The sequence below is a fragment of the uncultured Brevundimonas sp. genome (genome assembly GCF_937863155.1).
Classification (GTDB): Bacteria; Pseudomonadota; Alphaproteobacteria; order Caulobacterales; family Caulobacteraceae; genus Brevundimonas.
Map to the genome: position 1 here is coordinate 1 of NZ_CALMFB010000061.1, position 100,825 is coordinate 100,825.

The following is a 100,825-nucleotide window of genomic DNA, read 5'->3' on the forward strand; positions in this document are numbered from 1 at the left end:
TTTCGCCCCAGGTGGTGACGCGGAACAGATGGCCGAAGGTGTTGTGCGACATGTCGACCCCAGCGTTAGGCCGCGACACGCCCCGGCGTCCAGACCCGGCTGAAGCGGGCCAGCAGATCCTCGGCCGCCGAGGGGACGTCTTCGGCGGGGGTCAGGGTGACGAACAGCCGTCCCTGCGGCCGCGATCCGCGCGCGGGCAGGCCCAGGCCGCGCAGGGCCAGGCGATAGGGATTGGCCACGCCGCCGACCACCCAGGCGCTGCGCGGCCCGGCCCAGGTCTCGATCTCGATCCTGCCGCCGTCGTCGAACAGCCGGGCCGGGCAGGGCCAGTCCATGAACAGGTCGTCGCCCAGGGCCGACAGCCCGTCCTGGGGCCGGATGCGGACGGGCAGATACAGATCCCCGCCATCAAGTCCCGCCGCCTTTAGCCGCAGATGCTCGCCAGTGCGCAGGCCGAGCGGAACCCGCACCTTCAGCCGCCGCGCGCCCAGCATGACCTCAATCGCGCCGCCGGCCACCGCCTGCATCGGCGTCAGGCCCAGAATCGGCGGCGGCGCGGTGCGCCGGTCGGGCGCCGCCAGGGCGGGGCGGGGCGGATTCTGTTGCTGGATCAGGCGCCAGGCGGCGATCACGCGGCGGAACCGGTCGGCGTCGCCACCGTCGCAATCGGGCCGGGCCGATTTGACCGCCGCGCGGAAGGCGGCCGTCAGCGCCGCCCCCTGGACCGGGCCGTTCAGGCCGATCAGGGCATAGGCTTCCTTCAGGGAGGCGATCTCGGATCGTCCGGCGGCGCGCATGGGGGCACTAAGGCGCGGCTTATGGTCAAGGCGGGGTTAACCGCATCGCCGACGCGGCGTATGTAGGCCGCCATGACCGCCCCCGTGATCCCGCCCAGCCCGTCGCGCGAGGAATACGCCCGCGACTATGCCGCCGCCCTGGCCGCCAACGCCGATGACGCCGCCTTCGAGCGCGACGATCCGTTCGGCCTGTTCGTCGACTGGCTGGAGGACGCCAAGCGGCACGAGCCGAACGACGCCAACGCCATGGCCCTGGCCACCGTGGACGCCGACGGTCTGCCGGACTGCCGCATGGTGCTGCTGAAGGATGTCGATGGGCGCGGCTTCACCTTCTATTCCAACCAGGAAAGCGCCAAGGGCCAGCAGTTGGCGGCCATGCCGGGGGCGGCCCTGCTGTTCCACTGGAAGACGCTGCGCCGTCAGGTGCGGGTGCGGGGCCGGGTCGAGCCGGTGACGGCGGCCGAGGCCGACGCCTATTTCGCCAGTCGCGCCCGCGAAAGCCGCATCGGCGCCTGGGTGTCGCATCAGTCGCGGCCTCTAGGCGACCGGGCCGAGCTGGAGGCCGCCGTGGCGCGCGAGACGGCGCGGTATGAGGGGCAGGACGTGCCGCGTCCCGACCGCTGGAGCGGCTGGCGCGTGATCCCCGAAGCGATCGAATTCTGGCGCGACCGGCCGTTCCGCCTGCACGACCGCATCCGGTTCCAGCGGGACGGGCAGGGGTGGCGCCGCACCCGCCTGTGGCCCTGAGGGCCGATCAGGCCGCCGGTTCGGCCGTGGCCTGTTCGATCAGGGCGCGCGCCTGGGCGATGGCGTCGGCGGTGGTCATTTCGCCGTCGGCGACCTTCTGGCCCCAGTCCATCAGCGGGCCGCCGGTGACGGCGCCCTGGTTGGCCGCTTCCTGCAGATGCACGCCGTTTGCGCGGGCGATGGCCTGGTCCCAGGCCTGACGCACGGCGGCCCAGTATTCCTGACTCTTGGCCCAGTAGTCGTCGCCCGGCGCGGGGTTGTAGCCGTCCCAGCGGTTGTAGGTGTTGACCACGTCCTCCTGGACGATGGCGGTCGGTTCGGCGCCCGCCGAGGCCGGACCCATCTTCATATTGTCCTGGATGTGCACCCAGCCGCCGGGGGTCAGGGCATGGCGGTTGACGCCCAGATAGCGGTCGTAGATCGGGCTGCGCACCGCGTCGCGGCGGGCCAGGGGCCGCCAGGTCGGGCCGCTGGTCCACTGGGCCAGGCCGTGGTCGTAGGTCCAGCGGCCGACGCCGCCATAGCGGGGCGAATCGTCGGTCTGCCACACCGTCTGGGACCAGGCGCCGCGCCGCTGGTCATCCGGCACCGCCGTCAGCGTCCAGCGGTTCGGCCCGGCATAGGTCAGCACCGTTTCCGGCTGATAGACCCAGTCCTGACGCCAGTGCTTGATGACCATGGTCTGGCCGTTGTGCTCCATCACCAGGATGTGCTGCAGGCTGATGCGGTCGCCCTGGTCATAGACCACGCGCACGATCTCGTTGCCGCCCGACAGGTCTTCGTCCAGCGGGGTGTAACCCTCGCGGAAGCTGACCCGCTCGTGCATGGCGAACCGCACCCGATACTGGCCCGCCTGGGCCAGGATGGCCTGGCGGTCGCGTTCGAACGCTGACGCCGGCGCCTGGGCGGCGGCGGCCGCAGGCGGCGGCGTCTGCGCCAGGGCCGGTGTGGCAAGGGCCAGCAGCGCAGCGGCGATGATCAGGGCGCGGGTCATGGCGTCAGTCCTGTTGCAAGTCAGTCGCGTTATCGGCTTGTGCGGTTACAGGCGCAAGCTCAACGACACGCCGATGTTGCGCCCCGGTTGGGTGTAGGCGTCGCGCACGGTCGAGGACGTCGCCACGCCGCGGATGTCGCTCCACCAGCTGTAGGTTTCGTCTAAGACGTTGAACACGCCGACGCGGGCCCTGACCTGATCGGTGATGTTCCAATAGGCGGTGACGTCCACCAGGGCGAAGTCGTCGCCGACCGCGCATCCCGCCGACGGATTGGGATTGAAGCAACTCAGGCCCGTGGTGTCGAAGGCGTCCTTGGCCGCCGACCAGGTCAGAATGGCCTGACCGCCGAACCGGCCCGCGGGCTGATCATAGCCCAGGCCGAACACCAGTTTGACCGGATCGATGGTCGGCAGGGCGGTCTGCACCCCGGCGCTGATGCTGTCGCCCTGGGCCCAGGCGCCGGCGAAGCGGGCGCTGAAGCCATTGTCCCACCATAGCTCGGCCTTGGCCTCCAGACCGGCGACCTTCACTTCGGTGAAGTTGACGTACTGATAGACAGCCGGGTCCATCGGGGTGAAGGAGCCGGACACCACCTGCTGGCTGATGAAGTCCTCATAGTCCGCCTGGAAGGCCACGATCTGGGCCGACAGGGCGCCGTCGAACAGGGGCAGTTCGCGCGTGCGCACGCCGATCTCATAGCTGCGGCTGGTTTCCGGGCGCAGGTCGGGATTCGAGGCCGAGATATAGCCGAAGGCCAGGTTGGCGAAGCCGTTGTTCACCTGGCTGGGCGTCGGCGCCTTGAAGCCGACGGCGTAGTTGGCGAACAGGGCCACCGACGGATTGGCCCACAGCACCACGCCCAGCTTGGGCGAGAGATGATCGTCCGACTGGTCCGCACGCGGGCCGGTGTACAGCGGGTCGCTGGCGGTCGACAGTTCATAGCGATCCCAGCGCAGGGCGGGGATGATCTGCAGCGCGCCGTCCTTCAGGCTGATCTGATCCTGCACGAACGCGCCGGCCAGGGTGTAGTCGGTCTTGGGGAAGGGGCTGGACGGGAAGACTTCGCCCGCCGGCGGCACCGTGCCGTCGCGGATGCCCTGCTGGGTCGTTTCCGACCAGTCGCCGCCGAAGGTCAGGCGATGCTGGGCCCCGCCCAGGGTCAGGGTCTTCACCGCATCGGCCGAAACGCCGAACACCTCGTTGTTGAAGTGGTTGGCGCGGGTGCGGTCGGCCAGGGTGGTGCGGTCCTCGGCGCTGAATTGCAGGGTCGTGGCTTCCTGGCGATAGACGGCGACCTGACCGCGCTCCAGTCCCAGGGCGTCTTCGAACCGCCAGTCCAGGCCGATCCGCTCGCGTCGGGTGGTGTCTTCGGCCAGCAGTTGCGCCACCGAGGCGCTGCGGCCGCTCAGGATATCGGCCGTCATTTCGGATTCGTACAGGTCATAGACCGCGCGCAGGCGGTGGCCCGGCGCGATTTCCCACACCAGCTTGCCCAGCCAGGCGTCGGAGGTGATGTCCTGGGGGTTGGCCTCGGTGCGGGCGCTGCCGACGCCGCCGACCTTGCCTTGAGTTTCCGTCTCGCTGGCGTCGCGGTGGGTCCAGGCGACCAGGGCCGACAGGGGGCCGCTGCGTCCGGCCCAGGCCCCGGCGTAGGTCAGGCCTTCGTCCGCCGAATTATAGCCGACGCGGGCGCGCAGGCCCTGGGTGTTCCCGGCGCGGATCAGGTCGTCCGGGTCGCGGGTGGTGAAGCTGACGGCGCCCGCAACGCCATCCGAGCCGTACAGCGCCGAGGCCGGGCCGCGCAGGATCTCGACCGACCGCATCAAATCCAGATCGGCATAGCCGCCGCGCCCGACGTTCTGGGCGCCGAAGGTGAAGCTGTCGGGCGTGCGCACGCCATCGACGACGATCAGAACACGGTCGCCGCCCAGGCCCCGGATGGTGAAGCCCGAATTGCCGTCGCGGCCCGCCGTGCCCAGCGCCGCGCCGAAACGGGCCGGGCTGGTCGGAACGCTGACGCCCGGCTCGAACCGGATCAGATCCTTGATGTCGGTGGCCAGCATGGCCTCGATCTGCTGGGCGGTGAAGACGGTGACGGTGGCCGGAGCTTCGTCCACGCGGGTTTCGGTGCGGGTGGCCAGCACCGTGACCGGGGGCAGTTGAGCGGCCTGCGGCTCGTCGCCGGTCGGTTCGTTGGCCAGGGCGGCGACCGGCAGGGCCAGAAGGGCGCCGGCGGCGACGGACAGAAGCAGGGAGGTGCGCATGGGAAGGGCCTTCGCTGAAGAACAGGCGCGGCCTTTACTGCGAACGACTCGCAGACGCAATATCAAGTCAGGTTACAAATCACGTCCGATCGGCGGTGGCGATGGGGCTGTGATCACCGTCCAGCACCCAGAGTCCGGGCGCCATCGCCTCGGGCGGAATCCAAGGAAAGCGGGGATCGTTCAGCCTGGCGGTCTTGAGCCGCCGCCGCCTCAGACCCCGTAACGGGCTAGGAAGGTCTGGACCGCGTCATCGGCGATGTCGTCCAGGCTGCGGCGCAGGGCGACATCGCCCACGAACAGCGGCACGCAGAAGGCCGGATGTTCGATCATGCCCATCAACTGCCCGGCCGCCCACGACGGTTGGTCGATCTTCAGTTCGCCGCGGTCGCACAGGGTTTTCAGGGCCGCGATCAGAACCCCGCCGAAGTCGGCGCGCCCGCGTTCGAAAAAGCCCTGGGCCACGCTCTGAAACCGCTGGCTCTCGGCCATCACCAGTCGGAACACGGCGCGCACGAACGGGTCGCCCATGAACTGGGCATAGGCGCGGGCGAAGGCCGTCAACTGTTGGTGCGCATCGGCGCCGGTGATCCGCACCTGGTCCATCTGGCGCGCGAAGTCCCGTGACGCATCGTCGATCACGGCGCTGAACAACTCGGCCTTGCCGGGGAAATAGCCATAGAGGGTGGCGGTCGAGACCCCGGCTTCCCTGGCGATCGGCTCCATCCGGGCGCCGGCATAGCCTTCGGTCATGAAGCGTCGCTTGGCCAGGCGCAGTATGGTGTCGCGACGGGAGTCTTCGGCGGGGGTGGGGTCTTCGCCCTTGAGCATTAGTCGCCAATCAGCAGCGGGTTGCCCATGAGCGTCGCGCGAACGTGCGCGGCCTGCAAGAAAAAAACCATCATTACTTGAATGGCGCTGAAAACAGCTTCAGCTTGACAGTAGGGCGGCCAGTAATGGGTGCGCCAGAACCGGCGCGGCCAGGCGCACGACCGCCTGCGGGTCTTCCAGTCGGACGGCGGCCGTGGCGTCGGCGATGATGAAGTCGGCGTGGACGCGCGACGGTTCGGTCAGCCGCTCATGGCCCGGCCGCACGGTGGCCAGATACTGCTGGATGACCGAGTCCGCCGAGCGTCCGCGCTCGCTCTGATCGCGCAGCAGCCGGCGGATGAAACGGATGTCGGCCGGAGTGTCCACGAAGACGCGGATGTCGAACAGCGCCGCCACCGTCGGCGTGCACAGGATGTGGGTGCCCTCCACGATCACCACCTGGGTCGCGGCCACCGGTTCGCCGCCCGGTTCGCGCCCGTGGTGGATGAAGGAATAGATCGGCGCGGTGACGCCGCGTCCGGCCTTCAGTTCGGCCAGATGCGCCGCCAGCAGGTCGTGGTCGCGCGCCTGCACATCGTCGAAATCGAACCGCGCCGCGTCGAAGCCGGGCAGGGCGGCCGCGTCGATATAATAGGAATCCTCGCGCAGCAGCGCGGCCGATCCGGCCGGCAGCACCGCATACAGGGTTTCCGCCAGGGTGCTCTTGCCCGAACCCGAGCCGCCGGTGATGCCGATCAATATGGCCATGGAGCGCTCATAGGGCCTGAAACGCCTTAAGGCCAATCCGCCGCAGCCGGTTCGATTGCTTATCGGCGTTCACACAGTATAGCGTGGCCACAAGCGCCCGATTGATGAGGCGCAATAACGAGGGACCAGGAAAAGCCGATGCTGGGATTGATGCAGGACTGGCCGCTGACGGTCGACAAGATCATCGACCACGCCAACAACTGGCACGGCCACCGCGAGGTCGTGACCCGGTCGGTCGAAGGCCCCATCGTCCGCACCACCTATGGCGACATCCACCGCCGCGCCAAGCGGGTGTCGAACGTGCTGAAGGCCTGGGACGTCAAGGTCGGCGATCGCATCGCCACCCTGGCCTGGAACACCGGCCGCCACATCGAGGCCTGGTACGGCATCATGGGCATCGGGGCGGTGTGCCACACCCTGAACCCGCGCCTGTTCCCGGAACAGCTGATCTACATCATCAATCACGCCGAAGACCGCATCATCTTCGTCGACCTGACCTTCATCCCGCTGCTGGAAGCCATCCTGCCGCACTGCCCGACGGTCGAGCGGGTGGTGGTCATGACCGACCAGTGGACCATGCCGGCGACCAAGCTGCCGCGCGCCGAATGCTATGAAGCCCTGCTGGAGGATGCGTCCGAGGACGTCGTCTGGGGCGGCTTCGACGAACAGACCGCCTGCGGCCTGTGCTACACCTCGGGCACGACCGGCAACCCCAAGGGGGTGCTGTATTCGCACCGGTCGAACTTCATCCATACGCTGCTGGGCATGCAGTCCACCGTCCTGGGCCCGTCGCCGAAGGAGGTGATCCTGCCGGTGGTGCCGATGTTCCACGCCAACGCCTGGGGCATCGCCTTCGCCGCGCCGGCGGCCGGGTCCAAGCTGGTCATGCCGGGCGCCAAGATGGACGGCGCCGCCATCTATGAACTGCTGGAGACCGAAGGCGTCACCTTCTCGGCCGCCGTGCCGACGGTGTGGCAGGGCCTGCTGGCGCACCTGCGCGAGAACAAGCTGGGCCTGTCCACGGTCAAGCGGGTGCTGATCGGCGGCTCGGCCGTGCCCGAAAGCCTGATCCGCGCCTTCCACGACGAGTTCGGCGTCGAAGTGCTGCAAGGCTGGGGCATGACCGAGACCTCGCCCATCGGCACCCTGTCCAACCTGACGCCGGAACTGGCCGCCCTGCCGTATGACGAGCAGATGAAGTGGCGCATCAAACAGGGCCAGCCGCCGCTGGGCGTCGAGCTGAAGCTGAAGAACTACGCCGGCCAGGACATGCCTCATGACGGGCACACCTATGGGCGGCTGATGGTCAAGGGGCCGACCATCGCCGGCGCCTATTTCAAGGGCGAAGGCGGCGAGATCCTGGACAACGAAGGCTTCTTCGACACCGGCGACGTCTCGACGGTCGATGAGCACGGCTTCATGCAGATCACCGACCGCGCCAAGGATGTGATCAAGTCGGGCGGCGAATGGATCAGCTCGATCGAGATCGAGAACATCGCCGTGGGCCACCCCAAGGTCGAACTGGCCGCCGTCATCGGCGCCGCCCACCCCAAATGGGACGAACGGCCGGTGCTGGTGCTGAAGCTGAAGCCGGGCGAAACCCTGGACAAGCAGGAGCATCTGGACTTCCTGCAAGGGAAGATCGCCAAATGGTGGATGCCCGACGACGTGGTGGCCGTGGATGACATCCCCCTGGGCGCCACCGGCAAGATCGACAAGAAGACCCTGCGGGAGCAGATGAAGGACTATCGCCTGCCCACGGCGGGATAGACGGACGTAAGGAGCGGCCATGGCGCGCAGCGGATCGAACCGGACGGCCTGGCGGCTGACGGCCCTGGCCCTGTTGGCGCCGCTGGTGGTCATGGTCGCGGCCATGGGCACGCATCTGGGCCTGTGGGACTGGCGCATCGGCTGGGGCCTGCTGACCTGGAAGGTCGGGCTGGGCCTGGCGGTCGTCGGGGCGGTCGCCGCCCTGGCCGCCGTCGCCCAGGCGGTGCGTCGCGGCGGATCGGCACGGCTGGCGGCCGCGACGGCTGTGCTGGCGGCCGGGCTGACGGCGGGCCTGTTCGGCTGGGCCTGGATGCAGGCGCAGACGCCTTTTCATATTCAGGGCGGCTTTGGCGATGTGACCAGCAATCCCGAGGATCCGCCCGTCTATGGCGGGGTGCTGAGCCGACACCGCGCGGCCGCCGATGCGCCGGCCCTGACGCCCGCGGGCCAGTTCTCGGGCTGTGAGCTGGCGTTTTCGCCCCGCCAGGCGGCGCCGGAATCGGCGGCCTGGGCGCTGGATCAGGCGGGCTTCGACGTGCTGGGGTCCGGTGTCGGCCGGGCGGACGGCACGCGCACGGGCTTCTGGTTCGGCTTTTCCCACGACGCCGTGGTGCGCATCCGGCCGGGCCGCACCGATGTGCGCGTCACCGCCCGCCAGGACCGGCCCGACGGCGGCGAGGCCTGTCGCCTGGCCCAGGCCATACTGACCGAGCTTCAGGCCATACGGTAGGCGGCGCCCAGCGTCGGCGCCGGTTCCGCCACGACCCGTCCCTCGCGCACCAGCTTGATCAGATGCGCCTGCACCGACAGCGAGGCCGCCGGCCACAGTCGGGAATCGACCGCCGCATACAGAACCGGGACCATCTGGGCGATGGTGCGGTCTCCCGCCGCCAGACGCTCGATCACCTGGGTCTCGCGCCCCAGGCGGTGCGCGCGATAGGCGGCCAGAAAGGGCGCCGGATCGGTGATCGGCGGCCCGTGCGTGGGCCAGATGGTCTGGATGTCCAGGGCCATCACCTTGTCCAGGCTGGCGAAATAGTCGGCCATGTCGCCGTCGGGCGGGGCCACGACCGTGGTCGACCAGCCCATGACGTGATCGCCGCTGAACAGCGCCTTTTCCTCTTCCAGCACGAAGGCCAGATGGTTCGAGGCATGACCCGGCGTCGCCACGGTGCGCAGGGTCCATCCGTCGCCAGACACGCGCTCGCCGTCCGACAGGATGCGGTCCGGGCGGAAGTCGACGTCGTCGTCTTCGTCCAGGGCGCCCGAGGCATGGGTGTCCTGCGCGGGCGGTCGGGCCCCCAGGATCAGGGCGCCCGTGGCCTGGGCCAGGTCGCGTGACAGGGGCGCATGGTCGCGGTGGGTGTGGGTGACCAGGATATGGCTGACCCGGCGCCCGCGAACGGCGTCCAGCAGGGCCTGCAGGTGCGCCGGATCGGCCGGTCCGGGATCGATCACCGCCACGGCCGCCCCAGGCTGGTCGCGTCCCACGATATAGGTTCCCGTGCCGGTGAAGGTGAACGGGCCGGGATTGTCCGCCACCACGCGCTGAATCAGGGCCGACGCCTGATCGCGGCGGCCATAGGCGAAGTCGAACTGGCGAACGAAGGGGATCACGCGGCGACCTTGTATCCGGCGGCGGGCCAATGTGGCGCCGACCTTGCCTTTAACGGACCGTAAACCGTTCAGGAGCCGGCGTCGTGGTCCGCGTCATCGCATTCAGTGTCTCAAATCGGCTCCAGCCCGTCGTGGCGGCGCTGTTGTGTCTCATGGCGGTGCAACTGGCCGTCGCCTCGTGCACGCCCGAGCCGGCGCCCTACGCCTCGCGCGTGATGATCACGCGCTGAAATCAGCCGTTCGCGGCCGTTTTTGCGCTGCGACACACAAAGCCATGCTGCGCTGCACAGGCGAGGCGGCGTTTATGAGCCGGCGCCAAGCTCGCAAACTTACCAATTCGCAATTACGCCAGGGTAATAAATTTTACCTTGAACTTTGTTTCTGCAATATGCTGCCAATTGTTTTGTAACTGTCGTGAAACCTACGCGGTTATTGTCAATTTTGAGCAAATTGTGGCAACTGTGGCGCGTTTGCGACAATTTGCCACCAAATACATTACAGCTCCGTAATTTCCCTGTGCCTGGATACGGGTCGGGACGTAGGCTTCCTGAGTCCGTACCAAGTCGTACGGAAAAATTGGTCGCCGCCTCGGAAAACTCCTGAACGCAGGGGCGTCGAGCGGTTTCAGGAGGATCAAGGTTGAAAGCTCAAACCATTCGGCAACGCCTGCTTCAGTCGACGATGATCGGCGGAGCAGCGCTCATGGCGCTGGTCGCCGCGCCGGCCGTCACCATGCTGACGCCGAGCGTCGCGTTCGCGCAGGACTTCACCACCGGCACCCTGTCGGGCACGGTGACCAATACGGCGGGACAGCCGATCTCTGGCGCGACCGTGACGGTCACCCAGAACGGCCGCGCTCAAAGCCGCACCCTGACCACCGACGCCATGGGTCGTTTCCGCGCCTCGCAAATTCCGGTCGGCGGCTACACCGTCTCGATCGCGAGCGCCGGCTATGAAACCTACACCGACTCCAACGTTCGCGTGACCCTGGGCGGCGCCGCCGACTTCCAGTTCACCATCGGCGCGGTCGGCGGTTCGGCCAGCAGCGTCGACGACGTTGTCGTGGTCGGCACCCGTTCGGCCTCGATCGACTTCGACCGCACCACCACCGGCATCACCGTGGACGTGCAGGAAACCTTCGACCGCATTCCGACCCAGCGTAACCTGGCGGCGATCCAGCTGCTGGCTCCATCGACCAGCCAGGGCGACGGCGCGTTCGGCAACCAGATCTCGATCGCCGGTTCGTCGGTCGCCGAGAACGTCTATTACGTCAACGGCTTCAACATCACGAACTTCCGCACCTTCGTGGGCGGCAACACCGTGCCGTTCGAGTTCTACCAGCAGATCGACGTCAAGACCGGCGGCTATCAGGCCGAATTCGGCCGCTCGACCGGTGGCGCCGTTATCGCCGTCACCCGTTCGGGTTCGGACGAATTCCACGGCGGCCTGAACTACTACATCGAACCGTCCAGCCTGGAAGACAGCGCTCCGGACACCTGGGTCGGCCCGGGTTCCCAACTGAACCTGGACTCGCAGAACTCGACCGATCGCTCGGAAGCCAACGTCTGGCTGTCGGGTCCGATCCTGCGTGACCACATCTACTTCTTCGGCTTCTACAACTGGCGCGACTTCGAGACGGGTTCGGTCGACACCTCGGGGACGATTCAGACCGCCACCCAGGATGACCCGTTCTACGGCGGCAAGCTGGACTTCTATCTGAACCCGGATCATCGCCTGGAACTGACTTACTTCTCGGATGATCAGACCCAGGTCATCAACCAGCGGTTCGCTTCGGGCGATGCGGCCAACACCTTCAACTTCGCGGGTGGTGAGACCAAGATCGCCAAATATACGGGTCGTTTCACCGACTGGTTCACCCTGTCGGCCCTGTATGGCGAAGGCAGCTTCAACCAGACTGTTTCGGGCGACCTGGACTCTGAAGTCTCGGTTGTGGACCTGGGCCTGAACACGATCCGCGGCAACCCCGCGCTGCTGATCGCCACCGGTGATGACAGCCGCAAGATGTACCGTGTCGATGCCGACATTTACATCAACGACTTCTTCGGCGACCACCATTTCCGTATCGGTTATGACCGCGAAGACCTGCATTCGGCTTCGTTCCAGTCGTATTCGGGCGGCAACTACATCCGCTACTATCAAGCGGGCGCCGGCGGCGCGCTAAGCGGTCTGATCCCGGCCAACGAACTGTATGTCCGTGATCGCGTCTATCTGTCGGGCGGCGAATACAAGACCGAACAGACGGCCTTCTACATCCAGGACGCTTGGGATGTGACGGATCGCCTGTCGCTGCAACTCGGTCTGCGGGCTGAGAAGTTCGCCAACTCGAACGCCGCCGGTGAAATCTTCGTGGAGACGGATTACGATCTGTCGCCGCGTCTGGGCTTCACCTACGATCTGTTCGGCGATCGTTCGACCAGCGTGAAGGGTTTCTACGGCCGGTACTACATCCCGATCGCGGCCAACACCAACATCCGGATGGCCGGCAACGAGCTGTTCACCGAAGACTACTACCGCATCACCAATATCGCGGGCTCCAATCCTGCGACTGCGGCGGGCCTGACGGCCTGCTTGAACGCTTCGCCGCGGAACAACTGTCTGCCGACCTTCAACGGCGGACCGGTGCTGTCGAACGTCTTCTCCCCCGGCGTCGTGCCGGACGCGGCTTCGCTGGTGTCTCAGAACCTGGAAGCTCAGTATCAGGATGAATTCATCCTGGGCATCGAGCACGAAGTCTCGGGTATGGGCATGTTCGATGGCTGGACCATCGGCGCCAACTATGTGTTCCGTGATCTGAAGAAGGTCATGGAGGACTTCGACACCAGCTGGATCATCGACAACTACTGCGCCTATGCTGGCATTTCGCCGGCCAACTGCGGCGCGATCAACGGCTCGGGCTATGTTCTGGTCAACCCGGGTTCGGATCTGATCATCACGCCGGACGCCTCGACCTTCCCCTTCCTGGCGGGTCAGACGATCACCATTCCCGCCGCTATCCTGGACATCCCGGAAGCCACCCGTACCTACAAGGCGCTGGAGCTGACGGCGGAGCGTCCGTGGGATGGTCGCTGGAGCCTGCGCATGTCGGCGGTCTTCGCCGAATCCAAGGGCAACATCGAGGGCGGCGTGAAGTCCGACAACGGCCAGGCCGACACCGGCCTGACTCAGGACTTCGACGAGCCGGGCTGGACTGATGGTTCGTACGGCTATCTGCCGAACCACCGCGGCCAGACCTACAAGGTCTTCGGTTCGTATGCGCTGACGGAAGACATCACCCTGGGCGCGAACGCCATCCTGCAGTCGCCGCGCAAGTACGGCTGCATCGGCTCCTATCCGCTGGGTGATGGCCGTGCGTCGCCGACCACGATGACGGCCTGGTACTGCAACGGCGTCATGACGCCGCGCGGCAGCCAGTTCGAAGGCGAATGGTACAAGAACGTCGACTTGTCGGCGTCCTGGAACCTGCCGCTGACCGGCATCCCCGGTCGTGTCCAACTGCGGGCCGATATCTTCAACATCTTCGACTTCGAAGGCGCTCGCGACTTCGTGGAAGTGGGTGATCAGGCTCCGGGCACCCCGAACGCGGACTACGGCCGCATCTCTTCCTATCAGACGCCGCGCTTCGTGCGTCTGGGCCTGTCCTACCAGTTCTAAGGACGGGGTCTTCGGACCTGAGACGGTTGGGGCGGCGGATCGAAGGGTCCGCCGCCCTTTCCTTGTTTAGGCGGGCTTTAGTTCAGGCGGGGCCATTCGTCGCCTTGGAAAAACCATCGCATCGGGGCAAGCGGGACGGCATGATCCGGGGCCGATGATCGCCCGCCACGAGACGCCACGCCCATGCTGACCGCCCTGTTCACCGCCCTGACCCTGACCGCCGTCCAGACCCCGGCTCAGGACGCCGACGCGCCCATCGCCACCGCTGCCAATGTGCGCGAGGCCGAAGCCTCGGTGCGGCTGCGCGAGGCGATCGCCTATTCCAACCCGCTGCCGCGCGGCGCGCCGGAACAGGACTATCCGTTCGTCGCCTGGTGCGACGCCCTGGTCAGCGGCCATGTGCGGCTGGGCGAAAGCCTGGTCGATGTCTCGGCCGAGGATCGCGAGCTGGTGCGTCTGGGCAAGCTGGAGGCCCAGGATTTCCGCGAGGCCCTGCGCGTGGCCGAGCCGCGCCAGTCCGCCGCCGCCAAGACCGCCGCCCGCAGCGCCGCTGAGGCCGCCACGGCCATGTGGACGCCCCTGTTGGCCCAGGAGGACGCCGAGGTCCGCAGCCAGGCGTTCGGCCTGTTCTTCGGCCTGCCGGGACGGTGCGAACACGCCGCGCGCCGCATCCGCGAGAACATCACCGCGCCGCCGGCCACGCCCGCGGACGTTGGTCTGCGCGAAAGCACGGCCGAGGCGGCGGCGGGCGCATCCGTCACGGTCGGCGGATAGGGCTCAGACCGGGTCGTAGTTCAGGATGGGCGCCAGCCAGCGTTCGGCCGTGGCGAGATCCCAGCCCTTGCGCACGGCGTAGTCCACCACCTGATCGCGATCGATCTTGCCCACGCCGAAATAGTGGCTGCCCGGATGGCCGAAATACAGGCCCGAGACAGACGCCGGCGGCGTCATGGCGAAACTGTCGGTCAGGGCCATGCCCGCGTTTGAACCGGCGTCCAACAGGCGGAACAGGGTGGCCTTCTCGGTATGGTCCGGCTGGGCCGGATAGCCGGGCGCGGGCCGGATGCCCTGGTATTTCTCCTCGATCAGATCCTGCACGCTGGTCGCCTCGTCCGGGACATAGCCCCACAACTGGGTGCGGACTTCCTTGTGCAGCCGCTCGGCGAAGGCTTCGGCCAGGCGGTCGGCCAGGGCGGTGGACAGGATGGCGGAATAGTCGTCGCCCGCCGCCTTGAACGCCGTCGCCCGTTCCAGCTCGCCATGGCCGGTGGTGACGGCGAAGGCGCCCAGATAGTCGTTTCCGTCCTCGGCCACAAAGTCCGAAAGGCACAGGTTGGGCTTGCCGTTCGACTTGGCGATCTGCTGGCGCAGGCCGTGGAAACGGGCCAGTTCGGTGCTGCGCGTTTCGTCGGACCAGACCACGATGTCGTCGCCGCGCGCATTGGCGGTCCAGAACCCGACGACGCCGCGCGCGGTGAACCATTTCTCCGCGACGATCCGCTTCAGCATGGCTTGGGCGTCGCGGAACAGGTCGCGGGCGGCCTGGCCGACGATCTCGTCCTCCAGGATCAGCGGATAGCGGCCGATCAGCTCCCAGCTGGCGAAGAAGGGCGTCCAGTCGATGTGGTCGGCCAGATCCTGCAGGTCCCAGCCGTCATAGGCGCGCACGCCCAGGAAGGCGGGGGCAGGGGCGGGCGCCTGGTCCGCCGGGGGGCGCCAGCGGTTGTCGCGCGCCTGCTGGATCGTGGCGCGGGCCTTCACCTCCTGGCCGCGGGCGTATTGTTCGCGGATGCGGACATACTCCTCGCGCGTGGCCGTCTCGTTCTTCGCCTTGTCCGTCGGCGACAGCAGGCCCGAGACCACCCCGACCGCCCGGCTGGCGTCGATGACATAGGTGGTCGATCCGGCCTTGTAGGCGGGCTCGATCTTGACCGCCGTATGGGTGCGGCTGGTCGTGGCGCCCCCGATCAACAGGGGAATGTCGAAGCCGCGCCGCTCCATCTCGCGCGCCACGAACACCATTTCGTCCAGCGACGGGGTGATCAGCCCCGACAGGCCGATGATGTCGCAGTCGTTCGCCTTGGCCTCGTCCAGAATGCGGTCGGCGGGGACCATGACGCCCAGGTCCACCACTTCGTAGTTGTTACACTGAAGCACGACGCCGACGATGTTCTTGCCGATGTCGTGCACGTCGCCCTTGACCGTGGCCATCAGGATCTTGCCGTTGGACCGGCGCGGCTGGCCGGCCTTTTCGGCCTCCATGAACGGCTCCAGGTGGGCCACGGCCTGTTTCATCACCCGCGCCGACTTGACCACCTGGGGCAGGAACATCTTGCCCGATCCGAACAGGTCGCCGACCACATTCATCCCGTCCATCAGCGGGCCTTCGATGACGTGCAGCGGGCGTTCGGAACCCTGGCGCGCCTCTTCGGTGTCGGCGGTGATGTAGTCGGTAATGCCATGCACCAGGGCGTGTTCGATCCGCTTGCCCACCGGGGCGTCGCGCCACCTCAGATCGACGACCTTGGCCGCGCCCTTTTCGCCCTTGTAGTCGGGCGCCATGTCCACCAGCCGCTCGGTGTTGGACACATTGGTCCGCTGGGGCCGGTTCAGGATCACGTCCTCGACCGCCTCGCGCAGCACCGGGTCGATGTCGTCATAGACCGGCAGGTCGCCAGCATTGACGATGCCCATGTCCATGCCCGCCGCGATGGCGTGATACAGGAAGACGCTGTGGATCGCCCGGCGCACCGGCTCGTTGCCGCGGAACGAGAACGACACGTTCGACACCCCGCCCGACACATGGGCGTGGGGCAGGGTGCGGCGGATTTCGCGCGTCGCCTCGATGAAGTCGACGGCGTAGTTGTCGTGTTCCTCGATCCCCGTCGCCACGGCGAAGATATTGGGGTCGAAGATGATGTCTTCGGGCGGGAATCCGACCTCGTCCACCAGGATGCGATAGGCGCGGGTGCAGATCTCGATCTTGCGGGCCTTGGTGTCGGCCTGCCCCACCTCGTCAAAGGCCATGACCACCACGGCGGCGCCGTAGCGCAGGCACTGGATGGCGTGATGGCGAAAGGCGGCCTCGCCCTCCTTCAGGCTGATCGAGTTGACGATCGGCTTGCCCTGCACGCATTTCAGGCCCGCCTCGATCACCTCCCATTTGGAGCTGTCGATCATCACCGGCACGCGGGCGATGTCGGGTTCGGCGGCGATCAGGTTCAGGAAGGTGGTCATGGCCTGGGCGCCGTCCAGCAGCCCCTCGTCCATGTTGACGTCCAGCACCTGGGCCCCCGCCTCGACCTGCTGGCGCGCGACCGACAGGGCCTCGGGGTAATTCCCCTCGACGATCAGCTTCCTGAATTGGGCCGAGCCGGTGACGTTGGTCCGCTCGCCGACATTGATGAAGACAGGACGCATCAGGCGTAGGCCACCCAGCCGCGGAAGGTGAAGGCCGCGTAGAACAGCGTCACATTCGAGAAGCCAGCCTGACGAAGCAGTTCCTCGTCCCGCTGGGGTGACAGGCTGTGCAACGCCTTCGACACGGCCTCGCGGCGGCGTCGTGCATCCTCGGGCGCGCTGCCTGAAGCGACGAGATAAGCCTCCTCGCGGTCGAGCCAGACTTCGCGCGCTTCCGGGTCTTGCGCATAGCTGATGTGCATGACGACGAACGGCGCGCCGGGCTTGAGCCGCTGTCGCACCTGCTGGAGCGTCTGCAGCCGCTTGTCCGGATCGAGGAAATGCATCGTGAGCAAGCAGGCCGCGCCGTCGAACGGACCTTCGGGCGCATTGTCGATGTAGCCTGCGTGCAGAGTGACCCGATCTGCGAGGGCGCCGAGCGTCGATCGCGCCAAGTCCAGCATCGCCTCTGCCGGATCGACGCCGTCGAAGGTCCATTCAGGATGATCCTCGGCGAAGACCTTGAGTTCCAGTCCGCCCCCAGCGCCGAGCGCGAGCATCCGGGCGTCAGCGGGCGCGTGTTCCGCGAGCAGAATCGACGCCATGCGATGAACGGCATCGACGCCAGGCACGGTGCGACGGGCGTTTTCGGCGTAGTGTGAGATCGCTGCGGGATCGCCGAACGGGTTGGGCTTAGACGAGGTCACGCTGGGGCCTCGAACGGCTCGAGGCCGGACAGACGCAGGGCCACAGGCCGTTCCGGGATCTCGCGTGGGGTCACGCCCGCGACCTCTTGGGCCGTATGCCGGATGTGGTCCGGCGTCGTGCCGCAGCAGCCGCCGACGATGTTGACCAGACCCGACTTGGCCCATTCCTCGAGATGATGCGCCGTCTCGTGCGGCTCCTCGTCGTACTGGCCCATCGCGTTGGGCAGGCCGGCGTTGGGATAGGCGGCAACCAGGGTGTCGGCGACCCGCGCCAGATCGGCGATGAAGGGCCGCATCAGATCGGCCCCCAGGGCGCAGTTGAAGCCCACGGCGAACGGCCGGGCGTGGCGCACGCTGTTCCAGAAGGCCTCGGCCGTCTGGCCCGACAGGGTCCGGCCCGAACGGTCGGTGATGGTGCCCGAGATCCACAGGGGGAGGGGCTCATACCCCTCGTCCTCCAGATCCTTGATCGCCTTGATCGCCGCCTTGCAGTTCAGGGTGTCGAACACCGTCTCGATCAGGAACAGGTCCACCCCGCCCTGGTGCAGGGCGCGCGCCTGCTGGCTGTAGGCGGCATAGACTTCGTCATAGCTGACGGCGCGATAGCCGGGGTCGTTGACGTCGGGGCTGATGGACAGGGTGCGGTTGGTCGGGCCGATGGCGCCGGCGACGAAGCGCGGCTTGTGCGGCTCTTTCGCCGTCCAGTGGTCGGCGACCTGGCGCGCGATGCGGGCGCCTTCGACATTCAGGTCGTGGACGGCGTCTTCCAGACCATAATCGGCCTGGGCGATCGTGGTGGCCGAGAAGGTGTTGGTCTCGCTGATGTCGGCCCCGGCGGCGTAATAGACGTCGTGCAACTCGGCCACGATGTCGGGCCGGGTCAGGATCAGCAGATCGTTGTTGCCCTTTTGCGGGTGGCCGTGGTCGGCGAAGCGGTCGCCGCGGAAGTCTTCCTCCGACAGTTCCCGGCGCTGGATCATCACGCCCCAGGCGCCGTCCAGCACCAGGATGCGTTCCCTGGCCGCGGCGTGCAGGGCCGCGATGCGTTCGGTGCGGGTCATGGTTATCCTCCCCCTTCGGGGGAGGTGGCGCGCAGCGAAGCGGAGCGACGGAGGGGGCTCGCCTCAGCCTCCGGCGCTTGCGGCTGGCCCCCTCCACCACTTCTTGGTTCCCCTCCCCCGATGGGGGAGGATAGCTCGCGCACGCCCAGCACCCGGCAGATGGCGTAGACCAGATCGGCGCGGTTCAGGGTGTAGAAGTGGAAGTCGCTGAACCCCTCTTCCTGCAAGCGGGCGCAGGTCTCGGCCGCGACCGAGGCGGCCAGCAGGCGGCGCGTGTCCGGGTCGTCGTCCAGCCCCTCGAAATGGGCCGCCAGCCAGTCGGGGATCGACGCCCCGCAGGCGCCGCACATCCGCTTCAGCCCGTTGAAATTGGACACCGGCATGATCCCGGGGATCAACGGAATGGTCACCCCCGCCGCCCGCACCCGGTCGCGGAACCGCAGAAAGGCGTCGATGTCGAAGAAGAACTGGCTGACCGCGCGGGTGGCCCCGGCGTCCACCTTGGCCTTCAGCACGGCGATGTCGTGGTCGATCGAGCCGCTTTCGGGATGACCCTCGGGATAGGCGCCGACCGTGACCTCGAACCCGCCCGCCCGCCCGATGGCGGCGGTCAGTTCGGTGGCGTTGGCGTAGCCATCGGCGCGGGGCGAATAGGCGCCGCCGATACCGGCCGAACCGGGCGGGTCGCCACGCAGGGCCACGATGTGATCCACGCCGATGGTCTTGTAACCCGCGATCACCTCGTCCACCTCGTCCCGGCTGGCCTCGACGCAGGTCAGGTGGGCGGCGGGGCGCAGCGACGTCTCGGAGATGATCCGCTGGACCGTGCGGTGGGTGCGTTCACGGGTCGAGCCGCCGGCGCCATAGGTGACCGAGACGAAGGCGGGGTTCAGCGGCTCCAGCCGCCGGATCGCCTTCCACAGATTGGCCTCGGCCTCGTCCGACTTGGGCGGAAAGAACTCGAACGAGACGTTCACGGGGTCGCGGTTCGACCCCGCGCGGGCGACGGGCCCCAGCGGCGACAGCAGAAGGGCGCGGGCCTGGGCGAGCGAGGAGGCCATCAGGCGGTCTTTCGTGCGGATTGGGCGGGCCGCTGGGCGGTCCAGATGATGACGGTCAGGCCGTCCTGATCGGGCGGCAGGGCGATGGGCGCGGACGGCTTCAGCCCGGCGTCGGTCAGCCAGCGTCGGATCTCGTCGTCGGCGAAACCCAGGCGGCGATGCTGATGCTCGTCGCGCAGGCGCTCGATGTCGTGCGGGGCGAAATCGACGATCAGCAGCCGCCCGCCCGGCATGACCAGACGCGCCGCCTCGACCACCGCCGCCGCCGGATCCGCCAAGTAGTGCAGCACCTGGTGCACCAGAACCAGATCGGCGCTCTCGGCCGGCAGGCGGGTCGAGAAGATGTCGCCGTGGCGCAGCTCCACCCGCTCCAGCCCGGCGCGGGCGACGTTGGACCGGGCGATGTTCAGCATGTTGTGGCTGAGATCCAGCCCCACCGACATCCGCGCCTTCTTGCCTAACAGGGTCAGCATCCGGCCCGAGCCGGTGCCCAGGTCCACCACCCGCTCGAAGGGGCCGGGCCCGGCCGCGCGTTCGATGGCGGCCTCCACAGCCGTCTCGGCGACATACAGGCTGCGGATGCGGTCCCACTGGGGCGCGACCTGTTCGAAATAGGCGGCGGCGGCGGTCTCGCGTTCCTTGTGCACATCATCCAGGCGGCGATGATCAGCGTCCGCCTCTCCGTCCGCCAGCAGGTCCAGCACCGTGTCGATCAGGCGATGCACCACCGGGTCGGACGTCAGGCGATAGAAGACCCGCGCCCCATCGGGAAACCGCTCGACCAGACCGGCGTCGCTCATCAGCTTCAGGTGGCGCGACACGCGCGGCTGGCTCTGGTCCAGCACGCGGGACAGCTCCATGACCGACAGTTCCTCGCCCGCCAGCAGCGACAGCACCCGCAACCGGGTCGGTTCGCCGGCGGCGCGCAGGGCTTCGACAGTCTGATCGGCGGTCAGGGACATGGTTACATATAAGGATATCCTTATATGTTTATGCAAGCGTAAAAGGCGAGTTGCGTCAGGGGATGGGCGTGACCAGCGGCCGTCCGTTCAGCCCGGCGTCCAGGTTCTGCAGCAACAGCATCAGCATGGCCTGCACCGCCTGGGTCGTGGCCCCGGCCGTGTGCGGGGTCAGCACGGTGTTGGGCACGTCGGCCCAGCGCGCGGGATCGGTCGGTTCAGGCTCGAACACATCCAGGGCCGCCCCGCCCAGCCGCCCAGCCTTCAGCGCCTGGATCAGGGCGTCTTCGTCCACCAGTTGTCCGCGCGCGACATTGACCAAGAGGCCCTCCGGCCCCAGCGCCTGGATCACTTCCGCCGAGATCAGGCCCTTGTTGTCGTCGTCGGCGCGGCAGGCGACCACCAGAATGTCGCTGTCCCGCGCCAGGTCCAGCAGGGATGGGGCCATGGGCCAGGCCGCATCCCTGGCGCGCGGGCCCCACCAGGACACGGTCATCCGCAACGCCTGACACCGCCGGGCCACCGCCTCGCCGATGGCGCCCAGGCCGACGACGCCGACGCGCTGGTCCTTCAGGCTGGGGGTTATGGTCTTGGATTCCGACGTCCAGCCGCCGGCCCGCACCTGGCGGTCGCCGGCCGCGATCTGACGACGCGACGCCAGGATCAACGCCAGGGCGTGATCGGCCACATCTTCATGGTTCACCCCCGGCGCATGGCTGAGAATCAACTCGCGCGCCCGGCACCAGTCGACGTCGATCTGTTCATAGCCAGCGGTGAAACAGGCGATATGGACCAGGTTCGGCAACCGCTCGATCAGCGCCTTGTCCAACGGAAACTCGCCCGCCACCACCAGGGCGCGGATGTCGCCTTCCGCCTCGACCGGTGGCCCTTCCCACAGACGATAGACGACATAGGCGCCGTCCAGAAACGCCGACAGCGGCGCCAGATGCCGCTGCATGATCATGATCGCGGGGCGGTCGGTCATGCAGCGGCTCCTTGGCTATCGGGCGATCAGCGCCCGAACTTCTGGAATTTGATCCGGTGCGGGATCAGGGCGTCGGTGCCCAGGCGGCGCTTCTTGTCTTCTTCATAGGCTTCGAAGTTTCCTTCGAACCATTCGACGTGGCTGTCGCCCTCGAAGGCCAGGATGTGCGTCGCCAGGCGGTCCAGGAACCAGCGGTCGTGGCTGATGACCACGGCGCAGCCGGCGAATTCCTCCAGCGCCTCTTCCAGGTTCTGCAGGGTCTCGATGTCCAGGTCGTTGGTCGGTTCGTCCAGCAGGATCAGATTGCCGCCGGTGGCCAGGGTGCGCGCCAGGTGCACCCGGTTGCGTTCACCGCCCGACAGCAGGCCGACCTTCTTCTGCTGGTCGCCGCCCTTGAAGTTGAAGCTGCCGACATAGGCGCGGGTGTTGATCTCGCGCTTACCGACCATCATCACGTCGGTGCCGCCCGAGATGGCCTGCCAGATGGTCTCATCCGGTTTGAGGTCGTCGCGCGACTGGTCGACATAGGCCAGCTTGACGGTCTCGCCGACGCGGATCGAGCCGGCGTCGGGCTGTTCCTGGCCGGTGATCATGCGGAACAGGGTCGACTTGCCCGCGCCGTTGGGGCCGATCACGCCGACGATGCCGTTGGGCGGCAGTTTGAACGACAGGTCCTTGAACAGCAGCTTGTCGCCATAGGACTTCTCCAGCCCCTCGACCTCCAGCACCACATTGCCCAGACGCGGGCCAGGCGGGATCTGGATGACGGCGTGGGTCTGGGCCTTGGCCGAGTTTTCCTGTTCGGCCACCATCTTCTCATAGGCGGCCAGACGCGCTTTGGACTTGGCCTGGCGGGCCTTGGCGCCGGAACGCACCCATTCCAGTTCGCGGGTCAGGGCGCGCTGACGGGCCTCGGATTCCGACTGTTCCTGAACGACGCGCTTCTGCTTGGCTTCAAGCCAGCTGGAATAGTTGCCCTCGTGCGGGTGGCCCTTGCCGCGGTCCAGCTCCAGCGTCCACTTGGTCACCTGGTCCAGGAAGTAGCGGTCGTGGGTCACCAGGATGACGCAGCCGGGGAAATTCTCCAGGTGGTGCTGCAGCCAGGCGACGGATTCGGCGTCCAGGTGGTTGGTCGGTTCGTCCATCAGCAGCATGTCGGGCTTGGACAGCAGCAGGCGCGCCAGGGCCACGCGGCGCTTCTCGCCCCCCGATAGATTGGTCACCGACCAGTCGTCCGGCGGGCAGCGCAGGGCGTCCATGGCCATTTCGATGCGGCTGTCGATGTCCCAGACGTCGCCGGCGTCGATCTTCTCCTGGAGGGCGGTCATCTCCTCCATCAGTTCGTCGGTGTAGTTTTCACCCAGTTCGGCGGCCACGGCGTTGAAGCGGTTGACCCACTGCTTCTCCTCGCACCAGGCCTCGACGTTCTCGCGCACGTTCAGGGCGGGATCCAGTTGCGGCTCCTGCTCCAGATAGCCGCGCTTGACGCCGTCGGCGGCCTTGGCCTCGCCCTGGAACTCGGTGTCCAGCCCGGCCATGATCTTCAGCAGCGTCGACTTGCCCGAGCCGTTGACGCCGACGACGCCGATCTTGGCGTCGTTGTAGAAGCTGAGCCAGATGTTCTCGAAGACCTTCTTGCCGCCGGGATAGGCCTTGGTCAGGCCCTGCATCTGGAAAATATATTGCTGCGCCATGGGGTGCGGTGCGCCCTGTCTCTGTCGGATCGTGGGGAGTGTGGCGCGGGATGTAGCCCTCGCGCCGCGTCAGGGCAAATGGCTATGCCGCGACAAGACGGTGTTTCAGGTCCGCGTCCGGTCCCACACCGCCAACTCATGGGCGATGCAGCGGTCGATCAGGGTGCGCCAGACCGGCTCGGCGATCGCGGGCGACAGGCCGGCCGGACCGGCGGCGGCCAGCACCTTGGCCACCACATCCTCGATGCGGGCGTCGTCGTGGACCACGTCGCGGCTGGGCTTGATGCGGGCGGCGGCGTTCATATAGCGCTGGCGTTCGGCCAGCAGGGTAACCAGGGCGCGGTCCAGGGCGTCGACCCCCTGGCGCACCTGAACCATGGTCTCGCACGCCTCGGGCGCCGTGCGGGCGTCGATCTTCAGCTCATCCGACAAAGGCGCGCTCCAGCACATAGTCGCCCGGCTCGGCGTTCGAGCCTTCCTTCAGGCCATAGGTCTCCAGGATTTCGCCCGTCTGCTTGATCATGGCCATGGAGCCGCACAGCATGACCCGGTCGCTGTTGGGCGAAAAGCCGATGGGCAGGCCCAGATCGGCGAACAGGTCGCCCGACGTGATGCGGTCGGTGATGCGGCCGGGCGTCTCGAACTTTTCGCGCGTGACGGTGGGATAATAGGTCAGCTGGGCCTTGGCCTCGTCGCCGATCAGGGGGTCGTCGTGGATGCCTGCCGTGAAGAAGTCGCGATAGGCCAGGTCGGCGACATTGCGCACCGTGTGGCAGACGATCACCTGGCCGAAGCGGGAATAGGTGTCCGGGTCGCGCGCCACCGACAGCCAGGGCGCCAGGCCCGTCCCCGTGCCGATCAGCCACAGACGTTCGCCGCCCGTCAGCGCGTCCAGAACCAGGGTGCCGGTCGGTTTCTTGCCCATCAGCACGCTGTCGCCCGGCTGGATCGCCTGAAGGCGGCGGGTCAGCGGGCCGTCTGGCACCTTGATGGAGAAGAACTCCAGCTCTTCGGCCCAGGCGGGGCTGGCGATGGAATAGGCGCGCAAGATCGGCTTTGCGCCATCTTCGCCGGGCAGGCCGATCATCACGAACTCGCCCGACCGGAAGCGGAAGTCCTCGGGCCGTTCGATGGCGAAGCTGAACAGCTGGTCGGTCCAGTGGCGGACCCACAGGACTTTCAGATCGTGGAACGGGCTGGCCTTGGCGGGCGCAGGGGCGGCGGGGGCGTCGGTCATCGCGGCTGTAATAGGCGCCCCGGCGGCGCGGCGAAAGGGCGGGCGGCGCGGCCGGACGCCGCGCGGCGCAGAATTGTCCGTGACGGGGTGGAAAACGGTCATTAGCGTGGCCGCCCATGCGCACTCTTATTCTTGTCTCCGCCCTTTCGCTGATCGCCGGCGCCGCCCTGGCCCAGACCGCCGATCCCGCCGTCCTGACGCCCGAGCGGGTGTTTTCCGATCCCGGCCTGAACGGCCCGGTGGCCCAGGGCGTCAGCCTGTCGCCGGACGGCCAACTGGCCGCCTTCCTGCGGGCGCGCGAAGACGACGCCAGCGTGCTGGACTTGTGGGCCGTGCCGACCGCGGGCGGCGAGCCGTTCAAGCTGATCGACGCCCGCGCCCTGGTTCCCGATGCGGGCGAGCTGTCCGAGGCGGAGAAGGCCCGGCGCGAACGCATGCGCATCAGCCAGCGCGGCGTCGTGGAATATTCGTGGGACGAACAGGGCCGCTATATCCTGGCGCCGCTGGAAGGCGACGTCTTCCTGGCGGCGCGGGCCGATGGCTCGGTGCGCCGCCTGACCGAGACCGAGGGCGACGAGATCGACGCCCGCGTCAGCCCGCGCGGAAACTTCGTTTCGTGGGTGCGCGACCAGAACCTGTATGTCCACGACCTGGCGACCGGGACCGAACGCGCCGTCACCACCGATGGCGCCGACCTGATCACCTGGGCCACGGCCGAGTTCATCGCCCAGGAGGAGATGGACCGCGACCACGGCTATTGGTGGAGCCCGACCGAACGGTTCATCGCCCTGCAACGCACCGACGAATCGACCGTCGACATCATTCCGCGCCTGGACATCACCGGCGGCGGCTCCAGCGTGATCCAGCAGCGTTACCCCCGCGCGGGCCGCCCCAACGCCGTGGTCGATCTGTATGTCCACGACATCACCACCGGCCAGCGGGTCAAGGTGGATCTGGGGACCAACACCGACATCTATCTGGCGCGGGTCAACTGGTCGGTCGCGGGGGACGTGCTGTATGTCCAGCGCCAGTCGCGCGATCAGAAGCGGGTGGACCTGCTGGCCGTCGATCCGGCCACCGGCGCCTCGCGCGTGATCCTGAGCCAGACCGACGATGCCTGGGTGGATCTGACCAACGACTTCCGCCCGCTGAAGGACGGCGGCTTCATCTGGTCGAACGAAGAGAACGGCTGGCGGCACCTGTACCGCTATGACCGCAACGGGCGGCTGGTGCGGCCGCTGACGCGTGGACCGTGGCCGGTCAAGGGGCTGAACGGCTTCAACGAGGAAACGGGCGAGCTGTATTTCACCGCCTCCATGCGCGACGGCCGTGAATATCCGATCGAGCAGCAGCTGTTCCGCGCCCGCCTGGACCGCACGGTCGATCCGGTAGCGGTGACGCCCCAGGGCGGCTGGTGGGGCGCTTCGATGAACCGCACGGCCACGGCCTATATCGGCAACTACACCGATCTGAACACGCCGATGCGGTCGGGCCTGTACCGCACCGACGGCACGCTGGTCCGGTGGATCGAAGAGAACCGGCTGGATCAGAGCCACCCCTTCCACCCTTACGTCTCGCGCATGCCCCAGACAACGTTCGGCACGCTGGACAGCCATGGCGAGACCCTGGTCTGGCGCATCAGCACCCCGCCGGGTTTTGACGCCAGCAAACGCTATCCGGTGGTGATGCAGGTCTATGGCGGCCCGTCGGGCGGCGGGGTCCGCAACGGCTGGCTGGGCGGCACGACCCAGCTGCTGACCGAGGCGGGCTATATTGTCTTCCGCCTGGACAATCGGGGCGAAGGCAACCGTTCGCGCGCCTTCGAGACCGCGCTTTACCGCCGCATGGGCCAGCCCGAGATCGAGGATCAGGTCCTGGCCGCCGACTATCTGCGGACCCTGCCCTATGTCGACGGCGACCGCATCGCCATGATGGGCTGGAGCTATGGCGGCTTCATGAGCCTGATGGCCCTGACCGAGCCCAAGATGGGCCTGGCAGCCGGCCTGGTCGGCGCCCCGCCGACGGAATGGGGCCTGTACGACACCCACTACACCGAACGCTACATGTCCACGCCCCAGGACAACGCCGAAGGCTATGCCGCCTCGGACGCCATTCCGCGCCTGGGCGATATGACGGGGCGGCTGCTGCTGATGCATGGCATGGCCGACGACAACGTCATTTTCGAAAACGCCACCCGCGTCATCGACGCCCTGCAGGCGCGCAGCCTGCCGTTCGAGATGATGCTGTATCCCGGCCAGCGCCACGGCGTGCGCGGCAATGCAAGGCAGCTTCAGCAATGGCGCACCTATCTGGACTTCCTGGATCGCACCATCGGCGCCCGGTCGCCGGCGGCCCAGGACTGACCGCGGCGGCAGGGTTTCAGGGTCGCCTCGCAACCCTGCCGCCCGCGCGCCGTTAAGCCGCCATGGAACGCCTGTTTGTCCGCTTCGCCAATCTGACCGCCAAGGTGGCGGGCAAGCCGTGGACCTTCATCGCCTGTCTGGCCATCGTGCTGGTCTGGGCCGTGACCGGGCCGATCTTCAAGTTCAACGAGACCTGGCAGCTGATCATCAACACCGGCACGACCATCGTGACCTTCCTGATGGTCTTCCTGATCCAGAACACCCAGAACCGCGACGCCTCGGCCATGCACGCCAAGCTGGACGAGCTGGTCTATGCGGTGAAACAGGCCGAGAACCGCTTTATCGGCATCGAGCACCTGACGGAAAAGGAGCTGGACGCCATTCTGGACGAGGTCGAGGAGCGGGCCCTGGCCATCCACGCGGAACGCCGCAAGCGAGATCGCGCGGTCGAGGATCGCCAGCCCGCCAAGGCCAGTCCGGGGGGCAGTCGGGGCAAGACGCCCGCTCGCAAGGCGACGCCCCGCAAACCGGCCCAATGAGCAAGCTGGCGACGACGATCGTGGGTTCGGCGGCGGCCCTTTGCTCCATCGCCAGTTTCGCGCCCCAGATGATCAAGATCTGGAAGGAGCGCGACGCCTCGGCCGTCAGTCTGAAGACCTATTCCCTGACCGTGACCTGTTTCGTGCTGTGGGTCGCCTATGGGGTGTTGAGCGGCGCCTGGCCCATCGTGGCGGCGAACGCCTGCGCCCTGGTGATGGCGGCGGGGGTGCTGACCATGAAGTGGCGGTTCGAGCGCCGGACCTAGCCGAGGCGGGCCGCGATTTCCTGACGACGGCGGTCGGCGGCGGTCTGTTCGGTCTCGATGCGGGTCAGGGTCGCCTGGATGCGGTCGCGGGCGGGCGCCAGGGCGTCGGGCGCGGGCCGCACCTTGCGCGGTCGTTTGCGGTCCAGCCCCAGATGCGTCTTCCAGTCGGCCTGCCAGGCGTCGATCACGCCGGGCGCCTGGGCGATGGCGTCGCGGGCGCGGGCGTCGGCGTTCTGAAGCGCCCGCACCAGGGGCAGGGCCTGCACCGCCGCCGTCAGCCGCGCCTCCAGCGCCTGGATGCGGTCACGGAAGGCCAGGGTCGTCTCGGCCTCGGGGTCTTCGCGGGTCAGGCGCTCGCGTGCGGCCGCGACCTGTTCGGACAGGGCGGTGATCGCGCCGCGCAGTTCGTCGCCCAGAGCGTCCAGCTTGCCCGTCCGCTGATCCACGGCGCCGATGCGTTCGCGCAAGTCCGCCGCCAGCCCCGACAGGGCCGTCGCGCCGTCGTTGAAGACCGCGCGGAACGCCTTCAGCCGCTTGCCCGGACCGTCGAACAGACCCGCCAGCCCGCGCCGGGGAACCAGCCCCTGCGGCGCCAGGCGATCCAGCCGCGCGCGAATGTCGGAAATCAGATCCCCGCAATCCGCGCCCCGCGCACGGCACAGGGCCTCCAGCCGCGTCAGGGCGTCCGCCGCCGCCGCGTCCTGATCGGCTGCGAAATCAGCGCCGGGCGTCAGATCCTGGGCCAGCTGGGCCACGTGCGCCGCGTCTGGCGCCGGCGCGCCGCCGATGATGCGATAGGAACCGTCCGCCATTGCCCGCCCTCCCGAACTCATGACGGACACTATGTCAGCAGGCGGCGGCTTTGCGAAAGGCGGTTCGCCGAACGGGTGCGCGACCTTGCGTCTCAGCTGAAGGTTGGCGTCAGGCCTGAACCTGGGCCGCCGCCGAGGCTGCGAAGGCGTATAGAGCCAGAATCGACCCGGTCGTGATCGCGCCCGCCAGCCAGCGCCGAGAGGCGAAATTCGTCCTCAGGATCGCCGTCGCGATCACGAAGGGCGCCAGCACGGGCAGCGTCCAGTCCGCCCAGCCCAGCGTCAACAGCGTCAGCTCCGGGTTCTCAATCACCCTGGGGATCACCAGCAGCATGAAGACGGCGGGATAAAGAGGCGTGGCCAGCAACCAGGCCAGGGCGTTGGTGCGAAAGGTTCGGCCCAGCCGTCCTTTAGGGCCAAATCCCATCCGTCGCAGGATCATGACAGGGGCCAGGGTCGCGACCGCGAGGACCAAGCTGGCGACCAGCCAGAAGACGACGACCGGACCGATCAGGACCAGCAGATCCTTCACCGAATAGACCGCGAAGGCCAGCAGCGGCACGCTGACCAGGGCGCCCAGCACGCACAGCGCCAGGGTCAGGCCATAGCCGCCGTTCTCGATCCCGCCCCCGTCGCCGGGGCCGGTCATCTGGGGTAGGGTGGCGAAGTCCTGGCCCAGCTTCTCCATGCCGTAGGCCATGGGGTTCTCGAACGGCGTTCCCGCCTGTCGATACCCCTTCTGCCAGTCGTTGTTCATGGCCGCGCCTCCTGCACGGTGCAGGATAGTCGGAACGCGGCTTTATGATCAAACCAGGCCGGGGCGCACCGTATAGGTGGCCTCGGTCTTGGCGGCGACCTCGTCCAGGGTCACGCCGTCGGCCAGTTCGATCAGCTCCAGCCCCGCGCCGTCCGGCTTGACGTCGAACACGCACAGGTCGGTGATGATGCGGCTGACCACGCCCGTCCCCGTCAGCGGCAGGGTGCAGGATTTCAGCACCTTGGACTGGCCGTGCTTGTTGGCGTGATCCATGACCACCACCACGCGCTTGACGCCGGCGACCAGATCCATGGCCCCGCCCATGCCCTTCACCAGCTTGCCGGGGATCATCCAGTTGGCGATGTCGCCGTTCTCGGCCACTTCCATGGCGCCCAGGATCGACAGATTGATGTGCCCGCCGCGGATCATGGCGAAGCTGTCGGCGCTGCTGAAATAGGCCGTCTCGGGGATTTCCGTGATCGTCTGCTTGCCGGCGTTGATCAGGTCGGGATCGACCTGGTCGTCATAGGGGAAGGGACCCATGCCCAGCATGCCGTTCTCGCTCTGCAGCGTCACGGTGATGCCCTCGGGGATGTAGTTGGCCACCAGGGTCGGAATGCCGATGCCCAGGTTCACATAGAAGCCGTTCTGCAGTTCCTGCGCGGCGCGTTCGGCCAGTTGTTCGCGAGTGCGGGGCATGGTTCACCTCTCGTTCGTGAAGGGAGCGCGGACCTCCAGGTCCGCCAAGCTTTCGATATCTGCGGCCCCGCCGGTCCGGCCGGCAGCGCTGCTCCAACGCCAGTCGGCGGGTGTGCGGCAGAGTCCGGCCTTCACCGGATTGGCTTCAATGTAATTCATGGCGGCATTGGTCTGTCCTTCGTCGCGCATGAAGCGGTCGAAGTAGTCGGGCGCCCAGAGCGCACCGCTGCGGCCCAAGCGATGATTGACCTTGCGCGCTGTGAAGCTTTTCCACGACTTGACGACCGTACTGAGAGGCCAGCCATCCTCTTGCCTGATGAGGGCGTGAACGTGGTTCGGCATCACTACCCAAGCCAACAGCCGATACCGTTCGCCATCGAAGGATGTCAGGGCTTCTGCGACGATGTCTGCACAAGAAGCGTCGGCGAGCCAATCTGGTCCATCGCCGCGATCCAGAGCCTCATCGACGCCGAGGGAAAACCCGTCCGAAGCCTGTCGGATGCGGTCGAGAACCGAAGCCGGAAGCGATCCCTCGAGACGGAATACGACATGCTGAATGGCTTCCGCCGCATCGAAATGCGGCAGATAGCCTCGATCATGCCAGCCCTTGTGATCGCTCATCGCGTGTTTGCGGACCTGGAGGTCCGCGCTCCCTCAGGACTCCCGCTGGCGCACGGTGCGCTGTTCGATGCGTTTCTCGGGCGTCGATTTGATGATGCGGTCGACATAGACGCCCGGCGTGTGGATGTGGTCGGGATCCAGCGAGCCGACCGGCACGATTTCCTCCACCTCGACCACGCAGGCCTTGCCGGCGGTGGCCATCATCGGGTTGAAGTTGCGGGCGGTCTTGCGGAACACCAGATTGCCGCGCTCATCCGCCTTCCACGCCTTGACGATGGACAGGTCGGCGACCAGGCCGGTCTCCATCACATAGTCGCGCCCGCCGAAGTTGCGCACTTCCTTGCCCTCGGCCACCAGGGTGCCGACGCCGGTGGCGGTGAAGAAGGCCGGAATGCCCGCGCCGCCCGCGCGGATGCGCTCGGCCAGGGTGCCCTGGGGGTTGAACTCCAGTTGCAGCTCGCCGGCCAGATACTGGCGCTCGAACTCCTTGTTCTCGCCGACGTAGGACGAGATCATCTTGGCGATCTGGCGCGTCTCCAGCAGCTGGCCCAGGCCGAAGCCATCGACCCCGGCGTTGTTCGAGATGACCGTCAGCCCCTTGGTCCCAGAATCGCGCAGGGCGGCGATCAGGAATTCGGGAATGCCGCACAGGCCGAAGCCGCCGGACATCACCGTCATTCCGTCGAACGTCAGGCCGTCCAGCGCCGATTTGGCGTCGGGATAGATCTTCTGCATGGCGCTCCCTTTTCACCGTCTGATGAATATCGCGGCGTTTCCCGTCCATAGGACGCGCGGGGCCAAGGGGCAAGCGCGGCGGGCAAGCGTGGGGGGCTGGAACGCGACGGCGCGACGCGGCTTAATGGCCAGACGCATGGTTCCGTGATCGAAAGGAAGCCTGAATGATCCGATACATCGCCGCCTATCTGGGCGCGGGCCTGGTGATGGCCGTGTTGGACGCGATCTGGCTGACCACCATGGCCAATCGTCTGTACCGGCCGGTGATCGGCGACATCATGGCCGACAAGCCGGATATGCGGGCGGCGGTGGTCTTCTATCTGATCTATCTGGCGGGGGTGGTGTTCTTCGCCGTGGCGCCGGCGTTGCGGGATGGCGGGCTGATGCGGGCGGTGATCTGGGGCGCCCTGTTGGGTGCGCTGGCCTATGCGACCTATGACCTGACCAATCAGGCGACGCTCAGTGTCTGGTCCACGCGCATCACGGTGATCGACATCGCCTGGGGCGCGCTTCTGACCGCCCTGACGGCGAGCGGCGGCTATCTGGCGGCGCGGGGGGCGGAACGGCTGGCGGGCTGATTAACCGTCATGTTCCCGCCTCAGGCGCAGGGCGTGGCGCCGTTCGCCCGATAGGGTAAAAGGCGGTTCACCATCGGGGGTGTCGGGGGACAGTCGGGCGTGCGGGCGATCAATGCTTTGACGGCGGGTCTGGTGATCGGCGCGGCCCTGGGCCTGGCCGCGACGCCGGACGGCCGCGCTTGGCTGCGCCATCCGACCCTGCTTCTGGGCGGCGAAGCCAGCGCCTCGGCCCCGCCCGAACCGCGCCCGACGGCGCCACCCGCGATGGCCGCCGCGCCTGCGCCAGCTCTGGCGCCCCTGACGCCGCTGAGCGCGCGGATGGCGGCGGGGCGGCTGCGGATCGGGGTGTTCGGCGACTCCATGGCCGATGGCCTGTGGACGGCGCTGTATCGCGATCTGAACGGCCAGCCGGGCGTGACGGTGACCAAGTTCAGCGAGGTCTCCACCGGCCTGTCGCGCTACGACTATGTCGATATCCAGGCCAAGACCCGGCGTCAGATCGAGGATCAGCCCGTCGATGTGGCTGTGCTGATGTTCGGCACCAACGACGCCCAGGGCATCAGCCTGGACGGGACCGTCCACGCCTTCGGGTCCGAGGGGTGGAAGGCGGCCTATGCCAAACGAGTGACCGATCTGGTCACCCTGCTGCGCGGGCGGGATGTGGCGGTCTATTGGGTCGGTCTGCCGCGCATGCGTCGCGACGGCTTCGACGAAAAGATGGGCCTGATCAACGCCGTGGTGGAAGAGCGCATGACCGCCCTGGGCGTGCCCTATATCGAAACCCTGCGCCTGACGTCGGACGGCGATGGCGCCTATGCCGCCTATCTGGCCGACCGGCCGGGCGGGCGTAAGGTGCTGATGCGCGCCGACGACGGCATCCACATGTCCATGGCCGGATATCTGCGGATCGGCCGGCCGGTGGCCCAGCGGCTGCGCCACGACGCCGGCATCGGCGCGCCGGCGGCGGCGCCCGTCCAGGGCTGATCATGCGCGCGGCGGCGGGTCTGGCCACGGCCATGATGCTGGCGGCGGGCGTCGCTCAGGCCCAAGAGATTCCTTATCAGCCCCAGACCCTGCCTGCGCCGGGCGTGACCGCCTGTCCCGGCGGCCTGTGCGGCGTCGAAGGTCTGGCGCCGCTATTCGAGGCGCTGAAGGCGACCGAGACGGGCGCCCGTCACGCCCCGGTGCATATCGTCCAGATCGGCGACAGCCACACCGCCGGCGACCGCATCACCGGCGCCGTGCGCGCGGCGCTTCAGGCGCGGTTCGGCCATGGCGGTCGCGGCGTCCTGTCCGCTGGCGTGCCCCATGCCGGCTATGCGCCCTATCAGGTCCAGGTCACGGCCCAGGACTGGAGCGTCTCGACCGCCCCTCTGACGCCGCGCGGCGGCTTCGCGCGCGCCGATGTGGGCCTAGCGGGGATCATGCCGCCCGCCTATGGCCGGGCGCCGGGGCTGACCCTGACCTTCGAGCCGGGCGCCGAGCCGACCGAGCTGCACCTGTGCGGGCGCGGCGGACCTCAGGCGGACGGGTTCCAGGTCGCCGTGGGCCAGCGGATGCTGTCGCTCAGTCTGCGCGCCGGGCAGGTCGGGCCCCTGTGCCGCTGGCTGAACCTGCACCAGGCGGCCGGGGTGCTGGAGCTGCGCGCCGAGGGGCGCGGCCCCCTGGCCTACAGCCTGTCGGTCCGGCGGGACGGGCCGGGGGTGATGGTGTCCAACCTGGGCGTCGTCGGCGCCACTTTGCGCGACCTGGCGGCGCGGGATCAGGCGGTGGTCGCGGCCGAGCTGGCCGACTGGCGCCCGTCGCTGATCGTTCTGGCCTTCGGGACCAATGAGGGGTTCGAGGACGACCTGGACCCCGCCGCTTATGAGGCCTTGCTGCGCGATCAGATCGCCCGGCTGCGGCGGATGTCGCCCGTGTCGGGCCTGCTGATCCTGGGGGCGCCCGACGCGCTTCGGACCGGCGCGCCGAACCCCTGCAGCGCCGACGGCCGCCGCGCCCCGCCGCCGTCCCTGGCCGTGGTCCGGGATGTGCAGCGCCGGGTCGCCGCCGACACGGGTGTGGCGTACTGGGACTGGCAGGGGCGGATGGGCGGCGACTGCGCCTCGGATCGACTGGCGACGATGGCCGAGCCGCTGATGCGCGGCGACCGGGTGCATTTCACCTCGGCCGGCGCCGACTGGATCGGCGGCGTCCTGAGCGCCGACCTGATGGCCGCCTATGACGCCTGGAAGGGAGAGGAGCGCTAGATGCTGTTCCCGACCCTGGCCTTCGGCGTCTTCTTCCTGTTCGTCTATTTCACCGCCTGGTCGCTGGATCGCGAGAACGGGCGGCGCAAGCTGTTCCTGCTGCTGGCCAGCTGGTTCTTCTATGCCCAGTGGGACTGGCGCTTCGTCGGGCTTCTGATCCTGTCGGCGGTGCTGAACTGGGGTGTCGCGGCCCTGATCGCGCGCAGCGATGCAGCGGGGCGGCGCAAGCTGCTGGTCGGCCTGGGGGTAGCGGCGAACCTGCTGATCCTGGGCTTTTTCAAATACTACGGCTTCTTCGTCGAGCAGGCGGGCGAGCTTCTGGCCCGCTTCGGCTGGGAACGGGACCTGCCGCTGCTGCAGATCGTGCTGCCGGTGGGGATCAGCTTCTTCACCTTCCAGGGCATCAGCTATGTCGTCGACGTGCATCGGCGAAAGACGCCGCCGGCCGACAGCCTGTTGGACGTCATGCTGCTGATGAGCTTCTTCCCGCATCTGGTCGCCGGACCGATCGTGCGGGCGGCGGACCTGTTGCCCCAGTTCAAGCGCGTCCCGCGCCTGACGCGCGAGATGGCGACGCACGGCCTTTTGCTGATCGTCTGGGGCCTGTTCAAGAAGTCGGTGATCGCGTCGGAGCTAGCGGTGCGGCTGGTGGACCCGGTCTTCTTCGATCCGTCGGCCTATGGCGCGGTGGACATCGCGGCGGCGGTCTATGGCTATGCGGTCCAGATCTATTGCGACTTCTCGGCCTATTCGGACATGGCCATCGGGATCGCGGCCCTGTTGGGCTATTCCTTCCCGCGCAATTTCGACCAGCCCTATCGCGCCAGTTCGATGCAGAGCTTCTGGCGCCGCTGGCACATCAGCCTGTCCAGCTGGCTGAGGGACTATCTCTATGTGCCGCTGGGGGGCGGCAAGAAGGGGCTGGTCTCGTCATGCATCAACGTCATGATCACCATGCTGCTGGGCGGGCTGTGGCACGGGGCGGCGTGGACCTTCGTGGCCTGGGGCGCCCTGCATGGCGGGGTTCAGGTGATCGAGCGGATCGGCCGGGCCGTGCTGGGGGACCGCAAGGTGATCCCCAGCTTGGTCGGGGTGCTGGTCACCTTCCACATCGTCTGCCTGGGGTGGATTCTGTTCCGGGCCGAGACCTTCGACCTGGCCGTGGCCATGGTCCAGGGGCTGGGTCGGTTCGGGGCGGTCACGGTGCTGACGCCCTTCCTGCTGGTGCTGATCGTCGGCGGCCTGGCCATGCACTGGCTGCCGCCGCGCGCGGTCGAGGGGCTGACGCTGAAGCTGAAGCCCGCGCCGTCGCTGACCCTGGGGGTGCTGATCGGCCTGGCCATCCTGCTGATCGAGGCGGTGCGGCCGGACGGCGTGGCCCCCTTCATCTATTTCCAGTTCTGAGGCGTTAGGCGGCCATGGGCGATCACCACGACCAGGACGAAGGGCAGGGGGCGGCGCCGCACGAACGGCCGGTCGATCCCTTCCCCACCGCCTTCGCACCGCCGCCGTCCAGCCTGTTCCCGCCCATCGCGCCGGAGCCGCCGCCGGTCGTCGAGGCCGCGCCCGCCGACCCGCCGTCCGACTGGAACGCCGGGGCCGATGCCCATGATCTGCCGGTGCGTGAAAGTCCCCTCACGGCCCATCCTTTGGCGACTCTGGGCCGGTTCGCCTTTCCCCCCGGCCCGCCGCTGGACGAAGACGGCCAGGGCGCCCGCGATCGGCGCTGGGCCAGCCGCATCATCGTGTTCGCCGCCCTGTTCCTTTTGGTGTTCAACGCCGTCTCGCCCCTGAACTGGTCGCACCAGCAGGCGCCCGGATGGGGAACCGAGACGGTGCGCGGCCTGTCCGAGGTCTGGAGCCGCCAGATCGCCCAGACCGGCGCCGACCGCCCAAGGGAATGGGTGCGCGACGCCTGGCGCCAGTTCCAGGCCCTGAGGTTCGACGGCTCGCGCGACGCGCCTGCGGAAGGTTAGTGCGCCATCAGCACGCAAACGTCGCCCTGGGTCAGCAGGGTGCGGGTCACGCCGCCCATCACCCATTCACGCAGACGCGCGTGGCCATAGCCGCCGGCCACGATCAGACCGGCCTGGGTCTCGACCGCCAGGTCCAGAATCTCGTCGCCCGGCTCCTGCAGGGTCGGGCGGACCACCGCCGTCGCCGCGACGCCGTGTCGGGCCAGCCAGTCGCAGACGGCGCGCGGCCCGTCCTGGGCGTCGTCATAGACATCGTTGATCACGGCCGTGACCTGGACCGAGGCTGCGCGCGCCAGCAGGGGCAGGGCGGCGGCCACGGCGCGGCGGCATTCGCCGGTGTCGCGCCAGGCCACGATGGCCGGATGCCCCCAGGGATCGCGCGAGGGGCGGGGCGGAACCACCAGCACCGGCCGACCGGCGCCCAGCAGCACCTCGCCCGGGTCGGCCGCCCGCACGTCGCACAGCGGCGACCGGCGGCCCATGACGATCATGTCCGCCAGCCGCGCCTCGGTCTTGACGATCTCGGCCGGAAAGCCGGTTCGCCCGCGCCACAGTGTCTCGACGCCGCTGGCCCGGCCGGCGGCCTCGAATCGGGTCTGGTGGGCGGCCACGGCGCCCTGGGCCGCGTCGCGGAACAGCGTCAGCGTCTCGGCCGAGACGCCGCCCATGAAGCCATCGGCGATGGCGGGCGGCGTGGCCGGTTCGCCGGCGACGCCGATCAGGCGCGCGCCGAAAACCTGGGCCAGCCGGCATGACAGATCCAGCCGCGCGCGGCTGTCGTCGGCATCGTCCAGGGTGGTCAGGATCGAGGTCCAGCGCATGGCGGCGGCCTTCGGGCGTCCTTAGGACCGATGCCCGCCCGTCCGAAACCGGGCATAGGCCAGACCGATCATGAAGACGATGAAGGGCGACCAGATCAGGTGGACCAGGGGCGACATTTCCGGGGGCATTGGGCGGCTCCAGCCAAGCGTTGCGATGGCGGCACGTTGAGCCTGCGCGCCCTGCGGCGCCTTGATCCAGGTCAACGCCTTTGCGATGCGCGACGTGGGCCCTAAAGTGGCCGCAACGGAGCGTCGCCCACCCATGCTGGAACTCAGATCCCTGCCGGCGACATGCGCCACGCGGCGCAGCGAATCCGCCTGCACCGGATGCGGGGCGCGGGCCTTTTCCGTCTGCGGCGCGCTGGAGCCGGCCGATCTGGCGCGGCTGGACGCCCTGGCGCACAAGGCCGCCTTCGCGCCCGGCGAGGCCCTGATGCGCGAGGGCGAGACGGCCGACGCCATGTTCAACATCACCTCCGGCTCGGTGCGGGTTTACAAGCTGCTGCCCGACGGGCGGCGCCAGATCACCGGCTTTCTGTTCGCGGGGGACTTCCTGGGGCTGGTGTCGGGGGCGCGGTACGGATTCTCGGCCGAGGCGATCGAGCCGACCACCGCCTGCCGCTTCCGCAAGACCGAATATCAGGCGCTGGTGCGCGATTGTCCGGCGCTGGAGCGGGCGCTGTTCGAGCGGGCGACGCACGAACTGGCCGCCGCCCAGAACCAGCTGCTGCTGCTGGGCCGCAAGACGGCGCAGGAACGGATCGCCTCCTTCCTGCTGGACCTGCCGGCCCACGACCCGATGCGCGAGACGCCCGCCGGTCATGTGCGCCTGCCCATGACCCGTACCGAGATCGCCGACTATCTGGGTCTGACCATCGAGACGGTCAGCCGGGCGCTGACCAAGTTGAAGACCACCGGCGTGATCCGCCTGCTGTCGCTGAACGAACTGCGGATCGAACAGCCCGAGCGCCTGCGCGCTCTAACCGAGGGCGACGCCTAGACCCGAGCGCGCGCCTTATCGCGGGTCATCATCAGCCGGCCGTCCGCATCCATGGCCGTGGCGCGCAGCGTCAGGCCGCACAGGCAGACCGGGGCCGGACGGTGAGAGATCAGGATCAGCCCCTGATCGGTCGATTTCAGCCGGGCGTCCAGCCGGTCCAGAACCCGCCGCTCGGTCGCGGCGTCCAGCCCCTCGGTCGGTTCGTCCAGCACCAGCCAGGGCGCCGACCGCAACAGGGCCCGCGCCAGCCCCAGCCGCCGTCGCTCGCCGCCCGACAGCCGGGCGCCGTCCGGCCCGATGGCCAGGTCCAGTCCGCGCCCGCCGCGCAGTCGCTGATCCAGCCCCGCATCCTGAAGCGCGGCCCACAGGCGCTCGTCGTCGGCCGTGGGATCGGCCAGGCGCAGATTGTCGCGCACCGTGCCGTCGATCAGCCGCACGTCCTGGGCCGCATAGGTGAACAGGGCCGCAGCCTGGCCGCGCCCCAGGGCCTCCAGCGGCGCCCCGCCCAGCATGGCCTCGCCGTCCAGCGCCGGCCGCAGGCCCACCAGGCGCTCGACCAGAGAGGTCTTGCCCACGCCGGACGGCCCGACGATGGCCAGCCGCGTCGGCGGCGTGACGGTCAGGTCCAGCGCGTTCAGGCGAAGGGCCGCGCCCTGCATCGGCGCGCGCCCGGCCGGCGCGGGCGCCATCAGTTCGTCCAGCCGGGCGGTGGCCGTTTCCGCCGCCCCGCGCTGCATCATCGCCTGGGCCAGGCCGGCGGCGGACTCCACCCCCGTGACGGCGACCAGGGCGGCCAGGGCGGCCATCGGCGCGCCGGCCCCCATGGCCGCGGCGACCCCAAAGGCCCCGGTGGCCCCCAGGCCGACGCACAGGGCGTGCCAGCCGGCGATGCGGCCTTCGGCTGCGATGCGGGCCATGCGGGCGGTCTCCAGGCCCTCGGCCGCCTGGACCGCCTGGGCGCGGGCCCAGTCTTCCAGACCATAGGCCTTCAGCTCGGGCGCGGCGGCGTGCAGAGCCGACAGATCGGCCTTCAGCCGCCCGGTCTCGACCTGGACCCGCGCACCGGCCGGATCGGCCCGGCGCCGCGCGATCACCAAGGCCCCCGCCGAGGCCAGGCCCATGGCGACCAGAACCCACAGCCCCGCCAGCGGATGCGCCAACAGACCCAGCCCCGCCGACAGGGCCGCGCCGGCCCCCAGGGCCCAGGGCGCCGAGCGGCGGATGAACAGGGTCTGGATCGCCTCGACATCCTCGACCAGCCGCGCCGAGGCCTCGCCCGCCGACAGGGCCAGGGCGCGCTGGGGCGGCCCTTCGGCCAGGGCGCGGAACAGGTGCGGCCGCATCCGCGCCAGGGCGCCCAGGGCCGCCTCGTGCCCGGCCGTGCGCTCCAGATACCGCCCCACCGTCCGCAGGATGGCGAACAGGCGGATGCAGGCGCTGGGCGTCAGATAGTTGAAGGCCTGGATCGCCGCCGCGCCCGCCGCCCCTGCGATGGCCGCGCTGGTGATGAACCAGCCCGACAGGCCCAGCAGGGCCACGGCCGAGGCCGCGACCATGGCCCCCATGCCGGCCGCCAGGCGCAGCCGCACGGTCTCGCGCCGCGTCTCGGCCCGCACCATCTCGCGAACGCTGGTGGGGGCGCTGGTGGGCGTGTCCGACTGCTTGGTCACAGGATCGATCACAGGCGCACCACGCGGTCGGCGACGGCGGCCACGGCGGCGGAATGGGTGGCGATCAGGGTGGTGCGGCCATGGGCGGCGCGGCGGACCACCTCGATCATCTCGATCTCGGCCTGGCGGTCCAGATTGGCGGTCGGCTCGTCCAGCAGCAGGATGGGCGAATCCTTAAGGAAGGCGCGAGCCAGACCCAGTCGCCGCCGCTCCCCGCCCGACAGGCCGCCGCCGCGTTCGTCCAGCACCCGATCCAGGTCGCCGGTCAGGCCGGCCGCCCCCGCCGCCGCCATCACCTGACGCAGGCTGGCCTCGCGCCGGGCCAGGCGGATGTTGTCCAGCAGGGTTCCGGGCGTGACCACCGGCGCCTGGCTGGCCCAGGCGACGCGCCCGGCCAGATCGCCGATCTGATCCAGCGCCCGTCCATCGACCAGGATGTGTCCATCGGTCACCGGGGCCAGGCCGACCAGGGCGTGCAGCAGGCTGGACTTGCCCGATCCGCTGGGGCCGGTCACCGCGACCATCTGGCCGGATCGCACCTCCAGCTCGAACCCGTCCAACACCGGCGCATCCTGGCCATAGCGGATGCCCACACGGTCGAAGACGATGACCGGCGGGCGGGCGAAGACGGGCGCCGGTCGGGCGGGCGCGGGATCGGCCTCGGCGGCGGCCAGGGTCGGGGCGGCGGCTTCGGCGGCCTGGCGATCATGATAGGCGGCGGCCAGGCGGCGCAGGGGGGCGTAGACCTCGGGCGCCAGAGCCAGCACGAAGAAGGCCCGGCCCAGGTCCAGCGTTTCGGGCGCCGGGAAGGGCAGCAGCTTCAGCAGGTTGAACCCGCAGTAAACCGCCACCAGAGCGACCGCCAGGGCCGAGAAGAACTCCAGCACGGCCGACGAGACGAAGGCGATCCGCAGCACCCGGGCCGTGCGCGCCTGCAATGCTTGGGACGTGCGGGCGACCTCCTGGGCCATGCGCGCCTCGGCCTGGAAGGCGATGACGGCGGGCAGGGCGCGCACCCGGTCCAGAAACAGGCCAGACAGGCGCGACAGGGCGTCGAACTGACGCCGGCTTTCGGCCGCCGCGGCCGTTCCCGCCAGCACCATGCCCAGCACGAAGGGCAGAAGGGTGAAGATCAAAACCCCCGCCGCGAACGGGCTGGCCACGGCCGCCACACAGATCAGGATCAGGGGCGACAGACCGGCGGCCATCCGCACCGGTTCGAACCGCGCATAGTGGCCATCCAGCGCCTCGACCCCCTCGACGGCGGCGGAAACGGCGGCGGGGCGTCCGGCGAACAGGCCCGCCAGAACCCGGTCGCGAACCTGGGTCTTGACCGCCCGCGCGGCGTGGCCGCCCGTCGTCAGCGCCAGATGCGCCAATAGGCCGCGCAGAGCCAGGGCCGCCAGGGCCAGCGCCAGGCCCGGAACAACCGCCGTCAGCCCGCGATCATAGGCTGACAGGCTCCACGCCAGGCCGAAGGCGAAGGCCGTGGCCGGAACCACGTCCAGCACGACCAGCAGGCCGGCGGTCCTGCCCGCCCAGCCGGACGCACGGCCGGCCACGCGCAGCCAGGGCTTGGGGTCGAAACCGGGCGAGGGCAGGGCGGTCATTGTCGCACTTTACCGCATTGCATCGCGCCGCGCCTTTGATTGAAATCAAGGCGGGCGTCGTCGGGGGCGTCTAACGCGGTCCCAACGCCGGTCGTCGGGGCCGGATCAGGAGACTTCGCCATGATCGACCTAGCGGTCGTCGACCTGTCCCGCCTGCAGTTCGCACTGACGGCGCTGTACCACTTCCTGTTCGTTCCATTGACGCTCGGCCTGTCGTTCATGCTGGTCATCATGGAGTCGATCTATGTGATGACCCGCAGGCCGATCTGGCGGACGATCACCAAATTCTGGGGCGCCCTGTTCGGGGTCAATTTCGCCCTGGGGGTCGCCACCGGCCTGACGATGGAATTCCAGTTCGGCATGAACTGGAGCTATTACAGCCACTATGTCGGCGACATCTTCGGCGCCCCGCTGGCGATCGAAGGTCTGATGGCCTTCTTCCTGGAGGCGACGTTCGTCGGATTGATGTTCTTCGGCTGGGATAAGCTGAAGCCGGTGACCCACCTGTTCGTGACCTTCCTGGTCGCCCTGGGCACCAATCTGTCGGCCCTGTGGATCCTGATCGCCAACGGCTGGATGCAGAACCCGGTCGGCGCCGCGTTCAACACCGAGACCATGCGGATGGAAGTCACCGACTTCATGGCGGTGCTGTTCAACCCGGTGGCCCAGGCCAAATTCGTGCACACCGTCTCGGCCGGCTATGTCTGCGCGGCGGTGTTCGTGCTGGGCGTCTCGGCCTTCTATCTGCTGAAGGGCAAGCACAAGGGCTTCGCCAAGCGGTCCATGACGGTGGCGGCGGCGTTCGGCCTGGCCTCGTCGCTGTCGGTCGTCGTCCTGGGCGACGAGAGCGGCTATGCTCTGACCGATAACCAGAAGATGAAACTAGCCGCCATCGAGGCCATGTGGACCACCGAGGAAGCGCCGGCCGGCCTGACCGCCATCGGCTTCCCCAGCCTGGAAGACCGCAAGACCCACTATGAGATCAAGATCCCCTATGTGCTGGGCCTGATCTCGACCCGCAGCCTGACGGGCGAGGTGACCGGCATTCTGGAACTGGTCGCTGTGGCCGAAGACCGCATCGAATCCGGCGTCGTCGCCTATGACGCCCTGGAACGGCTGAAGGCCAATCGCGAGGATGTGGCCAGCCGCGCCGTGTTCGAACAGCACCGCAACGACCTGGGCTATGGCCTGCTGCTGCGCCGCTATGTCGCCGATCCGCGTCAGGCGACACCCGATCAGGTGCGCATGGCGGCCTGGAACACGGTGCCGAACGTGCCGGTGATGTTCTGGGCCTTCCGCATCATGGCCGGCATCGGCTTTGCGATGATCGCCCTGTTCGCCACCGCCTTCGTGCTGTGCACCCTGCGCAAGCATGAGACGAAATGGTTCCTGCGGCTGGCCCTGTTCGCCATTCCCCTGCCGTGGATCGCGATCGAGTTCGGCTGGATCGTCGCCGAATACGGCCGCCAGCCGTGGGCCGTCGAAGGGGTTCTGCCCACCTTCCTGGGCGCCTCCAGCCTGACCGTGCCGCAACTGTGGACCACCATCATCGGCTTCACCCTGTTCTATGGCGTGCTGGCGGTGATCGAGGTCAGCCTGCTGCTGCATCTGATCAAGAAGGGTCCGTTCGCCGAGCAGGAGGCCTTTCCGCCCGCTGCCGAAGACGACCCCGCCGCCGCCCGACCGGCTCTGGCCTGACCCCCTGGATTGAAGGAAACGCGAGATGGAACTGCCTCTCGACTACGCCACGCTGCGCCTGATCTGGTGGGCGCTCATGGGGGTGCTGCTGATCGGCTTCGCCCTGACCGACGGCTTCGACCTGGGGGTCGGCGCCCTGCTGCCCTTCGTCGCCAAGACCGACGAGGAACGGCGCATGGTGATCAACACCGTCGCCCCGACCTGGGAAGGCAACCAGGTCTGGTTCATCCTGGGCGGCGGCGCGATCTTCGCCGCCTGGCCCTTCGTCTACGCCGTCAGCTTCTCGGGCTTCTACCTGGCCATGTTCCTGGTGCTGGCGGCCCTGATCCTGCGGCCGGTGGCGTTCAAATACCGGTCCAAGCGGCAGAGCCCGCGCTGGCGCACCGCCTGGGACTGGGCGCTGTTCGTCGGCGGCTTCGTGCCGGCCCTGGTGTTCGGCGTGGCGGTCGGCAATGTGCTGCTGGGCGCGCCCTTCCGCCTGGATAGCGACCTGCGCTCCTTCTACGAAGGCAGCCTGCTGGGTCTGTTCAGCCCCTTCACCCTGGTGTGCGGCCTGTTGTCGGTGGCCATGCTGATGCTGCACGGCGCCGCCTGGCTGGGCGTCAAGGCCGAGGATGGACCGGTTCAGGTCCGCGCCCGCCGCTGGGGCGTCGGTCTGGCGCTGCTGTCGCTGGTGCTGTTCGCCGTGGGTTGGGCCTTCGTGGCCTTCTCGGGCATGGGTTACGCCATCACCGGCGTGGCCGAGCCGAACGGCTTCTCCAATCCGTTGCGCACGGCGGTTGAGGCCCAGGCCGGCGGCTGGCTGCTGAACTACGGCAAATATCCATGGATGGTGATCGCTCCGGCCCTGGGCTTCCTGGGGGCGGCGGCGGCCCTGGTCGGGCTGATCCGGCGCTCGGCGCCGCTGGCCCTGGGCGGTTCGTCCGCCTCGGCCCTGGGCATCATCTCGACGGTCGGCCTGTCGATGTTCCCCTTCATCCTGCCCAGTTCGATCGACCCGCAGTCCAGCCTGACGGCGTGGAACGCTTCGTCCAGCCACCTGACCCTGTTCATCATGCTGATCTGCACGGTGATCTTCCTGCCGCTGGTGCTGATCTACACGGCCTGGGTCTACAAGGTGCTGTGGGGTCGTTCGAGCACGGCCGAACTCAAGACCAACCCCAACCTTTACTGAGCCGCCGGCGAGGAGATTGAACCATGTGGTATTTCGCCTGGATCCTGGGCCTTGGCCTGGCGGTGCTGTTCGGGGTCTTGAATGGCCTGTGGCACGAGTTCCAGCTGTTCGACGCCGGTGACGACGGCGGCTCGGTCGCCGACGATGACGCCGCCTGACCTGTGGCCCGACCGGGCGGATCTGATCGCCCGGTACGACGCCAATACGCCGCGTTACACCAGCTATCCCACGGCGGCTCAGTTCACCGCCGCCGTGGGACCAGCCGACTGGTCCGCCGCCCTGGCGCGAGGGCCGTGGGACCGGCCCGCCTCTCTCTATGTCCACATCCCCTTCTGCAAGCGTCTGTGCTGGTACTGCGGGTGCAACACCCGGGCGATGAACCGGGTGGACGCCATGGCCGACTATGTCGATCTGGTGCTGCAGGAAGCGGATCGGGTGGTTGCGGCGGCGGGCGCGACGCCGCGTATCGGCATGCTGCACCTGGGCGGGGGCACGCCCAACATGCTGCCGCCCGACCTGCTGGCGCGGCTGGTCCATGGGCTGTCGCAGCGCTTCGACCTGTCGGCCCTGACCGAGTTCGCGGCTGAACTTGACCCCGAGGTGCTGACGCCGGAGTGGATCATCGCCGCCGGCGATCTGGGTCTGACGCGCGCCAGCCTGGGGGTTCAGGATCTGTCGCCGGTGGTGCAGGCCGCCGTGAACCGGCCCGAACGGTTCGAGACCATTCAGGACGCGGCCGAACGTCTGCGCGCCGCCGGGGTGTTCTCGCTGAACCTGGACCTGATGTACGGCCTGCCGCACCAGGGGGTCGATCAGGTGCTGGCCACCATCGACCGTGTCACCACCCTGCGTCCCGACCGGCTGGCGCTGTTCGGCTATGCCCATGTGCCATGGATGAAGCCGCATCAGAAGCTGATCGACGAGACGGCCCTGGGCGGTCCGCTGGAGCGGTTCGCCATGAGCCGCGCCGCCCATGACCGGCTGACGGCCCTGGGCTATCGCGCCATCGGCCTGGACCATTTCGCCCTGCCGCACGACGACATGGCCGCCGCCGCCAGGGCGGGCCGCCTGCGCCGCAATTTCCAGGGCTATACGACCGACCAGGCCGAGGTTCTGATCGGCCTGGGCGCATCGTCCGTGTCGCGGGCGCCGGGCCTGTATGTCCAGAACATCACCGGCGAGCGGGACTGGCGCACGGCGATGGCCGCAGGCGGCCTGCCGGTCGCGCGCGGGGTCGTGCTGACCGGCCGCGACCGGTTCGTGGCCGAGATCATCGCCCGACTGATGTGCGACTTCGCCGTGGATGTCGAAGCGGTAGCGCGCGACGCCGGACGGCCCTTGCGCGAAACCGCCGAGGCCTGGCCCCGGCTGGACGCCTTTGAAGCCGACGGCCTGATCGTTCAGGAGGGCGCGCGCATCGCCGTGACCCAGCGCGGGCGGCCGTTCGTACGGGCCGTGGCGGCCGCTTTCGACCCGGCGCTGAACCCAGCGACAGACCGCCACGCCCGCGTCGTCTGATCGGGTTCTTGTTTCACCGCAAAGGTTTGCGCTGGGTCAAGGTGCGTCCCGAAGCGGGAGCGCACACCCCTTGAAGACGGTGCGGCGCATGGGGCGTTCCGCCGTCGGGGATAAGACGATGAAAGCCAAGACCGCCCTTCTGTGCGCCGCCGCCGCGGCCCTGTTCGCCGCCGCGCCCGCCCAGGCCCAGACCGCGACCCAATGGCAGGCGCCGCGCGCCGGAGACTGGATCGTGACCGGCCGCCTGACCCAGGTCGCGCCGACTGCCGACGATCCCATCCTGACCTCGGCCGGGGGGGCGACGGGGCTGAACGTCGATGTGTCCGACGACCTGATGCCGACGCTGGGTTTCACCTATTTCTTCACCGACCATGTGGCGGTCGAGGCCATTCTGGGCACGACCCGGCACGAGGTCCGCGCCCAGGGCGGGGCCACCGACGTGGCCGTGCATGAGACCTGGGTTCTGCCGCCGGTGGTCACGGTGCAGTACCGCCCCCTGACCGAGGGGAATTTCAGCCCCTATGTCGGCGCCGGGGTCAACGGGATGCTGTTCTATGGCGGCGACGACAAGAACGGTTTCACCGTCGATCTGGACGACGGCCTGGGCTGGGCGCTGCAGGCAGGCGCCGACATCGGCCTGCATGGTCCGTGGAGCCTGAACCTCGATGTGAAGAAGGTCTGGTTCAACACCGATGCGGCCGTCAACGGCGGCGCGCTGAAAAGCGATGTGAAGCTGAACCCCTGGGTCATCTCCATCGGCGTCGGCCGCAAATTCTGATCGCTGAAGCCGGGGCGCGACGCGCTTGAATCCAGAACAAGGGTCTGGCGCCCCGGCGTTTGCGGTCTGATTCATCAGACCGCAGCGGCGTCACGCGACAGGATTGCCCCAAGGGTGTATGCAGGCGGCGAATGCAAAGCCTGCTGCGGAAAATCCATCGACACCTGGGCTATGTCCTGGGCCTGTGCGTCATGCTGGCCGTGACGTCGCCGGCCCTGGAAGCGCACGCCTGCATTCCCGAGCCGGTCTCCGCCTTCACCACTCTCGACAAGGGCGTGGACGAGGCGCCGGCCTGCCCGGACTGCGGCCCCGCCTGCGCCAGCGGCTGTTGTCATCTGGCGCATGCCGCCATTCCCGCCGAGGCGTCGCCGGCGACGGCGGCCCTGCCGGTCGCGGCGCCTCTGGCCTGGGCCAGCGCGGCGTCTGCGCCCCTGATCCTCCCCGGCGGGCCGGACCGCCCTCCCAGATCCTGATCCTCAGGCCGGGCCCTTGCGGCCTGGTCGCGTCTTGAGCCTGACGCGCGACCCCGGGGGGGGTCGTGCGCGACCTGCACTCGAGTCCCGGCGACGCCGGGCGAGGATCGACCATGAACATCAAGAGACACTGGCTGATGACCGGCGCCGCCGTCGTCATGGCCCTGGGCGTCGGCTTCGGCGCGGCGCGTCTGACCGGCGCGGGCGCTGCGCCTGAGGCGGATCACCACGAAGAGGGCGAGGCGCCGCCGGAAGGCTTCGTCCGGCTGAACGCCGCCGCGGCGGCCCAGGCGGGCGTCAGCATCGTCGGCGTCGAACGCGGCGGCGGCGCCGAACTGAAACTGCCCGGCCGGGTCGCCTTCGCGCCGGGGGCCGAGGCCGTGGTCGATGCGCCCGTGGCGGGCACGGTCATGCGGGTGCATGTCGGACCGGGGGATCGTGTCGCCGCCGGCGGCGCCCTGGTCACCCTGCGCAGCCCGGACGGCGCGGGATCGCGCGCCACGGTCGATGCGGCCCAGGCGGCGGCCGATGCGGCCCGCGCCGCCGAACGCCGCGACCGCGCCCTGTTCGACCAGGGATGGGTGGCCCAGGCCCGACTGGACATCACCGCCGCCGAGGCGCGCCGGGCCGAGGCCGAACTGCGCGCCGCCCGCGCCCGCGCCGGGGCCTATGGCGCCCCATCCGCCGACGGAGCGGTCGTGGTGCGCAGCCCGATCGCCGGGGTGGTCACCACCCTGCGCGCCGCGCCGGGCCAGGTGCTGCATGAAGAGGCCTTGCAGGTCGCCACGGTGGCCGACTTGGGGCGGGTGGAGTTGGTGTTCGAGGCCCCGCCCGCCGCCGCCGCCCTGCTGAAGGCCGGCGACAGCTTGAACAGCTCGGTTCCCGGCGAGGCGCCGCTGTCGGGCGTGGTGACGGCCATCGCCCCGCCCGATGTCGCCGGCGTGGTGCGGGTGCGCGCCCGCCCGACCGGCGCCGTGCCGCCGGCCGGCACGGTGATCTCTGCGCGCGTGCGCACAGGGGCGCAGGGCGGTTCGGGAACCCTGACCGTGCCGATGGATGCGGTGCAGACCGTGGCGGGCGCCGCCTCGGTGTTCGTGGCCGAAGGCGGCGGCTTCCGCGCCCACCCGGTCGTCGTCGGTCGCACCGTGGACGGGCGGGTCGAGATCCTGTCCGGCCTGACGGGGACCGAACGCATCGCCGGCGCCGGCGCCTTCCTGCTCAAGGCCGAACTGGCCAAGGGCGAAGCGGAGCATGGGCACTGAGATGCTGGATCGTCTGATCGACGCCTCGGTGCGTCACCGCTGGGCCATTGTGGCGCTGTCCCTGATCCTGGCGGCTCTGGGCGCGCGCGAGCTGATGCGCCTGCCCATCGACGCCGTGCCCGACATCACCAACCGACAGGTCCAGGTGACCACCGTGGCGCCGGCTCTGGGCCCCGAAGAGGTCGAGCGTCAGGTCACCTTTCCCATGGAGACGGCCCTGGCGGGCCTGCCCGGCCTGATCGAGACCCGGTCGCTGTCGCGGCACGGCTTTTCGCAGATCACGGCCGTCTTCACCGACAGCACCGACATCTATTTCGCCCGCAGTCTGGTCAACGAGCGGATGCAGGCCGCGCGCGAAGACCTGCCCGAGGGGTTGTCGCCGTCGATGGGACCGGTCGTCACCGGCCTGGGCGAGGTCTACATCTGGACGCTGGAGCTGACCGGCGCGGCGTCGAGGGCAGGCGTCCCCTATGTCACGCCCGAGGGCGAACGTCTGGTCACCGATCAGGAGAAGGCCACCTATCTGCGCACGGTCCAGGACTGGATGGTCGCGCCGCAGCTGAAGACCGTGCCGGGCGTCGCCGGGGTCGATGTCCTGGGCGGTTATGTGAAGGAATATGCGGTCCATCCCGATCCGGGCCGTCTGGCGGCCTATGGCGTCGGTCTGGTGCAACTGGTCGAGGCGCTGGAGCACGCCAACCGCATCGCCGGCGCCGGCTACGTCAATCGTGCGGGCGAGGCCTATATCGTGCGCGCCGACGCCCGGCTGAAAAGCCTGGAAGACCTGGCCCAGACGCCGATCCTGAACCGCGCGGGGCGGGTGATCCGCGTCTCGGACGTGGCGGTGGTCGAGATCGGCCGGGCGCCGCGCCTGGGGTCGGCCAGCGCCGACGGCCGCGAGACGGTGGTCGGCACGGCCCTGATGCTTCAAGGCGAAAACTCGCGCGAGGTGGCCCACCGTGTTGGTCAGCGGCTGGAGGAAATTCAGGCCAGCCTGCCGCCCGGCGTGCGCCTGCGGCCCGAACTGGACCGCACCGAACTGGTCGAGGCCACGATCAAGACGGTCGAGCACAATCTGATGCTGGGCGCGCTTCTGGTCATCGCGGTGCTGTTCTTCGCCCTGGGCAATGTGCGGGCCGCGCTGATCACCGCCCTGGTCATTCCGCTCAGCTTCCTGTTCGCGGCCTCGGCCATGAACCGGTTCGGCATCAGCGCCAATCTGCTCAGCCTCGGCGCCCTGGATTTCGGGCTGATCGTCGATGGGGCGGTGGTGGTGATCGAGAACACCCTGCGCCGCCTGGGGCTGAAGCGCCAGAAGGCCGGGCGTGCCCTGACCGTCGCTGAACGGCTGGGCGTTGCGGCCGGGGCGGCGCGCGAAATGGCGCGGCCGGCCGCCTTCGGCCAGGCCATCATCCTTTTGGTCTACGCGCCCCTGCTGATGTTCGAAGGGGTAGAGGGCAAGATGTTCGGGCCGATGGCCGCGACCGTCATGCTGGCGCTGCTGGCGGCCTTCGTCCTCAGCTTCACCTTCGTGCCAGCCATGGCCGCCCTCCTGGTGCGCGAACCCAAGGCGGACCATGAGGAGACCCGCCTGACCCGCCTGGCCAAGGCGCGCTACGCCCCGTTGCTGGCGGCGGCCATGGCGCGGCCGCGGGCGGTGCTGGTGGGCGCGGGCGTGGCGCTGTTCGCCGGCGCGGTCGCCTTCGCCACCCTGGGCCGCGAGTTCGTGCCCCAGTTGGACGAGGGGGATGTGCTGGTCCAGGCGCTGCGCGTGCCCTCGACCTCGCTGGAGCAGAGCCAGGCCATGCAGTTCCAGGTCGAGCGGACCTTGCAGGCCATGCCCGAGGTCGAACGCGTCTTCACCCGCACCGGCACGGCCGAGGTCGCCTCCGACCCCATGCCGCCGTCGATTTCCGACACCTTCGTGATCCTGAAGGATCGCGGCGAATGGCCGAAACCGCGCGAGGCCAAGGCCGATCTGGTGGCGCGGATGGAGGACCGGCTGTCGACCCTGCTGGGCAACAGCTATGAGTTCACCCAGCCCATCGAGATGCGGTTCAACGAACTGATCGCCGGCGTGCGTTCGGATGTGGCGGTGATGATCTATGGCGACGACTTCGCCGCCATGAACCGCACGGCCCAGCAGGTGGCGACGGTGCTGGGCGGCATCGACGGCGCCGCCGATGTGCGGGTGGAGCAGGTGTCGGGTCAGCCGACCATCACCGCCAGCGTCGACCGCACCGTGGCGGCGGCGCAAGGGGTTCACGCCTCGGACGCCGCCGACGCCCTGGCCATCGCCCTGGCTGGACGGGCGGCGGGCCAGGTGAACGAGGGCGACCGGCGCTTCGACGTGGTGGTGCGGCTGGACGACGCCTATCGCTCCGACCCCACCATCATGGAGCAACTTCCGGTCATGCCCGAAAACGCCCAGGCGGGCGCCCCGACCGTGCCCCTGTCCTCGGTCGCCCGGTTCGACGTGGCCGAAGGCCCGAACCAGATCAGCCGCTCGAACGGCAAGCGGCGCATGATCGTCCAGGCCAATGTGCGCGGTCGCGACCTGGGCGGCTTCGTCGCCGAGGCGCAAAGGGCGGTCGCCGATCAGGTCCAGGCCCCGCCTGCCGGCTGGATCGACTGGGGCGGGCAGTTCGAGAACCTTCAGCGGGCCTCGGCGCGGCTGGCGCTGATCGTGCCGATCGTCTTTCTGACCATCGGCGGCCTGCTGATCCTGGCCCTGCGGTCGTGGAAGGATGCGCTGCGGGTGTTCGCGGGCGTGCCACTGGCCCTGGTCGGAGGGGCACTGGCTCTGGCGCTTCGGGGCATGCCGCTGTCGATCAGTGCGGCGGTGGGCTTCATCGCCGTATCGGGGGTGGCGACGCTGAACGGTCTGGTGCTGATGCAGGCGATCCGCCAGCGTCTGAGCGACGGCGCCGAGCCCGCAACGGCGGCGGCCGAAGGGGCGGTCAGCCGCCTGCGCGCCGTTCTGACCACCGCCCTGGTCGCGGTTCTGGGCTTCGTGCCCATGGCCTTCGCGTCCGGCGCGGGGGCCGAGGTTCAGAAGCCGTTGGCCACCGTGGTCATCGGCGGCCTGACCACGGCGACCCTGCTGACCCTGATCGTCCTGCCGGTTCTGGCGGCCCGAAACTGGGCGCGCAGGGCGTGAGACGCAAAAAGGGGGAGCGGCGGGGCACGACGCTCCCCCGGTCGCCCAGCGGTCGCCTGCCGGTTCCAGATAGGCCCGTCCGTTGTTGCGGCGCAGTTGGCAGGGGTCACGCCGGGCAGTCCTGTTGATCGGAAAGATCGGGTGCGACGTCTGGGGCTTTGCAGGCGTGCCTGCCAGCCTCTACAGAGCAGCCCCGTGTCCGCCGCTTCGTCCGAGCATTGGTCGTTGAGCAAGTCGCTGGCCTTCCTGGCCGCGACCTTCGCCATCGTGTTTGCGACCCTGCTGCCGACGGCCGTGGCGGCGTCGCCGGCCGTGGGCGCGCCGATCGTTCTGTGCGGCGGCGGCGACCTTCGCGTCGTCTATGTCGACGACGACGGCCAGCCGATCCAGCACGATAGTTCGTCCAGCCTGCAATGCGCGATGGCGCTGCTGTCCGGTCTGGCGGCCACGCCGTTGCAGGACATTGCGCCGGTCGTCGCGCCGAGGGTGTTCGAACCCGATGCGCCGGTGCGGGTTTCGGCCGCCTATCGCCTGCCGCCCGCGCGCGGACCGCCGCCCCGTCCGCCTTCGACGGCCCCGCCCATCGCTTGAACATCGCCATGCGCCGCGCCCGGCCCACGAGGCCGCGCGCCCCTTTGCCTGTTCAGGAAATCCATCCATGTCTTTCAAGATCTCGGCGGCGCCCCTGGCGCTGCTGGCGGCCGCCTGTGCGGCCCCCGCCTTCGCGCAAACCCCGTCGGCCCAGGCCACGGTCATCGATTCCATCATCGTCACGGGGCGCAGGAACCCCGACGATCCGCCCGTGGTGGCCGAGGCGCGCGAACGCCTGTCACGCACGCCCGGCGCGGTCGCGGTCGTATCGGCCGAAAGCTATGAGGACCGTTACGCCCTGGCCCTGTCGGACACCCTGCGCGCCGTGCCCGGCGTCTTCGCCCAGCGTCGCTGGGGCGAGGAGGTCCGCCTGTCGATCCGCGGCTCGGGCATCGGCCAGGCCCTGCATCTGCGCGGCGTTCTGCTGGCCCAGGACGGGGCGCCGATCAACGGCCCGGACGGCTTTGGCGACTTCCAGGAGTTGGACCCCCTGATCGCCCGCTACATCGAGGTCTACAAGGGCGGCAACGCCCTGCGGTTCGGCGGGGCGGCCCTGGGCGGGGCGGTGAATGTTCTGACCCCCACCGGCCGCAATGCGCCGTTCCGTAATCTGCTGCGGCTGGAAGGTGGTTCATACCACACCCGCCGCGCCCATCTGGCCGTCGCCCGCGACCATGGCGACTGGGACGTCTATGCCGCCGTGACCTGGTCGGGGAGCGACGGCTTCCTGGACCACCAGGGGGCCGACAGCAAACGGCTGACGCTCAGCCTGGGCCGACAGCTGGGCCAGGACCGCGAGCTTCGTCTGATCGTCCAGGCCAATGACCTGGACCTGGATATTTCCGGGACGCAGACCTTGCACAACGCCCTGACGCGGCCCCGCGCGGCCGACCCCTATGTCCGGGCCATGAATTTCGGTCGTGACGTGGATTCGGTGCGCGTGACGGCCCAGACCCGCTGGCGCCTGAGCGACAGTCTGGTGTTCGAGGGCGGCGCCTATGTGTCGGACAAGCGGCTGTTCCACCCCGTACCCGTGGTGCTTCAGAACGACTATCGGGCCTATGGCGCCTTTGGTCGGCTGGATTGGACGGGTCAGGTCGGGGGGATGCGCGCCGACGCCTTCGCCGGCGCCTATGTCCGCACCGGCGACAACGACAGCTCGGTCTTCGTCAACAGCGGCGGTGGCGTTCCGGGTTTCCAGGTCGGCGATACGTTGCAGAGCGCGACGGGCGTCGATGTCTTCGCCGAGGGGCGGCTGTTCGTCACCGATCGGCTGGCGCTGATCGCCGGCGGTTCGTGGGGCCGGGCCGAGCGCCAGGTCGACAACCGTCTGACGCCCGCCAATGACGCCTCGCGCGACTACGACTGGTTCGCGCCGCGTGTCGGCCTGTTGTGGGAGGAAGCCGACGGGTCGCAGATCTACGCCAATCTGACGCGCTCGGTGGAGCCGGCGACCTTCTTGGAGCTGATCCAGTCGCCGATTCCCCGGTTCGTCGATCTGGAGGTGCAGAAGGCCTGGACCGCCGAGATCGGCGCCCGGGGCCAGCGCGGTCCGCTGCGTTACGACATCGCGGCCTATCGGGCGCACATCGACAGCGAACTGCTGAACTATGTCGTCACCATGGGCATACCGGCCTCGACCTTCAACGCCGGGGACACCGTGCACCAGGGCGTGGAGGCGGGGCTGGACTGGCGGCTGATGGATCAGGGGGCAGGGCGGCTGACACTGCGCCAGACCTGGACCTGGTCGGACTTCCGCTTCGACGGCGACCCCGTCTATGGCGACAACCGCCTGCCGATCATCCCCGAGCACGCCTATCGGGCCGAGCTGAAGTTCGAGCATCCGGCCGGCTGGTTCGCGGCGCCGTCGGTCGAATGGGTCCCGAACGACGTGCATGTCGATTACGCCAACACGATGAAATATCCGGGCTACACGACAGTCTCGCTGAATGCGGGCGTCGATCTGCCGGGAGGCGTATCGCTGTTTGCGGACCTGCGGAACCTGACCGACGAACGCTATGTCTCGAACGCCAACGCGGTCACCGACGCGCGTGTGGCGCCGACCGATGTGTTCACGCCGGGCGAGGGCCGCTCGGCCTACGTCGGCGTGCGTCTGTCCTTCTGACCCCAGTGCAGGGAGCCGGGGCGGCCGCGTCGCCGCCCCGGACGTTTCACCATGACCGACACCTCTTCAAACGCCCAGTCGGGTTTAACCGCCCTGTCGGGCGCCTATCGCGCCGTGTGGCGCTGGCATTTCTATGCCGGACTGTTCGTCTTGCCGGTGCTGATGCTGATGGCCCTGACCGGGGGGCTTTATCTGTTCAAGCCCGAGATCGAACAGGCCGCCTATGGGCGGATGATGCAGGCGGCGCCGCGCGGCGAATGGGTCGCCGCCGATCGCTGGACCGGGGCCGCCGAAGCCAGCACCCACGGCCGCGCCTCGTCCATCCTGGTGCCCGAACGACCGGATCGGGCGGTGCAGGTGAAGGTTCGCGTCGATGGGGGCGAGCGCACTGTCTTCGTCGATCCGTACGATGGGCGGGTGCTGGGTTCAATCAGGGGCGACGGCGTGATGGGAACGGTCAAGGCCGTGCACAGTCTCAGCCTGCTGGGCCGTCCCTTCAACATCCTGGTCGAGATCGTCGCCGGCTGGGCGGTCATCCTGGTCGCCACGGGCGTCTTCCTGTGGTGGCCCAGGGCGCGCGACGTCGCGGTGGCCGTGCCGCGCGCCGGCGATCCGAAGCGGCGGCCGTTCTGGCGCGATCTGCATGCGGTCACCGGCCTGTACGCCGGGGCGGTGATCGTCTTCCTGGCCGTCACCGGCATGCCGTGGTCCGCCGTCTGGGGCGACCGGTTCATGACCGTGATGCGCGAGAGCCATCTGGGCCGCCCGCCCGCGCCGCCCGCCGCCAGCCCCTGGTCGCACGCGGGCGAACACGACCGCCCGGCCGGGACCGGCTGGACCCTGGAAGGCGCCGTCCTGCGGGTCGCCCCGCATGGTCACAGCGACAGGCCGGCCTCGGTGACGACGGCGGTCGCGACGGCCCAGGCGAACGGCATGGCCCGACCCTATACCGTCTCCATCCCATCGGACCCGGTCCTGGCCTTCACCGTCGCCCATGCCGGCGAACGCGCCGAGGCGGCGCGCAGCCTCTATGTCGATGGCCGCACCGGCGCGGTGAAGGCCGATCTGCGTTGGGACCAGTTCGGCGTCGGCGCCCGCGCCTTTGAATGGGGCATCGCCGTGCACCAGGGCCATCAATATGGCTGGGCCAACCGGATCGTCATGCTGTCGGGCTGCATCGCCATCTGGGGGCTGGCGATCAGCGGCCTGGTGATGTGGTGGAAGCGGCGGCCACGACGCGGCGGCCTGGGCGCGCCGCCGGCCCCGCCTGGCCCCAGAGCGCGGGCCGCCGTGCTGGGGATCGTGCTGCCGCTGGCCGTTCTCTATCCGCTGACGGGTCTTAGCCTGATGGCCGCGGTGGCGGCGGATCGTCTGTGGCGCGCGGCGCGTGGGCGAATGTCGTGACGATAGGCGGGCTGGACCGGCGACATTGCCAAGCTTGCGCTGTTGCGCGCATAGAAGCCGCATGAGTGGCCGTTCTTCAGGACTGGCGTTTGCGGCGGCCCTTGTGCTGGCCGGGTGCGCCGCGACAGTGGATGTGACGACGCCGCCCGTGTCCGTGCCCGTCGATGCGCGGACGTATCGAATGGCCGGCTTCGAGCCGCCAACGTCTCGGGATGTGGCGGTTCAGGCGGCGCTGCGGCGTCATCTGCAGGCGCAGGGCTGGCGCGAGGTCGAGCAGGCGCCGGTCTGGCGGGTAGAGGCGGCCTATTCGGTTCGTCCGGGCCGGACGGGCGGATATTCGGATGAATCGGCCCGCGCCCAGGCCTGGCTGGCGCAACCCTTATCCCCGCCCTGGTGGGCGCTAGGCCGGTCGGCGCACGGATTGACCGTGAGCCTGAGCGGCTGGACCGAAGAGGGCCGGACCCATCAGATCGCCGCCGTCACCCTGGCGAAGGACGCGAACCCGGAAACGACCATCGAAGTCTTGGCCCAGAGGATCGCGCTGGAGCTTCGGACCGCGCCCTAGGGGTGTCGAGAAGGCGGATCGTGGCCGCTTTCCCGCATCGGCGCCGTGGGCCTACTCCGGCGCCTCATCCGCATCGGTCGTGCGCGGCAGGGTCAGGATGAAGGTCGCGCCGACGTCGCCGGGACTGTAGCGGACATGGCCGCCATGCCGTTCCGCGACCGTGCGCACGAAGGCCAGCCCCAGGCCGGCGCCGCGATGGTCGGCGTCGCCATGGCCGAAGGGCTGGAACAACAGGCGCCGCGCCTCGTCCGACAGGCCGGGGCCCTGGTCGCTGATCGTGACCACGCAGACCGCGGCTTCTCCTTCCATGCCGGACGTCAGCGAACAGGTGACGGTTCCACCGGCGGGACCGTACTTCAGGGCGTTGTCCAGCAGGTTCATCAGCATGCGCCGCAGCAGCGCCGGATCGCCCTCGACCAGATGTTCGCCCGCCGCGTCGGGGGTCTGGATCGTCACCCCGCGGCCGGTGGCCTGGGGCCACAATGTATCGGCCGCGTCCATCAATAATTCGCCGATGTCCAGCACGGTGGTGCGGTAGGGCTGAGATTCCGCGCGCGCCAGTTGGACATAGCCTTCGGCCAGATCCAGCGTCAGGCGGGCGTAGTCGCGGATGCGACGCTCGAAGGCGGGATCCCGACGGCTTTGCGTTCCGTCCAGAAGCGCCAGGATCGAAACCTGCGGGGCGCGCATGTCGTGGCTGAGCAGTTGCAGCGCGTGTTCACGCTGGCGTTTGGCGGCGCGGATGCGGGTCACGTCGGCAAAGCGCACGATGTGTCCGACCAGGCGGCCGTCCGCCTCGAACAAGGGCGCGGTGGCGATGCGCAGCACCTGGCCGGCTGGCCCGCGGATGTCGTCCTGGGCCTCGGCGTCCTGATCCAGAAATCGGCGCCAGGCCGGTTCGCCCAGGGCCTGGAACAGGTCGGCCAGGCGAGCGCCGTCGTTCAGGTCGGGGCCGAACAGGTCGCGCACCCGGTCGTTGGCCAGCAGGATGCGGCCGTTCGGAGCGGCCACCACCGTCGCGTCCGGCAAGCTGCGCAGGGCGTCGGACATGAAGCGGTCCAGATCGCGCAACTGCTTCACGGCGGCGCGCAGGGCGTTGACCTGTTTGGCGACCACATCGCCCTGTAGCCGCAGGGGGGCCAGGGCGCTGATCGGCAGGGGAGAGCTTTCCTGCTGCAGCGCCTCCACCTCGTTCTGCATGTAGGAGAAGGCCACCGCCAGCCGCCGCCAGCTCCAGAACGGATAGGCCAGGGCCAGGCCCGCGCCCGCGGCGGCCGGCGGAAACCACAGGCCCAGGGCCAGAAAGGCGATCAGGCTGATCGTCAGGGTCGACAGGATCAGGATCACGCCCAGCACCATGTTGGTGAAGGGCCGCAGCACCAGAAAGCCGCCCAGCAGCAGGCACAGCGGCAGAAGCGACAGGATCAGCACGCCTGTGGCGGACAGGGTGCGCGGCCCCCCGCCGTCCAGCAGCGTCTGCAACAGGGCGGCCTGGATTTCGACGCCCGAGGTCAGTTCTCCATGGGGCGCGGCCGGCGTGGCGTAACGGTCGCCCAGGCCCGGCGCCATGGCCCCCACCAGCACCAGTTTGTCCTTCAGGAAGGCGGCGGGAATCTCGCCATTCAACACATCGATGGAGGGCAGGGTGCGGAACCGGCCGGGCGGCCCGCCATAGGCGATGGCTTCTTCGGCGGCGGCGATCAGGGCGGGGTGTTCGCCGTCGGCGGGCGGCGGGGCGGGCAGGGCGGCGCTGTCAGTCTAACGCTAACTTGTCTCCACTGAAGGTCGGCGTAAATGGCTGATCGGGGACGCGTTTCATGAAGTCTCTATCGTTCACGCGCCACCGGTTCCCGGCGGACGTGATCCGGCATGCGGTGTGGCTCTATTTCCGTTTCAGCCTGAGTCTGCGCGATGTCGAGGAGCTTCTGGCTCGGCGCGGGATCGAGGTCAGCTACGAGACGATCCGTTGCTGGACCCGCAAGTTTGTACCGCAGATCGTGAGGCGTTTGAAGAAGCGGCGCAGCCCTCCGACGGGAGGTTGGCATCTGGACGAGATGGCCTGCTGGATCGGCGGCCGCCGGATGTATCTATGGCGCGCGGTCGACGACGAGGGCGAGGTGCTCGACCTGGTCGTGCAGCGCCGACGGGACAACGAGGCGGCGCTTAAACTTCTGGGTCCCCTCCTGCGAAATCAGCCGGTTGAACCGGAGCGGATCACTACGGACGGTCTGGCGTCATATGGATCGGCGATGCGGGAGTTGGGGTTGAAACACCTTCATCGACCAGGTCGGCTGCGGGAGAACAATCGGGTCGAGAACGCCCACCTGCCGATCCGACGACGAGAGCGACAGCAGCAGGGCTTCAAATCCCAAGCTTCAGCCCAGAAATTCCTCATCACCCACGCCGCGATCTACAACACCTTCAATCTCCAGCGTCACCTGATCAGCCGACCCACCATTCGCCGCTTCCGCGCCGAGGCGAATGCGGCGTGGGCGGCGGCAACGGCATGAACCGAGCGGGGTAGGGGGCTTTTGAGCTCGGGCTACTTAACTTGACAGCACCCACCGGCCTCAGGCCGCGTCGCGCCTTTTCAGGACATTGAACATCTGACCGGCCGCCATCCCTCTACAGCGCAGAAGAACATAGAGGTGGTACATCAGGTCGGCCGCTTCTTCGGCGAGCTCCTGATCGCTTCCCGCTACGGCTGCCAGGGCAGTCTCGACGCCTTCCTCTCCGACTTTCTGCGCGATGCGTTTGATCCCTTGGGCCAGAAGGGTGGCCGTATAGCTGGATCCGGGGTCTGAGCACTGGGCGCGTGCGGCTATGGTGCGTTCCAGCAGCGCCAGGCGGCCGACGCCCGGCGCCGTCGCATCTCCGAAGCAACTGGTCCGTCCCAGGTGGCAGGCGGGACCGGTGGGACGCACGGTCATCAGCAGGGCGTCACCGTCGCAGTCGGCAATCAGGTCGACAAAGGCCAGGCGATTCCCCGAGGTTTCGCCCTTGCGCCAGCGCCCGCCACGCGAGCGCGAGAAGAAGGTCGCCTCTCCGCTGGCGATCGTCTCCTCGACCGCGGCCCGGTCGGCATAGGCCAGGATCAGCACCTGCAGGGTGTCGGCGTCCTGCACCACGACGGGGACGAGGCCGTCGCCCTTTCTGAAGTCTAGCGTCTCGGGGTCGATCACTGGCGCACCTCGATGTCGGCGTGAGAAAGGAACCGTTTCAGGTCGGGCACGGTCAGGGTTCCGGAATGGAAGATGCTGGCGGCCAGGGCGCCCGACACGTCGGCCCTCTGAAAAACATTTCGGAAATGTTCGGGGGCCCCGGCACCGCCCGACGCCACCAGAGGAATGGTCAGCCGCGCCCTGGCCTCTTGAAGTTGCGCGATGTCATAGCCTTTGCGGACCCCGTCCTGGTCCATGCAGTTCAAGACGATTTCTCCGGCTCCCCGCGACTGGGCTTCGCCGATCCAGTCCAGCGTTCGGCGGCCCGGGGCGACGGTCGCCGAGGGGGCGCCGGTGTATTGCCGCACGGCCCACTCGTCGCCCTCGCGGATGGAGTCCACGCCGACCACCACGCACTGGGAGCCGAAGCGTTCGGCCAGTTCGCTGATAAGCTCTGGTCGCTCCAGGGCCGGCGAGTTGATCGAGATTTTGTCGGCCCCGTGGTCCAGGCATCGTCCCGCCGCCTCGACCGAACGCACGCCTCCGGCGACGCAGAAGGGGATGTCCAGCACGCGGGCGATGCGTGCGATCCAGGCGTGGTCCAGGCTGCGACGCTCGGGGCTGGCGGTGATGTCGTAGAAGACCAGTTCATCGGCTCCCTGGTCGCGATAACGCGCGGCCAGCTCGACGGCATCGCCCATGTCGCGGTGGCCCTGGAAGCGGACGCCCTTGACCACCCGGCCGTCCTTCACGTCAAGACAAAGGATGATGCGTCGCGCCGTCATGCCGCCAGCGCCTGTTCAAGGGTGAAGCGGCCTTCGTAGAGCGCGCGGCCGACCACCGCCCCGGCGCAGCCCGCCAGACGGGCGGCGGTCAGGTCGGCTAGGTCGGCGACGCCGCCGGACAACTGGACCTGGAGATCGGGCCGCCTCGTCATGATGTCGGCGATCAGGGCCTGGTTCGGGCCGGTCAGGGCCCCGTCCCGTCCTACGTCGGTGACCAGCAGATGCCGCGCCATGCCAGGCGGATAGCGGTCCAGCGCCGTCCACAGATCGACGTCGGCCGCCTGGGTCCAGCCCTTCAGCGCCGGGCGCCAGGTTCGACCTTCGGCGCGCACGTCGACAGCCAGGGTCAGCCGCTCCGGCCCGAACCGCTCCAGCCAGCCGCCGACGATGGCCGGGCTGCTCACGGCCAGGGAGCCGACGACGACGCGCTCGACGCCCGCCTCGATCAGGGCGGCGACATCCTGTTCCGACCTGACGCCGCCGCCAGATTGGATGTGCACCTTGCCGGCCCCTGCCAGGGTCGCGATGCGGCCGTGTTGGACGGCGCGGCCGGCTTTGGCCCCGTCCAGATCGACGACATGAATCCATTCGGCCCCAGCGTCGGCGAAGGCGGTCAGTCGCGCCAACGGATCGGCGTCATAGGCGGTGACCCGGTCGAACCGGCCGTGCATCAGACGCACGCACCGCCCGTCCTTCAGGTCGATTGCCGGATAGACGATCATGCTGGCAGATCCAGGAAGTTGGCCAAGATACGCGCCCCGGTCGCGGCCGAGCGTTCGGGATGGAACTGGCAGCCCCAGCGGTTGTCGCGGCGCACCATGGCGGGGATAACGCCGCCGTACTCGGCCCGGGCCAGGGTCGCGGGTCCATCGGGACAGACATAGCCGTGGACGAAATAGGCCCAGTCGCTATTCCGCACGCCCTCCAGCAGGGGGTCATCGCGCCCTAGCTGCAACCGCGACCAGCCCATGTGCGGAACCGGCAGGTCGCCGCCAGGCGCCAGCCGTTCGACCCGGCCGGGGATCAGGCCCAGCAAATCCCCCTCGCCCTCGGCGCTGGTCTCGAACATCAGCTGCTGACCCAGGCACACGCACAGCAGGGGCCGGGGGAAGCGACGCAAGGTCTCGATCAGATCCAGGTCACGCAGCCGGGCCATGGCGTAGCCGGCGGCGCCCACCCCGGGCAGTATCAGACGTTCGGCCGAGGCGACCTCAGAAGGATCGGCGGTGATCCGTGCACGCGCGCCAAGCCTCTCCAGTGCGAAGACCACCGAGGCGACATTGCCTGCGCCATAGCTGACGACGGCCACGGTCTTCACAGTAGCCCCTTGGTGCTGGGCACAGCGTCGCCTTCGACCCTGATCGCCTGACGCAGGGTGCGGCCCAGGGCCTTGAACACGGCCTCGGTCTTGTGATGGTCGTCGTGGCCCGAGACGGAGACGTGGATCGCCGCCCCGAGGGTCTCGGCCAGGGAGCGGACGACGTGGGCGGTCAGGTCGGTGCGATATCCGCCGATCATCGGCGTCGCGAAGTCGCCCCGGAAGACGGCGCAAGGACGGCCCGACAGGTCGATCGAGGCCGCAGCCTCGGCCTCGTCCATCGGCAGCACGAAGCCGTAGCGGGCGATGCCGCGCCGATCGCCCAGCGCCTGGCGCAGGGCCTGGCCCAGGGCCAAGGCGCAATCCTCGACTGTGTGGTGCGGATCGATGTGCAGGTCGCCCCGACAATCGAGCCGCAGCGAGAAGCCGCCGTGCGCCGCCACCTGTTCCAGCATGTGGTCGAAGAAGCCGATCCCGGTGTCGATGGCGACGGGCGCGACGGTGCCCAGATCGACGGTGCAGACGATGCGCGTCTCCTTGGTGTCTCGTATGGCCTCGCCCAGTCTGTGGGGCTGTCCTGTCGCCGTCGCGGTCTGTCCCAAGGCGGCCAGGATGCGATCATTCACGGCAGGCTCGGCGAGCACCGCCAGGCTCAGCCGGTCGTCGCGGCGCCGGAACGGAACTTCGAACCGCATCAGCGCGTGCGTCGCCTCCTCCATGATCGGCGGACGGATGCTCAGGCGCGGACCGTCCTCGGCCATCGCGTCCAGATCGGCCAGGGCCTGGACCAGTCGGGTCCGCTGGGCCTTGACCGCTTCGACCCGGCGGCGGGTTTCAGCCAGGCGCGAGGCGTCCAGCGCCTGCAGAGCCAGGCGGATCGACGGCGTGGGCAGGGCGTGGGGTTCGCGTACCTGGGCCATGCGCGCCACCGCGTCCGGCGGCCCGATCAGGGCGCCGACCCGCGCGCCGGCCAGGCCCCAGGCCGAGGACAGGCTGCGAACGACCACGACCGGCGCGTCCCGACCCGCGCGCGAGGGAACATCGGTGAACTCGATGTCGGCCTCGTCCAGCACCACAAGATCGGCCGCCGCCATGGCGCGGACCAGCGCGGCGTCCGCGAGGGGCGCGCGCCGCACGGCGATCCGGCCGCCGCCGCCGTCCAGTCGATAGAGGGGCTTCAAAGCCAAATAGGCGGGGTCGTCCGGCAGGTCTGCCGACCCACCCTCGCGCGCCGCCAGCCGCAGAGCCAATTCGACGCCGTGGGTCGCGCCGCGTACCGGCAGGACGCAATCGGGTTCGACGCCATAGACCTGGGCCATGCGCAGACGCAGGGCTTCGTCGCTGGGATAGAGGTCCAGTCCCTCCGGTTCGCGCACCAGGGAACGGAAGGGGGCGGGCAGGGGCCTCATCCGGCGGCCCTCAGATCGGCGGCGCGGGCGTGGGCCTCCAGCCCTTCCAGACGGGCCAGGCGCGCGGCGATGGGGGCCAGGGCGCGCGCCCCGTCAGGAGTGGACGTCTGGATCGATATCGAGGTCATGAAGGCGGCGGTGGTCAGGCCGGCCATCGCCCGCGCCGCCCCATCCGTCGGCAGGACGTGGCTGGGCCCGGCCGCATAGTCGCCTAAGGTCTCGGCCGTCCAGGCGCCGACGAAGACCGCCCCGGCCGCCGTGATCTTTTCCGCGAGGGCCTCGGGCTCCGCTACCTGCAGGGCCAGGTGTTCCGGCGCATACAGGTTGGAGACGGCGCAGGCCTGGTCCAGATCGGCCACGCAGATGGCGCGTCCCTGGGCCAGGGACGCGCGCGCCACGGCTTGTCGCGGCAGGTCGACAAGCTGCGCCTCGACCTCGGCCAGGATGCGGTCCAGGGAGCCACGGCTGGGTGAGACCAGCAGCACCTGGGCGTCGGCGTCATGCTCGGCCTGACTCAGCAGGTCCGCGGCGGCGATTTCGGGGCCGGCGTCGGCGTCGGCGATGACCAGCAGTTCAGACGGCCCGGCACGCATGTCGACGGCGGGGCCCCCGGCCAGTGCAGCGGCCTGGGCCTTGGCCTCGGCCACATAGGCGTTGCCTGGTCCGAACAGCTTGTCGCAGGCGGGGAGGGTTCCGTCTTCTAGCTCGGCGCCGAAGGTCAGGGCCGCGATCGCCTGGGCCCCGCCGATCAGCCACAGGTCTTCCAATCCCGCCTCGGCCGCCGCCACGATCATGGCGGGATGGACGCCGCCGGAGGCGTCGGGCGGCGTTACGACAACGCGCCGCTGCACCCCAGCGGCCTCGGCCGGGAGCGCTTGCATTAGCAGGGACGAGAACAGGGGCGCCGAGCCCGCCGGAACATAGAGGCCCGCCGCTTCCAGCGGCCGCCACACGCGCCGTGACCGCACGCCCGGCGTGGTTTCGATCCAGCCGGAGTCCTCAGGCCGCGTCGCCTGGTGAAACAGACGGATATTGTCAGCCGCCATGCGCAGGGCGCGGGCGTCTACAGGCGGTAGTGTGGCGCGGGCTTTTGCAACCGTTTCCTCGTTCAAGATCAATCGGCGAGGGGCATGGCCGTCCAGCTTCACCGCCCAGTCGCGCACCGCCTCGCCGCCGCGCTGGCGGACATCGTCGAGGATGCGCCGCACGGTGTCGGGAACCTCTGTCCCTGCGCGGCGTGCGGGCCGGGCCAAAGCGGCACGACGACCATCGGCGTCCAGGGAAGGCCAGTCGATCCGCCGCATCACATCATCTTCTCTATGGGCAGGACCAGAATGGCCGAGGCGCCGGCGCCCTTCAGCCGCTCCAGCGTCTCCCAGAAGACCGCCTCCTGGCAGACGGCGTGCACGGCCACGGCGTCTTCGCGGCCCAACAACGGCATGACGGTCGGCGCGCCTGCGCCCGGCAGCAGGCGGGTGATATCCTCCAGCGCCGACCGTGGCGCGTTCAGCATGACGTATTTGGCGCCCTGGGAGGCGACTACGCCGGCCACCCGCTCGATGACGCTGTCCAGCAGCTCGGCCAGTTCAGGCTCGGGTGCGACGGGGGAGCGGACCAACACCGCCTGGCTGTCCAGCACCGTGTCGCGCGGGGCCAGACCGTTGGCCTCCAGCGTCGCGCCGGTCGAGACCAGGTCGCAGACGGCGTGGGCTAGTTTCAGCCGCGGCGCCACCTCGACCGCCCCTCGCATGGTCACCACCTCGGCCTGAACGCCGTACTTGGCCAGGAAGCGGCCCAGAACCCGGGGATGGCTGGTGGCCACGCGGCAGCCGGCCAGAGAGGCCGGCCCGGCGTAGTGCTGGCCCTCGGGTGTGGCGATCTTCAGGGTGCAGCGGCCGAAGCCCAGAGGCATGACCACTTCGGCGACCGGCCCGCCGTTGCGGACCTCCTCCAGCACATCTTCGCCGACCAAGCCCAGATCGCAGACACCATCGGCGACGAAGGTGGGGATGTCGTCGTCGCGCACCCGCAGCAGGTCGATCGGATAGTTCTCGACCCGGTACAACAGGTCGTTGTTCCCGCGGATGACGCGCAGGCCGGCGTCCTTCATCAGGTCCAGACTGCGGTCGGCCAGGCGTCCGGATTTCTGGACGGCTATGCGCAGCCGCCCCTGAACCTTGCTCATCGTGGGACCTCAGGCTTTCAGACGGTCAAGCACCAGGCGGTAGCCTTGGTGAGGCATCTCTTTCAGGAACCGCGCGACGCGGACTACCGTCGTGGGACTTGCCTGGGCCTCGGCGGCGATCTCCCGATAGGACTTGCCCCCGGCGTCCAGCAACCGCGCCACCTCCCATCGCTCGGCGAAGGCGCGCACCTCGGACGGCGTGCACAGGTCGGCCAAGAAGGCGTCCACCTCGTCGCGCGTCTTCAGGGCCAGCAGGGCGTCATACAGAGCCACTCGGCTGCGCGCGACCGCGGCTGCATTGGGGGGTACGGAGTCGATCATGACGTTCCACTATGCTGTAACGCTGGAACGGTCAAGCGCAATAGCGTTCGGGTCAGCCAAGGCTTCAATGCCGTGACCGGGCTTCCAAAATCTCCACAGCAGAGTTCGCACGCGTTCTGAATCCGCGGCCAGGACACGATCCGAAAAGTCGCTTCATGCGACGCCTACTGAGATTTCGGGTACGCTCTTGGCTTGTTCAGAGCGACCGAAGCTGACCTTGCGCAACCACGGGTCCAGTCGGTTGGCCGGTTGGCGAGCCGCCTTCGGGCTCGACAGAAATCGCCAGCACCGAGTCCGCCGCGAGTGCGCCGATCGCCGGCATGGCGGCCGCGCTGTCGCTAGGCATGACGCCGAGGGACACCGGCTTGCCATCCCTGTTCAGCAGCCACAACTCATGCGAATGGCCCGGCGCGCCGTCGCCGCCGATGGGGGTGACGACGACCCGGCGGTTGGTGGCGTCCAGGGTGACCACGAAGACCACCTGCCCGTTTGCCGCTTCCAGGCGTGTGCTGGCCAGGGTCGCCTCGCCGACGACAGGCGCTGGCGTGGGCCTGGAAGCCGAGGGTAGGAAGGCCACCACCGCCAGCGTCGCGGCCATGGCGACCGCCAGAGCGGTCGCGCCGCGCCAGAAGACGAGGTTATTCCAGACGCCCCCCTCGCCGACCGCGCGCGGAAGACGCGCAGCGATCCGTGGCCACAAGTCCTTGCGGACCGCGACGGGTCCGATCTCCTCGATCAGAGGCGCCAGCCGCGCCTCCCAATCCTCTACGGCGTGTGCGAACGTCGGATCGGTTTCGAATCGGCGCGCGGCCACAGCGTGGGCGGCCGGATCGAGCAGGCCAATGACATATTCGGCCGCGAACAGATCGGCCTCGTCCTGCGGGGTCATGTCTTCGGTCGGGTCAGGCATAGGCGTCGCCCATACAGGCCCGGAGTTTCATCAGCGACCGGCGCATCCAGCTCTTGACCGTACCCAGCGGCGCGCCTGCCCTTTCGGCCAGGGCGGGGTAGGTCAGCCCACCGAAGAATGCCTGCCGCACCATGTCCGCATGGCGGGTCTCCAATACCTCCAGGCAGCGGTGCAACTGGTCCGCCGTCTCGCCGGACTCCATCACCTCGCTGGCCAGAGGCGCGCCATCCGCCGTCTCCGCCACGGCGTCGTCGGAAACGAAAGTGCGGCCGTCCCGCGCGCGCAGCCGGTCGATGGCGCGGTTGCGCGCCAGGGTCACCAGCCACGTCACAGGACTGGCGCGCGACGCATCGAACAGGCCGGCCTTCTTCCACACGGCGAGATACACCTCCTGCAGCACGTCCTCGGCCTCGGACTGATCGGGCAAGATACGGAGGATGACGCCGAAGAGTTTCGCCGAGGTCCGGCGATAGACGTCCTCGAGCGCCGACCGATCCCCGCCCGCCACCCGAGAGAGGGCGGAGGCAAGCTGCGCGCGCTGCTGATCGGCGTCCATCCCGTACTCCCGATGACGAGGGGTGACGCTGCCACAGCCGAACCCGACACGCTAGGCGGGCCTCAGACAATAGTGGCTGACGCCCCATTCGCGCCCGTCGCTGTCTCCGAACAGGCCGGCCGTGGCCAGATAGAAGCGCCGCCAGCGTCGGGTCCACAGCCGAGCGTCGTCGCCATAGGCCGTCTGCATGATCCGGGCGATACGTTCGGCGTGGGTGTCCATATTGGCCAGCCAGTGCAGGGCGGTCTTCTGATAGTGGGTGCCGCTCCAGCGCCAGTCCTGCTCGACCTGGAACAGGTCGCCGTATTGCCGGATCAGTTCGTGGCTGGGCATGACGCCGCCGGTGAAGAAATGCTGGGCGATGAAGTCCGCGCGGTCCGATACCTCGAAACGATAGGGGGTCGTCCGGTGCGAGAAGACGTGGATGAACATCCGCCCCTCCGGCGCCAGCCAGGCCCGCGCCCGGCCCAGAAGCGCGCGCCAGTTGGCCATGTGCTCGAACATCTCGACCGACACGATCCGGTCGAAGCGCCGGTCGATGGCGAAGTTGTTCATGTCGCAGGTCAGCACCGTCAAATTCGTCAGGCCCAGAGCCTGGGCGCGCGCCTCGATGAAACGGCGCTGACCGTTCGCGTTCGACACCGCCGTGATCCGAGCGTTCGGATAGCGTTCGGCCATCCATAGCGACAGAGAGCCCCAGCCGCAGCCCAGCTCCAGAATGGACTGTCCGTCCGCGAGGCCGGCGTGATCGCAGGTTTCCGTCAGGGCGGCGATCTCGGCCTGGGCCAGCGTTTCTTCGCCGGTCGGATAGAGGCAGCAGGAGTATTTCAGCCGCGGCCCCAGACACAGTTCGAAGAACTCGGGCGGCAGTTCGTAATGCTGGGCGTTGGCGGCATCGGCGTGTTCCGCGATCGGACGTTCGGCCATTTCGCGGGCGAAGGCCAAGGCCGCCTGCGGATCGTCATCCAGACGTCTGCGGGCGCCCGCCACCATGCCGGCGATGACCGTCCGGACGATCGGATCGGGCGCCGGGGCGTCCTGCAATGCGTGGAAGATGGCGGCGGCCATGGCATACCCTCGTGACCAGACATCCAGTCCGGATGCGGAACCAGTTACGCACGAGGCGCCCTTTCAGATGCATCCATCGGCATCCGGGCGTCGTAGCTGGACCGACCCGCAGCCCGGAGCCCGCCCATGTCCGTCGCCTCACAGTCTCGCCGCAGGATCGCCGTTGTCGGCGCCGGGGTGTCAGGCCTGTCCTGCGCCTGGCTGCTGTCGCAGGCCCACGAGGTGACCCTGTACGAAGGCGAGGAACGGCTGGGCGGCCACTCCAACACGGTCATGGCGCCGGGACCTGACGGCGACATCGCGGTGGACACCGGCTTCATCGTCTACAACGCGCCGAACTATCCCAACCTGACGGCCCTGTTCGATCATTTCGGCGTGGCCACCAAGCCGGCCCATATGTCGTTCGCCGTCTCGGTCGACGACGGCGCCTTCGAATACTCCAGTCACGGCGCGGCGGGCCTGTTCGCCCAGAAGCGCAATCTGGCCAGTCCGAAATTCTGGTCGATGCTGGCGGACCTGAAACGCTTTCATCGCCGCGCGCCGCGCGACCTGCCGGTGCTGGAGATCTCGGGCATTTCGCTGGGCGAATATCTGAACCAGGGCGGCTATGGCCGCATGTTCATGGACCATCACCTGCTGCCGCAGGCGGCGGCGATCTGGTCGGCGTCCTCGGCCCAGATGGCCGACTATCCGGCGGCGGCCTTCATCCGCTTTTACGGCAACCATCGCCTGCTGGAGGTGGACATGCGCCCCAACTGGCGCACCGTCGATGGCGGCAGCGGCGAATATGTTCGCAGGCTGCGGCAGGCCTTCAAGGGAAGGGTCCGGGCCGGCGAGCCTGTCCTATCGGTATCGCGCGATGACGCCGGCGGTGCTGTGCATACGGCCTCGGGCGCCGAGCGCTACGACGCGGTCGTTCTGGCAGTCCATTCCGATCAGGCCTTGCGCCTGCTGACGGAGCCGACGGCGGACGAACGCCGCCTGTTGTCGGCCATTCCCTATCAACGCAACCGCGCCGTCCTGCATCACGACATCCGCCAGATGCCGCGCCGTCGGTCGGCCTGGGCGGCATGGAACCACGTCAACCGGCGCGGCGACGACCGGCAGGCCGGCGGCGTCACCTACTGGATGAACCAGCTTCAGTCCCTGCCGGGGCGCCCCTTGATGGTCACGCTGAACCCCGTGCACGCGCCCGATCCCGACTTGGTCGTCGGCCAGTACGACTATGAGCATCCGCTGTTCACCGCTGCCGGCCTGGCCGCCCAGCAGGCGTTATGGTCGTTGCAGGGGCGTCGGGGCGTCTGGTTCTGCGGCGCCTGGTTCGGCTCTGGGTTCCATGAAGACGGACTTCAGGCCGGCCTGGCCGTGGCGGAGCAATTGGGCGGCGTGCGCAGGCCGTGGACTGTCGAGAATGAGAACGGGCGGATCGTGCTGTCGCAGCCGACTCTGGCGCAGGCGGCATGAACGAAGCCGTGAGCGTCTCAGGTCTCTACACCGGCCTGGTCACCCATGTGCGCCACCGGCCCAGGCGTCATGCCTTGAAGTATCGGGTGTTCATGCTGCTGATCGATCTGGACGAGGCGCCGACGCTATTGCGCCGTTCACGCTGTATCCGCGCCGGACGTTTCGGTCTGATGAGCTGGCGAGAAGCGGACCACGGCGACGGCGGCGACCGCCCGTTGAAGGCGCAGGTGCAGGCCGTCCTGGTCGATGCGGGGATGAGCGCCGGTGGTCCGATCCGCCTGCTGACCATGCCGCGCATCTTGGGCCACGGCTTCAATCCGATCAGCGTTTACTTCTGCCACCATGCGGACGGGCGCTTGGCCGCGACCCTGTACGAGGTGTCGAACACCTTCGGCCAGAGGCATCGCTACCTAGTCGCCAGCGACGGACTGGGCGCGGCGCTTGAACGGCACGCGGCGGACAAGCGCTTTTACGTCTCGCCTTTCATGGACATGGACCTGGCCTATCGGTTCGTCCTGCGTCCGCCGGACCAAGGCGTGCGACTGACCATCGAGGTCGACGACGCCGATGGTTCGATGCTGACCGCCGCTTTCGTCGGCCGCCGGTCGGCATGGACGGACGCCAACCTGATGAAGGCATGGCTGGGTCACCCGCTGCTGACGCTCAAGGTCGTCTTCGGCATCCACTGGGAAGCCTTGCAGGTCTTCCTGAAGGGCGTCGGCTTCCGACATCGCCCGCCCTTGCCGCCCGAACGCGTCACCCTTGGCCGCAACCTGTCGGCCTGCCAGCGAACCGGAGATCCTCATGCCGCCTAGATTGATCGTATTGGCCCTACTGGCCGCCCTGATCCCCGGTCTGGCCATGGCGACGCCGGAACCGACCAAGCCGGTCGACCTGGGCCGGCTGATGGGCCGTTGGCACGAGATCCTGCGGACACCGAACGACCATCAGAGGAACTGCTGGGCGGCCAGCCAGGTCTGGTCCGCGCGGAACGACGGCCGCTATTCGATCCGCCAGACCTGCCATCGTGGATCGCGGACCGGGCCGACACGTAATTTCGACACAGTGGCGCGGGTGCTGAACCCGCCCGAGAACACCAAATTCGAGGCCAGCTTCTTCGCCGGTCTGATCCGCCAGCGCTACTGGATCATCGACCACGCCGACGACTACAGCTGGATGATCGCCACCAGCGCCGACGGGCAGTTCCCGGCCCTGCTGGCGCGGACGCCCACCCTTTCCGCCTCCGAGACCAACCGTCTGAAGGCCCGGATGCGCACACTGGGCTTGCCGACGGCGCGTCTGACGCCATCTGAGGGCTGAGGAAAGACACTGCGAATGACGGACCGGACTTTCGAAGACGGCGTGAGGCACGGCGCCCTGCCGCCCCGCGCAGCGCCCGTCTGGGCCCGCCCGCTGCTGCGGCGCGTCGCGCGGCTGTGGATCAACGGCGGGCTCAGGGTCGTCCTTCCCAACGGCGCCGTCTGGCGGATCGGAGAGGACACTAGACCTTGTCCGACGTGGCAGATTCGCCGCTGGCGCGCCCTGGGTCGCCTGATCCGCCGCGGCGACATCGGCTTCGCAGAAGGCTATATCGCCGGTGATTGGGATACACCCGACCTGACGGCCCTGCTGCTGGCCTTCGCCGACAACTACGACGCCCTGGGCGCCGTCATGTCCGGGTCGCGCCTTCTTCGCGGTCTCAACGCCCTGGGCCACGCCTTGGCCGGCAACAGTAGGCGCGGGGCCCGTCGGAACATCATGGCCCACTACGACCTGGGCAATGACTTCTATCAGGGCTGGCTGGACCCCAGCATGACCTATTCCTCGGCCTTGTTCGAACGCCCGGGCATGACGCTGGAGCAAGGTCAGCAGGCCAAATACGCCGCCTTGGCGGGGGAGGCCGGGATCAAGGCGGGCGACCATGTGCTGGAGATCGGCTGCGGCTGGGGCGGCTTCGCCCTGTATCTTGCGGGTGACCTGGGCGCCCGGGTCACTGCCTTGACCCTGTCGCCTGCGCAGAAGGCCTTTGCCGAGGCGCGCATCGCAGAGCGCGAGCTGACGGACCGGATTGAGGTGGGTCTGGTCGATTATCGTGATGTCGAAGGCCGGTTCGACGCCATCGTCTCCATCGAGATGTTCGAAGCCGTCGGCGAGGCCTACTGGCCAACCTATTTCCAGCGTCTTCGGGAACTGCTGAAGCCCGGCGGCAAGGCCGCATTGCAGATCATCACCATCCGCGACGACTTGTTCGACGCCTATCGCCGCCGCCCGGACTTCATCCAGCTGCACGTCTTTCCCGGCGGCATGCTGCCGTCGGAGGCAGCGCTCGACGCCGTCATCACTGGCGCAGGCCTTTGTTCCCGCATCACACGCCGCTTCGGCGTGGACTACGCCCGCACCCTGGCGGAATGGCTGGCGGCTTTCGATGCGGGGCGCAACGCCGATGACAAGGCCGAGTTTCCGAGACTCTGGCGGTATTATCTCAGCTACTGCGAGGCCGGGTTCCGATCGCGAAGAACCGATGTCGTGATGGCTACGGTCGCTACACCGTCACCGACGAATGCGCAGGATTCATAGCTCCCCGTAGAATTCCGTTGAACAGGGAGGCGGGCGCACAAATCGTCCTGCCAAGGATGATCAGGCAGGGTTTTGTATGTCGGGATTCCAGCCCTGCGTTTTGTAAATTTGCTAGAAATTATAGCCGACTACGTGGCGGCACCGGACAGTCCAACGCCAACTTGTCTCCAGCGATGCCGAATTCTCTGGACTGGCCATCTGTCGGCGGTTCGGGACCGCAGGGACCGCAACCATAAAGGTTTGATCGTCGTCCCAGGGCGCAACAGGCGCATGTCGCGAAAGCCTGAGGAAAGGTTGGCGGCTGACACCCGGGGCCATGAAGTCGCAATCCATAACGGTGCTGTTTGCACGGGTGCGCTCTGCGATGGGGGCGGAGCGGTGTCCCGGATCAGGCAGGCGGAATGGCTGCGCGCTTCTTTTCTTGCACCCCCAGCAAATCGTGAGACGAACATGACCGTCCGGGGGTGCTGTCAGTCCAACGCTGACTTGTCTCCACTGAACGCACCTTGGGCAAGGTGGTCGAACCTCAGCCGGCGAGCGACTGCCACTCAGCCAGGGCGGCTGAGCGTCGGGCCTTGTAGTCGTCTCGGCTGATCAGATGGCGGTCCTGGTTGAAGTGGTTGTGGAAGGCGGCGTGGACGGAGCTGAACTTCTGCAGGGTCTTCATCCGGCGGAAGCGAAGCATCGCTCGCTCTCGTCGTCGGAACGGCAGATGGGAGTTTTCCACCCTGTTGTTGGCCCAACGGCCGACCTCCTGACGATCGGCGTTTCCGAGGTCGTTGAGGGCGGCTTTGTACGAGCGCAACCCGTCCGTCACGATGGCCTTCGGTCGGCCGTGTCGCTTCATGGCTTTCTTGATGAACTTCAGCGCTGCGGCCTTGTCGCGGGTCTTGGTGACGAAGGATTCCAGAACCTCGCCTTCATGATCGACGGCTCTCCATAGGTACCGCATCTCACCGTTGATCCGGACATAGACCTCGTCCAGAAGCCAGCGCCAGTGGGTGTAGGCGCGCATGTGATGCACGCGCTTGCGGCGGATCTCGGCGGCGAACATCGGGCCGAACCGGTTCCACCAGAGCCGCACCGTCTCGTGGCAGATGTCGATGCCGCGCTCGGCCAGCAGGTCTTCGACGTTCCGAAGCGACAACGGGTATCGGACGTACATCATGACCACGAGCCGGATCACCTCCGGCGAGCTGTCGAACCAGCGAAAGGGGTTGGTCGATTTGGCCATCCGAGGACGCTACGGCCGCCTCCCTTAGGCCGTAATCAGTTTGGGCTGACAACACCCGTGAGAACAATAGGGTGGAGAATTCAAACCTGCCGATCCGACGACGGGAACGCCAGCAGCAGGGCTACAAATCCCAGGCTTCAGCCCAGAGATTCCTCACCACCCACGCCGCGATCTACCACACCTTCAATGTCCAGAGACATCTCATCAGCCGACCCACGCTTCGCCGCTTCCGCGCCGAGGCGGATGCCGCTTGGGCGGCGGCTACAGCATGAGCCGAGCCGGGTAGGGGGTTCTGAGCTCGGGCTACTTAACCTGACAGCACCCCTGAGAGCCCTATCGAGCCTCCATGGAGTGAATCGGACCATGGTAGCGGGGGCGAATGCGAAAATTCTCGCCTCGATAAGGAAGACGCGTCCCCAATCGTCTAAGCTGGGATGGAGGACCAACTGCAAAGGAGCCGGCACGACGCCATGGATGGCAAGCGGCGCGCCATCGTGCGTTGGGTGGGCTCCGAGATCCTGCCTCACGAAGGTAAGGTCAGGGCTTGGCTGCGGCGATCGAAGGTGACGGCGGAAGACGCCGATGACCTGGTCCAGGAGGCTTACTGCAGGATTTCGGCCCTCGATTCCGTTGACCAGATCAGCCGTCCTGACGCCTATTTCTTCCAGATCGTTCGCAATCTGCTGACCGAACAGATCAGGCGGGCACGGGTGGTGAGGATAGAGACGGTGGCCGAGATCGACGCTCTGCCGGCATTCTCCGAGGTCGTGTCGCCCGAACGTATCGCCGGCGCGCGCCAGGAACTGGAGCAGGTTCGGCGTCTGATCGCCGGTCTGCCTGACCGATGTCGACGGATCGTCGAATTGAGAAAGATCGACGGTCTCTCCCAACGTGATATCGCGAGCCGGCTGGGTGTCAGCGAAAGCATCGTTGAAAACGACGCCGCCAAGGGGCTTCGGTTGATCCTGCAGGCGCTGCGAGACGACGCATCCCGACACGGTGGTGAACAATGACAATGACCGACCGCGAGACCGCAAGTGAGATCGAGGCGGCGGCGGCCCGGTGGGTCATTCGCCTGGATCGAGACGGCCATACGGCGCAGGACATTGCAGATCTTGAGGCATGGCTGGCCGGCGATGATCGCCGCAGGGGCGCATGGCTGGCCGCCCAGGCTGCCTGGCTCATGCTGGATCATGCGCGCGATGCGGCAGGATCGCCGCCGATATCGAACAACCGGCGGAGCCCGTCGCTGCTGCATCGCCGAGGGGTCTTGCTGGCTGGCCTCGGCGCGGCTGCGGCGGCGTCGGTCGCGGGCGGGGTGGTTCTTCTGGGGCAGAGCCAGCGCTATGGAACCGTCGTGGGCGAGGTTCGTCGGGTGCCGCTCACGGATGGCTCCACGGCGGCGATCAACACCGACAGCGCCGTCGAGGTCACTATGACCGAGGCGCAGCGCACGGTCAGGATCGCGCGCGGCGAGGCCTGGTTCCAGGTCGCTCGAAATCCCCAGCGCCCGTTCGTCGTGGCGGCCGGAGTGGTGCGGGTGCGGGCCGTCGGCACGGCCTTCGCCGTGCGGCTCCGCCCCGGCGGAGCCGATGTGCTGGTGACTGAAGGGGTGGTCGAGACTTGGATCGACGGAGCGGAGAACAGCCGAGTTCGACTGCAGGCGGGCAGCCGCGCGTTCGTTTCCGATGATGTTCCCGTAGAGGAAACGCAGGTGGTGTCGGCCGAGTTGGACCGGCTTCTCGCCTGGCGGGCGGGCAAGCTGGATCTGGCGGGCGAAACCCTTGCGACCGCAGCAGGTGAGTTCAACCGCTACAACGCCCGAAAGATCGAGGTCGCCCCGGCCCTGGCCGACGCGCAGTTCTTCGGCGTTTTCCGGACCGATGATCCCGAAGGCTTTGCGCGAGCGGTCCAGGCCAGCCTGGGCGTGCCCGTTTCCATCGGCGCCCATCCGGCCGTGATCCGGATCGGCGACGGTGACGGATGAATTTCAAGAGATCGAAAAGGAAACTTCCGCGCCGTTCGTCTGAATGATAGGCGCCGCACAGGCGTCCGCTATCGAACATCGGGGGACGTCATGTCGATCAGAGCAACGAGCAACTTCAGGGCCTGCCTCATGGGGGCCGCGGCTGTAAGCGCCGTGATGATCTCTGGGCCTGTCCAGGCCCAGGCCCAGGTGAAGACCTTCAACGTGCCGGCCCAGCCGGCCGCAACCGGCGTGGCGGCGCTGGCCCGCCAGGCGGATGTGCAGATCCTGATCTCGGCCGCCGACGCGCGGGGCCGTTCGGTCAGGGAGGTGCGGGGCGTCTATAGCGTGGCGGAAGCGCTGGAGCGCCTGCTCGCTGGGTCCGGCCTGGTCGCGCGCTCGACGGGTCCGCTGACCTGGGTGGTCCTGCCGACGACGGCGGGCGCTGATCGCAACGCCTCCGTGGATACGGCGCAACTGGACGATGTCATCGTGACGGGCACCCTACTGCGCGGCCCGGCCTACACCCCCTCGCCGGTGGTGGTGGTGCGGCGCGACGACCTGGACCGTGCCGGCCTGGCGACTGTAGGGGACGCGCTGCTGGCTCTGCCTCAGAACCATGCCGCCAGCGCCAATCCCACGGCGTCGTTGACTTCGTCTGACCCGATGCAGAGCAACTTTGGCCTGGCGACCGGCGTGAACTTGCGCGGCCTTGGCGCCGACTCCACCCTGGTTCTGGTCAATGGGCGACGCATGGCGGGGGCCGGCGGACGCGGCGACTTCGCAGACACCTCGGGCGTCCCCACCGCGGCGGTGGACCGCGTGGACGTGCTTCTGGACGGCGCGTCGGCGCTGTACGGTTCGGACGCCGTGGGCGGGGTCGTGAACATCATCTTGCGGCGGGACTTCGTCGGGCAGGAAAGCCGGCTGCGTCTGGGCGCGGTCGAGGGCGGCGGTGAATCGATCATCGCGGCCCATACGATCGGCCATCGCTGGGGCAGCGGTCATCTGCTGGCCTCGTACGAGCATCAGCGCCAGAAGCCGCTGTCCATGTCGGACCGGCCCTATGCGGCCACTGGGGATCTCAGGCCGTTTGGAGGGCTGGATCATCGATACCAGTTCGGGAACCCGGGTAATATCGTGCGCCTGGTCAACGGCGTCTATGTGTCGGATTTCGCGATCCGGCCCGGGCCTGATGGTCAGGCCAACTCTGTGGGGGAATTCGCTGCGGGCGCGCAGAACTACGGATACGCGCGCCAGAACAGCTACCTGGTCCCTCGGCAGGATCGGAATTCGGCCTATGTCCATGCTCGCCAGGAGCTTGGCGCGGCGCTGGAGCTGAGCGGCGATCTGCGCCTCAGCCGGCGTGAGTTCGAGGTCGGCACGCTGCTGCCCACCGTGACCGCCACGGTCACGACGGCCAACCCCTTCTTCTTCTCGCCCACGGGCGCGACGTCCCACACCATCGCCTATGCCTTCGGGAACGATCTGGGCGCGGGGTCGCGTGAAGGCCAGGTCGAGAGCCTGGGCGCCAGCCTGGGCGCACGGCTGAAGTTGGCGCGTGGATGGGAGGCGGAAGCCTTCGTCACCTATGGCGCCGAGACGACCAAGGAAGCGCAGCGGGGCATGCTTCAGTCGACCTATCTGCAGGAGGCTCTGGGCAATACGCCCGACAATCCCGCGACATCGTATTCGGCGGCGCGCGATGGCTATCTGAACCTGTTCGGCGCGGGCGCCCAGAACACCCCGGCGGTTCTGGCCTTCATTTCCAGCGGCTATGCGAACTACGCCTATGAGAACCAGGTCGCCTCGGCGAACCTGATCGTCCAGGGGCCGGTTCTGACCCTGCCGGGCGGGCCGCTGCGCATCGCCGTGGGCGCTCAGTTCCGAACGGAATCCATGGACCAACGCAGCGAGGTCTTCACCTCCGGCCTGTCGCCGACATTCACCGTCACCCCCACGCGCGAGCGCGAGCTTGTGGCGGGCTTTCTGGAGATGCGCGTTCCCATCTTTGGGGCCGAGAACGCCCGCCCCGGTCTGCAACGGCTGGAACTGTCGCTGGCGGGCCGGATCGAGAGCTATGACGACATCGGTTCGACGACGAACCCCAAGATCGGCCTGCTCTGGGTTCCCGTCGATGACCTGAAGCTGCGCGCCAACTGGGGCACGTCGTTCCGCGCTCCGGCCATGAGCGAACTGGCGGAGCGATACTTCATCGCCGCGACCTATGCGTCGGATGTCTCGGGGCGCGTGGCCGTCGTCTATCAGGGAGGCGGAAACCCTGACCTGAAGCCCGAAACGGCGGACACCCTGACTGCCGGCTTCGACTATGCGCCGAGTGGTCGTCCGTGGCGGTTTGGGGCCAGCGTCTTTGACGTTCGCTTCAAGGATCAGATCGGCCGCCCGGCGATCGACAACATCCTGCAGGTGCTGCTGGATCCGACGCTTGCGCCATTCGTTCGCCGCGTGAGGCCCGGCAACGCTGCCGACCTGGCCGAGGTCGAGGCCCTGATAAACCACCCTGCCTATCTGCTGCCCGGCGCCCTGCCGGCCGCCGCCTTCGGCGCGATCGCCGACGGCCGTTGGGTCAACACGGCGTCGGTCGAGGTGCGCGGCGTCGATGTCAACGGCTTCTATGACCTGACGGTCGGCGGCGGCGATCTGACCCTGGGGATTGCGGGCTCCTACATGGCCGATTTCAAGAGGCAGACCACGCCGGCGGCGCCTCAGGTCGATCTGGTGGGGACCTATGGATCGCCGGTGGATTTTCGCGGCACGGCGTCGGCGGCCTGGCGGCGTGATGACTTTGATGTCCGCTTCGCCGTCAACCAGGTCTCAGGCTATCGGGATTTCTCGGGAAACCGCATTTCGGCATGGACCACGGCCGACGTCCAGATGGGATGGCGTCCTTCCGCTTCCTGGGGCGAAGGGGTGGCGGTGATCGCCTCGATCAGAAATCTGTTTGATCGTGACCCGCCCTTCTATGACGCCATCACCGGCATCGGATTTGATGCGGGCCAGGCCGATCCTCTGGGCCGCCAGTTCTCCTTGCAACTGACCAAGCGCTGGTGACGGGATGAAACGGCTTATCTCTCTTTTCATCGGCGCGAGCCTGATTCTGGCGCCCGGCGCCGCCCTGGCTGACCCGTTCACGATCGATGACCTGCTGCGGACCGAGGAGCTGGGTCAGGTCAGCCTGTCGCCCAGCGGCCGGTCCGTCGCCTTCGAACGGCTGGGGCCGATGGATGGCCTGCCGGCCTATGAGTATGACTACATGAACCGGCTTCTGCGGACCCGGCTCCATATCGCGCCGTCGCAGGGCGAGGCGGAGCCGCGGCTGTTGCTCGAGCCCGAGACGAACGCGGGCTACGGCCTGGGGCCATGGGCGCCGGATGACGGGCGTGTGCTTGTCTATCGCTTGCAGGATCGGACCTACAGCGCCGGGGTGGTCGATCCGCGTGATGGATCGGTTCGCTGGTTGGACGGGACCCCGGAAACCGCGATGTGGGGCCGGGCCGCGCTTTGGCGGGATCCGTCGCGGGCGCTGGTTCTTATGCGGGCCGACGGGGACATGCCGCCCCTGCTTTCCCTCGGCTGGGTGGCCCAAGACCGCCTGCCGGCCTATTGGGCGAAGACGCGCGCGGGCGTGGAGGCGGCCCGCACCCTGATCGGCGCCGGTCGCTTCGCCGACCTTACGCCAAGGGCCGCGGTCGGGCGCCTCGTCCAGCTGGATGCGTCCACGGGCGAACAGCGCACTCTGGCCCATGGCCGGTTCTACGACATGGAGCTGTCGCCCGACGGCCGGCATCTGGCGCTGGGCGCCTTCGCCGAGGAACAGGGGTTCGACCCGGCCGCGCCGTTTTTCGGTGGCGACTTCACCGAGCGGCGTCACCTGACCATCCTGGATCTCGAAACCGGAGAGACTTGGTCGCCTGCGCCCAACGAGAGCCTGTCCCCGCATCTGTTCAGCTGGTCGCCCGGTGGGGACGAACTGCTGGTCTATGTGCGGTCGCCGCGGGCGGGACCGGCCGAAGGCGAGCTTGTCCGGCTTCGGCCGCGCGACCGGCGCCGGCTCGCTGTCGATCTGCAGGGGCATCGTCCGGCGGTCGCTGAAAGCGGGCTGCGGACCCCGGTCGTCAGCGCCGACTGGTTCCAGGGCGAACCCGTCCTCTACACGCGAAACCCCAGCGGGCGGGCGGACTGGACGCTTCTGGCCCCGGACGGCGCCCGGGTGCTGACGACCCAGGTCACGGCCCCGGCCGCCAGGCTGGCGGCGGTCACCCATGACCGGATCGTGGTGTCCGACGCCGGACAAGCGGTGGCGATTGATGCGGAAGGCGGGACGCGCGTCCTGGGCCGAACCGTGACGCCGGCCTTCACACCGAACACCAGCTACTTCAATCGGGGCCAGCGTTTCGATTTCACCGGCGCATCGCGCGCACCCTGGCTGATGGTCGAAACGGATGGCGAGCGCCGCCGTCGCGACATCCGCACGGGCGACCCGATCGGACCGGTTGCGCCGCCCACGGTGCGCCTGGCGGCCTTCGACGCGACGACGGTGGTCACGACCGATCGCAGGCAGGGATTGGTCCAGAGCCTGGATCGACCCGGCGGGACCACGCTGGTGACGCTGAACACGGCGTTGGAAAGCCGGACCTTCGTCGCGCCGCGAGAGATCACGCATCGTTCCGGAGATCGTACGCTCACCAGCTGGCTCTATCTGCCGACCGGTATCGATCGACCGCCCCTGATCGTCCTTCCGTATCCGGGGCAGCCCGAGCGGCCTCAGCGACCGGAAGAGCGGAACATCATGCTGAACGCCCATCTGATGACGGCGCGAGGCTATGCAGTCCTCATCCCCAACCTTCCCGACTATGGGCTGCCCGGAAACCCGGCCGAAGGCATGGCGGACGGCATTCTGAAGGTGGTGGAGGCGGCTGGGGCGCAAGGCGGATTCGATCCCGAGCGGTTGATCCTTTGGGGGCACAGCTTCGGTGGCTTCAGCGTCATGGCGGCCGCCACCCAGTCTGATCGGTTCGTCGCGGTGATCGGCGCCAACGGGCCTTATGACCTGTTTGGCCGCTGGGGCGCCTTTCCGCTGGCCCGATCCGTCGCGCCGGAAAAGGGGCTGTCGGTTCGATCGCACGCCGGATCGGTCGAGATGGGGCAGGGCGGCATGAGGGCGCCGCCGTGGGCGGATCCTCAAGCCTATGTCCGCAACAGTCCTCTGATGGCGGCTGACCGCATCACGGCGCCGGTGCTGCTGGTGACCGGCGATCTCGACTACATCACCGACAGTCAGTCCGAAGCCATGTTCACGGCCCTGTATCGCCAGAACAAGGATGTCGCCCTGCTGACCTATCGCGGCGAAGGACACGTCCTGGCCAGCCCCGGCAACATTCGGGACTACTGGTCCACGGCGCTGTCATGGCTGGACGGGATCATGGCGCGGCTGGCCGCCAGCGATACAGCGCAGAAGGGGCAAACCGGCGACTGAGGCGGCCGGGCGGGCGCAAACCCGCCCGGCGTCCGCCTAGCGCCCGGAGGGCGTCTTCAGATGCCGATCCAGGAACTCCAGGGTCCGTCGCATCTGATCCGCCGCCTGATCGGGGCGCCAGTGCGGCGGCGAATGGCCCGCTCCGGCGTAAAGGGCCAGTTCGACCGGGCGGTCCAGCCGCCGCAGCGCGGCGAACAGTTTTCCCGCCTCGCGATAGCCGGTGTAGTCTTGGTCACCCTGGATGATCAGAACCGGCGTCTGAATGCGATCAGCCAGATAGTAGGGCGAGTTGGCGATGTAGCGCATCGGATCGGCCCAGACCGAGGCGCCCAGCCTGGGCTGCGACGCCTCCATCCACACCCCGCCGTCGGTCAGTTCGGTGACGCCGTATTCGACCTGACCATAGGCGCCGCCCAGGTCATACATGCCGCTGCTGGGTATGGCGGCGCGGAAAAGATTGGTGCGCGAGATGATCGCGGCCGTGGCGAAGCCGCCGAAGGACTGGCCGCGGATGGCCAGCCGTTGGATGTCGACCAATCCCAGATCGGCCGCGCGATAGACCTGCGGCATCAGCATATCCATCGTCTCGTCGATGATGTGCCCGCGCTGCCCCCCCGGGGCGATGGGCAGATCGACCAGGATCACGGCATAGCCATGGCCGGTCAGAACATGGGCCAGGTCCCCCATGCCGGGCGCGCCGAACTCGGACAGAGCACGGGTGTAGTCCTGGCTGGGATAGAACCAGACCACGGCGGGCGGCGGCGCATCGCGTGACGAGCCTGGGGGAAGGATGACGGCCGTCTTCACGGTGACAAGCGAGCCGTCTTCGCGCGGGACGACCGTCTCGAAACGTTCGACGCCGCCGACCGTGAGGGCGTTCAGCGCCGGCGCGGCGCGGCTGATCCGCTCGATGCGTTCGAACCGGCGATCCATCAGGGCGACATCGCGGGGCGTCGAAAAATCCTGATGAACCATGGCCAGGCCAAAGGCTGTCGGAACGGGCGCTTCGACGACCGCGTCGCCACGCCAGACCGACCGCGCCGTTCGGCCCCTAAGGTCGATTTCGAAAAGCGCGGTGCGGCTGTCGGACCCCTCCCGGCCTCGGGCCAGCACGACGCCGTCTCTCATGGTCCAGGCGGTGCGTTCATCGGCCGAGATGATCTGGCTTAGCGAGAAGCGGCCCGCCAGCGGGGTGCGAACCGGCTCAGACCCGTCCAGAGGCACCAGCGCCAGATCGATAGGGGCCGCGCGGCCACCGCCCTGTCTGGCCCATCCCCGATCGCCGACGCCGACAATCAGGTTCTGGCCTCCCGGCAGATAGTGCAGAATGTCCCAGGCCAGCGCACCCAGGTCTTCGGCCAGGCGGTGGGGCTGGGATGGCGCATCGCCGCTGAGGTCCACGCGATACAGCGCCCGATCGCGCAGATAGACCAGTTCGTCCCGGTCCGGGTTCCAGCGGTAGCCGAAATCGCTTTCGCCGCCGCCGCCCGAGGGCCTCAGACCCTGGGCGATCCGAATGGGAACGCCGCCGTCGGCGCGCACGACATACAGGTCCACCGCATCGTCATACAGCGAACCCGGCAGGGTGCAGATCGAGGTGTAGTAGCTGACCCACCGGCCCGAGGACGAAAGCCGCATATGGGGCCACGGCCGGTGCCGGTCCGCAGCTTCGCGCGCGCCGACCACATCAGCATCGACGACCGGGGTCGCCAGGCCGTCGGCGAGACGCACCCGAGTGAGCGAAGCGGCGCCATAGGCGGTGCCATCGCACCGCGCGTCGAAGGTTTGCGCATCCTGGGTCCCAGAGGCCTGGGGCGCGGCGGCGCCGGGGGTGTGACGATAGACGGTGACGCCCGCGTCGCCGCCCGGCGGCGGCGTTCCGACGCGCGGCGGCTTGACGGCTTCGGCCAAGGCGCCGGGGCCCTCTAAAGGCCAGGTCGGCACATAGAGGCTGCTTCCATCCGGCGACCAGCGGGGCTGCTCGAACGGGAAGGCCAGGGATTTGACGGTCTGGTCCGACACGCGGCGGCATTCGCCGCTTTCGACGTCCAGCACCCACAGGCGCGGCGCTCCGTCCCGATCCGAGTAGAAGGCGGCCAGCCTTCCGTCCGGCGACCACGACACGTCCCAATCCGACGCCCCAGGCGCCGCGCAAACCTGTCGGGGCGTTCCGCCCGGAAGATCGACCAGAAACAGTCGAGCGCCTTCACTGGACTGGGTCGGGGCGCCGTTCGGCCTGAATCGGCCCTCGACCTTGTCGTCCACGGGGTCTTGCAGGGCGTAGATCAGTTTTCGGCCATCCGGCGAAACGACGATCGGACGGGCCAGGGGCTCCAGGAAGATCTCGGCCCTGCGATAGACGGCGTCCAAGTCTATCGCGGCCGGATCGGATGCCCAGGCGCCTTGTGCGACCATCGCCAGTGTCAGACCACCGCCGAGGGCCGCGACACAGACGCAAGCGGAAACGGCTCTCATGCCGATCACCAGCGCCGCGTCAGCGAGAGGCTGACGACGCGCCCCATGACGTTGTAGTTCGTCGAGTCGAAATTGACCTGATACTCGTTCAACGCCGGGAAGGTCGGTGGCCCCTGGTCGAACAGATTGGAGACCGTCAGCGCGATCTCCAGACCGTTCCAGGCCGCACCGCCCTCGCCAGTCCGATAGCGCACCGTGGCGTCCATAGTGGTGAAGGATCCGGTGTCCCGTTCCGGCGTGTTCTGCGTATCGAGAACGCCATCGACGTGGTTCACGTAGGCCGAAACGCCAAGGTTTCCGCGCACCCACGCGCCACCGGCGCGTGCGCGGAACTCGGCGGGATAATAGACCAGTCCGACCGTCTCGAAGATGGACGTCCCGGCGGTGTTCTGCTGATCCGAGTCCAGCCAGCTGGCCGATGCATCGAGGGCAAGCCCGCCGCCCAGCAGGTCGAACGAATAGGCGGCTGACAGATCGACGCCACGGGCGGTCTGGCGGGCGACGTTGGTGTAGGTGTTGTCCACGATGCCCACGACCTTGGCCGGGTCGTAAGGGGCGCCTGTGATGTTGAACAGGGCGCGGCCCGATCCAGCGATGGTGGCCGCCTGCAGGGCGGCGGAAGGATTTCGTGTCAGGAACGGGGCCCAGACTGGATCGCCGAAAACCGCAGCGGCGATCTGGATCGGCTGAACAACCCGGTCCGTATAGTCGATGTCGAAGACGCTGGCTTCCAGGCGCAGTCCGGGCAGGGCGGCGGGGCGATAGACCAGGGTCGCCGCCAGTGTCTCGGCCCGCTCAGGCTCCAGCTGGCCGCCGCCGCCCACCACAAACAGGGCGGTGGCGTCCGGCGCCGCCCCGACGGCCCCGAAGGCCCAGGCCGGGTACAGCAGAACCACCTGCGGCGAAAACTCCTGGTTCAGCGTGGGCGCCTTGAACGACTGACCCCACGATACCCTCAGCGAAACATCGCGCACCGGATCATAGACCACCCCGATCTTGGGGGTCGTCACATCGCCCAGGCTGGCATACCGCTCATACCGCAGTGCGCCGTTCAGGTTCAGGCGATGAACGAACGCCACGCCCTGATCCGGGCGGATCAGAGGCCAGTCGGTTTCGGCGAAGGCGTAGCTCGCAGTCTGGTGGCCATTGTTGCGCCGTATGCCCTGGACCGGCAGCACCTCGGCGTAGTCGTTGCGTCGAAGGCCGGCGCCGAAAGCCAGCCGCAACGGGCCCCCAGGCAGATCCAGCAGCGGCCCCTGCATCACCACTTCGCCACCGGCGACGGTGTTAAGGTAGGTATTCTTCACATCGGCGAGCAGGGTCCCATCCACCGCTGTCGCGGTCTGGTGCGATCGGGTCCGGTCGTCGCCGTAGTTCGCCGCCAGCGAACCGGTCCAGCCCCAGAAAAGGTCGAACGTCAGTTCCGGGGCGATCGAATAGTTGCGGACCTTGGTCTCGCTGATGTTGTCCTGGAAGCTGTCCAGCGCATAGCTGGTGGCGAAGCGGTCAAGGAAGAGTACATCCAGCCGCCCGGCGATGCCCGACGCCAGCTGTTGATGGCCGCTGATCAGGACCGCATCCTGCCGGGACGGAGAATAGACCTGGGTGACATCCAGCATGTGGTCCAGGGAGCCGCGCTGCCCCGCCCGCATGGCGCCGGTCTTCTGGTGATCATAGGTCGCCACGACGCCGCCGCCGCTCCACGTCCGGCCCGCGACCGCGCTGAACTGACGCTGCTCCAGGCCCCCGCTGGTCGCGCCGCCATAGCGCGCCATGGTCTCAAGCCCGTCGAAATCGCGCCGGGTGATGATGTTGGCGACGCCGCCCACCGCGTCTGATCCATAAAGGGCCGAGGCGCCGTCGGTGATCACCTCCACGCGCGCTACGGCGGCGACCGGAATGGCGGATGCATCGACCGCCTGGTTGAAGCTGCCGAACGACAGCCGGCGTCCGTTCAGCAGCGTCAGCGTCGCATCGGGTCCAAGACCCCGCAGATTGAACGAGGATCCGCCCGTCAGATCCTGGTTGGTGATCCCCCCGGTGCCGTTGGTGATGGTCGGGTTCTGCCCGCCGTTGAAATTCTGGGGCAGGCTGCGCACCACCTGCCCCAGGTCCGTGTGACCGGCGTTGCGGATGTCGTCCTGGGTCACCACCACCACGGGCGAGGCGGGCGTCGCCCCGCGAATGCGGGTGCCGGTGACGACAACGCCCTCCAGCTGGGTTGCCTGGGACGGCGCGCCCTCATCGGCGATATCGTCCCCTCGGGACTGGGGGTGGATGATGAGAACCCCGCTGTCGCCGCGCCGCGCCTGCAGACCGCTGCCGCCCAACAGGATCGAGAGCGCGGCGTCGGTGGAATGTCGCCCGGACAGAGGCGCGCTTCGGCGTCCCTGGGTGATCCGGCTGTCGAAAACCAGCTGTTCGCCCGAGGCGCGGCCGAACGCGCGCAACGCATCGCTCAGGTCCTGGGCCGGGATATTGTATGTGCGCTGAAGGGTCTGGGCCGCCGCCGGCGCGGCGCCGCTCAGCGCGATCAGGACAGCCGCCGACGCCGACATGCCCAGGCTTGAATACGATCTCATCATGGTCCTCCCCGTCGCGCCCGAATGCTTCGGCGCCTGGCAGTAAGACGCACAGGGATGCCGATCATTCAGCGCGCGGACAAAGTCACCGTGCCGTCGGCGTGTCGCATCGATCGAACCGGCAAAGCGGCCGTAACCCCTTCAACGAAGGCCGCCGTGTCCCCGGCGGTGAAGACGCCGCTGACCCGCACGCTGGCCGCTGCCGTGCCATCAATGCGGATCGGTCTGTCCGCATAGCGGTTCACGCGAGCGACGGCGACGTCGAGCGGATCGTCGGAAAAGACCAGCGAGCCCGCTTCCCATGCCGACGCGCGGGAGGGGTCGAACGACCCGATCGGCCCGCTGGCTCCATCGGCGGAGACCGAGAGTTGTCGGCCGCCGCTCAGGCTGCGTTCGGCTGGCGCACCCGCCCTGTCGAGCACGGGCGTAAGCTGTTGCGTGGGACCCCTTCGCCGCAGGACCGATACGCTGCCTTCATAGAGCATCAGCCGGACCTCGTGCTTCACGCGCTCCACGCTGAAGGACGTGCCGGTCGCCACCACCACGGCGCCGCCCGCGTCGACCGAGAACGGCCGCATGGCGTCCTTGGCCACTGTGAACCGCGCCCGGCCCTTTTCCAGGACAAGTAGGCGGCGGCGGTCGTCATAGGCGACCGAGACCCGCGTGTCGGCGTCCAGGGACACGGCGGAGCCGTCCTTCAGGCGCACCAGTCGCCGCTCACCCACATCGGTGGAATAGACCGCAGGGCGGTTCGACACGATCGCCCCCAGCCCCACGGCCGCCGCTACCGATGCGGCCATTGCGGTGACGATTGCGCCGCGTCGCCAGCGCGACAGGGGCCGGTTTCGCGCCTTGCCGAGATCGCGCAGGGCCGATCGGCGCAGGTCCAGCATCGCGTCCGACGTCGCCTGCGCCCCTGTCTCTTCCCAGACCGCCAAGGCGGCGTCGAACAGTTCCGGGTGTCGGTCGTCCGCCGCAAGCCAGTCCTGAAACTGTGCGGCGTCCGCCGGATCGAGGGGCGCGTCCATAAGGCGCAGCGCCCAACTGGCGGCCGTCTCGTGCGCCGAGTTTGTCGCGGCGAGGTTCATGGACGTTCTCCCAGGCCCGCCATCATCAAGGCCATGGCCTTCATCAGATGCTTGTCCACGGCGCTCACCGACATTCCATAGGCTTGGGCCAGGTCACGTTTGGGCACGGCTTCAAGACGGTAGAGCAGAAAGATGGTCCGCGTCTTCTCGGGCATGGCGGCGAGAAGTCCGGACACGGCGCTCAGCGACTGGCGCGCCGCGACGACGCGGGACGGATCCAGGGCCTCGATACCAAAGTCTTCTGTCGAGGATATCCAGCGCCGGTACGAGGCGCGCACGGTTTCGCGCCTCGCCCGGTCCCGCAGCAGGTTCGCCGCAATCTGGAAAACATAGCCGTCCCCGACGTTCGCCCGATCCGCCCCACCCGCCATCAGGCGGGTGAAGACATCCTGTGTCATATCCTCGGCATCAGCGCGGTCGGACAGGCGCCGGAGAAAGAACGCCATCAAGGCCGGCCGCCATCGCCGACTGAATTCGTCCTGATCCAAGCGTTGGCCCGCCATGCACACTCCGCCGACCCTTGATTCAAGGGTAGGACGCACCACTTGGGCGATCATACAGCAGACGACTCATTTTTTTGCAGGCGCGCCATACGCAAGGGATGAGCCCCTTCAGCACCGCCTCCCTGATCCGTTTCCCCTCCGACACGTTGTGTCGCGCAAGGAGGCGGCATGGCGGATGATCTGGAACTCTATAGGCGCAAGCGGGATTTCGCGCGCACCCCCGAGCCCAGGGGCCGGAAGCCCTCGGCGCGGTCGGGTTCCCGCTATCTGATCCAGCGCCATGCGGCGACGCGCCTGCACTACGACCTGCGGCTGGAGCACGATGGTGTGCTGAAATCCTGGGCCGTGACCAAGGCGCCGTCGCGCGATCCTTCGGTCAAGCGCCTTGCGGTCGAAGTCGAGGATCACCCGGTCGAGTACGGCGGCTTCGAGGGGATCATTCCCGAAGGCGGCTATGGCGCCGGAACAGTGCAGATGTGGGACGTGGGCCGCTGGGCCCCGCGCGACCCGGATGTCGGCGCGGCGCTGAAAAAGGGAATGCTGAAATTCACGTTGGAGGGCGAGCGGCTGAAGGGCGGGTGGGCGCTGATCCGGCTGAAGTCTGATCGGGGGCGGCCGTCCAAGCGGAACAACTGGCTGCTGGTCAAGGAGACGGACGACCAGGCCGTGGCGGGCGAAGGCGACGCCCTGATGCAGATCGACGCCTCGATCACCAGCGGCCGCACCCTGGCCGAAATCGCGGGCGGCGCGAAGGCCTGCACCTCGTCCAAGCCGACCCGCCGCAAGGCCCCGCCGCGTCCGCGCCCCACGGCGGCCCAGGGCCAGGGGCCGGACCGCCCCCGTCCGTTCACGCCCATCCAGTTCGCCAAGGTCGCCGATCATCCGCCAGGGGGCGCAGGCTGGGTGCATGAGATCAAGTTCGACGGCTATCGCATCCAGGCTTCCATCGGCGGCGGACGGGCGGCGCTGCGCACTCGCAGCGGCCTGGACTGGACGGCGAAATTCCCGGTCCTGGCCGCCCAGGCGGCGACCTGGCCCAGCGCGGTTCTGGACGGCGAACTGTGCGCTCTGGACAAGAACGCCTCGCCAGACTTTTCGGCCCTTCAGGCGGCCATATCGGAGGGGCGGACGGACGGGCTGATCTACTTCGTCTTCGACCTTCTGTTCGAAGGCGACGAGGATCTGCGCGACCTGCCGCTGTCGCACCGCAAGGCGCGGCTGGAAGCCTATTGCGACCGGGTGGGCCAGGCGGGGCCGAACCTGCGCTATGTGCCGCACTTCGCCTCGTCGGGCGAAGCGGTGCTGACCAGCGCCTGCCGTATGGACCTGGAGGGGGTCATCTCCAAGTCGCTGGACGCGAAATACCGGGCCGGGCGATCGACCAGCTGGGTCAAGTCCAAATGTCGGGGCCGGGACGAGGTGGTGATCGGCGGCTGGTCGTCCGAAGGCGGGTCGCGGCTGCGGTCGCTGCTGGTGGGGGTGCGGGACGACGGCGGCCTGAAATACAGAGGCCGGGTCGGCACGGGTTTTTCGGCCGCCCTGACCAAGACCCTGATGCCGGCGCTGAAGGCGGCGGCGGCCGACGCCAGTCCCTTCGCCGGCCCCGGCGCGCCGCGCGGCGGTCGCGACATCCACTGGCTGCGCCCCGTCCTGGTCGCCGAGATCGAGCATGCGGGGGTGACCGAAGGCGGCTCGGTTCGCCAAGCGGCCTATAAGGGCCTCCGCGAAGACAAGACGGCCGTCGAGGTCGTTGCCGAACCGCAGCCGCCGACGGTGCGACCGTCGGGCAAGACCGTGATCGCGGGGGTGACGATCTCGAACCCGGACAAGGTGCTGTGGCCCGTCCACGCGGGGCGTCCGGCGGCGACCAAGGCCGACCTGGCGCGATACTACGAAATGGCGTCCGCTCGCCTGCTGGACCATGTCGCCGACCGGCCGGTCTCGATCATCCGGGCGCCGGACGGGATCGAAGGGGAACGCTTCTTCCAGCGGCACGCCATGCCCGGCCATAGTCCGAGGCTGAAGCTGATCGACGTCAAGGAGCGCAAGCCCTATGTCGCCGTCGCCGATGTGGGCGGCCTGGTCGCGGTGGGCCAGGCGGGCGGGCTGGAGCTGCATCCCTGGGGCTGCAAGCCAGGCGATCCGGAAACGCCGGAGCAGATCACCTTCGACCTGGACCCCGACGAAGGGCTGGACTTCGCCCAGGTGATCGCCGCCGCCAAGCTGCTGAAGCCGCATCTGGAGGCCCTGGGTCTGACGCCCTTCGTCAAGACCACGGGGGGCAAGGGTCTGCATGTGGTGACCCCCATCCGCACCGACGCCCGCAGCCGCGTCACCTGGGACCAGGCCAAGGCCTTCGCCAAGGCGGCGTCGGAGGCGCTGAAGGCTGAACATCCCGACCGGTTCACCACCACCCTGGCCAAGAAGGCGCGCGGCGGGAAGATCTTCCTCGACTATCTGCGCAACGGACGCGGGGCGACGGCGGTCGCACCCTGGTCGCCCCGCGTCCGGCCGGGCGCGACCATCGCCACACCGCTGAATTGGACCCAGTTGCGCGCTGGCCTGGACCCGTCGGCCTTCACTATCCACACGGCTCAGGCCCTGCTGAAGAAGCCAGATCCCTGGGCCGATTTCCGCGGCGGCGCCGCATCTCTGAGGCCGGCGATGAAACGCCTGGGGCTCTAAGCGGCCTTATTCTTGGCGGCGAGCTTGCGGGCCGGAGCCTTTTTGGCCGCGGTGGTCTTGGACGCGGGCTTCTTGGCCGAAGAGCTTTTCTTGGCCGGTCCCTTCAGGCTGGCGCGCAGGGCCTCCATCAGGTCGATCACATTGGTGTCGTCCGGCTCGGGCGCGCTGACCACGCCCCTGCCCTTCTGCTTGGCCTTGACCATGTCGCGCAGCGCCTCGTCATAGCGGTCGCGGAACTGGGTCGGGTCGAAGTCGGCGGCCTTCTGGCCGATGATGCGGGCGGCGATCTCGACCATGTCCTTGTCGGCCTTCACCTGGGGGATGTCGTCAAAGAAGTCGTCGGCGTCGCGCAACTCCTCGTGCGGCCGCAGGGCATAGGCCACCAGGCCCGCCCCGTGCGTCTCCAGGGCGATCTGCCGCTCGCGTCCGCGCAGCACCAGACAGCCGATGGCCACTTTGCCCGCCTTCTTCATGGCGTCGCGAATGACGACGAAGGCCTCGGCGCCCGGCCCCTTCTGCGGGACCAGATAGTAGGGGTCGTCCCAGTAACGGCGGTCGATGTCGGCCTCGTCGACGAACTGGTCGATCGAGATGGTCTTGGTGCTTTCCAGACGCACCTTGTCGAAGTCGGCATCGTCGAACAAAACGTATTCGTCCTTGGACACCTCATAGCCCTTGACCAGGTCGGACCGCTCGATCGGACCGGTGTCGGGGTCGGTGGCGACCATGCGGATGCGGTTGTGGGTGTCCGGATTGATCAGATGAAACCGCACCTGGGCCGAAGACGAGACGGCCGAATACAGGGCGACCGGACAGGTCACCAGCGACAGCTTCAGATGCCCCTGCCAGGCGGGACGCGCGACCATGGCTGTTCTCTCCGTTTCCAGCCCGGAACAACGACACGGAGCGCGGATCGTTGCCTTAAGGGAGGGCGCCTTTGTCCCGTTCGAACCGCACAGCGGCGCCGCTCTCGATCACCACCACCCGTCCGTCGATCCGGCGGAAACGCAGGCTGTCAGACAGGCCGGGCGCCTTGAGCCCTATCAGGTCCAGTCGATCCAGCCCCTCGGGCAGGACGGGATCGCGCACGGTGACACGACCGTTCAGCCCGTCGATGTCCAGGCCCAGCGCCGCCTGAAGCATCATGAAAGTCGAACCGGCGGCCCAGGCCTGGGGCAGGCAGGCCACCGGATAGGCGATCGGCGCTTCGCTCGGCCGGCGTGGAAAACCACAGAACAGTTCGGGCAGGCGCAGGTTGAAATGGGTGGCGGCCGCATAGACCTCGTTCATCAGCATGGCCACCGCGTCGCGTTCGCCGTAACGGGCCATGCCGGCGGCGGCCATGGCGGTGTCGTGCGGCCAGACCGAACCGTTATGATAGCTCATCGGATTGAACCGCGCCTGGCCCGCCGCCAGGGTGCGCAGGCCCCAGCCAGAGCGGAACTCCGACGACAACAGACGCCGGATCACCCGTCGCGCCCGATCGGCCGTCGGCAGGCCCATGAACAACAGGTGGCCGACGTTGGAGGCGATGGAGCGCACCGGCCGGCCCGCGCCGTCCAGGGCGATGGCGTAGAAGCCCTGATCCTCCATCCAGAACCGCTCCTCGACATCGGCGCGCAGGGCTTCGGCGCGATCCTCGGCGTCGTCGGGGCGACGCCCGATCAACTGGCCAATCTGGTCCAGCGCGCGCCAGGCGGCGTAGGCGTAGCCCTGAACCTCCAATAGGGCGATCGGCCCGTCGGGAAAGCGGCCGTCCGCATGGGCGATGGAATCGAAGGAGTCCTTCCAACCCTGGTTCGACAAACCCGTCTCGGCGGCGCGCTGATAGGCGACGAAGCCGCCGCCCGCCCGCATCTGGGCCCGCATCCAGTCGGCCGCCCGCTCCAGCGCCGGCCACAGGGTCCGCAGGGTGTCGACATCGCCGGTGCGCCGGACATAGGCCCCGGCCAGGGCCACGAAGAGGCAGGTGGTGTCGACCCCGCCGTAATAGAGACCGAACGGGACCTCGCCCAGGGCCGACATCTCGCCGCCGCGGGTCTCGTGCATGATCTTGCCGGGCTCGGCGTCGCGAAAGGCGTCGGCTTCCGTGGCCTGACGGCTGGCCAGATAGGTCAGCACGCCCCGCGCCAGCGACGGGTCCAGCCACAGCATCTGCCAGGCCGTGATGATCCCGTCGCGTCCGAACGGCGTCGAAAACCAGGGCGTCCCGGCATAGGGATAGGGGCCGGTCGGCAGGTCTGTGGTCAGAAGGGCGATGTCCGATCGCGACTGGGTCAGCCAGGCGTTGAAGGCCGGGGCGCTGTGGCCCCGGACCGCTGCGCCGCGACGCCGCCTTCGCCGCATGGCCAGCCGCGCCTGGATGGCGTTCAGGCGGAACCGCGTGCGGTCCGGCGGCTCGCAGCGATCCGGCCCGCATTCGACATACAGGTCCATGTGCCGACCGGGCGCCAGGCCGAACAGAAACTCCGCCGACGTTGAACCCAGCCGTGCCGGCGGTTCCGAAAAGGCCAGACAGCAGCGGCGCTCGACGCCGTCCAGGCCCTGGTAGCGAAAACTGACCCGGCGCCCGTCCAGCGTGGGCGGCAGCACGGTTCCCGTCTTGGTCCGCCGCGTGCCTCGCACCTGGAAGATGTCCGCGAAATCGGCCGCGAAGCTGTAGGTCACCGGCGCCCACACCTCCTCCAGCCCATGGTTGCTGATCCGCACATGCTCGAACAGACGTTCGTCGAACAGGAAACGGCGCCGTTCGATATGCAGCACCCCGGCCGGGGCCGACCGTTCGCCCATGGGCGGCAGGGGCCGGTTGGTCGAATGACAGCTGAAGAAGACATTGTCCCGGCTGACCCCGGAACTCAGCCGTGATGGACGACTGCGCCCGATGGTCAGCACCAGGCCCGACAGAATGCGCGTGTCGCGATGGAACAGACCGTCCGCTCCACCGCGCAGGTCGCCCCAGGGGTCGGCCACCAGGAACAGGTCGGCGTCCTTCAGCGTCAGCAGGCCTTCAAGCCCGTCCTGCTGATCGACGGCGGTGGTCTGGACCGAATAGGCGTCGTCCATGGGGCCTCCGGGTCAGGCGATGGCGGCGAAGCTGCGGTCCTCCTCAAGGACGGCGATAGGGGACTCGGTCTGGGCGAAAGGGCGTCGCGCCAGCAGGTCGCTGTAGACATCGACATAGCGCCGCGCCATCGCCGTGGCCGAGAAACGGCGCTCGAACCGGCCCCGTATCGCCTGACGATCCAACTGTCCCGCCCTGGCCGCGGCTGCCACCGCCGCTTCGAATTCGTCCACCAGGAAGCCCGTCACCCCATGCTCTATCACCTCGGGCGCCGCGCCACAGCGATAGGCCACGATCGGGGTCCCGCAGGCCATGGCCTCGATCATCACCAGGCCGAACGGCTCGGGCCAGTCGATGGGAAACAGCAGAGCCTCGGCCCCGCCCAGGAAGTCGCTCTTGTCGGCGTCGCCGATCTCGCCCACGAACTCCACCAGAGGATTGCCTTCGACCAGCGGCCGGATGACCGTTTCCCAGTAGGCGGCGTCGGCCGCATCCACCTTGGCCGCGATCTTCAGCGGGCGGTTCAGGGCCGTGGCGATGCGGATGGCGCGATCCGGCCGCTTCTCGGGCGAGATGCGGCCCAGGAAGGCGAAATAGCCTTTCGACGCGGGCGAGAACCGATACAGGGCCTCCGGCATGCCGTGATGGACGGTGGCCCGCCAGTTGGCCAGCGGGAGGGGGCGCCGCTGATTGTCGGAGATCGAGACCAGGCCGTATTCGGGCCAGCGTTCATAGACGCCGGGCAGGTCCTTCAGGTCCAGCCGCCCGTGCAGGGTTGTGACCGTCTTGTCGGCATAGCGCGAGAACATGGGGAAGTGCGCCATGTCGGTGTGAAAATGGATCACGTCGAAGGCGTCGGCCCGCACCAGCACCTCGTGCAGCATGACCATGTGCGCCGCCGCGTCTGACTTCAGCGGCGCCGGGTCCAGCCGCAGCGCCTGATCCCGCACGCTGACCAACCGCCCCAGGGTCCTGGCCTCGGCGCTGGAGAACAGGGTGACCTCATGCCCCAGTTCGACCAGGGCGTCGGTCAGATGGGCCACCACCCGCTCCGTCCCGCCATACAGACGCGGGGGCACGGCTTCGTACAAGGGGGCGACCTGGGCGATCTTCATGGCGAATGTCCCGAAACGAACGATACTGAAACCGGCGACGCGCCGGCCTGTTCCGGGTGGCCGCCAAGCCGACGCTAGGAAACATCCAGAGGCGAAAGCTGTTCCTTTGTCGGCTTCCCCTTATTGGAGCAGCGCGATCTCGTCCCGTGGTCACAAGCGCCGAGTTGCCAAGGACGGCATAGATTCCTCTAAGCGTCAGAACGCTCAAGCGGAACTCCCGGGGGCCTTGGCCATTAGGATGTCAGTCGCCGGGGGTGGACCTTGAAACTCAATGTCATCCCAGAAGGCGTCAACCTCAACGCATTGCAGAAACGCTACGCCGTCGTGCGGGCCCGCACCGAAGCCCTGGCCGCGCCCCTGTCGCCTGAGGACCAGCAGGTCCAGTCCATGTCCGACGTCAGCCCCAGCAAATGGCATCTGGCGCACACGACCTGGTTCTTCGAGACCTTCCTCCTTATCCCGTTCGCGCCCGGATACGAGCCGTTTGATCCGGCCTTCGACTATCTGTTCAACTCCTACTACGAGGCGGTGGGCGAGCGGGTGGCGCGGGCGGATCGCGGGCTGATCTCGCGGCCGTCGCTGGACGAGGTGATGGCCTATCGCCGCCATGTGGACGCGGCCATGGCTGGTCTGCTGGAGGCGCTGGACGACGTCGAGGCGGCCGCCCGGGTCGAACTGGGCCTGAACCATGAGGAGCAGCATCAGGAGCTTCTCCTGATGGACGCCAAACACGTGCTGTCGGTCAATCCGTTACGGCCGGCCTACGCCCGTCCGGCTCCGGCGGCTCGGGAGGCGACGCGCGAGCTCGACTGGGTCCGGTTCGAGGGCGGGCTGGTCGAGATCGGCGTCGATGGCGAAGGCTTCGCCTTCGACAACGAACGGCCGCGGGCGAAGGTGTGGCTGGAGCCGTTCATCATCGCCGACCGGCTGGTCACGGCAGGAGAGTGGCGCGCCTTCATGGCGGATGGCGGATATCAGCGGCCGGAGTTGTGGCTGGCCGATGGTCTGGCGGCGGTCCGCGAGGGTAACTGGACCGCGCCCCTGTACTGGCGAGAGGCGGCGGCTGGCGAGTGGCGCGCCTTCACCCTGGCCGGAGAGCGGCCGGTCGCCGACGCCGAGCCGGTCTGCCACGTCAGCTATTACGAAGCCGACGCCTTCGCGCGCTGGGCCGGTCGACGGCTGCCGACCGAAGCCGAATGGGAGGTCGCGGCCCTGTCCACGCCAACGTGCGAGGTGGCGGGGGGTCTGCATCCCGCACCGGCGGGCGCAGCTGCGGGGCTGCGGCAGATGTCGGGGGCGGGGTGGCAATGGACCGCCTCCGCCTATGCCCCATATCGCGGGTACCAGCCTGCCGCCGGGGCGCTGGGCGAATACAACGGCAAATTCATGTGCGGACAGATGGTGTTGCGTGGCGGCGCCTGCGTGACGCCGCCCGGCCATGCGCGCGCGACCTATCGCAACTTCTACCCGCCCGCCGCCCGGTGGGCCTTCAGCAGCGTGAGACTGGCCGATGATGCTTGATATGGATCCGGCCGCACGCCATCGCCGGCGCCGGGCGATCCTGCATGATCTGGAGCCGGGGGCGGACGATTTCCTGACGGCGGTGACCGAGGGACTGTCGCGCGCGGAGAAGGCGTTGCCGCACAGGTTCCTGTATGACGCGCGAGGGTCGGCCCTGTTCGACCGCATCACGCGCCTGACGGAATATTATCCGACCCGCACGGAGATCGGCATCCTGCGCGAACAGGCCGGGGAGATCGCCGAACGGCTGGGACCCCATGTGCAGTTGGTGGAACTGGGCAGCGGTTCCAGCGTCAAGGTGCGCATACTGCTGGACGCCCTGGACCAGCCCCATGCCTATGTGCCGGTGGACATCAGCCGGGAGCATCTGGCGGGCGCAGCCCAGGCCATCCAGGACGACTATCCCGAGCTGCAGGTCGAGGCGATCGCCGCAGACTTTGCTCAACCGTTCGAACTGCCGGCTCGGGGCGCGGGCCGGCGCGTGGCCTTCTATCCAGGATCGAGTGTGGGCAACTTCCCGCCTGCGGAAGCCGAGGCCTTCCTGCGCCTGTGGGCGAAGCGGTTGGGGCCGCGGGCCTTGATGCTGATCGGCGTCGACCTGCCCAAGGGCGCGGAGGTGCTGGAGCCGGCCTATGACGATGCGCAGGGCGTGACGGCGGCGTTCAGCCTGAACCTCCTGGCGCGGGCGAACCGGGAGTTGGGCGCGGATTTCGATCTGGCGGCCTTCCGCCATGAGGCGCGCTGGATAGAGGCCGAGGGGCGGGTGGCGATCCACCTGCGGTCCCTGGCTGATCAGGCCGTCACCGTGGGGCGAAACCGGTTCGCCCTGCGCGAGGGCGAACGCATCCACGTCGAGGATTCGTGGAAATACGGACTGGAGGACTTCCGCCGACTGGCGTCGGCGGCGGGATATCGCTCACTGGACGTCTGGACCGATGCAGGCGGTCTGTTCAGCGTTCACCTGCTGGAGGTCGACGCATGAAGACGCCCGAACCGCGCAAGGGCATGCCTGATCCGACCTTGGACCACGACCATAAGCCGCCTTCGCCCGGGAGAATACTTTCACGGTCAGAACCACGCTACCGCCGTACGGTCATCCGGGGATGCGTGTCACACCGGTAAAGGGTAGGAGCTGCACCTTTGAGATCCATACTTATGTGATCGTGGATGACGGCCGTTCCCAAAAGTCCACGTATCCCTTCACCGGGAGAGCAGGCCTCGAGCGTTCAGAGCGAACATGGCTTGTGGATCCCATCTCGATCTATCCCTGATCATCCCTAGGACCAGCGGCCGCCGATGATCTCGTTCATCAGGTCGGGCTCTTTTTGCAGGCCGGCCAGCGACACGAGATCACCGGCGTAGGTGCGCGACCCAAGCGGCGCGCGGCGGCCGATACACGTTCGCCGGCGGCTGGCAGGTCTCAGCCCGGTCCGGACACGATGAAGCCTCAGGGGCCCGAGCCCCGGCCCACAGGTCCCGGCGGCAAGCTCGGCGTCATCGTCGGCCTGATGCGTCGGCCGGAAGGAGCGACAGTCGTTCAGATGAGCGAAGCGACAGACTGGCTGCCGCACTCGGTCCGCGGTGCCCTGGCGGGGGCGATCAAGAAGAAGCACAAGCTGACCGTTACCTCCGTGAAGACCGACGCCGGACGGGTCTACCGCATCGCGCTTCTGACAGTCGCCGAGGCGATTTCCGAATGAGCCGCACTGAGGTCGCCGCTGAGATTCGGGCGCTGGAGCGCCTAGATCTTGAGGGCCTTCGCGCCGTTTGGGCTGACCGCTACGGACCGCCGGCGCCTCGTCTTCGGTCGCGCGAACTCCTTGGTCTGACCTTGGGTTGGCGCATTCAGGCCCAAGCCTTCGGCGGCCTGGATATGGGCGTCAGACGCAAGTTGAAGGATGAGAAACCACCGCATAAGGCGAGGGTGGAAGTCCCGATAGGGACGGTCCTGGTGCGCGAGTGGAAAGGCGTGCCGCAGTCGGTTCGGCGCACGCCAACTGGGTTCGAGTGGAGGGGTAGGACCTACCCCAGCCTTACCGCCGCTGCCCGCGCTATTTCCGGCGGGGTCTGGAGCGGACCCAAATTCTTCGGCCTGGAGGGCGGGCGACGTGGCCAAGCCCAAGCTTAGGTGCGCCATCTACACCCGCAAGTCGTCGGAAGAGGGCTTGGAGCAGGAGTTCAACTCTTTGCATGCACAGCGCGAGGCTTGCGAGGCCTATGTAAAGAGCCAGATCGGGGAGGGGTGGTCCGCCTTGCCGACGCTATATGACGATGGCGGAGTGTCGGGCGGCACTATGGACCGCAACGGTCTTCAACACCTCCTCACAGACGTGGCGGCCGGCAAGATCGACGTGGTCGTGGTCTACAAGGTCGATCGCCTGACCCGCGCGCTGAACGACTTCGCCCGCATCGTAGAGGTGTTCGACAAGCATCAGGTCTCGTTTGTCTCGGTGACCCAGGCCTTCAACACCACCACGTCGATGGGTCGGCTTACGCTGAATGTGCTCCTGTCCTTCGCCCAGTTTGAACGTGAGGTTACGGGCGAACGGATCCGCGACAAGATCGCAGCCTCCAAGAAAAAGGGCATGTGGATGGGTGGGTCACCTCCGCTCGGCTACGACCCAGACGGTCGCAAGCTGAAGGTCAATGAGCCAGAGGCCGAGCTGGTTCGGCACATCTTCCAGCGGTGCTGTCAGTCCAACGCCAACTTGTCTCCAGTTGACGCATTTGGGGCAGGGGCGTGTAGGCTATCCGGCAAGTGTCTTCCACTCGGCAAAGGCAGCCGATCGCCGGGCTTTGAAGTCGTCTCGGCTGATGAGGTGGCGGTCCTGGTTGAAGTGGTTGTGGAAGGCGGCGTGGACGGAGCTGAACTTCTGCAAGGTCTTCATCTGGCGGAAGCGGAGCATGGCGCGTTCTCGCCGTCGGAACGGCAGATGTGAGTTCTCACACCGGTTGTTGGCCCAACGGCCGATATGCTGCTTCTCCCCATTGCCGAGGTCGTTCATCGCGGCGCGATACGAGCGGAGGCCGTCGGTGACGATGGCCTTGGGGCGGCCGTGGCGCTTCATGGCTTTCTTGATGAAATTCAGTGCTGCGGCCTTGTCCCGGGTCTTGGTGACAAAGGATTCCAGCACCTCGCCCTCATGATCGACGGCGCGCCAGAGGTAATGCATTTCGCCGTTGATCTTCACGTAGACCTCGTCCAGATGCCAGCGCCAGTGAGTGTAGGCGCGCATGTGATCGACCCGCTTCCTGCGGATCTCGGCGGCGAACATCGGGCCGAATCGGTTCCACCAAAGCCGCACCGTCTCATGGCAGATGTCGATGCCGCGCTCGGCCAGCAGGTCCTCGACGTTTCGCAGGGACAGCGGATATCGGACGTACATCATGACCACGAGCCGGATCACCTCCGGCGAGCTGTCAAACCAGCGGAACGGATTGGTCGATTTGGCCATGCCGCGAGGCTAGGCGCGAGGCTCGCGATCGGCAATCAAGTTTGGGCTGACAGAGCCCCGCCGCCGCCTATTCCGTCGTCGTCCCGTCGAAATGCTCTTCGGTTGCCTCGGCTTCAGCCTTCGTGGCGCGCACGATCCCGTCCTTGTGATCCGGCGGACCGTAGACGGTGTAGAGCTTCAGCTTCTTGTCGCCCGTGTTGATGACGTTGTGGCGGGCGCCCGCGGGGACGATGATCGCGTCATCGGCTTTGATCTTCGTCCGCTGACCATCGATGCAGACTTCGCCCTCGCCCTTCTCGATGCGGAAAAACTGGTCGTGGTCGTCGTGGACTTCCTCGCCGATTTCCTCGCCGGGCCGCAGTGCCATCAGCACCAACTGAAGGTGCTTGCCGGTGTATAGCACCCGGCGGAAATCCTTGTTCTCGACCGTCAGCCGGTCGATGTCATCGACGAAGCCCTTCATCGCGCTCTCCTATAATGCGTCACGGCAACGCTACCATTCCAGACGGTCGGCGACCATTGATCCGCGTCAATGTGAACCACCCTCTATAGAGCTTGGCTCCTGTCTCTGCCCTGCCCTCCCGTCGGGAGGGATGACGTGCCCCCCTCTGCTCCCTCGATCATTGTGAGAGCCCAGGGGGTTGATAGCCGATCTGCTGCGCCGGCGGGAGCGGCCGTGCGGCGGAGCTGATCAAGTTGCGCAGCCGGACGGCCGCGGGGTTCAGGCGCACCGCCTCCGGGGTCAGTCCCCCGTGCGCCGAGTGCGGCCTGACGTGGTTGTAGTCGATGCGCCAGCGCTCGATGACGGCGCGGGCCTCGGCCAGGGTGGCGAAGACCTCCTCGTTCAGGCACTCGTCGCGGAGCCGGCCGTTGAAGCTTTCGACGAAGCCATTCTGCTGCGGCTTGCCCGGCGCGATGTAATGCCAGGCGAGGGCGGTGCGGTTGGTCCATTCGAGGATCGCCCGGCTCGTCATCTCTGTCCCGTTGTCGCTGACGATCATGGCTGGGCGCCCGCGCCGGGCGATCAGCCGGTCCAGCTCCCGGGCCATGCGCTGACCGCCGATCGAGGTGTCGACCACCAAGGCCAGGGCCTCGCGCGTGAAGTCGTCCACGATGCACAGGATGCGGAAGCGTCGGCCCCACGACAGGCTGTCGGCCACGAAGTCGAGGCTCCAGCGCTGGTTGGGCCCGTCCGGCAGGGCTATGGGCGCACGGGTTCCGGTGGCGCGCTTGCGGCCCCGTCGCCGTCGCACCGCCAGGCCTTCCTCCCGATAAAGCCGGAACAGCCGCTTCTTGTTCATACTGACGCCCTCCCGTTCCAACAGGATGCCCAGGCGCCGGTAGCCGAACCGGCGGCGCTCGGCCGCCAGGCTGCGCAGGCGCTCGCGCACCTCCGCGTCGCCCTGTTCAGGCTCGCGACGCACCGTCTTGGGATCGATCTGAACCAGCCCGCAGGCGCGCTTCTGGGAGAAGCCGCGCTCCGCCATCAGACGAAGCACGGCCGCTCTGCGCGCTGCAGGCCCGATCAGTTTTTTCCCAGAAGATCCTTCAGAGCCGACACGTCCAGCATCGACTCCGCCAGCAGCTTCTTCAGCCGCCGGTTCTCGTCTTCCAGCGCCTTCAGCTTCGTCGCGTCCGACACCGTCATGCCGCTGTACTTCGCCTTCCACCGATAGAAGGTCTGCTCGCTGATCCCGTGCCGCCGACAGACCTCCGCTGTCGGACTCCCGGCTTCCTGCTCGCGCAGCACGCCGATGATCTGCGCCTCGTTGAACCTGCTCTTCTTCACATCCGTCTCCTTGATGAAACGGACTCTCACTCAAAACGAGGGATCAGGAAGGGGGCACGTCAGGGACATTCACACGGGCACGGCTCTGAAGATCTTGGGCTTGAGCGGGCTGATTT

Annotated in this window: 87 protein-coding genes and 2 pseudogenes; 43 read left to right on the forward strand and 46 right to left on the reverse strand. The window is 68.1% G+C overall.

Translation table 11 applies throughout. The annotated features are described in order from the left end of the window. Positions 1-65 precede the first annotated feature (65 nt). Positions 66-797, reverse strand: coding sequence for a DnaJ C-terminal domain-containing protein (locus Q0581_RS09240; RefSeq protein WP_298699626.1), 732 nt, complete (start codon positions 795-797; stop codon positions 66-68). Between the two features lie 72 nt (positions 798-869). Here Q0581_RS09240 and pdxH point away from each other — a divergent pair, with 72 nt between their 5' ends. Next, positions 870-1,544, forward strand: a complete 675-nt coding sequence (gene pdxH / locus Q0581_RS09245; protein ID WP_298699628.1) for a pyridoxamine 5'-phosphate oxidase — start codon at positions 870-872, stop codon at positions 1,542-1,544. A gap of 7 nt (positions 1,545-1,551) precedes the next feature. On the opposite strand, the gene Q0581_RS09250 is transcribed toward pdxH, so the two are convergent. From Q0581_RS09250 to udk, 4 genes are all read right to left on the reverse strand, one after another. Next, positions 1,552-2,538, reverse strand: a complete 987-nt coding sequence (locus Q0581_RS09250) for a DUF6607 family protein (protein ID WP_298699629.1) — start codon at positions 2,536-2,538, stop codon at positions 1,552-1,554. 45 nt (positions 2,539-2,583) lie between these two features. After that, on the reverse strand, positions 2,584-4,803 hold the full coding sequence (locus tag Q0581_RS09255) for a TonB-dependent hemoglobin/transferrin/lactoferrin family receptor (RefSeq protein ID WP_298699630.1): 2,220 nt from the start codon (positions 4,801-4,803) through the stop codon (positions 2,584-2,586). 210 nt (positions 4,804-5,013) lie between these two features. After that, positions 5,014-5,631, reverse strand: coding sequence for a TetR/AcrR family transcriptional regulator (locus tag Q0581_RS09260; RefSeq protein ID WP_298699631.1), 618 nt, complete (start codon positions 5,629-5,631; stop codon positions 5,014-5,016). A gap of 99 nt (positions 5,632-5,730) precedes the next feature. Beyond that, complete coding sequence (gene udk / locus Q0581_RS09265) at positions 5,731-6,378, reverse strand: uridine kinase (protein WP_298699633.1); 648 nt, start codon at positions 6,376-6,378, stop codon at positions 5,731-5,733. A gap of 138 nt (positions 6,379-6,516) precedes the next feature. On the opposite strand from udk, the gene Q0581_RS09270 reads away from it, so the two are divergent. Next, positions 6,517-8,148, forward strand: a complete 1,632-nt coding sequence (locus Q0581_RS09270) for a long-chain-fatty-acid--CoA ligase (RefSeq protein ID WP_298699634.1) — start codon at positions 6,517-6,519, stop codon at positions 8,146-8,148. 19 nt (positions 8,149-8,167) lie between these two features. Next, positions 8,168-8,878, forward strand: a complete 711-nt coding sequence (locus Q0581_RS09275) for a DUF1499 domain-containing protein (RefSeq protein WP_298699636.1) — start codon at positions 8,168-8,170, stop codon at positions 8,876-8,878. On the opposite strand, the gene Q0581_RS09280 is transcribed toward Q0581_RS09275, so the two are convergent. Beyond that, the gene (locus Q0581_RS09280) at positions 8,863-9,765 is read right to left on the reverse strand and encodes an MBL fold metallo-hydrolase (protein ID WP_298699637.1); all 903 of its coding nucleotides are present in this window, start codon (positions 9,763-9,765) and stop codon (positions 8,863-8,865) included. The two genes, Q0581_RS09275 and Q0581_RS09280, sit on opposite strands and share 16 nt — an antisense overlap. Before the next feature lie 83 nt (positions 9,766-9,848). Here Q0581_RS09280 and Q0581_RS09285 point away from each other — a divergent pair, with 83 nt between their 5' ends. From Q0581_RS09285 to Q0581_RS09295, 3 genes are all read left to right on the forward strand, one after another. Next, positions 9,849-9,995, forward strand: a complete 147-nt coding sequence (locus tag Q0581_RS09285) for a hypothetical protein (protein WP_298699639.1) — start codon at positions 9,849-9,851, stop codon at positions 9,993-9,995. A 472-nt stretch (positions 9,996-10,467) separates the two neighbouring features. Further along, positions 10,468-13,437, forward strand: coding sequence for a TonB-dependent receptor (locus Q0581_RS09290; RefSeq protein ID WP_298699640.1), 2,970 nt, complete (start codon positions 10,468-10,470; stop codon positions 13,435-13,437). 183 nt (positions 13,438-13,620) lie between these two features. Then, positions 13,621-14,211, forward strand: coding sequence for a hypothetical protein (locus Q0581_RS09295; protein WP_298699642.1), 591 nt, complete (start codon positions 13,621-13,623; stop codon positions 14,209-14,211). A 3-nt stretch (positions 14,212-14,214) separates the two neighbouring features. On the opposite strand, the gene metH is transcribed toward Q0581_RS09295, so the two are convergent. The 9 genes from metH to Q0581_RS09340 form a co-directional block, all read right to left on the reverse strand. Further along, positions 14,215-16,857, reverse strand: coding sequence for a methionine synthase (gene metH / locus Q0581_RS09300; protein WP_298699643.1), 2,643 nt, complete (start codon positions 16,855-16,857; stop codon positions 14,215-14,217). Next, complete coding sequence (locus Q0581_RS09305; protein ID WP_298699646.1) at positions 16,857-17,543, reverse strand: class I SAM-dependent methyltransferase; 687 nt, start codon at positions 17,541-17,543, stop codon at positions 16,857-16,859. The genes metH and Q0581_RS09305 overlap by 1 nt, the downstream gene beginning before the upstream one ends. After that, positions 17,540-18,604, reverse strand: coding sequence for a homocysteine S-methyltransferase family protein (locus Q0581_RS09310; protein ID WP_298699648.1), 1,065 nt, complete (start codon positions 18,602-18,604; stop codon positions 17,540-17,542). The genes Q0581_RS09305 and Q0581_RS09310 overlap by 4 nt, the downstream gene beginning before the upstream one ends. A 2-nt stretch (positions 18,605-18,606) precedes the next feature. Beyond that, positions 18,607-19,665: a methylenetetrahydrofolate reductase [NAD(P)H] gene (metF, locus tag Q0581_RS09315; protein ID WP_298699650.1), complete on the reverse strand. Its 1,059-nt coding sequence runs from the start codon at positions 19,663-19,665 to the stop codon at positions 18,607-18,609. Then, positions 19,665-20,627 (reverse strand): metalloregulator ArsR/SmtB family transcription factor, encoded by a 963-nt coding sequence (locus Q0581_RS09320; protein ID WP_298699651.1) that lies wholly within the window; start codon positions 20,625-20,627, stop codon positions 19,665-19,667. The genes metF and Q0581_RS09320 overlap by 1 nt, the downstream gene beginning before the upstream one ends. A 55-nt stretch (positions 20,628-20,682) precedes the next feature. After that, on the reverse strand, positions 20,683-21,609 hold the full coding sequence (locus tag Q0581_RS09325) for a 2-hydroxyacid dehydrogenase (protein ID WP_298699653.1): 927 nt from the start codon (positions 21,607-21,609) through the stop codon (positions 20,683-20,685). A 26-nt stretch (positions 21,610-21,635) separates the two neighbouring features. Next, positions 21,636-23,303, reverse strand: a complete 1,668-nt coding sequence (gene ettA / locus Q0581_RS09330; protein WP_298699655.1) for an energy-dependent translational throttle protein EttA — start codon at positions 23,301-23,303, stop codon at positions 21,636-21,638. 105 nt (positions 23,304-23,408) lie between these two features. Next, positions 23,409-23,753, reverse strand: a complete 345-nt coding sequence (locus Q0581_RS09335; protein WP_298699656.1) for a chorismate mutase — start codon at positions 23,751-23,753, stop codon at positions 23,409-23,411. Further along, entirely contained in the window at positions 23,725-24,540 is an 816-nt protein-coding gene (locus Q0581_RS09340) for a ferredoxin--NADP reductase (protein ID WP_298699657.1), read from the reverse strand. The genes Q0581_RS09335 and Q0581_RS09340 overlap by 29 nt, the downstream gene beginning before the upstream one ends. Before the next feature lie 116 nt (positions 24,541-24,656). Here Q0581_RS09340 and Q0581_RS09345 point away from each other — a divergent pair, with 116 nt between their 5' ends. From Q0581_RS09345 to Q0581_RS09355, 3 genes are all read left to right on the forward strand, one after another. Next, a complete protein-coding gene (locus Q0581_RS09345; protein ID WP_298699659.1) occupies positions 24,657-26,903 on the forward strand; it encodes a S9 family peptidase in 2,247 nt (748 codons plus the stop codon). Positions 26,904-26,965: 62 nt separating this feature from the next. After that, positions 26,966-27,442 carry a low affinity iron permease family protein gene (locus Q0581_RS09350; RefSeq protein ID WP_298699660.1) on the forward strand — a complete coding sequence of 159 codons (477 nt, stop codon included), beginning with the start codon at positions 26,966-26,968 and terminating at the stop codon, positions 27,440-27,442. Next, positions 27,439-27,708, forward strand: a complete 270-nt coding sequence (locus Q0581_RS09355; RefSeq protein WP_298699662.1) for a SemiSWEET family transporter — start codon at positions 27,439-27,441, stop codon at positions 27,706-27,708. Before Q0581_RS09350 ends, Q0581_RS09355 begins: the two co-directional genes overlap by 4 nt. On the opposite strand, the gene Q0581_RS09360 is transcribed toward Q0581_RS09355, so the two are convergent. The 5 genes from Q0581_RS09360 to Q0581_RS09380 form a co-directional block, all read right to left on the reverse strand. Further along, complete coding sequence (locus tag Q0581_RS09360; protein ID WP_298699664.1) at positions 27,705-28,520, reverse strand: hypothetical protein; 816 nt, start codon at positions 28,518-28,520, stop codon at positions 27,705-27,707. The two genes, Q0581_RS09355 and Q0581_RS09360, sit on opposite strands and share 4 nt — an antisense overlap. 109 nt (positions 28,521-28,629) lie before the next feature. Continuing rightward, entirely contained in the window at positions 28,630-29,277 is a 648-nt protein-coding gene (locus Q0581_RS09365) for a hypothetical protein (protein WP_298699666.1), read from the reverse strand. 48 nt (positions 29,278-29,325) lie between these two features. Next, a complete protein-coding gene (locus tag Q0581_RS09370; protein ID WP_298699667.1) occupies positions 29,326-29,976 on the reverse strand; it encodes a 3-oxoacid CoA-transferase subunit B in 651 nt (216 codons plus the stop codon). 3 nt (positions 29,977-29,979) lie between these two features. After that, entirely contained in the window at positions 29,980-30,597 is a 618-nt protein-coding gene (locus Q0581_RS09375; protein ID WP_298699669.1) for a transposase, read from the reverse strand. Between the two features lie 33 nt (positions 30,598-30,630). Then, the gene (locus Q0581_RS09380) at positions 30,631-31,332 is read right to left on the reverse strand and encodes a CoA transferase subunit A (protein WP_298699671.1); all 702 of its coding nucleotides are present in this window, start codon (positions 31,330-31,332) and stop codon (positions 30,631-30,633) included. A 164-nt stretch (positions 31,333-31,496) separates the two neighbouring features. Here Q0581_RS09380 and Q0581_RS09385 point away from each other — a divergent pair, with 164 nt between their 5' ends. The 5 genes from Q0581_RS09385 (at position 31,497) to Q0581_RS09405 (ending at position 36,135) form a co-directional block, all read left to right on the forward strand. Next, the gene (locus tag Q0581_RS09385; RefSeq protein WP_298699672.1) at positions 31,497-31,910 is read left to right on the forward strand and encodes a DUF2177 family protein; all 414 of its coding nucleotides are present in this window, start codon (positions 31,497-31,499) and stop codon (positions 31,908-31,910) included. 99 nt (positions 31,911-32,009) lie between these two features. Further along, positions 32,010-32,894 (forward strand): DUF459 domain-containing protein, encoded by an 885-nt coding sequence (locus tag Q0581_RS09390; RefSeq protein ID WP_298699674.1) that lies wholly within the window; start codon positions 32,010-32,012, stop codon positions 32,892-32,894. Positions 32,895-32,896: 2 nt separating this feature from the next. After that, on the forward strand, positions 32,897-34,159 hold the full coding sequence (locus Q0581_RS09395) for a GDSL-type esterase/lipase family protein (protein ID WP_298699675.1): 1,263 nt from the start codon (positions 32,897-32,899) through the stop codon (positions 34,157-34,159). Next, positions 34,160-35,563: an MBOAT family protein gene (locus tag Q0581_RS09400; protein ID WP_298699677.1), complete on the forward strand. Its 1,404-nt coding sequence runs from the start codon at positions 34,160-34,162 to the stop codon at positions 35,561-35,563. Between the two features lie 14 nt (positions 35,564-35,577). Then, the gene (locus Q0581_RS09405; protein ID WP_298699678.1) at positions 35,578-36,135 is read left to right on the forward strand and encodes a hypothetical protein; all 558 of its coding nucleotides are present in this window, start codon (positions 35,578-35,580) and stop codon (positions 36,133-36,135) included. On the opposite strand, the gene Q0581_RS09410 is transcribed toward Q0581_RS09405, so the two are convergent. After that, a complete protein-coding gene (locus tag Q0581_RS09410) occupies positions 36,132-36,956 on the reverse strand; it encodes a universal stress protein (RefSeq protein ID WP_298699679.1) in 825 nt (274 codons plus the stop codon). The two genes, Q0581_RS09405 and Q0581_RS09410, sit on opposite strands and share 4 nt — an antisense overlap. Before the next feature lie 262 nt (positions 36,957-37,218). Here Q0581_RS09410 and Q0581_RS09415 point away from each other — a divergent pair, with 262 nt between their 5' ends. Further along, the gene (locus Q0581_RS09415; protein WP_298699680.1) at positions 37,219-37,956 is read left to right on the forward strand and encodes a helix-turn-helix domain-containing protein; all 738 of its coding nucleotides are present in this window, start codon (positions 37,219-37,221) and stop codon (positions 37,954-37,956) included. Here the strand turns inward: Q0581_RS09415 and Q0581_RS09420 are convergent. Next, positions 37,953-39,626: an ATP-binding cassette domain-containing protein gene (locus Q0581_RS09420; protein ID WP_324524256.1), complete on the reverse strand. Its 1,674-nt coding sequence runs from the start codon at positions 39,624-39,626 to the stop codon at positions 37,953-37,955. The genes Q0581_RS09415 and Q0581_RS09420 overlap by 4 nt on opposite strands. Before the next feature lie 8 nt (positions 39,627-39,634). Further along, positions 39,635-41,236, reverse strand: a complete 1,602-nt coding sequence (cydD, locus tag Q0581_RS09425) for a thiol reductant ABC exporter subunit CydD (RefSeq protein WP_298699681.1) — start codon at positions 41,234-41,236, stop codon at positions 39,635-39,637. Between the two features lie 123 nt (positions 41,237-41,359). Between cydD and Q0581_RS09430 the strand changes: the two genes are divergently transcribed. The 12 genes from Q0581_RS09430 to Q0581_RS09485 all read left to right on the forward strand — a co-directional run bounded on the left by Q0581_RS09430 (position 41,360) and on the right by Q0581_RS09485 (position 55,984). Continuing rightward, a complete protein-coding gene (locus tag Q0581_RS09430) occupies positions 41,360-42,934 on the forward strand; it encodes a cytochrome ubiquinol oxidase subunit I (protein ID WP_298699766.1) in 1,575 nt (524 codons plus the stop codon). A gap of 25 nt (positions 42,935-42,959) precedes the next feature. Next, positions 42,960-44,108: a cytochrome d ubiquinol oxidase subunit II gene (gene cydB / locus Q0581_RS09435; protein ID WP_298699683.1), complete on the forward strand. Its 1,149-nt coding sequence runs from the start codon at positions 42,960-42,962 to the stop codon at positions 44,106-44,108. A 23-nt stretch (positions 44,109-44,131) separates the two neighbouring features. Continuing rightward, positions 44,132-44,266 carry a cytochrome bd-I oxidase subunit CydX gene (gene cydX, locus Q0581_RS09440; protein WP_298699685.1) on the forward strand — a complete coding sequence of 45 codons (135 nt, stop codon included), beginning with the start codon at positions 44,132-44,134 and terminating at the stop codon, positions 44,264-44,266. Continuing rightward, entirely contained in the window at positions 44,253-45,626 is a 1,374-nt protein-coding gene (gene hemN, locus Q0581_RS09445) for an oxygen-independent coproporphyrinogen III oxidase (RefSeq protein ID WP_298699686.1), read from the forward strand. Before cydX ends, hemN begins: the two co-directional genes overlap by 14 nt. 118 nt (positions 45,627-45,744) lie before the next feature. Further along, on the forward strand, positions 45,745-46,404 hold the full coding sequence (locus Q0581_RS09450) for an OmpW family outer membrane protein (protein WP_298699688.1): 660 nt from the start codon (positions 45,745-45,747) through the stop codon (positions 46,402-46,404). A 131-nt stretch (positions 46,405-46,535) separates the two neighbouring features. Then, positions 46,536-46,877 (forward strand): hypothetical protein, encoded by a 342-nt coding sequence (locus tag Q0581_RS09455; RefSeq protein WP_298699690.1) that lies wholly within the window; start codon positions 46,536-46,538, stop codon positions 46,875-46,877. Positions 46,878-46,990: 113 nt separating this feature from the next. Continuing rightward, positions 46,991-48,139: an efflux RND transporter periplasmic adaptor subunit gene (locus tag Q0581_RS09460; RefSeq protein ID WP_298699692.1), complete on the forward strand. Its 1,149-nt coding sequence runs from the start codon at positions 46,991-46,993 to the stop codon at positions 48,137-48,139. 1 nt (position 48,140) lies between these two features. Further along, positions 48,141-51,299, forward strand: coding sequence for a CusA/CzcA family heavy metal efflux RND transporter (locus tag Q0581_RS09465; RefSeq protein WP_298699768.1), 3,159 nt, complete (start codon positions 48,141-48,143; stop codon positions 51,297-51,299). Positions 51,300-51,494: 195 nt separating this feature from the next. Next, a complete protein-coding gene (locus Q0581_RS09470) occupies positions 51,495-51,890 on the forward strand; it encodes a hypothetical protein (protein ID WP_298699694.1) in 396 nt (131 codons plus the stop codon). Between the two features lie 67 nt (positions 51,891-51,957). After that, the gene (locus tag Q0581_RS09475; RefSeq protein WP_298699695.1) at positions 51,958-54,015 is read left to right on the forward strand and encodes a TonB-dependent receptor; all 2,058 of its coding nucleotides are present in this window, start codon (positions 51,958-51,960) and stop codon (positions 54,013-54,015) included. 51 nt (positions 54,016-54,066) lie between these two features. Further along, positions 54,067-55,419, forward strand: coding sequence for a PepSY domain-containing protein (locus Q0581_RS09480; RefSeq protein ID WP_298699697.1), 1,353 nt, complete (start codon positions 54,067-54,069; stop codon positions 55,417-55,419). Positions 55,420-55,480: 61 nt separating this feature from the next. Continuing rightward, entirely contained in the window at positions 55,481-55,984 is a 504-nt protein-coding gene (locus Q0581_RS09485; protein WP_298699699.1) for a hypothetical protein, read from the forward strand. A 51-nt stretch (positions 55,985-56,035) separates the two neighbouring features. Here Q0581_RS09485 and Q0581_RS09490 read toward each other — a convergent pair whose 3' ends face one another. Beyond that, complete coding sequence (locus tag Q0581_RS09490) at positions 56,036-57,727, reverse strand: ATP-binding protein (protein ID WP_366876928.1); 1,692 nt, start codon at positions 57,725-57,727, stop codon at positions 56,036-56,038. Positions 57,728-57,801: 74 nt separating this feature from the next. On the opposite strand from Q0581_RS09490, the gene Q0581_RS09495 reads away from it, so the two are divergent. Beyond that, positions 57,802-58,494, forward strand: coding sequence for an IS6 family transposase (locus Q0581_RS09495; protein ID WP_298699701.1), 693 nt, complete (start codon positions 57,802-57,804; stop codon positions 58,492-58,494). A gap of 60 nt (positions 58,495-58,554) precedes the next feature. On the opposite strand, the gene hisIE is transcribed toward Q0581_RS09495, so the two are convergent. The 11 genes from hisIE to Q0581_RS09550 form a co-directional block, all read right to left on the reverse strand. Next, the gene (gene hisIE / locus Q0581_RS09500) at positions 58,555-59,166 is read right to left on the reverse strand and encodes a bifunctional phosphoribosyl-AMP cyclohydrolase/phosphoribosyl-ATP diphosphatase HisIE (RefSeq protein WP_298699702.1); all 612 of its coding nucleotides are present in this window, start codon (positions 59,164-59,166) and stop codon (positions 58,555-58,557) included. Then, positions 59,163-59,930: an imidazole glycerol phosphate synthase subunit HisF gene (gene hisF / locus Q0581_RS09505; protein WP_298699705.1), complete on the reverse strand. Its 768-nt coding sequence runs from the start codon at positions 59,928-59,930 to the stop codon at positions 59,163-59,165. The genes hisIE and hisF overlap by 4 nt, the downstream gene beginning before the upstream one ends. Then, positions 59,927-60,652: a 1-(5-phosphoribosyl)-5-[(5-phosphoribosylamino)methylideneamino]imidazole-4-carboxamide isomerase gene (hisA, locus tag Q0581_RS09510; RefSeq protein WP_298699706.1), complete on the reverse strand. Its 726-nt coding sequence runs from the start codon at positions 60,650-60,652 to the stop codon at positions 59,927-59,929. The genes hisF and hisA overlap by 4 nt, the downstream gene beginning before the upstream one ends. After that, positions 60,649-61,248 (reverse strand): imidazole glycerol phosphate synthase subunit HisH, encoded by a 600-nt coding sequence (hisH, locus tag Q0581_RS09515; protein ID WP_298699708.1) that lies wholly within the window; start codon positions 61,246-61,248, stop codon positions 60,649-60,651. The genes hisA and hisH overlap by 4 nt, the downstream gene beginning before the upstream one ends. Then, on the reverse strand, positions 61,245-62,657 hold the full coding sequence (locus Q0581_RS09520; protein ID WP_298699710.1) for an aminotransferase class I/II-fold pyridoxal phosphate-dependent enzyme: 1,413 nt from the start codon (positions 62,655-62,657) through the stop codon (positions 61,245-61,247). Before Q0581_RS09520 ends, hisH begins: the two co-directional genes overlap by 4 nt. After that, positions 62,654-63,961: a histidinol dehydrogenase gene (hisD, locus tag Q0581_RS09525; RefSeq protein WP_298699712.1), complete on the reverse strand. Its 1,308-nt coding sequence runs from the start codon at positions 63,959-63,961 to the stop codon at positions 62,654-62,656. Before hisD ends, Q0581_RS09520 begins: the two co-directional genes overlap by 4 nt. Further along, positions 63,961-64,842 carry an ATP phosphoribosyltransferase gene (gene hisG / locus Q0581_RS09530; RefSeq protein WP_298699714.1) on the reverse strand — a complete coding sequence of 294 codons (882 nt, stop codon included), beginning with the start codon at positions 64,840-64,842 and terminating at the stop codon, positions 63,961-63,963. The genes hisD and hisG overlap by 1 nt, the downstream gene beginning before the upstream one ends. A 9-nt stretch (positions 64,843-64,851) precedes the next feature. Next, positions 64,852-65,163, reverse strand: coding sequence for a YerC/YecD family TrpR-related protein (locus tag Q0581_RS09535; protein WP_298699716.1), 312 nt, complete (start codon positions 65,161-65,163; stop codon positions 64,852-64,854). Positions 65,164-65,359: 196 nt separating this feature from the next. Further along, a complete protein-coding gene (locus Q0581_RS09540; protein ID WP_298699718.1) occupies positions 65,360-66,073 on the reverse strand; it encodes an anti-sigma factor in 714 nt (237 codons plus the stop codon). Beyond that, a complete protein-coding gene (locus Q0581_RS09545; protein ID WP_298699720.1) occupies positions 66,066-66,629 on the reverse strand; it encodes a sigma-70 family RNA polymerase sigma factor in 564 nt (187 codons plus the stop codon). The genes Q0581_RS09540 and Q0581_RS09545 overlap by 8 nt, the downstream gene beginning before the upstream one ends. A 51-nt stretch (positions 66,630-66,680) precedes the next feature. After that, positions 66,681-67,697, reverse strand: coding sequence for a cyclopropane-fatty-acyl-phospholipid synthase family protein (locus Q0581_RS09550; protein WP_298699722.1), 1,017 nt, complete (start codon positions 67,695-67,697; stop codon positions 66,681-66,683). Positions 67,698-67,823: 126 nt separating this feature from the next. On the opposite strand from Q0581_RS09550, the gene Q0581_RS09555 reads away from it, so the two are divergent. Genes Q0581_RS09555 through Q0581_RS09570 form a run of 4 tightly spaced genes read left to right on the forward strand, consistent with a single transcriptional unit; the run spans position 67,824 to position 71,738 of the window. Next, a complete protein-coding gene (locus tag Q0581_RS09555) occupies positions 67,824-69,161 on the forward strand; it encodes an FAD-dependent oxidoreductase (RefSeq protein WP_298699724.1) in 1,338 nt (445 codons plus the stop codon). Beyond that, positions 69,158-69,976 (forward strand): DUF1365 domain-containing protein, encoded by an 819-nt coding sequence (locus tag Q0581_RS09560; protein WP_298699726.1) that lies wholly within the window; start codon positions 69,158-69,160, stop codon positions 69,974-69,976. Before Q0581_RS09555 ends, Q0581_RS09560 begins: the two co-directional genes overlap by 4 nt. Next, complete coding sequence (locus Q0581_RS09565; RefSeq protein WP_298699728.1) at positions 69,966-70,481, forward strand: lipocalin family protein; 516 nt, start codon at positions 69,966-69,968, stop codon at positions 70,479-70,481. Before Q0581_RS09560 ends, Q0581_RS09565 begins: the two co-directional genes overlap by 11 nt. 15 nt (positions 70,482-70,496) lie before the next feature. Next, positions 70,497-71,738, forward strand: coding sequence for a cyclopropane-fatty-acyl-phospholipid synthase family protein (locus Q0581_RS09570; protein ID WP_298699730.1), 1,242 nt, complete (start codon positions 70,497-70,499; stop codon positions 71,736-71,738). 526 nt (positions 71,739-72,264) lie between these two features. Here the strand turns inward: Q0581_RS09570 and Q0581_RS09575 are convergent. Further along, the gene (locus tag Q0581_RS09575) at positions 72,265-72,972 is read right to left on the reverse strand and encodes an IS6 family transposase (protein WP_298698851.1); all 708 of its coding nucleotides are present in this window, start codon (positions 72,970-72,972) and stop codon (positions 72,265-72,267) included. A 56-nt stretch (positions 72,973-73,028) separates the two neighbouring features. Here Q0581_RS09575 and Q0581_RS09580 point away from each other — a divergent pair. From Q0581_RS09580 to Q0581_RS09600, 5 genes and pseudogenes are all read left to right on the forward strand, one after another. Next, positions 73,029-73,244: pseudogene (locus Q0581_RS09580) on the forward strand (IS6 family transposase); the annotation flags it as partial. A 162-nt stretch (positions 73,245-73,406) separates the two neighbouring features. Next, complete coding sequence (locus tag Q0581_RS09585; protein WP_298699731.1) at positions 73,407-73,985, forward strand: RNA polymerase sigma factor; 579 nt, start codon at positions 73,407-73,409, stop codon at positions 73,983-73,985. Between the two features lie 2 nt (positions 73,986-73,987). Further along, positions 73,988-74,959 carry a FecR domain-containing protein gene (locus Q0581_RS09590; RefSeq protein WP_298699733.1) on the forward strand — a complete coding sequence of 324 codons (972 nt, stop codon included), beginning with the start codon at positions 73,988-73,990 and terminating at the stop codon, positions 74,957-74,959. 156 nt (positions 74,960-75,115) lie between these two features. Further along, complete coding sequence (locus tag Q0581_RS09595) at positions 75,116-78,010, forward strand: TonB-dependent receptor (RefSeq protein ID WP_298699735.1); 2,895 nt, start codon at positions 75,116-75,118, stop codon at positions 78,008-78,010. Positions 78,011-78,014: 4 nt separating this feature from the next. Beyond that, positions 78,015-80,435, forward strand: a complete 2,421-nt coding sequence (locus tag Q0581_RS09600) for a prolyl oligopeptidase family serine peptidase (RefSeq protein ID WP_298699737.1) — start codon at positions 78,015-78,017, stop codon at positions 80,433-80,435. A gap of 36 nt (positions 80,436-80,471) precedes the next feature. On the opposite strand, the gene Q0581_RS09605 is transcribed toward Q0581_RS09600, so the two are convergent. The 4 genes from Q0581_RS09605 to Q0581_RS09620 all read right to left on the reverse strand — a co-directional run bounded on the left by Q0581_RS09605 (position 80,472) and on the right by Q0581_RS09620 (position 87,083). Further along, complete coding sequence (locus Q0581_RS09605; RefSeq protein ID WP_298699738.1) at positions 80,472-82,850, reverse strand: prolyl oligopeptidase family serine peptidase; 2,379 nt, start codon at positions 82,848-82,850, stop codon at positions 80,472-80,474. Positions 82,851-82,915: 65 nt separating this feature from the next. Continuing rightward, positions 82,916-85,492 carry a TonB-dependent receptor gene (locus Q0581_RS09610; RefSeq protein ID WP_298699739.1) on the reverse strand — a complete coding sequence of 859 codons (2,577 nt, stop codon included), beginning with the start codon at positions 85,490-85,492 and terminating at the stop codon, positions 82,916-82,918. A gap of 68 nt (positions 85,493-85,560) precedes the next feature. Beyond that, on the reverse strand, positions 85,561-86,580 hold the full coding sequence (locus Q0581_RS09615; RefSeq protein WP_298699741.1) for a FecR domain-containing protein: 1,020 nt from the start codon (positions 86,578-86,580) through the stop codon (positions 85,561-85,563). Continuing rightward, complete coding sequence (locus tag Q0581_RS09620; RefSeq protein WP_298699743.1) at positions 86,577-87,083, reverse strand: sigma-70 family RNA polymerase sigma factor; 507 nt, start codon at positions 87,081-87,083, stop codon at positions 86,577-86,579. Before Q0581_RS09620 ends, Q0581_RS09615 begins: the two co-directional genes overlap by 4 nt. A 168-nt stretch (positions 87,084-87,251) precedes the next feature. Between Q0581_RS09620 and ligD the strand changes: the two genes are divergently transcribed. Beyond that, complete coding sequence (ligD, locus tag Q0581_RS09625) at positions 87,252-89,768, forward strand: DNA ligase D (RefSeq protein WP_298699745.1); 2,517 nt, start codon at positions 87,252-87,254, stop codon at positions 89,766-89,768. Here the strand turns inward: ligD and Q0581_RS09630 are convergent. The 3 genes from Q0581_RS09630 to Q0581_RS09640 are packed head-to-tail and all read right to left on the reverse strand — an operon-like array spanning position 89,765 to position 93,944. Further along, a complete protein-coding gene (locus Q0581_RS09630) occupies positions 89,765-90,634 on the reverse strand; it encodes a Ku protein (RefSeq protein ID WP_298699747.1) in 870 nt (289 codons plus the stop codon). The genes ligD and Q0581_RS09630 overlap by 4 nt on opposite strands. 55 nt (positions 90,635-90,689) lie before the next feature. Continuing rightward, complete coding sequence (locus Q0581_RS09635) at positions 90,690-92,831, reverse strand: amylo-alpha-1,6-glucosidase (RefSeq protein ID WP_298699749.1); 2,142 nt, start codon at positions 92,829-92,831, stop codon at positions 90,690-90,692. Between the two features lie 12 nt (positions 92,832-92,843). Next, positions 92,844-93,944 (reverse strand): glycosyltransferase family 4 protein, encoded by a 1,101-nt coding sequence (locus Q0581_RS09640; protein WP_298699751.1) that lies wholly within the window; start codon positions 93,942-93,944, stop codon positions 92,844-92,846. Positions 93,945-94,205: 261 nt separating this feature from the next. Here Q0581_RS09640 and egtB point away from each other — a divergent pair, with 261 nt between their 5' ends. The 5 genes and pseudogenes from egtB to Q0581_RS09665 all read left to right on the forward strand — a co-directional run. Then, complete coding sequence (gene egtB, locus Q0581_RS09645; protein ID WP_298699753.1) at positions 94,206-95,465, forward strand: ergothioneine biosynthesis protein EgtB; 1,260 nt, start codon at positions 94,206-94,208, stop codon at positions 95,463-95,465. 1 nt (position 95,466) lies between these two features. Next, a complete protein-coding gene (gene egtD, locus Q0581_RS09650) occupies positions 95,467-96,447 on the forward strand; it encodes an L-histidine N(alpha)-methyltransferase (protein WP_298699755.1) in 981 nt (326 codons plus the stop codon). Positions 96,448-96,904: 457 nt separating this feature from the next. Beyond that, positions 96,905-97,165 carry a DUF3489 domain-containing protein gene (locus Q0581_RS09655; protein WP_298699756.1) on the forward strand — a complete coding sequence of 87 codons (261 nt, stop codon included), beginning with the start codon at positions 96,905-96,907 and terminating at the stop codon, positions 97,163-97,165. Then, on the forward strand, positions 97,162-97,593 hold the full coding sequence (locus Q0581_RS09660; protein WP_298699758.1) for a DUF2924 domain-containing protein: 432 nt from the start codon (positions 97,162-97,164) through the stop codon (positions 97,591-97,593). Before Q0581_RS09655 ends, Q0581_RS09660 begins: the two co-directional genes overlap by 4 nt. Beyond that, positions 97,574-98,044, forward strand: a pseudogene (locus Q0581_RS09665) (recombinase family protein); the annotation flags it as partial. The gene Q0581_RS09660 and the pseudogene Q0581_RS09665, both read left to right, overlap by 20 nt. A gap of 168 nt (positions 98,045-98,212) precedes the next feature. Here the strand turns inward: Q0581_RS09665 and Q0581_RS09670 are convergent. The 3 genes from Q0581_RS09670 to Q0581_RS09680 all read right to left on the reverse strand — a co-directional run bounded on the left by Q0581_RS09670 (position 98,213) and on the right by Q0581_RS09680 (position 100,709). Beyond that, positions 98,213-98,920: an IS6 family transposase gene (locus tag Q0581_RS09670; RefSeq protein WP_298699760.1), complete on the reverse strand. Its 708-nt coding sequence runs from the start codon at positions 98,918-98,920 to the stop codon at positions 98,213-98,215. A 67-nt stretch (positions 98,921-98,987) separates the two neighbouring features. Beyond that, positions 98,988-99,383 carry a cupin domain-containing protein gene (locus Q0581_RS09675; protein WP_292039739.1) on the reverse strand — a complete coding sequence of 132 codons (396 nt, stop codon included), beginning with the start codon at positions 99,381-99,383 and terminating at the stop codon, positions 98,988-98,990. 157 nt (positions 99,384-99,540) lie between these two features. Beyond that, positions 99,541-100,709 (reverse strand): IS3 family transposase gene (locus Q0581_RS09680; protein WP_298699762.1). Its coding sequence is split into 2 segments (ribosomal slippage): positions 99,541-100,451 and positions 100,451-100,709, totalling 1,170 coding nucleotides; the frame shifts between segments, so codons are not numbered across the junction. Between the last annotated feature and the right edge of the window lie 116 nt (positions 100,710-100,825).

Bases quoted from the DNA above. Each gene is read 5' to 3' on its own strand.
- Q0581_RS09560 (WP_298699726.1), top strand. From the start codon at position 69,158: ATGAACGAAGCCGTGAGCGTCTCAGGTCTCTACACCGGCCTGGTCACC.
- Q0581_RS09620 (WP_298699743.1), bottom strand. From the start codon at position 87,083: ATGGCGGGCCAACGCTTGGATCAGGACGAATTCAGTCGGCGATGGCGG.
- hisA (WP_298699706.1), bottom strand. From the start codon at position 60,652: ATGATCGTCTATCCGGCAATCGACCTGAAGGACGGGCGGTGCGTGCGT.
- Q0581_RS09380 (WP_298699671.1), bottom strand. From the start codon at position 31,332: ATGCAGAAGATCTATCCCGACGCCAAATCGGCGCTGGACGGCCTGACG.
- Q0581_RS09670 (WP_298699760.1), bottom strand. From the start codon at position 98,920: ATGGCCAAATCGACCAATCCGTTCCGCTGGTTTGACAGCTCGCCGGAG.
- Q0581_RS09410 (WP_298699679.1), bottom strand. From the start codon at position 36,956: ATGCGCTGGACCTCGATCCTGACCACCCTGGACGATGCCGACGACAGC.
- Q0581_RS09585 (WP_298699731.1), top strand. From the start codon at position 73,407: ATGGAGGACCAACTGCAAAGGAGCCGGCACGACGCCATGGATGGCAAG.
- hisG (WP_298699714.1), bottom strand. From the start codon at position 64,842: ATGAGCAAGGTTCAGGGGCGGCTGCGCATAGCCGTCCAGAAATCCGGA.
- Q0581_RS09275 (WP_298699636.1), top strand. From the start codon at position 8,168: ATGGCGCGCAGCGGATCGAACCGGACGGCCTGGCGGCTGACGGCCCTG.
- cydX (WP_298699685.1), top strand. From the start codon at position 44,132: ATGTGGTATTTCGCCTGGATCCTGGGCCTTGGCCTGGCGGTGCTGTTC.
- Q0581_RS09370 (WP_298699667.1), bottom strand. From the start codon at position 29,976: ATGCCCCGCACTCGCGAACAACTGGCCGAACGCGCCGCGCAGGAACTG.
- Q0581_RS09320 (WP_298699651.1), bottom strand. From the start codon at position 20,627: ATGTCCCTGACCGCCGATCAGACTGTCGAAGCCCTGCGCGCCGCCGGC.
- Q0581_RS09415 (WP_298699680.1), top strand. From the start codon at position 37,219: ATGCTGGAACTCAGATCCCTGCCGGCGACATGCGCCACGCGGCGCAGC.
- Q0581_RS09605 (WP_298699738.1), bottom strand. From the start codon at position 82,850: ATGGTCGCACAAGGCGCCTGGGCATCCGATCCGGCCGCGATAGACTTG.
- Q0581_RS09250 (WP_298699629.1), bottom strand. From the start codon at position 2,538: ATGACCCGCGCCCTGATCATCGCCGCTGCGCTGCTGGCCCTTGCCACA.
- Q0581_RS09555 (WP_298699724.1), top strand. From the start codon at position 67,824: ATGTCCGTCGCCTCACAGTCTCGCCGCAGGATCGCCGTTGTCGGCGCC.
- Q0581_RS09385 (WP_298699672.1), top strand. From the start codon at position 31,497: ATGATCCGATACATCGCCGCCTATCTGGGCGCGGGCCTGGTGATGGCC.
- Q0581_RS09240 (WP_298699626.1), bottom strand. From the start codon at position 797: ATGCGCGCCGCCGGACGATCCGAGATCGCCTCCCTGAAGGAAGCCTAT.
- Q0581_RS09495 (WP_298699701.1), top strand. From the start codon at position 57,802: ATGAAGTCTCTATCGTTCACGCGCCACCGGTTCCCGGCGGACGTGATC.
- udk (WP_298699633.1), bottom strand. From the start codon at position 6,378: ATGGCCATATTGATCGGCATCACCGGCGGCTCGGGTTCGGGCAAGAGC.
- Q0581_RS09335 (WP_298699656.1), bottom strand. From the start codon at position 23,753: ATGTGCTGGAGCGCGCCTTTGTCGGATGAGCTGAAGATCGACGCCCGC.
- Q0581_RS09655 (WP_298699756.1), top strand. From the start codon at position 96,905: ATGAAGCCTCAGGGGCCCGAGCCCCGGCCCACAGGTCCCGGCGGCAAG.
- Q0581_RS09360 (WP_298699664.1), bottom strand. From the start codon at position 28,520: ATGGCGGACGGTTCCTATCGCATCATCGGCGGCGCGCCGGCGCCAGAC.
- Q0581_RS09405 (WP_298699678.1), top strand. From the start codon at position 35,578: ATGGGCGATCACCACGACCAGGACGAAGGGCAGGGGGCGGCGCCGCAC.
- Q0581_RS09465 (WP_298699768.1), top strand. From the start codon at position 48,141: ATGCTGGATCGTCTGATCGACGCCTCGGTGCGTCACCGCTGGGCCATT.
- Q0581_RS09295 (WP_298699642.1), top strand. From the start codon at position 13,621: ATGCTGACCGCCCTGTTCACCGCCCTGACCCTGACCGCCGTCCAGACC.
- Q0581_RS09640 (WP_298699751.1), bottom strand. From the start codon at position 93,944: ATGAAGATCGCCCAGGTCGCCCCCTTGTACGAAGCCGTGCCCCCGCGT.
- Q0581_RS09675 (WP_292039739.1), bottom strand. From the start codon at position 99,383: ATGAAGGGCTTCGTCGATGACATCGACCGGCTGACGGTCGAGAACAAG.
- Q0581_RS09485 (WP_298699699.1), top strand. From the start codon at position 55,481: ATGAGTGGCCGTTCTTCAGGACTGGCGTTTGCGGCGGCCCTTGTGCTG.
- Q0581_RS09565 (WP_298699728.1), top strand. From the start codon at position 69,966: ATGCCGCCTAGATTGATCGTATTGGCCCTACTGGCCGCCCTGATCCCC.
- Q0581_RS09290 (WP_298699640.1), top strand. From the start codon at position 10,468: ATGGCGCTGGTCGCCGCGCCGGCCGTCACCATGCTGACGCCGAGCGTC.
- Q0581_RS09590 (WP_298699733.1), top strand. From the start codon at position 73,988: ATGACCGACCGCGAGACCGCAAGTGAGATCGAGGCGGCGGCGGCCCGG.
- Q0581_RS09345 (WP_298699659.1), top strand. From the start codon at position 24,657: ATGCGCACTCTTATTCTTGTCTCCGCCCTTTCGCTGATCGCCGGCGCC.
- Q0581_RS09660 (WP_298699758.1), top strand. From the start codon at position 97,162: ATGAGCCGCACTGAGGTCGCCGCTGAGATTCGGGCGCTGGAGCGCCTA.
- Q0581_RS09350 (WP_298699660.1), top strand. From the start codon at position 26,966: ATGGAACGCCTGTTTGTCCGCTTCGCCAATCTGACCGCCAAGGTGGCG.
- Q0581_RS09375 (WP_298699669.1), bottom strand. From the start codon at position 30,597: ATGAGCGATCACAAGGGCTGGCATGATCGAGGCTATCTGCCGCATTTC.
- metH (WP_298699643.1), bottom strand. From the start codon at position 16,857: ATGCGTCCTGTCTTCATCAATGTCGGCGAGCGGACCAACGTCACCGGC.
- Q0581_RS09575 (WP_298698851.1), bottom strand. From the start codon at position 72,972: ATGGCCAAATCGACCAACCCCTTTCGCTGGTTCGACAGCTCGCCGGAG.
- metF (WP_298699650.1), bottom strand. From the start codon at position 19,665: ATGGCCTCCTCGCTCGCCCAGGCCCGCGCCCTTCTGCTGTCGCCGCTG.
- Q0581_RS09325 (WP_298699653.1), bottom strand. From the start codon at position 21,609: ATGACCGACCGCCCCGCGATCATGATCATGCAGCGGCATCTGGCGCCG.
- Q0581_RS09570 (WP_298699730.1), top strand. From the start codon at position 70,497: ATGACGGACCGGACTTTCGAAGACGGCGTGAGGCACGGCGCCCTGCCG.
- Q0581_RS09400 (WP_298699677.1), top strand. From the start codon at position 34,160: ATGCTGTTCCCGACCCTGGCCTTCGGCGTCTTCTTCCTGTTCGTCTAT.
- Q0581_RS09535 (WP_298699716.1), bottom strand. From the start codon at position 65,163: ATGATCGACTCCGTACCCCCCAATGCAGCCGCGGTCGCGCGCAGCCGA.
- hisF (WP_298699705.1), bottom strand. From the start codon at position 59,930: ATGACGGCGCGACGCATCATCCTTTGTCTTGACGTGAAGGACGGCCGG.
- Q0581_RS09610 (WP_298699739.1), bottom strand. From the start codon at position 85,492: ATGAGATCGTATTCAAGCCTGGGCATGTCGGCGTCGGCGGCTGTCCTG.
- egtD (WP_298699755.1), top strand. From the start codon at position 95,467: ATGGATCCGGCCGCACGCCATCGCCGGCGCCGGGCGATCCTGCATGAT.
- hemN (WP_298699686.1), top strand. From the start codon at position 44,253: ATGACGCCGCCTGACCTGTGGCCCGACCGGGCGGATCTGATCGCCCGG.
- Q0581_RS09630 (WP_298699747.1), bottom strand. From the start codon at position 90,634: ATGGTCGCGCGTCCCGCCTGGCAGGGGCATCTGAAGCTGTCGCTGGTG.
- Q0581_RS09340 (WP_298699657.1), bottom strand. From the start codon at position 24,540: ATGACCGACGCCCCCGCCGCCCCTGCGCCCGCCAAGGCCAGCCCGTTC.
- Q0581_RS09460 (WP_298699692.1), top strand. From the start codon at position 46,991: ATGAACATCAAGAGACACTGGCTGATGACCGGCGCCGCCGTCGTCATG.
- Q0581_RS09310 (WP_298699648.1), bottom strand. From the start codon at position 18,604: ATGACCCGCACCGAACGCATCGCGGCCCTGCACGCCGCGGCCAGGGAA.
- Q0581_RS09550 (WP_298699722.1), bottom strand. From the start codon at position 67,697: ATGGCCGCCGCCATCTTCCACGCATTGCAGGACGCCCCGGCGCCCGAT.
- Q0581_RS09635 (WP_298699749.1), bottom strand. From the start codon at position 92,831: ATGGACGACGCCTATTCGGTCCAGACCACCGCCGTCGATCAGCAGGAC.
- hisD (WP_298699712.1), bottom strand. From the start codon at position 63,961: ATGCGGCGGATCGACTGGCCTTCCCTGGACGCCGATGGTCGTCGTGCC.
- Q0581_RS09615 (WP_298699741.1), bottom strand. From the start codon at position 86,580: ATGAACCTCGCCGCGACAAACTCGGCGCACGAGACGGCCGCCAGTTGG.
- Q0581_RS09475 (WP_298699695.1), top strand. From the start codon at position 51,958: ATGTCTTTCAAGATCTCGGCGGCGCCCCTGGCGCTGCTGGCGGCCGCC.
- cydB (WP_298699683.1), top strand. From the start codon at position 42,960: ATGGAACTGCCTCTCGACTACGCCACGCTGCGCCTGATCTGGTGGGCG.
- ligD (WP_298699745.1), top strand. From the start codon at position 87,252: ATGGCGGATGATCTGGAACTCTATAGGCGCAAGCGGGATTTCGCGCGC.
- Q0581_RS09520 (WP_298699710.1), bottom strand. From the start codon at position 62,657: ATGAGGCCCCTGCCCGCCCCCTTCCGTTCCCTGGTGCGCGAACCGGAG.
- Q0581_RS09455 (WP_298699690.1), top strand. From the start codon at position 46,536: ATGCAAAGCCTGCTGCGGAAAATCCATCGACACCTGGGCTATGTCCTG.
- Q0581_RS09480 (WP_298699697.1), top strand. From the start codon at position 54,067: ATGACCGACACCTCTTCAAACGCCCAGTCGGGTTTAACCGCCCTGTCG.
- ettA (WP_298699655.1), bottom strand. From the start codon at position 23,303: ATGGCGCAGCAATATATTTTCCAGATGCAGGGCCTGACCAAGGCCTAT.
- Q0581_RS09260 (WP_298699631.1), bottom strand. From the start codon at position 5,631: ATGCTCAAGGGCGAAGACCCCACCCCCGCCGAAGACTCCCGTCGCGAC.
- Q0581_RS09270 (WP_298699634.1), top strand. From the start codon at position 6,517: ATGCTGGGATTGATGCAGGACTGGCCGCTGACGGTCGACAAGATCATC.
- Q0581_RS09365 (WP_298699666.1), bottom strand. From the start codon at position 29,277: ATGAACAACGACTGGCAGAAGGGGTATCGACAGGCGGGAACGCCGTTC.
- Q0581_RS09600 (WP_298699737.1), top strand. From the start codon at position 78,015: ATGAAACGGCTTATCTCTCTTTTCATCGGCGCGAGCCTGATTCTGGCG.
- Q0581_RS09450 (WP_298699688.1), top strand. From the start codon at position 45,745: ATGAAAGCCAAGACCGCCCTTCTGTGCGCCGCCGCCGCGGCCCTGTTC.
- Q0581_RS09545 (WP_298699720.1), bottom strand. From the start codon at position 66,629: ATGGACGCCGATCAGCAGCGCGCGCAGCTTGCCTCCGCCCTCTCTCGG.
- Q0581_RS09540 (WP_298699718.1), bottom strand. From the start codon at position 66,073: ATGCCTGACCCGACCGAAGACATGACCCCGCAGGACGAGGCCGATCTG.
- Q0581_RS09595 (WP_298699735.1), top strand. From the start codon at position 75,116: ATGATCTCTGGGCCTGTCCAGGCCCAGGCCCAGGTGAAGACCTTCAAC.
- Q0581_RS09355 (WP_298699662.1), top strand. From the start codon at position 27,439: ATGAGCAAGCTGGCGACGACGATCGTGGGTTCGGCGGCGGCCCTTTGC.
- Q0581_RS09255 (WP_298699630.1), bottom strand. From the start codon at position 4,803: ATGCGCACCTCCCTGCTTCTGTCCGTCGCCGCCGGCGCCCTTCTGGCC.
- cydD (WP_298699681.1), bottom strand. From the start codon at position 41,236: ATGACCGCCCTGCCCTCGCCCGGTTTCGACCCCAAGCCCTGGCTGCGC.
- Q0581_RS09395 (WP_298699675.1), top strand. From the start codon at position 32,897: ATGCGCGCGGCGGCGGGTCTGGCCACGGCCATGATGCTGGCGGCGGGC.
- pdxH (WP_298699628.1), top strand. From the start codon at position 870: ATGACCGCCCCCGTGATCCCGCCCAGCCCGTCGCGCGAGGAATACGCC.